101 protein-coding genes, 1 tRNA gene and 1 pseudogene (2 of these 103 only partly in view) are annotated in these 115,343 nt (G+C 62.6%); 49 read left to right on the top strand and 54 right to left on the bottom strand.

The window, feature by feature from the left end; genetic code table 11:
- Both ACVISU_RS27615 and ACVISU_RS27610 read right to left on the bottom strand, forming a co-directional pair.
- On the bottom strand, nt 1-3,610 hold the 5' portion of the coding sequence (locus tag ACVISU_RS27615) for a hypothetical protein (protein ID WP_456708966.1). It extends 2,939 nt beyond the left edge of the window; 3,610 of the gene's 6,549 nt are visible here — the first part of the coding sequence; it begins with the start codon at nt 3,608-3,610; its stop codon lies off the left edge, out of view.
- Nucleotides 3,611-3,652: 42 nt separating this feature from the next.
- Nucleotides 3,653-4,978, bottom strand: a complete 1,326-nt coding sequence (locus ACVISU_RS27610) for an autotransporter strand-loop-strand O-heptosyltransferase (RefSeq protein ID WP_456708965.1) — start codon at nt 4,976-4,978, stop codon at nt 3,653-3,655.
- A 145-nt stretch (nt 4,979-5,123) separates the two neighbouring features.
- Here ACVISU_RS27610 and ACVISU_RS27605 point away from each other — a divergent pair, with 145 nt between their 5' ends.
- Entirely contained in the window at nt 5,124-5,924 is an 801-nt protein-coding gene (locus tag ACVISU_RS27605; protein ID WP_456708964.1) for an FkbM family methyltransferase, read from the top strand.
- Between the two features lie 24 nt (nt 5,925-5,948).
- On the opposite strand, the gene ACVISU_RS27600 is transcribed toward ACVISU_RS27605, so the two are convergent.
- Together ACVISU_RS27600 and ACVISU_RS27595 are read right to left on the bottom strand one after the other, a co-directional pair.
- Complete coding sequence (locus tag ACVISU_RS27600) at nt 5,949-7,361, bottom strand: HlyD family type I secretion periplasmic adaptor subunit (protein WP_050400667.1); 1,413 nt, start codon at nt 7,359-7,361, stop codon at nt 5,949-5,951.
- Nucleotides 7,345-9,486 carry a type I secretion system permease/ATPase gene (locus ACVISU_RS27595; protein ID WP_456708963.1) on the bottom strand — a complete coding sequence of 714 codons (2,142 nt, stop codon included), beginning with the start codon at nt 9,484-9,486 and terminating at the stop codon, nt 7,345-7,347. Before ACVISU_RS27595 ends, ACVISU_RS27600 begins: the two co-directional genes overlap by 17 nt.
- Nucleotides 9,487-10,068: 582 nt before the next feature.
- Here ACVISU_RS27595 and ACVISU_RS27590 point away from each other — a divergent pair.
- Nucleotides 10,069-13,065, top strand: coding sequence for a hypothetical protein (locus ACVISU_RS27590; protein ID WP_456708962.1), 2,997 nt, complete (start codon nt 10,069-10,071; stop codon nt 13,063-13,065).
- Between the two features lie 278 nt (nt 13,066-13,343).
- Nucleotides 13,344-14,471, top strand: a complete 1,128-nt coding sequence (locus tag ACVISU_RS27585) for a hypothetical protein (RefSeq protein WP_456708961.1) — start codon at nt 13,344-13,346, stop codon at nt 14,469-14,471.
- A 106-nt stretch (nt 14,472-14,577) separates the two neighbouring features.
- On the opposite strand, the gene ACVISU_RS27580 is transcribed toward ACVISU_RS27585, so the two are convergent.
- The gene (locus ACVISU_RS27580) at nt 14,578-15,315 is read right to left on the bottom strand and encodes a metallophosphoesterase family protein (RefSeq protein WP_050400670.1); all 738 of its coding nucleotides are present in this window, start codon (nt 15,313-15,315) and stop codon (nt 14,578-14,580) included.
- Nucleotides 15,316-15,917: 602 nt separating this feature from the next.
- Here ACVISU_RS27580 and ACVISU_RS27575 point away from each other — a divergent pair.
- Nucleotides 15,918-17,402, top strand: coding sequence for an exopolysaccharide biosynthesis polyprenyl glycosylphosphotransferase (locus ACVISU_RS27575; RefSeq protein ID WP_456708960.1), 1,485 nt, complete (start codon nt 15,918-15,920; stop codon nt 17,400-17,402).
- Between the two features lie 90 nt (nt 17,403-17,492).
- Here the strand turns inward: ACVISU_RS27575 and ACVISU_RS27570 are convergent, their stop codons facing one another.
- The gene (locus tag ACVISU_RS27570; RefSeq protein ID WP_050400672.1) at nt 17,493-17,759 is read right to left on the bottom strand and encodes a hypothetical protein; all 267 of its coding nucleotides are present in this window, start codon (nt 17,757-17,759) and stop codon (nt 17,493-17,495) included.
- A 57-nt stretch (nt 17,760-17,816) separates the two neighbouring features.
- On the bottom strand, nt 17,817-18,230 hold the full coding sequence (locus ACVISU_RS27565) for a hypothetical protein (RefSeq protein WP_456708959.1): 414 nt from the start codon (nt 18,228-18,230) through the stop codon (nt 17,817-17,819).
- A gap of 100 nt (nt 18,231-18,330) precedes the next feature.
- Here ACVISU_RS27565 and ACVISU_RS27560 point away from each other — a divergent pair, with 100 nt between their 5' ends.
- The 7 genes from ACVISU_RS27560 to ACVISU_RS27530 all read left to right on the top strand — a co-directional run bounded on the left by ACVISU_RS27560 (nt 18,331) and on the right by ACVISU_RS27530 (nt 26,520).
- Complete coding sequence (locus tag ACVISU_RS27560) at nt 18,331-20,415, top strand: right-handed parallel beta-helix repeat-containing protein (RefSeq protein WP_456708958.1); 2,085 nt, start codon at nt 18,331-18,333, stop codon at nt 20,413-20,415.
- Complete coding sequence (locus ACVISU_RS27555; RefSeq protein ID WP_456708957.1) at nt 20,412-21,548, top strand: glycosyltransferase family 4 protein; 1,137 nt, start codon at nt 20,412-20,414, stop codon at nt 21,546-21,548. The genes ACVISU_RS27560 and ACVISU_RS27555 overlap by 4 nt, the downstream gene beginning before the upstream one ends.
- Nucleotides 21,549-21,587: 39 nt before the next feature.
- Complete coding sequence (locus ACVISU_RS27550) at nt 21,588-22,325, top strand: FkbM family methyltransferase (protein ID WP_456708956.1); 738 nt, start codon at nt 21,588-21,590, stop codon at nt 22,323-22,325.
- Entirely contained in the window at nt 22,322-23,662 is a 1,341-nt protein-coding gene (locus tag ACVISU_RS27545; RefSeq protein ID WP_456708955.1) for a hypothetical protein, read from the top strand. The genes ACVISU_RS27550 and ACVISU_RS27545 overlap by 4 nt, the downstream gene beginning before the upstream one ends.
- A gap of 33 nt (nt 23,663-23,695) precedes the next feature.
- The gene (locus tag ACVISU_RS27540) at nt 23,696-24,448 is read left to right on the top strand and encodes a class I SAM-dependent methyltransferase (protein WP_456708954.1); all 753 of its coding nucleotides are present in this window, start codon (nt 23,696-23,698) and stop codon (nt 24,446-24,448) included.
- Between the two features lie 71 nt (nt 24,449-24,519).
- Nucleotides 24,520-25,191, top strand: a complete 672-nt coding sequence (locus tag ACVISU_RS27535; protein ID WP_456708953.1) for an acyltransferase — start codon at nt 24,520-24,522, stop codon at nt 25,189-25,191.
- Nucleotides 25,192-26,520, top strand: coding sequence for a hypothetical protein (locus tag ACVISU_RS27530; protein WP_456708952.1), 1,329 nt, complete (start codon nt 25,192-25,194; stop codon nt 26,518-26,520).
- A gap of 103 nt (nt 26,521-26,623) precedes the next feature.
- On the opposite strand, the gene ACVISU_RS27525 is transcribed toward ACVISU_RS27530, so the two are convergent.
- The 8 genes from ACVISU_RS27525 to ACVISU_RS27490 form a co-directional block, all read right to left on the bottom strand.
- Complete coding sequence (locus tag ACVISU_RS27525; RefSeq protein ID WP_456708951.1) at nt 26,624-27,382, bottom strand: hypothetical protein; 759 nt, start codon at nt 27,380-27,382, stop codon at nt 26,624-26,626.
- A gap of 4 nt (nt 27,383-27,386) precedes the next feature.
- On the bottom strand, nt 27,387-29,624 hold the full coding sequence (locus ACVISU_RS27520) for a polysaccharide biosynthesis tyrosine autokinase (protein ID WP_456708950.1): 2,238 nt from the start codon (nt 29,622-29,624) through the stop codon (nt 27,387-27,389).
- A 111-nt stretch (nt 29,625-29,735) separates the two neighbouring features.
- Nucleotides 29,736-30,365 carry a hypothetical protein gene (locus tag ACVISU_RS27515; RefSeq protein WP_456708949.1) on the bottom strand — a complete coding sequence of 210 codons (630 nt, stop codon included), beginning with the start codon at nt 30,363-30,365 and terminating at the stop codon, nt 29,736-29,738.
- A gap of 60 nt (nt 30,366-30,425) precedes the next feature.
- Nucleotides 30,426-31,853, bottom strand: coding sequence for an O-antigen ligase family protein (locus ACVISU_RS27510; protein ID WP_063695670.1), 1,428 nt, complete (start codon nt 31,851-31,853; stop codon nt 30,426-30,428).
- Between the two features lie 47 nt (nt 31,854-31,900).
- Nucleotides 31,901-33,097, bottom strand: coding sequence for a polysaccharide biosynthesis/export family protein (locus ACVISU_RS27505; protein WP_050400683.1), 1,197 nt, complete (start codon nt 33,095-33,097; stop codon nt 31,901-31,903).
- A 228-nt stretch (nt 33,098-33,325) separates the two neighbouring features.
- A complete protein-coding gene (locus ACVISU_RS27500; RefSeq protein WP_157113706.1) occupies nt 33,326-33,586 on the bottom strand; it encodes a hypothetical protein in 261 nt (86 codons plus the stop codon).
- Between the two features lie 49 nt (nt 33,587-33,635).
- Complete coding sequence (locus ACVISU_RS27495) at nt 33,636-35,393, bottom strand: hypothetical protein (RefSeq protein ID WP_456708948.1); 1,758 nt, start codon at nt 35,391-35,393, stop codon at nt 33,636-33,638.
- A 183-nt stretch (nt 35,394-35,576) separates the two neighbouring features.
- The gene (locus ACVISU_RS27490; protein ID WP_456708947.1) at nt 35,577-38,516 is read right to left on the bottom strand and encodes an Ig-like domain-containing protein; all 2,940 of its coding nucleotides are present in this window, start codon (nt 38,514-38,516) and stop codon (nt 35,577-35,579) included.
- Between the two features lie 851 nt (nt 38,517-39,367).
- On the opposite strand from ACVISU_RS27490, the gene ACVISU_RS27485 reads away from it, so the two are divergent.
- Together ACVISU_RS27485 and ACVISU_RS27480 are read left to right on the top strand one after the other, a co-directional pair.
- Nucleotides 39,368-40,342, top strand: a complete 975-nt coding sequence (locus ACVISU_RS27485; RefSeq protein WP_456708946.1) for a GDP-L-fucose synthase family protein — start codon at nt 39,368-39,370, stop codon at nt 40,340-40,342.
- A gap of 64 nt (nt 40,343-40,406) precedes the next feature.
- Complete coding sequence (locus tag ACVISU_RS27480; RefSeq protein WP_456708945.1) at nt 40,407-41,717, top strand: WcaI family glycosyltransferase; 1,311 nt, start codon at nt 40,407-40,409, stop codon at nt 41,715-41,717.
- A 43-nt stretch (nt 41,718-41,760) separates the two neighbouring features.
- Here the strand turns inward: ACVISU_RS27480 and gmd are convergent, their stop codons facing one another.
- Entirely contained in the window at nt 41,761-42,852 is a 1,092-nt protein-coding gene (gene gmd / locus ACVISU_RS27475) for a GDP-mannose 4,6-dehydratase (protein ID WP_456708944.1), read from the bottom strand.
- A 253-nt stretch (nt 42,853-43,105) separates the two neighbouring features.
- Here gmd and ACVISU_RS27470 point away from each other — a divergent pair, with 253 nt between their 5' ends.
- Nucleotides 43,106-43,372 carry a hypothetical protein gene (locus ACVISU_RS27470; RefSeq protein WP_456708943.1) on the top strand — a complete coding sequence of 89 codons (267 nt, stop codon included), beginning with the start codon at nt 43,106-43,108 and terminating at the stop codon, nt 43,370-43,372.
- Nucleotides 43,373-43,511: 139 nt separating this feature from the next.
- On the opposite strand, the gene ACVISU_RS27465 is transcribed toward ACVISU_RS27470, so the two are convergent.
- The 5 genes from ACVISU_RS27465 to ACVISU_RS27445 form a co-directional block, all read right to left on the bottom strand.
- Nucleotides 43,512-43,799, bottom strand: a complete 288-nt coding sequence (locus tag ACVISU_RS27465; protein ID WP_456708942.1) for a hypothetical protein — start codon at nt 43,797-43,799, stop codon at nt 43,512-43,514.
- Nucleotides 43,796-45,079: a CaiB/BaiF CoA transferase family protein gene (locus ACVISU_RS27460; protein ID WP_456708941.1), complete on the bottom strand. Its 1,284-nt coding sequence runs from the start codon at nt 45,077-45,079 to the stop codon at nt 43,796-43,798. The genes ACVISU_RS27465 and ACVISU_RS27460 overlap by 4 nt, the downstream gene beginning before the upstream one ends.
- 81 nt (nt 45,080-45,160) lie before the next feature.
- Entirely contained in the window at nt 45,161-46,132 is a 972-nt protein-coding gene (locus ACVISU_RS27455; RefSeq protein WP_456708940.1) for a PDR/VanB family oxidoreductase, read from the bottom strand.
- Complete coding sequence (locus tag ACVISU_RS27450; protein ID WP_050400690.1) at nt 46,129-47,448, bottom strand: Rieske 2Fe-2S domain-containing protein; 1,320 nt, start codon at nt 47,446-47,448, stop codon at nt 46,129-46,131. The genes ACVISU_RS27455 and ACVISU_RS27450 overlap by 4 nt, the downstream gene beginning before the upstream one ends.
- A 13-nt stretch (nt 47,449-47,461) precedes the next feature.
- Nucleotides 47,462-47,788: a hypothetical protein gene (locus ACVISU_RS27445; protein WP_456708939.1), complete on the bottom strand. Its 327-nt coding sequence runs from the start codon at nt 47,786-47,788 to the stop codon at nt 47,462-47,464.
- A gap of 207 nt (nt 47,789-47,995) precedes the next feature.
- On the opposite strand from ACVISU_RS27445, the gene ACVISU_RS27440 reads away from it, so the two are divergent.
- The gene (locus ACVISU_RS27440; protein WP_456708938.1) at nt 47,996-48,490 is read left to right on the top strand and encodes a MarR family winged helix-turn-helix transcriptional regulator; all 495 of its coding nucleotides are present in this window, start codon (nt 47,996-47,998) and stop codon (nt 48,488-48,490) included.
- A gap of 7 nt (nt 48,491-48,497) precedes the next feature.
- Here the strand turns inward: ACVISU_RS27440 and ACVISU_RS27435 are convergent, their stop codons facing one another.
- From ACVISU_RS27435 to ACVISU_RS27420, 4 genes are read right to left on the bottom strand one after another with little or no spacing between them, the layout of a single operon-like run.
- Nucleotides 48,498-49,691, bottom strand: coding sequence for a CaiB/BaiF CoA transferase family protein (locus ACVISU_RS27435; RefSeq protein ID WP_456708937.1), 1,194 nt, complete (start codon nt 49,689-49,691; stop codon nt 48,498-48,500).
- 10 nt (nt 49,692-49,701) lie between these two features.
- Nucleotides 49,702-51,939, bottom strand: a complete 2,238-nt coding sequence (locus ACVISU_RS27430; RefSeq protein WP_456708936.1) for an acyl-CoA dehydrogenase family protein — start codon at nt 51,937-51,939, stop codon at nt 49,702-49,704.
- A 3-nt stretch (nt 51,940-51,942) separates the two neighbouring features.
- Nucleotides 51,943-52,752, bottom strand: a complete 810-nt coding sequence (locus ACVISU_RS27425; RefSeq protein ID WP_456708935.1) for an enoyl-CoA hydratase/isomerase family protein — start codon at nt 52,750-52,752, stop codon at nt 51,943-51,945.
- A gap of 55 nt (nt 52,753-52,807) precedes the next feature.
- On the bottom strand, nt 52,808-53,674 hold the full coding sequence (locus ACVISU_RS27420) for a FadR/GntR family transcriptional regulator (RefSeq protein ID WP_050400696.1): 867 nt from the start codon (nt 53,672-53,674) through the stop codon (nt 52,808-52,810).
- Between the two features lie 83 nt (nt 53,675-53,757).
- On the opposite strand from ACVISU_RS27420, the gene ACVISU_RS27415 reads away from it, so the two are divergent.
- The 4 genes from ACVISU_RS27415 to ACVISU_RS27400 all read left to right on the top strand — a co-directional run bounded on the left by ACVISU_RS27415 (nt 53,758) and on the right by ACVISU_RS27400 (nt 58,245).
- A complete protein-coding gene (locus ACVISU_RS27415) occupies nt 53,758-54,897 on the top strand; it encodes an acyl-CoA dehydrogenase family protein (protein WP_050400697.1) in 1,140 nt (379 codons plus the stop codon).
- A gap of 53 nt (nt 54,898-54,950) precedes the next feature.
- Nucleotides 54,951-56,153 (top strand): ABC transporter substrate-binding protein, encoded by a 1,203-nt coding sequence (locus tag ACVISU_RS27410; RefSeq protein WP_456710908.1) that lies wholly within the window; start codon nt 54,951-54,953, stop codon nt 56,151-56,153.
- A 536-nt stretch (nt 56,154-56,689) separates the two neighbouring features.
- Nucleotides 56,690-56,845 (top strand): hypothetical protein, encoded by a 156-nt coding sequence (locus tag ACVISU_RS27405; RefSeq protein WP_157113705.1) that lies wholly within the window; start codon nt 56,690-56,692, stop codon nt 56,843-56,845.
- A 479-nt stretch (nt 56,846-57,324) separates the two neighbouring features.
- Nucleotides 57,325-58,245, top strand: coding sequence for a LysR family transcriptional regulator (locus ACVISU_RS27400; RefSeq protein WP_456708934.1), 921 nt, complete (start codon nt 57,325-57,327; stop codon nt 58,243-58,245).
- A gap of 21 nt (nt 58,246-58,266) precedes the next feature.
- Here the strand turns inward: ACVISU_RS27400 and ACVISU_RS27395 are convergent, their stop codons facing one another.
- The 12 genes from ACVISU_RS27395 to ACVISU_RS27340 all read right to left on the bottom strand — a co-directional run bounded on the left by ACVISU_RS27395 (nt 58,267) and on the right by ACVISU_RS27340 (nt 70,569).
- Entirely contained in the window at nt 58,267-59,043 is a 777-nt protein-coding gene (locus tag ACVISU_RS27395) for an esterase/lipase family protein (protein ID WP_456708933.1), read from the bottom strand.
- Nucleotides 59,044-59,111: 68 nt separating this feature from the next.
- A complete protein-coding gene (locus ACVISU_RS27390) occupies nt 59,112-59,909 on the bottom strand; it encodes an SDR family NAD(P)-dependent oxidoreductase (RefSeq protein WP_456708932.1) in 798 nt (265 codons plus the stop codon).
- Nucleotides 59,900-60,211, bottom strand: a complete 312-nt coding sequence (locus ACVISU_RS27385; RefSeq protein WP_456708931.1) for a hypothetical protein — start codon at nt 60,209-60,211, stop codon at nt 59,900-59,902. Before ACVISU_RS27385 ends, ACVISU_RS27390 begins: the two co-directional genes overlap by 10 nt.
- Entirely contained in the window at nt 60,211-60,807 is a 597-nt protein-coding gene (locus ACVISU_RS27380; RefSeq protein WP_456708930.1) for an adenylate kinase, read from the bottom strand. The genes ACVISU_RS27385 and ACVISU_RS27380 overlap by 1 nt, the downstream gene beginning before the upstream one ends.
- Before the next feature lie 94 nt (nt 60,808-60,901).
- A complete protein-coding gene (locus ACVISU_RS27375; protein ID WP_456708929.1) occupies nt 60,902-62,236 on the bottom strand; it encodes an MFS transporter in 1,335 nt (444 codons plus the stop codon).
- 96 nt (nt 62,237-62,332) lie between these two features.
- Nucleotides 62,333-63,886 (bottom strand): WS/DGAT/MGAT family O-acyltransferase, encoded by a 1,554-nt coding sequence (locus ACVISU_RS27370; RefSeq protein ID WP_456708928.1) that lies wholly within the window; start codon nt 63,884-63,886, stop codon nt 62,333-62,335.
- Between the two features lie 138 nt (nt 63,887-64,024).
- Nucleotides 64,025-65,734, bottom strand: coding sequence for a long-chain-fatty-acid--CoA ligase (locus ACVISU_RS27365; RefSeq protein WP_456708927.1), 1,710 nt, complete (start codon nt 65,732-65,734; stop codon nt 64,025-64,027).
- Between the two features lie 29 nt (nt 65,735-65,763).
- Nucleotides 65,764-66,531: an SDR family oxidoreductase gene (locus ACVISU_RS27360; RefSeq protein WP_456708926.1), complete on the bottom strand. Its 768-nt coding sequence runs from the start codon at nt 66,529-66,531 to the stop codon at nt 65,764-65,766.
- A gap of 38 nt (nt 66,532-66,569) precedes the next feature.
- Nucleotides 66,570-67,010: a TIGR01841 family phasin gene (gene phaP / locus ACVISU_RS27355; RefSeq protein ID WP_456708925.1), complete on the bottom strand. Its 441-nt coding sequence runs from the start codon at nt 67,008-67,010 to the stop codon at nt 66,570-66,572.
- Nucleotides 67,011-67,083: 73 nt separating this feature from the next.
- A complete protein-coding gene (locus ACVISU_RS27350) occupies nt 67,084-67,893 on the bottom strand; it encodes an esterase/lipase family protein (RefSeq protein WP_456708924.1) in 810 nt (269 codons plus the stop codon).
- Between the two features lie 182 nt (nt 67,894-68,075).
- Nucleotides 68,076-69,098: an AraC family transcriptional regulator gene (locus ACVISU_RS27345; protein WP_456708923.1), complete on the bottom strand. Its 1,023-nt coding sequence runs from the start codon at nt 69,096-69,098 to the stop codon at nt 68,076-68,078.
- Between the two features lie 364 nt (nt 69,099-69,462).
- Nucleotides 69,463-70,569, bottom strand: a complete 1,107-nt coding sequence (locus ACVISU_RS27340) for an AraC family transcriptional regulator (protein ID WP_456708922.1) — start codon at nt 70,567-70,569, stop codon at nt 69,463-69,465.
- A 225-nt stretch (nt 70,570-70,794) separates the two neighbouring features.
- On the opposite strand from ACVISU_RS27340, the gene ACVISU_RS27335 reads away from it, so the two are divergent.
- From ACVISU_RS27335 to ACVISU_RS27325, 3 genes are all read left to right on the top strand, one after another.
- On the top strand, nt 70,795-71,553 hold the full coding sequence (locus ACVISU_RS27335; protein WP_050400709.1) for an acetoacetate decarboxylase: 759 nt from the start codon (nt 70,795-70,797) through the stop codon (nt 71,551-71,553).
- A 21-nt stretch (nt 71,554-71,574) separates the two neighbouring features.
- Nucleotides 71,575-72,549, top strand: a complete 975-nt coding sequence (locus tag ACVISU_RS27330; RefSeq protein ID WP_456708921.1) for a 3-hydroxyacyl-CoA dehydrogenase NAD-binding domain-containing protein — start codon at nt 71,575-71,577, stop codon at nt 72,547-72,549.
- 101 nt (nt 72,550-72,650) lie between these two features.
- Entirely contained in the window at nt 72,651-73,850 is a 1,200-nt protein-coding gene (locus ACVISU_RS27325) for a CaiB/BaiF CoA transferase family protein (protein ID WP_456708920.1), read from the top strand.
- A gap of 336 nt (nt 73,851-74,186) precedes the next feature.
- Here the strand turns inward: ACVISU_RS27325 and ACVISU_RS27320 are convergent, their stop codons facing one another.
- From ACVISU_RS27320 to ACVISU_RS27300, 5 genes are all read right to left on the bottom strand, one after another.
- On the bottom strand, nt 74,187-75,260 hold the full coding sequence (locus ACVISU_RS27320) for an AraC family transcriptional regulator (protein WP_456708919.1): 1,074 nt from the start codon (nt 75,258-75,260) through the stop codon (nt 74,187-74,189).
- A gap of 169 nt (nt 75,261-75,429) precedes the next feature.
- Nucleotides 75,430-76,830 carry an L-serine ammonia-lyase gene (locus ACVISU_RS27315; RefSeq protein ID WP_456710907.1) on the bottom strand — a complete coding sequence of 467 codons (1,401 nt, stop codon included), beginning with the start codon at nt 76,828-76,830 and terminating at the stop codon, nt 75,430-75,432.
- The gene (locus ACVISU_RS27310; protein WP_456708918.1) at nt 76,827-77,996 is read right to left on the bottom strand and encodes a M20 aminoacylase family protein; all 1,170 of its coding nucleotides are present in this window, start codon (nt 77,994-77,996) and stop codon (nt 76,827-76,829) included. Before ACVISU_RS27310 ends, ACVISU_RS27315 begins: the two co-directional genes overlap by 4 nt.
- Before the next feature lie 23 nt (nt 77,997-78,019).
- Nucleotides 78,020-79,369, bottom strand: coding sequence for a DUF3100 domain-containing protein (locus tag ACVISU_RS27305; protein ID WP_456708917.1), 1,350 nt, complete (start codon nt 79,367-79,369; stop codon nt 78,020-78,022).
- Nucleotides 79,370-79,607: 238 nt separating this feature from the next.
- Entirely contained in the window at nt 79,608-80,201 is a 594-nt protein-coding gene (locus tag ACVISU_RS27300) for an N-acetyltransferase family protein (protein WP_456708916.1), read from the bottom strand.
- A 197-nt stretch (nt 80,202-80,398) separates the two neighbouring features.
- Between ACVISU_RS27300 and ACVISU_RS27295 the strand changes: the two genes are divergently transcribed.
- From ACVISU_RS27295 to ACVISU_RS27270, 6 genes and pseudogenes are all read left to right on the top strand, one after another.
- Nucleotides 80,399-82,006: an AMP-binding protein gene (locus ACVISU_RS27295; protein ID WP_456708915.1), complete on the top strand. Its 1,608-nt coding sequence runs from the start codon at nt 80,399-80,401 to the stop codon at nt 82,004-82,006.
- Between the two features lie 178 nt (nt 82,007-82,184).
- Nucleotides 82,185-82,379, top strand: coding sequence for a hypothetical protein (locus ACVISU_RS27290; protein ID WP_050400716.1), 195 nt, complete (start codon nt 82,185-82,187; stop codon nt 82,377-82,379).
- A 210-nt stretch (nt 82,380-82,589) separates the two neighbouring features.
- Nucleotides 82,590-82,856, top strand: a complete 267-nt coding sequence (locus tag ACVISU_RS27285) for a hypothetical protein (RefSeq protein ID WP_456708914.1) — start codon at nt 82,590-82,592, stop codon at nt 82,854-82,856.
- A 30-nt stretch (nt 82,857-82,886) separates the two neighbouring features.
- Nucleotides 82,887-83,126 (top strand): annotated as a pseudogene (locus ACVISU_RS27280) (3-hydroxyacyl-CoA dehydrogenase NAD-binding domain-containing protein); the annotation flags it as partial.
- Between the two features lie 15 nt (nt 83,127-83,141).
- On the top strand, nt 83,142-83,627 hold the full coding sequence (locus ACVISU_RS27275) for a 3-hydroxyacyl-CoA dehydrogenase family protein (RefSeq protein WP_456710906.1): 486 nt from the start codon (nt 83,142-83,144) through the stop codon (nt 83,625-83,627).
- A gap of 100 nt (nt 83,628-83,727) precedes the next feature.
- A complete protein-coding gene (locus tag ACVISU_RS27270; RefSeq protein ID WP_456708913.1) occupies nt 83,728-83,937 on the top strand; it encodes a hypothetical protein in 210 nt (69 codons plus the stop codon).
- An 819-nt stretch (nt 83,938-84,756) separates the two neighbouring features.
- Here the strand turns inward: ACVISU_RS27270 and ACVISU_RS27265 are convergent.
- A tRNA-Met gene (locus ACVISU_RS27265) sits at nt 84,757-84,833 on the bottom strand.
- A 315-nt stretch (nt 84,834-85,148) separates the two neighbouring features.
- Between ACVISU_RS27265 and ACVISU_RS27260 the strand changes: the two genes are divergently transcribed.
- A complete protein-coding gene (locus ACVISU_RS27260; RefSeq protein WP_456708912.1) occupies nt 85,149-86,582 on the top strand; it encodes a coniferyl aldehyde dehydrogenase in 1,434 nt (477 codons plus the stop codon).
- A gap of 133 nt (nt 86,583-86,715) precedes the next feature.
- Nucleotides 86,716-88,344, top strand: coding sequence for a GMC family oxidoreductase (locus ACVISU_RS27255; RefSeq protein WP_456708911.1), 1,629 nt, complete (start codon nt 86,716-86,718; stop codon nt 88,342-88,344).
- Nucleotides 88,345-88,847: 503 nt separating this feature from the next.
- Here the strand turns inward: ACVISU_RS27255 and ACVISU_RS27250 are convergent.
- From ACVISU_RS27250 to ACVISU_RS27235, 4 genes are all read right to left on the bottom strand, one after another.
- Complete coding sequence (locus ACVISU_RS27250; RefSeq protein WP_456708910.1) at nt 88,848-90,515, bottom strand: alpha/beta hydrolase domain-containing protein; 1,668 nt, start codon at nt 90,513-90,515, stop codon at nt 88,848-88,850.
- A 46-nt stretch (nt 90,516-90,561) separates the two neighbouring features.
- Nucleotides 90,562-91,077, bottom strand: a complete 516-nt coding sequence (locus tag ACVISU_RS27245; RefSeq protein ID WP_456708909.1) for a hypothetical protein — start codon at nt 91,075-91,077, stop codon at nt 90,562-90,564.
- Between the two features lie 363 nt (nt 91,078-91,440).
- Nucleotides 91,441-92,397 (bottom strand): alpha/beta fold hydrolase, encoded by a 957-nt coding sequence (locus tag ACVISU_RS27240; RefSeq protein ID WP_456708908.1) that lies wholly within the window; start codon nt 92,395-92,397, stop codon nt 91,441-91,443.
- Between the two features lie 429 nt (nt 92,398-92,826).
- On the bottom strand, nt 92,827-93,093 hold the full coding sequence (locus ACVISU_RS27235; RefSeq protein WP_456708907.1) for a hypothetical protein: 267 nt from the start codon (nt 93,091-93,093) through the stop codon (nt 92,827-92,829).
- 274 nt (nt 93,094-93,367) lie between these two features.
- On the opposite strand from ACVISU_RS27235, the gene ACVISU_RS27230 reads away from it, so the two are divergent.
- Together ACVISU_RS27230 and ACVISU_RS27225 are read left to right on the top strand one after the other, a co-directional pair.
- On the top strand, nt 93,368-93,676 hold the full coding sequence (locus ACVISU_RS27230; RefSeq protein ID WP_456708906.1) for a barstar family protein: 309 nt from the start codon (nt 93,368-93,370) through the stop codon (nt 93,674-93,676).
- Nucleotides 93,677-93,873: 197 nt separating this feature from the next.
- Nucleotides 93,874-94,146 carry a hypothetical protein gene (locus ACVISU_RS27225; RefSeq protein ID WP_456708905.1) on the top strand — a complete coding sequence of 91 codons (273 nt, stop codon included), beginning with the start codon at nt 93,874-93,876 and terminating at the stop codon, nt 94,144-94,146.
- 112 nt (nt 94,147-94,258) lie between these two features.
- On the opposite strand, the gene ACVISU_RS27220 is transcribed toward ACVISU_RS27225, so the two are convergent.
- Complete coding sequence (locus tag ACVISU_RS27220) at nt 94,259-95,020, bottom strand: SDR family NAD(P)-dependent oxidoreductase (RefSeq protein WP_456708904.1); 762 nt, start codon at nt 95,018-95,020, stop codon at nt 94,259-94,261.
- A 207-nt stretch (nt 95,021-95,227) separates the two neighbouring features.
- On the opposite strand from ACVISU_RS27220, the gene ACVISU_RS27215 reads away from it, so the two are divergent.
- The 3 genes from ACVISU_RS27215 to ACVISU_RS27205 all read left to right on the top strand — a co-directional run bounded on the left by ACVISU_RS27215 (nt 95,228) and on the right by ACVISU_RS27205 (nt 97,676).
- Nucleotides 95,228-95,743 (top strand): CvpA family protein, encoded by a 516-nt coding sequence (locus ACVISU_RS27215; RefSeq protein WP_456708903.1) that lies wholly within the window; start codon nt 95,228-95,230, stop codon nt 95,741-95,743.
- Nucleotides 95,744-95,878: 135 nt separating this feature from the next.
- A complete protein-coding gene (locus ACVISU_RS27210) occupies nt 95,879-96,661 on the top strand; it encodes an SDR family oxidoreductase (protein WP_456708902.1) in 783 nt (260 codons plus the stop codon).
- A 25-nt stretch (nt 96,662-96,686) separates the two neighbouring features.
- Nucleotides 96,687-97,676, top strand: coding sequence for an NADPH:quinone reductase (locus ACVISU_RS27205; RefSeq protein WP_456708901.1), 990 nt, complete (start codon nt 96,687-96,689; stop codon nt 97,674-97,676).
- A 159-nt stretch (nt 97,677-97,835) separates the two neighbouring features.
- On the opposite strand, the gene ACVISU_RS27200 is transcribed toward ACVISU_RS27205, so the two are convergent.
- The gene (locus tag ACVISU_RS27200; RefSeq protein ID WP_456708900.1) at nt 97,836-98,249 is read right to left on the bottom strand and encodes a DUF3775 domain-containing protein; all 414 of its coding nucleotides are present in this window, start codon (nt 98,247-98,249) and stop codon (nt 97,836-97,838) included.
- A 117-nt stretch (nt 98,250-98,366) separates the two neighbouring features.
- Here ACVISU_RS27200 and ACVISU_RS27195 point away from each other — a divergent pair, with 117 nt between their 5' ends.
- Nucleotides 98,367-99,218, top strand: a complete 852-nt coding sequence (locus ACVISU_RS27195) for an MBL fold metallo-hydrolase (RefSeq protein ID WP_456708899.1) — start codon at nt 98,367-98,369, stop codon at nt 99,216-99,218.
- Nucleotides 99,219-99,374: 156 nt separating this feature from the next.
- Here the strand turns inward: ACVISU_RS27195 and ACVISU_RS27190 are convergent, their stop codons facing one another.
- On the bottom strand, nt 99,375-99,953 hold the full coding sequence (locus ACVISU_RS27190; RefSeq protein WP_050404993.1) for a TetR/AcrR family transcriptional regulator: 579 nt from the start codon (nt 99,951-99,953) through the stop codon (nt 99,375-99,377).
- Nucleotides 99,954-100,260: 307 nt separating this feature from the next.
- Between ACVISU_RS27190 and ACVISU_RS27185 the strand changes: the two genes are divergently transcribed.
- Nucleotides 100,261-101,409, top strand: a complete 1,149-nt coding sequence (locus ACVISU_RS27185; RefSeq protein WP_456710905.1) for an alpha/beta fold hydrolase — start codon at nt 100,261-100,263, stop codon at nt 101,407-101,409.
- Between the two features lie 129 nt (nt 101,410-101,538).
- Here the strand turns inward: ACVISU_RS27185 and ACVISU_RS27180 are convergent, their stop codons facing one another.
- Nucleotides 101,539-101,910, bottom strand: coding sequence for a hypothetical protein (locus ACVISU_RS27180; RefSeq protein WP_456708898.1), 372 nt, complete (start codon nt 101,908-101,910; stop codon nt 101,539-101,541).
- A 160-nt stretch (nt 101,911-102,070) separates the two neighbouring features.
- On the opposite strand from ACVISU_RS27180, the gene ACVISU_RS27175 reads away from it, so the two are divergent.
- The 5 genes from ACVISU_RS27175 (at nt 102,071) to ACVISU_RS27155 (ending at nt 105,584) form a co-directional block, all read left to right on the top strand.
- Entirely contained in the window at nt 102,071-102,439 is a 369-nt protein-coding gene (locus tag ACVISU_RS27175; protein ID WP_456708897.1) for a helix-turn-helix domain-containing protein, read from the top strand.
- Nucleotides 102,333-102,710, top strand: coding sequence for a hypothetical protein (locus ACVISU_RS27170; RefSeq protein WP_456708896.1), 378 nt, complete (start codon nt 102,333-102,335; stop codon nt 102,708-102,710). The genes ACVISU_RS27175 and ACVISU_RS27170 overlap by 107 nt, the downstream gene beginning before the upstream one ends.
- Before the next feature lie 157 nt (nt 102,711-102,867).
- Nucleotides 102,868-103,710: a fumarylacetoacetate hydrolase family protein gene (locus tag ACVISU_RS27165; protein ID WP_456708895.1), complete on the top strand. Its 843-nt coding sequence runs from the start codon at nt 102,868-102,870 to the stop codon at nt 103,708-103,710.
- Between the two features lie 135 nt (nt 103,711-103,845).
- Nucleotides 103,846-104,460: a glutathione S-transferase family protein gene (locus ACVISU_RS27160; protein WP_456708894.1), complete on the top strand. Its 615-nt coding sequence runs from the start codon at nt 103,846-103,848 to the stop codon at nt 104,458-104,460.
- A 251-nt stretch (nt 104,461-104,711) separates the two neighbouring features.
- Complete coding sequence (locus tag ACVISU_RS27155) at nt 104,712-105,584, top strand: MBL fold metallo-hydrolase (RefSeq protein WP_456708893.1); 873 nt, start codon at nt 104,712-104,714, stop codon at nt 105,582-105,584.
- Nucleotides 105,585-105,629: 45 nt separating this feature from the next.
- On the opposite strand, the gene ACVISU_RS27150 is transcribed toward ACVISU_RS27155, so the two are convergent.
- Complete coding sequence (locus tag ACVISU_RS27150) at nt 105,630-106,172, bottom strand: methylated-DNA--[protein]-cysteine S-methyltransferase (RefSeq protein ID WP_456708892.1); 543 nt, start codon at nt 106,170-106,172, stop codon at nt 105,630-105,632.
- 145 nt (nt 106,173-106,317) lie between these two features.
- Between ACVISU_RS27150 and ACVISU_RS27145 the strand changes: the two genes are divergently transcribed.
- Nucleotides 106,318-107,127 carry an alpha/beta fold hydrolase gene (locus ACVISU_RS27145; RefSeq protein ID WP_456708891.1) on the top strand — a complete coding sequence of 270 codons (810 nt, stop codon included), beginning with the start codon at nt 106,318-106,320 and terminating at the stop codon, nt 107,125-107,127.
- 172 nt (nt 107,128-107,299) lie between these two features.
- On the opposite strand, the gene ACVISU_RS27140 is transcribed toward ACVISU_RS27145, so the two are convergent.
- Complete coding sequence (locus ACVISU_RS27140) at nt 107,300-107,755, bottom strand: carboxymuconolactone decarboxylase family protein (RefSeq protein WP_050405033.1); 456 nt, start codon at nt 107,753-107,755, stop codon at nt 107,300-107,302.
- A 110-nt stretch (nt 107,756-107,865) separates the two neighbouring features.
- On the opposite strand from ACVISU_RS27140, the gene ACVISU_RS27135 reads away from it, so the two are divergent.
- From ACVISU_RS27135 to ACVISU_RS27115, 5 genes are all read left to right on the top strand, one after another.
- Nucleotides 107,866-108,732 (top strand): sigma-70 family RNA polymerase sigma factor, encoded by an 867-nt coding sequence (locus ACVISU_RS27135; protein WP_456708890.1) that lies wholly within the window; start codon nt 107,866-107,868, stop codon nt 108,730-108,732.
- Between the two features lie 56 nt (nt 108,733-108,788).
- Nucleotides 108,789-110,039, top strand: a complete 1,251-nt coding sequence (locus ACVISU_RS27130; RefSeq protein ID WP_456708889.1) for a M20/M25/M40 family metallo-hydrolase — start codon at nt 108,789-108,791, stop codon at nt 110,037-110,039.
- Nucleotides 110,040-110,458: 419 nt separating this feature from the next.
- Entirely contained in the window at nt 110,459-111,133 is a 675-nt protein-coding gene (locus ACVISU_RS27125; protein ID WP_456708888.1) for a GntR family transcriptional regulator, read from the top strand.
- Nucleotides 111,134-111,193: 60 nt separating this feature from the next.
- The gene (locus ACVISU_RS27120) at nt 111,194-111,994 is read left to right on the top strand and encodes a phytanoyl-CoA dioxygenase family protein (protein ID WP_050405001.1); all 801 of its coding nucleotides are present in this window, start codon (nt 111,194-111,196) and stop codon (nt 111,992-111,994) included.
- A gap of 134 nt (nt 111,995-112,128) precedes the next feature.
- Nucleotides 112,129-113,436, top strand: a complete 1,308-nt coding sequence (locus ACVISU_RS27115) for an NAD(P)H-dependent oxidoreductase (RefSeq protein WP_456710904.1) — start codon at nt 112,129-112,131, stop codon at nt 113,434-113,436.
- 66 nt (nt 113,437-113,502) lie between these two features.
- Here ACVISU_RS27115 and ACVISU_RS27110 read toward each other — a convergent pair whose 3' ends face one another.
- Nucleotides 113,503-114,588: an NAD-dependent epimerase/dehydratase family protein gene (locus tag ACVISU_RS27110; protein WP_456708887.1), complete on the bottom strand. Its 1,086-nt coding sequence runs from the start codon at nt 114,586-114,588 to the stop codon at nt 113,503-113,505.
- Nucleotides 114,589-114,885: 297 nt separating this feature from the next.
- Between ACVISU_RS27110 and ACVISU_RS27105 the strand changes: the two genes are divergently transcribed.
- A protein-coding gene (locus ACVISU_RS27105) for a TRAP transporter substrate-binding protein (RefSeq protein ID WP_456708886.1) crosses the window boundary here: on the top strand, nt 114,886-115,343 show its beginning. The gene runs 631 nt beyond the window's last position; the window shows 458 of its 1,089 coding nt (coding positions 1-458); the start codon lies at nt 114,886-114,888; its stop codon lies beyond the right edge, outside the window.

Below are 115,343 nucleotides of genomic sequence, written 5' to 3'. Positions count from 1 at the left end.
TCGATGCAGCTATCGACGTTTGCGCGTGGGCTGCCGTGAAGTTGCTTGCGTGCACGGTCGGCGCGGTGTCGACGAAGGCCGTCGCCGTGAATGAAGCCCAGGCGCCCCACAGCGTCCCGTCATTGGCCCGGACGTAGAGCGTATCGGCCGTGCCGCTCGGGCCGAACACGTAGCTGACCTGCGACAGGTTCGCCGCTGACACATCGATCTCGGCGTTGGTGGCCTGGGTGACGCCGTTGACCACCCAGTGGCCGTTGCCTTGGGTGTCCCAAAACGCGTAGGTAGTGATGGTATCACCATCGGCATCCGACGCCGAGAACAGGCTGGAAGCCAGCGCAGAGGTCTGGGTGGGACCAGCCTGGACGTTGGGGGCCGATGTGACCGGCGCAATATCGGCACGCGTCGTCACCAGCGTTCCGGTGCCGGAATCCGCGCCGACGCTGAAGCGCACGCCAGGGGTCGCATCAAGCTGCAGATCGAAGGAGGAAGCCCCCTCGGTGACATGCAGGATGTTGCCCGCGAGCAAGGTCGCCGATCCGCCGGATACGAAATTGAGGCCGGCAAGGTCGATGCTATCGCCCAAGACCAGACTGCTGATGGTCGTGCCGGCCAAGGACGTGCCGTCGATCTTGAGCTGCCCGCCGGAGCCGCTGAAGGTGATGCCGCCGCTCGCGACGCTGCCGGCCTGCAATTCGACCACGCCGCCGGAGATCGTCACCGGCCCCGTGGAGCCGCCGGAGGATACAAGTTCATTACCTCCGGCGAACACGAAGACGTTGCTCGTCACCGCGCCGGCAAGATTGAACGTGCCACCGCTCGACACCGCGATGTCGTGCGCCGTGGCTCCGGAAGCGACGTTGAGCACGCCGCCGCTGGAAACGGTTAGGTGATCCAGGGCGCCGCCTGAAAAGACGTTGACCGTGCCGCCGGAAATGGCGGTCCCGGAGCCGACGGCCCCGGTGACGACACCACCTGAAAAGACATTCTCGACACCGCCGACATAAACGCCCACGCGGCTGAGCACGGTGCCCGACACGTTGAACGTGCCGCCGCTCGACACGCCGACGAATGCCGCCGTGCCGCCGGCCAGAACGTTCAATACGCCGCCTGCGCTCACGCCGGTGCCCGAACTGACGGCTCCAGTGATCAGTCCGCCGGACAGCACGTTCTCGACACCACCATTGTAGACGGCGGCATTGCTCTGCACGGTGCCCGCGACATTGAAGATGCCGCCGCTCGACACGCCGACAAAGGCGGCGGAGGCGCCGGCCGACAGGTTCAGCGTGCCGCCCGAAATTCCGGTCCCGGATCCGCTCGCTCCCGAGATCGATCCACCGGACAACACGTTCTCGACGCCGCCATTGTAGATACCGGTGTTGCTCAGCACCTTGCCTGCAACATTGAAGATGCCGCCGCTCGACACGCCGACGTGCGTGGCCGAACCGCCGGCCAGGACGTTCACGGTACCGCCGGCGAAAATGACGGTCGCCGCGCTCGATGTGCCGGAGATGAAGCCGCCGGACAGCACGTTCTCGATACCGCCGCTCGAGACCAGCGTATTGCTGATGATCGTACCCGCGACATTCAGAGTGCCGCTCGACACCGTAAGATCGTGTGCCGTGCCACCAGCCGAGACATTCAGAGTGCCGCTCGAAACTGTCAGATGATCAAGCGCACCGCCCGAAAGGACGTTGACGGTGCCGCCGGATATGCCGGTCCCGGAGCCCGGGACGCCGGTGACCACACCACCCGAGAGAACATTCTCAACGCCGCCGTCGTAGACACCGACATTGCCGAGCACCGTGCCAGCCACGTTGAACGTCCCGCCACTCGACACACCGACGTGAACGGCGGAACCGCCGGCAAGAAGGTTCAATGTGCCGAGCACTCCGGTCCCGGAGTTCGTAGCCCCGGAGATCAATCCGCCCGACAGCACGTTCTCGATACCGCCGCTCGAGACCAGCGTGTTGCTGGTGATCGTGCCGGCGACATTCATGGTGCCGCCGCTCGACACCGTAATGTTGTGCACCGTGCCGCCGGCGGACACATTCAGCGTGCCGCTCGAAACCGTCAGGTGATCCAGCGCACCGCCGCCAAATACGTTGACCGTGCCGCCAGAGACGCCGGTCCCGGAACCGGTCACGCCGGTGACGACACCGCCCGAGAGAACATTTTCAACACCGCCGGCATAGACAGCGACATTGCTGAGCACGGTGCCCGACACGTTGAACGTGCCGCCGCTCGAAACACCGACATACGCCGCGGAACCACCGGCCAGAACGTTCAATACGCCGAGAACTCCGGTCCCCGAACTGATGGCTCCGGTGATCAGACCACCGGACTGCACGTTCTCGACACCGCCGGCAAACACCATGCCGTTGCTGAGCACGGTGCCCGCCACATTGAACGTGCCGCCGCTCGACACGCCGACAAAGACCGCCGAGCCTCCGGCCAGAAGGTTTACGGTACCGCCGGAAATGCCGGTCCCCGCGCCGCTGCTTCCGCTGATCAGTCCACCGGACAGCACCGTCTCGACGCCGCCCGCGAGGACCCCTGTATTGCTGGTGACGGTGCCGCCGACGCTGAGCACACCGCCGGACGAAACCAGGATGTGGTCGGCAGTGCCGCCGGCCTCGACGATGACCCTCCCGGCATCGCCGACATTCGTCGCCGAGCCGCCGGCGAGAATGTCGAGCAGACCGCCGCCCGAAACTTGCACGCCCGACGCGAGGCCTCCGGACGAGACGGTTTCAACGCCGCCGCTGAGCACAAACTGGTTAGTGACGATGCCGCTGTCGTTCAGCGCACCGCTGGCATAGACGAACATCGCGGTCGCGGTCGCGCCCGACCGCACGTTCACCGTGCCGCCGGAGATCGCGGTGCCAAAGCCTCCGGACACACCCTGGACCACGCCACCCGACAGCACGTTCTCGACGCCGCCGCTGTACACACCGACAGAGCTCAGCACCGTACCGGCGACGTTGAAGGTGCCGCCGCTCGAAACACCGACATAGGCCGCCGAACCGCCGGCAGAGATATTCAGGACGCCTCCCGCATAGACTCCCGTGCCCGAATTCGGCGCTCCACTGATGAAACCGCCCGAAAGGACGTTTTCAACGCCTCCCGAAACACCGATATTGTTCAGCGTTTCGCCGGCGACGTTCATGACACCGCCGGAATAGATCGCGGCAAAGGACGCGGACCCACCGGCCGAGACGTTCTCCACACCTCCCGCGAAAACGCCCGTGCCCGAACCGATACCGCCACTGGTAAGGCCGCCTGACAATACGTTCAGCACGCCGCCGCTACTGACACGGATATGATCCACCACACCGCCGGACAGCACGCTGACAGTGCCGTTGTCGCTGTTGAAAATGCCCGTGCTACCACTGCCGGTACCGCTCATCGCGCCGCCGGCGCTGATGACAGCGCTGCCGCCGCTCGAGATCGTAGTCGCGGCTGCGTAGCCGCCGGAATCGACCAAGAGCTGGCCACCACTACTCAGCGTCGTCGAGACCGCGGAGCCTCCATTGAGGACCTCGAGCGTATTGCCGCCGGTTTCGGTCAGTCCTGAGCTGGTAAAACCCGAGCTTACAAAAGTTGTGCTCATGGCAGCGCGCCCCCCAAAATAATTGCCAGTGCTTGAAATAGGCTAGAGCTTGAATCCAGGAATCGTCCTGATCACCGACTTCACATGATCCACGGTGATCAGTCTCGTGCACTCAAACTGACGCGGCGTCCCCTTGTGGCGGGGGCACCAGAAAAAATCCTTGTGGTCGAATCGAACTGCCGGATCGTTCCAGCAGCTGTTGCAGGCGTGATAGTTGATGACGCGATAGGGCGTAGCAAATTCATTTGTCGGATGCGTGAAGCCCGCGATCATCACGACCGGGGTGCCGACCGCCCAGGCCAGCCAGGCAAGTCCGCTGGAGAGGCCGATGAAAAAGTCCGCATGGTTAAGCAGATTCGCCCGCTCCTGAATGGGGCGGTCACCGGTCCAGTCCTCCGCGCCGTTCGGAATGTGATTCCATACCAGCTCGTGGCCGTGCGTCGGCTTCTGATCGATGCAGATCACGCGATAGCCGGCCTGCTTGAGAAAGCTGGTCAGCTCGCGCCAACCGTTCGGGTTATTCCAGTACTTGCATTGCGTGGTGCTCTGGACCGCGATGCAGACATAGGGCTCCGGGATGGGTCTTTGATCATCGGCCAGCGAGATGCGCGGCGCCGCCTCGGTCGGATCGACGCCGAGGATGTATCCGGCGGTGCGATGCAGCCCAACGAAGCGGAAGTCGCATGGCTGGTAGACGAAATTCTTGTCGTCGAAAAACAACCCGACGCTGTACGTGGCGTAGTACCGATCGGTTTGAATTTCCTCATGCGTGACGAAGTTGATCTCCGGATACGCATCGCGAAACAGCGGGATCAGCTTCTCCGCCATTGCGCAGGTCAGCCTGCAATTGTGAGCTTGCCTGAACTTTTCCACATAGGGAAACCAGCCGATCGTGTCGCCCAGGGTGCCGACCGGAAGCTGTACGAGGACGTGACGATCCGTCGCGTTGTACTCATGCGAGAAAATGACATCCTCGCCCTGCAAGACTTCGATACGAAAGCGAATGTAGTAACGCTTTGAGCTGTTGACGCGCCCGCCCGCGAACTTCGTCTCGAAGAGAACATTGCCGGTGTCGGCGTCCCAAAGACGCACGCGCCAAGGACCTTCGGCTTCGGGACAGACGACCCGGGCGCCGTCGTTGAAGTCGAATCGCAGTCCCTTTGGACCGAGTTGAGTGGGAAGTTCGGCGGCGGCCGGATAGGCCCGCTTGGGCGCCTCGGCATCCGGCGCAACGGCTTCCGACTTGGCAGCCTCCGACTTGGCAGGCACGGCTCCGGTCGAACGGTCAACGATGATTTTGGGTTGGTCGGCCATAGTGTCAATCGGACGCTTCAGCCCGATCGCCGGCGCGACGGCAATCGCATTCACGAATATCCCCTGGCCCGAAAATATAAAGAACGCCAAAAAACAGGGCAGACGGTAAGCGAGATTGACAACCGCGTCAACGGACGAAAACCTTGGCGGGTACCCCTCGCGGCCGCTCCGGGACCGCAGAAACAAAGAAACACAAGCGATGAGCCGCAACCCCAGCAAGATCCCGTTTGTGATCGCAGCATCAGCCCATGGCCCGCTGATCGTCAATCGGCTGGACTACCACACTGCGGGCGACCACATCTTTGGCGTGGGGATTCAGATTCTCGAGCACGGTGCGTTCGACGTCACAGAAATCGAGCTGACAAAGGGTCTTCTTGCACTGCGAAGAACCTACCGGGGGGACGGCGTGGTCGCCATCGACTGCGGGGCGAACATCGGCGTTCACACCATCGAATGGTCCAAGCACATGGCCGGCTGGGGCTCGGTCCTTGCCATCGAAGCGCAGGAGCGGGTCTACTACGCACTTGCCGGCAACATCGCCATCAACAACTGCTTCAATGCGCGGGCGATGCACGCGGTGATCTCGTCGGAGACCGGCAAGACCTGGGTGCCGACCTTAAGCCATCAGAAACCCGCCAGTTTCGGCAGTCTGGAGGTGACGCAACGCCCCGGTACGGAGCAGATCGGACAGAAGATCGATTATTCCCAGGCCAGCGGCACTGAAACGACGATGATCACCTTGGACTCGCTGAATCTGAGCCGCTGCGATCTGATCAAGATCGACGTCGAAGGTATGGAGCTGAAGGTGCTGGAGGGGGCCAGCGCCACGATCCGGCAGCATCACCCTGTTATCCATGCGGAATTCATCAAGACCGACAAGGCCGCACTTGTCCGCACGCTGGCCGATCATGGATACCGGACTTATGACGCGGGGCAAAACTGCCTGGCGATCCACGAATCCGATCCAAGCTTGAGCCACGTGGAATCGCGAACCACGTGATGACGGTCTGACAGCCGTTTTTTTCTAACGCTCTCGGAGAGCATCCTTCCGGTAACGCACGATCGGCGACAACAAATAGCTGATGACGCTGCGGGCGCCCGTCCTGATTTCGACAGTCACGGTCATTCCCGGCGAAAGATTGATCTCCTTGTCATCGACGACCATCTTGGTCCGGTCGATCGAGACATGTGCGATATATACCGGCCCCTGCCCCTTTGGCTCGCTGGTTTCCTCCGGCGCTCCGCCACCAGGCTCACGCGCTGGATCCCGCGCCTTGTCGCGGGCGACGGAATCGGGCGAGACGCTGACGATCTTGCCGTGCAGCAGGCCGTAGCGCGTGAAGTTGAAGGTATCGACCTTGATTTCGGCGTCCTGGCCCGGGTGCACGAAGCCGATATCGCGATTTGAGACCATCGCTTCGATTTCAAACAGACTGTCGCTGGGGACGACGACCGCGAGCGTCTGAGCGGGCGTGACGACACCGCCGATCGTGTGCACCGCCAATTGCTGCACCACGCCGTCGATCGGGGCCGCAAGCTTCTGAAGGTTGGTCCGGTGCTCGGCCTTGGCCACCTCGTCCTTGAGGCTGCCGGCCTTCTGCGTCGCCTTGGCCAGATCGTCGTACAGGCGGTGCCGGTATTCCGAGACGAGCTTGGCGCGCGTCTCTCCGAGCGCTGCGACCGCCGCATTGGCCTCCTCGAGCTTGCTCCGCTGCACCAGGACGTCCTGCTGCATCCCGACGAGTTCCTGGAGCTCCTGCAAGTATTGCAGCTTTGAACCGTACTCCCGGTCCGCCAGGTACTTGCGAACCCCGACGCGCTCCTGAAGCACCGGCAGCAGGGCCTCAACCTTGGCAATGCTGGCGTCGATCGTCCTGGTCTCCGCGACCTTCTGCACTCGTTGCCGATCTAGCTCGGACAACTTGGCGCGCTGCTCGGAATCCTGGCTGCGCAAGAATTCCAGGTGCATTTGAACCAACGCGGGCGGCGTGTCGGCAGGTACACCGTCAAGCGCGTCGGTGCTTCCGTCAAGCGCAGAGCGGGTGCGTGAAATATCCAGCTGCGCCGACAGAAGATCGTTCTTCAGGTGCTGAAGCTCCGCCTGATTGCTGGTCGGATCCAGCTCGATCAGAATCTCGCCAGCCTTGACGGTTTGGCCGTCGCGGACGTGAATCGCCCGCACCACTCCGATCTCGAGCGGCTGAACCAGCTTAACACGGTCGCCCGGCACGATCTTTCCAGGGGCAGAGGCAATGATGTCGATCTTGCCGAGCCCCGCCCACGCCACGGCGCAGCAGAACAAGGCAGCAAGCAAGATGGCCGTGAGTCTCGCGGTGGGAGATGGCGGCGTCTCGACGATTTCGAGGGCGGCCGGCAGGAAGGCCAGCTCGTCCCGGGTTTTGCCCCCGACCGCGACCAGTTCACGAGCCGACTTCATGAATCCCCGCCTGCAACCGGTACAGCGACGCGTATCTTCCGCCTGTGCTCAGCAATTCCTCGTGGGATCCCTGTTCGACGAGCCGGCCGCGATCAATGGTGATGATCCGATCGGTGCGCCTGACAGCGGACAGACGATGTGCAATGACGAAAACCGTTCGTCCCTTGACGATCCGGTTCATGTTGTCCTGAATGACCCGTTCGCTTTCGTAGTCGAGCGAACTCGTCGCTTCATCGAAGATCAGGATGCGGGGATCGGTGATGAGCGCCCGCGCGATCGCGATGCGCTGCCGCTGCCCTCCCGACAGGCTGGATCCGCGCTCGCCGACGACGGTGTCGTAGCCTTCCGGCAGCTCCAGAATGAATTCATGAGCTCCCGCCAGCTGCGCCGCGGCGACCACTTTCTCCATCGGCGCGGCCGGATCGGCGAGCGCGATGTTTTCCCGTACGCTGCGATTGAACAACACGTTTTCCTGCAGGACGACGCCGACCTGGCGACGCAGCCACGCCGGATCGACCATCGCAAGGTCGATCCCGTCGACAAGGACCCTGCCCGTCTCCGGAACGTAAAGGCGCTGGACGAGCTTCGTGAAGGTGCTCTTGCCGGAACCGGACGGACCGACGATGCCGACGACCTGGCCGGCAGGAATGTTGATGTTGATGTCGTGCAGCACTTCGGGTCCATCGACCCTATAGCGGAACGAGACGTGTTCGAGGGTGACCTGCCCCTTGATGGGCGGCGGCACGGCGCGGCCGGGGCTGAAAGTCTGCTCGGCCGGCGTATTCAGGATGTCGCCGAGCCGTGCGATAGAGAGCCTGGCCTGATGGAAGTCCTGCCAGAGCTGCGCCAGTCGCAGAACCGGCGCGCTCACGCGTGACGAGAACATGTTGAAGGCGATCAATTCGCCCACCGTCAAGCTCCCGTCGATCACCAGCTTGGCGCCGGCGTAGAGGATCACCGCGGTGACGAGCTTGCTTACGAACTGGACCGATTGGCTCGCAACATTGGCCAGGCTGAGCACGCGGAAGCTGGCCGCCACGTATCCGGCAAGCTGCTCCTCCCAGCGGCGCTGCATCTGCGGTTCGAGCGCCATGGCCTTGATCGTCTCGACCCCGGTCACGCTCTCGACGAGAAAGGACTGGTTTTCGGCGCCGCGCTCGAATTTGGTATCCAGCCGCTGCCGGAACATCGGCGTCGCGCCGGCCGAGATGCCGACATAGAGCGGGAAGGACCCGAGCACGATCCAGGTCAGGATCGGTGAGTAGATGAACATCACCGCGATGAAAACGACGGTGAAGAACAGGTCTATCACGAGCGTGAGCGCAGAGCCGGTCAGGAAGTTGCGAATGTTCTCCAGCTCGCGGACCCGCGCAACCGAGTCGCCGACGCGGCGAGCCTGGAAGTAGGCAATGGGCAGCCCGATAAGATGCCGGAACAAGCGGGCTCCCAGTTCCACATCGATCCGGTTCGTCACGTGCGAGAACAGGTAGGTCCTCAATATCGCAAGCGCCGTCTCGAAAACCGCGATGCCGATCAGCCCCACGACGAGCACGTCGAGTGTGCTGAGTGTGTGATTAACCAGGACCTTGTCGATCACCACCTGGAAGAACAGCGGCGACACCAGGGCAAACAGCTGCAGGAAAAAGGAGGCGATCAACACCTCTACGAAGTGATACCGGTATTTGTGGATTGCCCCCAGAAACCACGACAAGTCAAAGCGGCGTGCAAGATTGACCAGTCCCGCCCGCCGGCTCACCAGGATCAGCTTGCCGGTCCACACCGCTTCCAGGTCGGCCCGCGTGATCAACTCCGGGCGCTCTGACAGAGGCGATTGAACGAGGATCTTGTCGGCGCCCATCTTGGCGAGGATCAAATGGCCTCCGTCGCGCAGCAGCGCGATGGCAGGAAGCGGGACCTTCTCGAGCCTCAGCCAGTTGGTGCTCAGCTCGCGAGCCTTGACGCCGGTCGAGCGTGCGTAGCGCAACATCTCTGGCGTTCCGAACGGGCCATTGCCGACTTGATGACGAATCTGGTCGACATCGGCCGGGATGCCCTGAAAACGCAACAGCATCGCGAGCCCGACTATCCCGCTGTCCGCTGTCGTACCGCTCCGCGTTTCAATCATCTCGCGACTTAATCTGTTCAGTAGCTGAAAATAACTGCAGTCGAAGGTGAGCCGAGATTGCCGTGAGCGGGCCCCGCCCCTGCTCGTCGGCCTCGCCGTCAGCGCAAACTGACTATTCGTAACGAAACGACGGAGCAGCAAATGAATATGACAGGCAGAGTACTATGGCTCTTCGGCGAGATGCAATTGGCGTTATCAACGGCCAAGCCGAATTCGCGAGTAACATCATGTCGATCCTTGAGTCCATCGCGGAACCGTTCGGAAAACCAAACCAGGCTCCGTAGTCTTACGGATCGCGGCACCCGATGTGGCTGTCACCGGGATCAAAGGGATGATCGCGCCGGCCCTATCGGGTATAAGAGGGCCGTGCCTTCGATCGTGCAGCATGCAGGGAATGCCGGGAATCTGCGTGATGCCCCACGGTGATGCCCCAACCAATCGCGCCGGAGGCGCCGGACACACAGCCTCACGCACCGCTCGGTCCGGGGCTGGCCATTCGGCGTCTATTAACTACCCAGTGACTGGTCTGCATGAATATTGTCAATTATTGCCGTGCTACCATAGATTGAAGGCTCGACCAAGATGACCTGGAACTATTCGGTAACATTAAACGATTCATCGAACGCAGGCGGATCGGCCGACACGTCTCTGGTTTACGACCTCGAGCAGGCCCTCAACATCTGGCAGCGATATATCCTGGGCATTGGCACCCTGGCGGTGTCACTCAACATCCTGCCGACCCCCGTTGGCCGTGCCGACGGCGGGCCTACCTCCAGCTACAACGTGGGCACCAATGGCGGGCTCGCGGTGTATGAGCCGTCAAGCCAGTACGAACTGACCACCGGACAGCACGTGCCTGGAACGACGAGCGACATCACCATCAACATCGATCCCGGCTACTTCCAGTACATCGACCTCGACTATGGCCTGAGCTGGTCCAGTCAGGTGCCTGGAAACGTGATCAACCCGATCAACGTTTTTCTTCATGAGCTCATGCACGGCTTCGGCATGACGGGCTGGTACGACCAGAGCGGCCAGTTGCCCGGCGCCTACGAATCCACCTTCGACACGCTGATTCAAAAGACCGCAACCGGCGCCAACTTCGTCGGTGCGAACGCCGAGGCCGCTTATGGCGGCCCGGTGCCCCTGACCACCAACAGCACCACCCAGAACTACTACCATTTCGGCAACCAGCAATCCGACTTCTACGCCACCCCGTCGACCGTCACGGACCCGCTCACACTGGACTTGATGAACGGGATCGTTTTCTACCCCAATTACCAGTACGCGATCTCCGACCTGGACATCGGAGTCCTGAAGGACCTCGGATACAGCATCCGAACGACACCGGTGGTAACCGCCAGCGATCAGTCTGCCGCCCGAAATCAGGTTTATGCGGCCTCATCGTTGTTCTCGGTGAACATGGCCACGGGCGATTCCATCACCGAATATTCCTTCTGGGACACCAATGGCAACGGTCACTGGACGGTGGGAGGAACAGTCCAGGCCACCAACACCGAGATCGACATCAGCGCGTCGCAATTGGGCCAAGCGAGTTACCAAGCCGGCCCCGGTTCGGACACGCTGTGGGTGAGAGCCTTCGACGGCTATTTGTGGAGCGACTGGAAATCCTTCGTGATTTCTCCGGCCGATCATGCGCCCACGGTCACGGCAACAAACGTGACCGGTTCGCACGGGCAGCTCTCGGCGGCTGAATCCACACTGTTCTCGGCCAGTGACGCGGATGGCGACGCCATCACCCAATATGCACTCTGGGACACCGAGGGCCACGGGCACTGGGCGATCAATGGTGCTGCGCAAGCCACCAACGCCGAGATCGACGTCTCGGCTGCTAGCCTCTCGCAGGTGAGCTACGTGTTCGGCACTGCCCCGGACACGCTCTGGGTGCGGGCCTATGATGGATATCTCTGGGGAGCATGGGTCCCGTTCACGGCCACGCCGGGTCAGGATCTCGCTCCAGTTGTTCACGCATTAAACATCGCAGCAGTGCACGGACAAACGTCGGTCGCAGCCTCCAGTCTGATTACTGTCACCGACCCGGATCTCGATACGATCACCCGATACGCGCTTTGGGACACCAACGGCAACGGCGCATGGGTGGTGAATGGTGTCGTTCAGGCCACCAATGCGGAGATCGACCTCACTCCCGCGCAGTTTGCCCAGACCAGCTATCAATTTGGCTCCGCTTCCGACCAGCTGTGGGTCAGGGCCTGCGATGGGACGCTGTGGAGCGCATGGGTCCCGTTTATGGCAGTTCCGTACCCAGACCATCCACCGGTGGTCAGCGCAACCGATGTGTCCGCGACCCACGGCCAGGATATTGCCGCATCCAGTCTTTTCAGCGTGAGCGACGCCGACCACGACACGATCACCGCCTATCAGGTTTGGGATTCAACGAGCGATCCAGCCAGCGGTCACTGGGTAGTCGGCGGAGTGGCGCAGGCCGCCAACATCGCCATCGATGTTACGCCTGCTCAATTGGCGAGCACCTCGTTTCAGTCGGGCTCCGGCTCGGATGATCTGTGGGTGCGAGCCAATGACGGCACGACATGGGGAGCCTGGAAGGAATTCCACGTCAACGCGCCGATCGACCACGCTCCCGTGGTGAACGCACCGGACGTGACCGCAACGCACGGTCAGGACATTGCCGCCTCGAGCCTGTTCACGGTCAGCGATGCCGACAACGATACAATCACCAACTATCAGTTCTGGGACTCGACCACCGATCCTGCCAGCGGGCATTTCGTCGTGGCCGGCGTGACACAGCCCGCGGGCCAGGGCATCGATGTGAGCGCGGCCCAACTGGCCAACACATCGTTCCAGAGCGGTTCGGGCTCCGACGATCTCTGGGTGCGCGCCTTCGACGGCATGATGTGGAGCAGCTGGAAGGAATTTCACGTCAACGCGCCAGCCGACAATCTTCCGATCGTGTCGGCCGCCGACTTTTCAGCGAGCCACGGCCAGGATATTGCGGCCTCCACGCTGTTCTCGACCGCCGACGCGGATGGAGACAGCATCACGAACTATCAGCTGTGGGATTCAACGTCTGATCCCAGCAGCGGGCACTGGGTAGTCGCCGGAGTAGCTCAGGGCACCGATGTCGCAATCGATGTGACTACCGCCCAGCTCTCGAACACGAGCTTTCAGAGCGGCTCCGGTTCAGACGATCTCTGGGTGAGGGCCTATGACGGCTTCGCCTGGGGGCCGTGGAAGGAATTTCACGTCAACGCACCGATCGACCACGCTCCGGTCGTCTCGGCATCCGACTTCCACGCGACCGCCCACCAGAGCGTGGCCGCATCGAGCCTGTTCTCTGTCACGGATGCCGACGGGGACAACATGAGCCAGTATCAATTCTGGGATTCGACGCCGTCGGCAAGCAGCGGCCACTGGAGCATCGGCGGGAATGCGCAGCCCGCCAACACTGCAATCAACGTCACTGCGGCCCAGCTCGCCAATACGACTTTCGATGGCGGCACCGTGTCTGACGACCTCTGGGTTCGCGTCAAGGACGGCATGATCTGGAGCGCCTGGCAGGAATTTCATTTCATCGTCTAGGGAAGCCACCGGTTGCGGGACCCGCCGATCCGTCCCCTGGATATGCGGCAAGGTGAGCGCGAATCTCTTCGCAAACCAAACCTTCTTGCAGGTACAATCCGGTGCCTGGCTTTAGCTTGGTACCATTTGTTGCTAGGGTCGCCTGATTATCGATCGTAATCTGAAGCTCTTGGGATGTGGATGGGTTCGTACCGCAATGCCCGCCTTATTCTGATGGGTCCGTTGCAGAATGCGCCGGCATCAGGCCGAAACGGCGGGCATATAGAAACGGCTCTTTCATGAGTAAGCGCGATCTCGAGCAGGTACCGGGGCCGGCCGGCGAGGCTCCTATGCCTGAAATTGAGTTTGCGCTGGTCCTGTCTCGGATCATCACGTCGGTCAGTACCGATCAGGATAGCTTGCGCCAGACGGTTTACGACCTGGCGCGGTACAAGCTGAGCGAACAGCTGCTGTCTTCAGGGATGCCTGCGAGCGAGGAGGCGAAGGCCAGGAAGGCGCTGGAAGCGGCCATCCATGGTGTCGAGAGCTTTTCGCGGAATAATGATCAGCAGCTGCCGGCTCCTTTGGGCGCGGCGCCTTTGCCCTTGGCGATTTCGGACTCCGCGATGGAGTACGCGAAGGACCCAGCCCAGACGATATGGTCCGACCCCGAGCCTCGCGCACTTGGCCGTTCTGCTTCCAAGCGCAAAGCGCGAACCGTGTCCCTTGCGATGATCGCTGGGGTACTGGCCGTGCTCGTGCCCATGATCGGCGGCTTGCTTGCGTTCATCTATCGCGACGATATCGCGCACATGGGAAGGTCGCAGATCAACAAGACTGCTACTGTGGCTCCCCCCAAACCTCCAGACGCTGTCGCCATGGCCGAGCCAGCGAAGCCCTCGCGGTTGTTGCCCACGGAGTTTGGCGTCTATGCATTGAGCGAGAACAAGCTCTTCGAATTGAATCCATTGCCGAACAAGGCCCAGGACGCGCGGGTCGCGATTTCGCCGACAATGGGAATCACCAAGCAGCCCGTTCTTCGCGACGGCAATCCCAAGTTCATCGTCTATCGGCGTGAAGCGGCCTTGAATATCCCGGAGCGCGCCGAAATCCGCATCATTGCAAAGGTTGCTCACTCCATTTCCTACGACGCGGCCGGCAAACCGATCACGACAGCTGACGATGGATGGTACATTCGGAACATTTCATTTCCCTATCGCGTCTCGCCGATCAAAGAGAATGCCGAGATGTACGAGATTCAGCCGGAAAATGGCGGCACCGCTCTGTCTCCAGGCCGCTATGGCTTGGTGCTCAAGGGACAGCTTTATGATTTTGTCGTTGGCGGCGATGTCAAGGATCCGCGCCATTGCCTCGAGCGGCTAACGGCGACGAACGGGACCTTCGTTTCCGAATGCCGTCAGCACTGACGGAGGCTTCGCCGCGGTCCACGCAACTCATTCCTGCCGCTTCCGGCGAATGCGGTGCACTGTTCGACACAGTCGCTTCCAGCCTGCGCGGAGTGAGACTCTCTGCTCAGAGAAACCCCATCCGGCCGCCTTCGATCCACATGCAGGTCAGTTGCCCGGTGGCGTAGGCGCCGGTGTCGATGTTGATACGGTTTGGTCGAATTTCCGGTGTGCGGACCGGCGTGTGTCCGTGGATCACGAGCCGCCCGAACAAGCCGTCATGCAGCAGAAAATCGTCACGTATCCAGCACAGATCCGTCAGCGATTGCTTGCTCAGCGGCACGCCGGGTCGTACCCCTGCATGCACAAAGAACACGTCATCAAAGGCGAAGCACGGTCTCAAACCTCGAATGAAATTCAGGTGTGAGACGGGCAGCGCTTCCGCGAACTCTGCCGCCAGCCGCGACTGGTCGGCCTGGTTCGGGTTGCGCGGCGGACGGATGCCATAGGATATCAGGGTCTCCAGGCCGCCAAGGGAAAGCCATGTCGGCAGGACCGTCGGAGATTGGACGAAATCAGCCAGCAACGTTTCGTGGTTGCCCAAAATAAAGACGGTATCGCAGGTCTCCTCGAGCGCCAACAGGCAGTCCACCACCTCTCGCGAATGCGGACCGCGATCGACATAATCGCCCAGGAACACCCGAACGGAGCGTGCACAGGGTCTTCTGTTCAGGTCGGCCTCGATCTTGGCGTTAACCTTCTCGAGCAGATCCAGCCGTCCGTGGATATCTCCTACCGCGTAGAAGCGCAACTGAGGTGACGTGAGGAAGCCAGACGGCAGCGGTTGATCGAGCTGAGCCTGCATAGTCACAACGCCCCAATGGCCAGCGGTTATGGAGATACCGACAGGCGTATTCGGGAGGGCTGCCAGCCCGTCACCAATATCAGAAATTGGAGCGGGGCGAGCCAAAGGTCATCGCTTTAACGCGAAGGGCGTTGTGTCAGGCTCGCCTGCCAGAACGGAAGCGAAATAGCCCAACTGGCAAATTATGGTTAACGCGACCATCTGGAGCGCGGTCCAGACCCCAAGGTCCGCCAGCAAGCACGGTATCCGTGACCAGGATTACGGCGTGCGCGGAGCAAGGCCAGCACGTGGCAGCGCGCGTTGCCGGATCGGCAGGGGCCGATCACACCAGCGAGCAATGTGACGATAGTCATCTTAACATCTGTCCGGTCTTGGCACATCTTCGTCAGGCAAGCCTTGGTTCATCTTCGTAAACGAAGCCTGAGGCAGCCCTTCATCGGGACCAAATGCCGAGCGCGGCGTATGTCTGAGGTGCGAAAAGTTCAACGCTTCGGCGAAAAAATTGATCAGCGGCTGCCCGCGAAATCGGCTTTTCGAGTAGGTAGAGATACGGTAGGGTTACCGCATTCTTACCTGCCTTACGTATTTTGTGGTTGTTTTCGGTGACGAATATTGTTGAAAGGGGTGCCCTCCTCCCCCATAGCTGTTCAGAGCCCAAGCAGAACGCCCTCTGGCGTTCCATGGCAGCCTCGTTACCGGCGCGCGCGAGCCTCGCTTTTGTTTTGATAAGCATCGTCGAGTTCACCTGCGTTGCGATGACCGCTTTCGCGTCGGCTTGGGTGTACCACGTACTCGCATCGACTCCCGGCTTGCGCGTGAAGGTCTATCTGCTGGCATCCTGCTTCATCGGGGCAGCCGAGGTCTGCATTGCCGCAATGGCTGGCCAATTCCTGCATCTGGAAAAGCAACGGGAGATCCGATTCGCTTCCGCCGGAATCGGAGCTGCGGCCACAACGTTCGTTGTCCTGACCTCACTTCTATTTATTTTCAAGCTCTCGGGCGTCTATTCCCGCGGCACCTTGATCTTGCAGTTCGTGAGCTGCTTGACGGCGGTCGGGTTGGTCCGGCTGGCCGCCTATCGCACATTCCAGAACGCCGCTCAGGAGGGACTGCTTCAGAGGCAGCGCGTGGTGCTGGTCGGGCGCAACGACGATTGCGAGGCTTGCGCAAGCCAGTTGCGGAAGTCGGGCGGAGGTTTGGAAGTTCTTGCCTGTCCGCTCGGCTGGGATGCCGCGTCCGGGGAAGCGACTCATTTCGATCGCGCGACCGGCGTAAGGCTCGTCGAACGGTGCAGGGTTCTGCAACCCGATAGCATCATCCTGCTCGTCGATCGAAAGCAGGAGGATGGCACCGTCGGGATGCTACTGTCGCTCCTGAGGCAGATCCCCGCCGACGTTTACGCGGTGCCGACGCATAGGGACATCTTCTGGGCGAATGCGCAGACGGCCGAAATCGGCGGCCTCGCCACCTTTGCCATGTCGCGCCGGCCGCTGTCAGTGTTCGACCTCGTCGTCAAGCGGACATTTGATATCGTGGCGGCGGCCGCGGGGCTGATCGTATTGTCTCCCCTGCTGCTGCTTTCGTCGCTGGCCGTGAAGCTCGATTCGAGGGGACCGGTTCTCTTCGTGCAGATCCGCCACGGCTATAACAACGAAGCAATCCGCGTTCTCAAGTTCAGAACGATGTACGTGTCCGACAGTGCCGAATTTCGACAAGCATCGAAGGACGATTCGCGCATAACCAGGATCGGTCGCATCTTCCGCAAGACCGGGATCGATGAACTGCCGCAACTCTGGAACATTCTCCGGGGTGACATGTCCGTCGTTGGCCCGCGGCCGCACGCGATCAAGCACAACGAGCTCTTCACTCCGCGCATCGACAGCTTCGATCGGCGGCATACGGTCAAGCCCGGACTGACTGGATGGGCTCAGGTCAACGGATTGAGGGGCGAGACCAATACGCTCGAGAAGATGCAGAACAGGATCGAGCACGATCTCTACTACATCGACAATTGGTCGCTGCTGCTCGATCTCAAGATCATCTTGCTGACCCTGTTCTCAGGCAAGACCTACCGCAACGCGTGGTGAGGTGTCTTCGCTCCGGCAGGGCCGAGGGCGACCGCGCGAAGCCTGACGGGAGGCGAGCCAGCCTCCCATCTCCAGACGAAGCCGAACCGATCAGTATTCGGTATAGACGCTGAGGAAAGCCGTACCGCCGTAGGGCCGGTATGCGTCGTAGAGCCCGTAGCAGGCATAATGATCCGGACAGCGGCAGAGATTGACGACACGGCAGCCGCGGGGGCCGCAGCGCTCAACGTGGCAGACGTCGACAGCCGCGCGGCGCGGAACCACGCGTTGCGGCTGCGGAATGACGGAGTAATCGGCTGCGATGGCCGCGCCCGCAGACATCGTCAGCAGGGCCCCGACGAGGATCGATTTCAGCATCTGCTATTCCCCCTCAATTTTGCTGTCCAGAGTCATCATCCGGAAGCGTTCCGAAATCTAGAAGCGTTCCGAATACTCATACCGAAAATCCTTGGTCGCTGGTAGAGTACCAAGGATGGCTTCTTTCCGCTCGTGGCCTCCAACATCCATGTCGATGCAGCTGCGCGTGCCATAGTAACAGACTTGCACCCTAACACGCTCGCCGCAGACGTTCTCCGCATAGATCCAATGATTGAACAGGCGGTCATTGTTGGGAAAGGAGCGAGATACTGCGGTGAGCCGCAGGCAGACGGCTCCGGTCGGGCTGCGGTGCCGACGGGATGAGATGTCGTCGACTGGCGGAGGAGGGGTGACTCCAAGCGTGGCTCCGACGCCGGATCGCTGCATCTGGGCCTGTGCATTCGCAATGGCGAGAAACTGCGCAGCCAGGCAAAGAGCGAGGCAGATTTGGCCCGGCTTCCTGTGCGACAACTGATCTCCTCCAAGAATGAAACTTACAAGGATGAAACTTACTGGATGCCGGCTCTGGTAGGGTCGGCAAAGTCTTATACCCTCGATTCGAGGATCAGAAATGAATTCTGCCGTAATACTGTCGGGCCGGTCTCCTCTCGTTGCAGGGCTCGCGAAACTTTGCTTCGCGGTGTTGCTGGCAGTCCTGACGGGTGGATGCCGAGCGGACGACGTTTCCATCAACGTTGAGGGCACGCACGCGAGCGTTACCGGGGCGGAAAGGACGGTCAAGGCAGCCTCGCTCGCCGAGGCAATCGAATTCGTGCGCAAGGATGGGAAAGAGCGCACCGCGCCGGTGACGTACAGTATCAACCTGCCCGCTGACGCCCAGATACTGGGTCAGCCTCTTGCCATTTCCGGTCCAGAACCGCCCGCCGGCTCCCGCATCATCATCCGCGGCGCACCCGGGGGCACCACGATATCGGGAGCGACCTTCGTCCAGAACCACCTCAAGCTGTCGCGCTCCCAAGGTGGACGATACGAGTACACATTGCCGTTTTCCGATTTGCCCGGCGAAACCGCGCAGAAGCTGCTGAGGAAGCTCTCGACCATATCACCGAGGCAGTTGATGATTCGAGTCAACGGCAAGACGATTCTGCAATCGACAAGGTGGCCCGCCAGCGGCTTCCTGCCGGTGCTCGAGATCGCCGGCGATCCGCGGAGCAGCACGGCGACCATGACGTTCGCTGATCTGCCGGACGGAGCGCGCCGCTCCTCCGACCTCTGGATCGGCGGATACCTCACCGATTCCTATCTCTTCGTGAACGCACGGGCCCTTGCCGTCGATTCGAAGGGCGTGCTGACGGATCGAAACAGATTGAGAGCAGACGGCAAGCCTCCCGAGAGGGTGTCTTTCTACAATCTGGCGAGCTTTACCCAATGCAATTCGTTTTTCTATGACGCATCGGCGAGAACGCTGAACTTCTGCTCCGAGGAGGCGATCGAGACCCTCGAGGTGCCGGTGCTCGACACCCTGCTGGCGATTTCCGGCTTTCATAATTTGACCGTCCGAGATGTGGTCTTCGAGCTCGCAATCGAGACCGCCGTAACCGTGCGCGACAGCGTCGCGATCAATTTTTCGAATGTTATCGTCCAGCTGGCGGGCGCCGATGGAATTGCCTACACGAACTCCAGTGACTCCCGGATCGATCATGCGAGCATTCGCGCCGTCGGCCGGCGCGGGACGTGGCTGTCCGGAGGTGACCGCGCCAGCCTGACGCCGGGGCGTATTTCGATCGAGGACAGCAGTATCCGGGACTTCTCCCAGATTTACCGCACCTTTGCTCCGGCGGTGCAAATGGACGGGGTCGGAATGAGCGTGCGTCGATGCGTCATCTTCAACGGACCGCAGTCCGCAATCATCTATTCCGGGAACGATCACGTCATCGAAGATAACCTCCTGGCCCAGCTTGTTACCGAAGCGGGCGATTCAGGATTCATCTACAGCGCGCGCGACTTCACCAGCCAGGGCACCGTCATCCGCCGAAACGTCCTGCTGGGGACGGGCGGACAGTACTTCAACGACGCTCGGGGGATTTATCTCGACGAGTTTTCCAGCGGGAATCTCGTCACTGACAACGTCATCGTGGGCGTCCCGTATGGGATACTGATGAACGGCGGTAAGGATAACAAGTTACTATCAAACCTCTTCATTCTAAGTTCGCCGTCGATTTGGGGGGCCGCATTGGGATATGCATCGTGGTGGCAGGTATGGCGCAACGATCATATGCAAGTTCCGGGCGGGCTCAGCGTAAGGAATTTGTATAGCCTGCCGGTCGATAGTGAGCGCTGGACAAGCCGCTATCCTGAAATGGCCGGTTACAAGCATTCGGACCTTCTCCGGCCCGAACGAAATCTGATCGAAGGAAACAAGTTCATGGGCGCCGGGTCCATCACGGCCTTTGACGGCGATATTCCCACTGCCGAGGTCCGGAACAACAGTGCGGTCGTGTACCGAGGCAGCCTTCAGCTTCTCGAACGCTTGCGCAACTGGATTGCGCCTTCGCAACTCAGTGAGACCATGGCGCTCATCTCGTCCGAGCTCGATCGTCATGGCTTGACGGAACACATTCCGTTGCGTGTCCCGGATCGGGCTGGAGCGCAGCTGCCGGGGGATCGCTTTGCAACGCTGTCCGAGTCCAGATGAATAAGAAGCGCGTTCTAATCGTCTATCGGTCGTTTTTTCCGTCGTTGTCACATCTCGGACCCGCCACCGCGATCCGCAACCTGATGCACAACATGTCGGACGATTACGAATTTCACCTTTTGACCCTCAATCACGATTTCACCCATGGCGTCCCCATGTTCGAAACGCCGGTTCATCGGGAGCGGATGGGGTCCGCCACAATCGAGTATATTCCGAGGGGCTCTGCCGGTTTGCACATTCTCTTCGACCGCGTCAGGGAGGATTTCGACGTCGTCGACATACAGTGTGCCTTCGACCCGTTGCTCGCGATTCCAACCCTTATCTTGACGCGCCTCGGATTTCTGCGGCGCAAGCGCGTCTTCCACACGCCGCACGGTATCTTCATGGATGTGATCATGTCCGCGTCGGCCCTGAAGAAGCGGCTGTTTTGCCGCATGGCCGATTTCACCGGCCTCTATCGCGGGGTGGTTCACCTCGCGGGGTCTCCCGCGGAAGAGCACGATATCCGTCGCAACCACCTCCGCTCCCAGGAGGTGCTGATGGTTTCGCAATTCGTAGAGAGCGGAGCACCTCGACCGACCAAGCGAGAAAAGCCCCCGGCACAGCTCAGAATGGCGATGGTCGGCCGGGTGACGGTCCAAAAGAACGTCACCTTTGCGCTCGACGTGGTACGCCGCCTCACCGTCGCGTCCTCGCTCGATATCTTCGGTGAGGTTGACGACAGTTCTTATGCGCAGCAATGCGTTGAGACCGCGCAAGCCGGGACCGGACAGTGCCAGGTGACGTTCAAGGGAAACCTGCCCAAGGACGAACTGTTCGCGCAGCTGGCGGATTATGACGTCCTTCTGCATCCGACGCTGGGGGAGAATTTCGGTCATTCGATCGTGGAGGCATTGACGCTCGGGCTGCCGGTGCTGATCAGCGACAGGAGCCCCTGGACAGACGTCGCGGCGAGCAACGCGGGCTGGGCACTGTCGCTTTCAGAACCGGAATCCTTTGTGGAGAAACTCGAGGCGATTCACGCGATGGGACCGAAGCAGTGGTCCGAGCTCAGCGAGGGAGCCCTTCGCTACAGCCGGGCAACCTTCGACGGCCGGGCAACGTCCGAGCGATATCGACAGGCGTACGGTTGAGTTCCGGGTCGTGTGCCTGAGGAAGGGGAATTTCGCATAATGCAATTGATCACCATCCAGAAAGGCGTGTTTTGCGCGCTTCGCCCGTCGCTATGGCGGCTATTGAGCATGCGGATAGCTCCCGCGATTGAGCACCGGGAGGCTCTGTCGCGCCTTTCCTTTCAGACGGTCGTGGATGTCGGCGCGAACAGGGGCCAGTTCGCGGTGATGGCCCGGCGGCTGTTTCCGCAGGCGCAGATCTATTCCTTCGAGCCCCTGTCGGAGCCGGCCGCCCGCTTCACCGAGGCCCTCGGCAGGGATGACAGGGTCCGGCTCTTTCCCTGCGCCATCGGCCCGACGTCCGGGCCGGCCAGGATCTACGTCACCAGCAAGGACGATTCTTCGTCGCTCCTGAAGCCGGGATCCGCCCAACGCGAAATATTCGGGGAACAGACCACGCGGATGGATGAGATTGCCGTTCGCCGTCTCTCGGACTGTCTGGAAGCGGGAGCCATCCGGGGGCCGGCGCTCCTGAAGGTCGACGTTCAGGGCGGTGAATTGAACGTCCTGGAGGGATCTGCCGATCTCATTAACCAATTCGAGGCTCTGTATATCGAGTGCTCGTTTATCTATCTCTATGAGGGCCAACCGCTGTTCGGCGATATCTCGCGCTGGACGGAGGCACATGGATTTCGGCTGGCAGGTGTATATAATCAGTATGTTGATCCGCAGCATGGCCCGGTGCAGGCGGACTTTCTTTTCCTCAAGACGATCCCCGCTGGGGCCGGCCCGCGATGAGACTGCCCGTCTTCGTCACAGAGAATCTCGCGATTCTTCGCAACCTCGCGAAGGGGGGCGCATTCAACGCGGCTGGGCTCGGTTTCGCCTTCTATGTGGTTGCAATCTGCTATCCTGGAATCAAAGCCACATCGGCTCAGCTGATGGATTTGCGGAGCGGCTTTACCACCCAGGCTGATGTTGGAGGGTTCAGCCTGTTCGTCGCGGTACCTGCGCTCTTGCTGGGCTTGTTGGTATTCGCCCGACACGGTGCGTACGCCGCGATCCGCCGATCGCAGCCGATCCTGATCTTCCTTTTGATCTACTCCGGCCTGATCGTTCTCGCGTCGGTGGCTGGCGCCGAATACATCGAGTCGTCAGCGCAGATTGTCCAGTACGTCGTCACGCTGGGAACATTCCTGCTTTGTCTCTGCTTTTGGCAGGCGCCTGCGCAGAGCGTGGACGATGCGCTCGCGATGGGATTTCTGGCGCTGGCCGCATCCCTCAGTGCCGCCGCGGTTGTTCAGGGATTTCACGAGTATCGATGGGTCGGCCTGATTCACCCCAATCACTATGCGCGATATGCCTATATCGCGTTGGTGCTCCACTCTTTGGTGATCAGGCGCGTGAGCCTACCTGTCTTCGTGATTTGCTTCGGCGCAACCTACGTCGTCAGCGCGCGAACCATCATGATAGGCACGCTGTTATTTTACCTTGGGTACCTTGCCTTTGCGAACTACCGGGCGCTCTTCAGTCGCGCACAGCAGGTCATCAACGTTCGCATGTTCGCAGCCTTCATGATGGCGGTCCCGGTCGCGCTGGTGATGTTGCCCTTCATTACCGACACCGACCGGCTGATTGACAAGGTCACGAACGATCTTGCGCTGTTCGACCCGAACCGAGGAGTTCTTTCGGGATTCACCGGTCGTACCGAATCGTGGAACGTGTTCTTCGACACGATCGACGAATATGTGTTCTTCGGTTATGGCTTCCGTTCCAGCCGATATAATCTGCACGCGGTCCATAGCGGCATCTTGTCTTACTTCATGGACTTCGGCCTGCTGCTCGGTGGCCTCCTACTGCTCGTTGTCGCCGGCCGCGGGCTCTATCTGATCTGGATTGGCACGAAGCACAATGATCGCAGGACGTTGCTCTGCGGGCTGGCGGTCGCGACCACGCTGCTGATCCAGTGGTTTGAGCCGGACAATTTCAATATCGGCTTTATAGGTTCCTTCTTCTTCATGCTCTTTCTGGCGTACACGCCTTCGGCAAGTCGGCAGTACGCGTCAACTCAACCGCGTCACGCGAGGTTGCCGCAAGGGCAGCCATCACTACAGCCTGCGGCCGATGTCTCCTGATCATCAGCGCAGTCCAATGTCGGATCCCTTCATATGCCGCTAGATCATTTGCAGTCCTGCAAGGAAATTGTTCGCCACGTATTGTTCCGCCTTGGCGCGGACGAGATCATCAATATAGCGAGGCGCGTGCGTGGTCGTGATACGAGCCATATGCGCAAGGCTGAGCTGAATGAGGTGTTTTCGGATATCTACGTGAACGGAACCTGGATCGAAAATACGGAGCAGATGAGTCTCTCGGGCCTGGGTTCTTCGCCGATAGCGACCGACGCGTTGACCCGTCAGCTCTCACAGTTCTTGCGAGATGTCGGATGCACCAGGCTCGTCGACATAGGCTGTGGCGATTTCAACTGGATGTCTCGAGTTACCGGCGATTTCGATTACCTCGGTATCGACATTGTCCCGTCATTGATCGCTTCTCACAACGAGGTCCACGCAAATTCCAGAAGGCGCTTTGCCTGCATGGATGCAACGAAGCAACCCCTCGAACGCTGGGGCGACGTAGCGATATGCCGTGAAGTCCTTTTCCACCTCTCGTTCAAAAATGCTCTTGCGCTCCTTAACAACATAAAGTCCGCCGACTTCAAGTACATCTTGCTGACCAGCGACAGTTCCGTGTGGTTCAATTCCGATATTCGGGACGGAGACTTCCGGAGAATCAACCTGATGCGGTCTCCATTCGGACTTCCCGCTCCGAAATTCCAGTTGACGGACGATGGGGTTTCCGGCGGGCGGATACTCGCCGTATGGGATGCCGGCACCCTGAATTCGACTTCTGGCGCTGAGTGATATCCGTCGTCAAAATTTTATATCGCCGTTACCGGCCATGGCCGTTTTCATAGTTTTAGGAGCGCATTGAAATGTTGAAGGCGGTCACTCAAGTTTTATTGTTCCTGGTACCTTGGTCGCTTCGGCGCTGGGCTTTGAACAAGCTCTTCGGTTTCTCGATTGACGCAAGCTCTCGCATTGGCCTTTCGATCGTCCTTGCTGATGAGGCTTCTTTGGCAAAAGGGGCCTCCGTCGGTCATTTCAACTACATCGGACGCCTCGACAACCTCGAAATGCATGAGGGGGCGATGATTGGAAATTTCAATTGGATCACCGGGCTTTCGCGAAAGTTGAACTCTCCATTCTTCAAGAAGAACCCAGGGCGGCGATCGGAGTTGCTGATGAAGCGTGCGAGCCTGATCGCGCACCAGCACTATATCGACTGCTCCGACCGAATCGAATTCGGCATGTACAGCGGACTTGCGGGCGTTCGCTCGCAACTGGTAACGCACGGCATCGAGCCGCTGTCGTGCAGGCAGACTTGCTCGCCGATTATCGTCGGCGACTACACGATGGTTGGATCCGGCAGTCTCATCACGAAGGGCGTCAAAGTTCCCAACTGTTGTTTGGTCAGTGCCGGTTCGGTTGTGAGTCACCTGAAGCCGGAGTCTTACTCGCTCATTGCGGGAAATCCGGCGGTTCATGTTCGCAAGGTACCAGAGACAGCAAAATTTTTCTCGCGCACAGACGCAATCATCTACTGATTGCGAACTGAGGCCGCCACGCATGCGCTGGTCGATATGAAGCCGATATTGTTATCGACTCTTGCGGGGTGGCTCGCGAGGCTGCTCGCTATCCTGTTGAATCTGGTGGGCACTCCGATGGTTCTTGGCAAGCTGGGACCATCGCGGTTCGGTCTGCTCCTTGTCATTTTAAGCATTAGTTCGTGGATTGGGTTTGCCAATGTCGGCATGGGGCGAGTGATCGCAAATGCCGTCGCTCGCACTCGCCGGAGTGCGAGTGCTTTCAAGACTGAGACCGTGTCGCTTGCCGTGGTACTCGCGGCAGGCCTCAATCTCGTGCTGTTTGGAGCCGCAGCGGTTGCGCTGATGATCTTCATGTGGCTGGCGCCGCTGAACGAGGCGATTCTCGCGAACTACAGCGAGTTTGTTGCAACGATTCTGGTCCTGTTTTTCGGCTTGGCCCTTTGGTTCTTCCTCTCGATCTTTGAGGGGATAGATGCCGGGCACCACCAGCTGCACCGGCTCTATTTGTTCCAGCTGGCAAGTTATGTCCTATCGTTCGTGTTGCTGCTCTTTGTATTTCCGTCCCATCCGTCGATCGTCTTCGCCGCCGTCCTTCTCAGCCTCGGTTTCTTGCCGGGTTCAGTCTTCCATGCGCTCGACGTCGTCCGCCGGAACCGGAATCTGTTTTCAAGGAACTGGAGGTGGAAACCGCGGATCGCCCGGCGCCTGCTGCTGAGCTCGCTCGACTTCACCATCATCAGCCTCGGGATAGGAATTTTATATCAACTTGCTACCGGGCTCTTCGGCTTCTTGGCGGGGCCGGAGGCTGTAACCGAACTCGGAATATTCATGCGGCTGATGCAGTCCTATGGAGGGCTCATCATCGCCTATACGTATCCCCTCTCAAATATCGTCGCGACGAAGCTCAAGATGCGGGACGATTTGGCGGCCATGCGGATCGTGCGCCTCAGTGGGGCGATGCTGCTGGCAGGATCTTGTTTGGCAGGAGCGGGCTTCTGGCTGTTCGGCAATCTTGCGCTGTCGATCTGGCTGCACACAACGATCGAACTTGATCATCTGTTTCTGACGGGGGCATCGTTGCTCATCGTTCTGAGTGCCTTGCAGTTCTTCTTCTCAGCCTTGCTTATCGGCACGTCCAATATCAGGGAAGCGGCGAGGCTGCAGGTATGGCAGTCGCTGGTCTATGTGCCGATTGCCTGCGTGTTCTTCAAGATCTGGGGCCAGGAGGGCGTTCTGCTCGCCATGGATGCCGTGATGTGTGTGGGTGTTGCTATCATGATCAGATTTGTCCGGGGCCACTCCGTGCTCCGGGCAGCGATCGCGTGATCGCAACTGGCGGACTTGCATTGCGATCTTGATGATCGCCATTCTGCAGGAAGCCGTCCCGCGAAGCGCTGATCGGACGGGTGAACGTCACATCGCGTAGCGTTCAGCGAACGACCACAGACGTCCCCGGAATATGTGGGTCGATCCCCTTGCGGGCGAGCTGAACCGCGAATAGTTGCCGGTTCTTGACAGGTACCGTGTCCATCCGGCTGACCAGTTGGCTCTGGTAAGGCTGGGCTGCGCCGAGGAATATCTCGATGGCCTCCGCATAGAGCTCGGTCCGCAGCAGCAGGCAGAATTCGTCGAGCACCTTGGACTGGAGCGCTTCGGGAAGGGCTGGAAAGATCGCAAAGGCGGCGCGGTTTCTGGGAATGGCGAGCCAGCCCTCGTTGGGGCCGACCTGGTAGGACATGTCCAGATAGCGGATGTATTCCTGCCTGAGACCTGTCCGGAGGCTTTCGACCTGGAAGAGCGAAAACCAGAGATACGAATCCGAAGGCAGGCATGACAGCGCGTTCAGGAGGGAGCGCCGGCTGCGTTCGAGATCGGCGTCGATTGCCGACGATGCGTCGACCCTGCCTCTCGCGATGGCCAGATCGACGATCGAGGTGTCGTGGGCGGCCGCGGCGCCGCAGGGAATCAGATGGCCGGTTCCGCGATATAGCTCGAGCTTCTCTTCCAGCTGATCCAACGGGAAGGTCTCTCCGCGAACAATGCGGTTCGCGAATTGCTCCAACGGCAGTTGTCGCCAAAAGGTCGGCAACGTGATGGCTGACCAGGCCACCCCGGCCAGTCCGAGGACAGCCGCAAGCAGAGAAGCGACGCCAGTCGCCGCTGCACCGGTGAAATCGGCACTCTTCAACGATCTAGCTCGGCTGCGAGTACTTGGGATCGTAGTAGTAGCTCGTCCCGTATCCTTCGTACCGCTTCAAAAGATTGGTGTCGGCCTTGTTCATGACCACACCAAGCAGGTTCTCACGAACCGGCCGGGCGTTCGCCAACGCTCGCTCGAGGACATCGATATTGGTCTTCCCCCACTCGAGCACCAGGAGATAGGTGGGAATGAAATGTCCGGTGGCGCGGACATCGATCACCGGCGCCAGCGGCGAGAGGTCGATGATGACGTAGTCGTACATGTTGCTGAAGCGCTCGATGAGCGCTCGCATGCCTTCGGAGGCGAGGATCTCGCTGGTGTGCGCAATCGGGGTATGGATCACCGCGGGCAGGAAATCCACGCCGGTCGTGCTCTCCCGAAGAACGACGTCTTCGAACTTGCGTTCCCCAAGGACAACCTCGACGAGGCCGGCCGCGGCGTTCGGCGTCATCAACTTTGTGAGCGACGGATTCCGGAGATCCGCGTCGATCAAGATGACCTTGTGCCCGGACTGCGCGCTGAGCAACGCAAGGCCCGCGGCCGTGGTCGACTTCCCCTCGCCGGGAAGCGCCGAGGAAAGGCCCACGACGCGGCCGCTGCGCAGTCGGCTATTGAGGTCTATCGCGGACTTTATCGATCGGATGCCCTCGGCGTATCTGGAGAACGGCGAACTGACCACGGTCCAGAAAGCTCCAACCTCGGCCCGCATCTCATGCGGCGACGGAGGGCTGTCATTGGGCTGCAGAGCCGGCGCCGGAAGCACGGGAAGGGTCGCGAGGCAATCCGCTCCCAGCAGCCGCTCGACCTGATCGCTGGTGCGTACCACGCGATCGGACAGGTCCCTCATGAGGCCGATGCCGAAGCCCAGCATCAGGCCGCCGGCGCACGCCATCGAGAGAACGAGAACGGTCTTGGGACTGCTGCGCTTGGACGGCCGGCCCGCGCTCGATATGATACGGGCCTCCGTGATCGGGAACGATTGCTGCTGAATGGATTCAGTATAGCGCTGCAGGAAGGTTTCGTACATCGAACGGTAGGTCTGGGAGTTGCTCTCGAGCTCCTTCAGCTGGACCTGGGCCTGGCCACCGATTTGAGAGCGGGCGACCGCGGCATCGAGCGCGCGTTGGGCCTCATCCTCGCGCTGCTTGGCGATCTCGTAGTCGCTCTTGTAGGTCTCGGCGAGGCGACCGAGCTCGGCGGTGATCGACTTGGCGATCTCGCGCATCTGGTTACGCAGGTTGACTGCCGCCAGATGGTTAGTGCCGTACTTCGCCGAAAGGTCGGCTTCCCGGTTGGCTATCTCCAGGTATTGGGATCTCAGCTTGCTGACGACGTCGCTTCGCAGAGTGTCCGTTACCGTTGCGTCGCGAACGTCCGATTTCATGACCTGCTCGATGCGATCGAGGCGTGCACGCGCGTCCGCGGTGACCGTCCGTGCTGCGAGCAGCTGGCTGTTGAGCTCTGCGACCTGCTGTTCGGAAATCGACCGTCCGCCGGCATCGACGATGTTGTTCTTGCTTTTGAAGTCGACGATCGACCGATCGGCGGAGATCGCCTGCTGCTTCAGCTCCTGGATACGGCTGGAAAGCCAGTCGCCCGCGCGGCGCGCCGACTGATACTTAGCGTCGAGCTGATCGTTGATGTAGGCCTCGGCGACGGCATTGGCCACCTGGGCAGCCCGCCCCGGCAAGGCGGAGCGGTACGCTATCTCGATCACGTAGGTAACGCCTACGCGCTTCGCCGAGAGATTGTTCGAGAACTCGCGCAAGGCGCGCCGCTCGATCTCGTCCTGGGACTCATCGCCGGGTTCGAAGAGCTGGTAGAAATAGTAGAGGAGATTGCCGACGAAGCCTCCGCCATAGCGGAAGAATTCGGGCTCTTGCGCCAGATGCAAGTCGCGGATCACCGATCGCGCAATGTTGTCGGACTTGATCAGTTCGAGCTGACTGTCCACGGCCGGCGAGTCCACGGGGACTTCGGTAAAGAGGGAATTCTGCGACGAGTAGGGCTGAAGCTTTCGCGTGTCGATGATGATCGTCGCCTGCGCGGTGTAGGTCGATCGGACCACCACGAGATAAGCGGCACCCAAGGCGAGGGTGATCAGCATCGTGACCAGGAAGATCGGATACTGGCGACGAACGAAACCGAGGGCAGCCGCAAACATCTGATCGGGCGACACGTAGTCCGCGCGTTCGATCTCGCGTTCCTCGGGCTTCAAGAGCTGGAGCATTTTGGGATCATTGTGATGCGGCAAGCCAAAACGGCCGCCTGTTTCGCAAGCAGTCGCTCACTCCGGCCTGAGCCGGTATGTAGCCAATGCCGGATTTACCCGGCATTGCTCTCACGGACTCACTGAACTCGAAACGACGCCGGAATTCGAGAACGTACTGCCCAGGCCGGTCACACTCGACGTGTAGCTGAACAGCGGCGTGTTGGTGCCGCTTCCGCCGATCGGCTGCGGGCCGCCGCCCCCACCACCGCCGAACTGCAGCGGATTGGTTTGACCTCCGCCAGCGCCACCGCCACCACCGCCGCCGCCTGCGGCTCCGATCGGTCGGTCGCCAGCGCCGGCGGCGAAGGCCAGAACGACGTCCTGGTCCTTGGTGTTGAGAATCGCCTGTTGGATTTCTGTCGCAAGACCGGGGTTGGTTCGGACGATGACCTTGGCAGCCTGCGCCAGGCCGGCGCCGATGGCCGCCTTCTGGTCCTTGTTGGCGTTCGCGATCAAGTTGATGATCGGCTGAAGCGTGGCGGGGTCACCCGAGACCAGGTCGCGAACGGAGCTGACGAGTTCGGCGCCGCCGCTGGGATTCTTGGCAAGAAGCTCTGCCGGGTTGCTCAGGAATTGAGCTGTGGCTTGAGGCGAACGCTGGGCCGACGCCGGTGTCGGGGCCTGAGCGGCTACGCACAATGCGAGAATCGCAAACGCAGCGACGCCCGTGATTTGTTGTTTAAAAGCGATTTGGAACATACCATGAACCCTTCCAAAAATATAACGATATCTTAACCGCATAGCCCCCCAACATCAACGTCAGTCGGGGCTTTCCGAACTTTGGTTCACTTCAAAGTTAACCGCCTCAGCCTGCTCTACCGTTGGCTTCTGTGTCTGCGCGAGAGCGGCACCAAGCAGAACAATCACGGTCCCGGCGTAGGCAGGGATTTGCAGTGAAAAATCAATGAGGGAGTGCAACACGGCGACCGTTGAGACGGCCAGGGCGGCGCGCGGCAGCGTACGGGAGCGTCGAGGATCGAGGCAGGCGCGCAGCAGCACCGCCATCGCGCCGATCCAGGCCAGGACGACGATGCCCGCCAAGACTAGGCCGCCCTCTGCGGCAATCTCAAGGGCGACGTTATGGGCCCGATCCCACACACCCCAGCCTGAAATCTGGCTGCTCCGATAGGCGGCGAAGCTCCAGCGGAACGAGCCCAAACCGCTCCCGAGCCATGGAAAATCCGAAATCATGCGCAGGACCGAGGCCACGACGCTGGCCCGTCCACCGCCGGTTGTGCCTTCGGTTTCCAACCGTTCGCCCAAACCGCTATCGAAGATTTGGTAGATCGCCAGGATGACGACGACGGCAGCGCCGAAGGCCAGCCATTTGCGAAGCCTGGGCGACATCTCCGATCTGAAATTCAGCCCAAAGGCCACGAGCAGGCCGACAAAGCTGCACGCCACCCCGGCACGCGAACCGGTTAGGACCAGTGCCAGCAAGCAAACGCAAAAAAAGCTGCCCGGCACCGCAAGTACACGCCAATTCACGCGGGTGGTCGGTGGGCGGCGGCGTTTGCCGGGACGGCGCTTCCTGCGCAGATTGAGGCGCCGGAACGCGAGCAGTAGCCACACAATGGCAATCGACCCGAAATAGACCGCCGCCGCATTGCGGTTCGTGAACGTTCCGGTGAGATTGCCGACATAGGCGATCTTCTCGTGCCATAGCACGAGGTTGGGTTCGAGCGCGTAGGAGCAAATCGCGTAAACCGCATAGAGGCCACCGGACCAAGCGATCGTGCGGAACAGACGGCGCGAGAGCGTTTCGTCGCCGCCGCAGATGTAGCCTCCCGTGAACAGCAGCAGATTCAGAAGCGGCGCGCCGATCGCGAGATAAGGCTGTCCCTTGGCGATCGACGCGCTGGCCTCCAGCGGCATTCCCAGAATCTGGCTGGCCAGGGCCCAGATTGGATGGGCCAGGGAATCGGACGGCGCTCGAACCACGACCTGAAGGTGGAGGATGGTCGCATAGCTCGCGACGCCGACGGCAATGATGGCTGCGAGAAACAGCGGTGAAGCGATGGCCGGCGGCCGCAGCGCAAGCCCGACCACCGCTATGCCCACCAGGCCGCACCAAAGGGAAATGGCGACGGAGGACACCGATGCAAACGGGAAAGGCAAAATGGCCACGACCGCGAACAGCAGCGCAGCAAACGCATCCGAAATCTGCCGCGGCTTGAGGACGACCATCGCCGTCTCCAAGACGACGATGTATCGCCGGTCGCTCCGCACGCGGATCAGGGACCCGTTACGACCAGATTCCGAAGCGCCGCACCATTGTAGGCTGCAACTATCGGATCGTTGACCGTTGCGGTGACCAGCCTGATGTACGTCATCAGCTTCGCCGATTCCACCGCTGGAGCATTCGACGTATACAGAACGTCCTTGTTCCGGATCAGCACCTTCGTCGCCAGGAAGTACGTCGACGGGTCGCGCATATTGAAATTATACACGATCGGGATGATCGGCGTCGTGAAACGGCTCACGTCGACGCCCATCATCGCGGCAATTTCGCGCCGCTCACCGCGATAGAGGAAGATCGCTCCGGGATCAGCCAGCGTATCGTTCAGGCCGCCTGCCTTACCCACGGCCTCGGCCACCGAAATTCGCCAGGCGTCGAAATTGAACTGCCCCTGCTGGCCGGTCGCACCAAACGCCACGAACGTCTGCGGCTCACGATAGACGTAAACCGTATCGTTCGGATGGACCCAGATATTGTTCGACGGCTCGTACACCAGCGACCCAAATGGCACCGTCGCCTGCTTGCCGTTGCGCTCGAGCATGACCCAAGTGTCGAAGCCTTGTCCCTTGGGGCCACCGGCACGAGTGATCGCATCGAGCAAGCGCTCGCCAGCAGCGTTTGCGGGATAGCGAACCGGATTGTTCACTTCGCCGAGAACGCTGATGAGCGACGTCCGCTGATCGATGAGGGCGACCACTGCCTGCGGCTCGATCGCGCGATTCTTCAGCGCATCCGCAATCGCCTGCTGGACTTCGGAAGGCGTCCGCCCTTGCGCGCGGACAGCGCCGGCGTAAGGAACCGAAATATTGCCGTTGTGGTCTACCGTCTGATTAGGCAGAGCAATGAAGTTGCCGGGTCGAACACCCGCTTCAACCGGGATGAACAGGCCGCCTGCGGCTGCCTCAAAGATGGTCACGCTGACGACGTCGCCGACGCCAAATCTGATTTCGCGGGGGGGCTGACGATCGGGATAGGTAACCGTCAGCTTGCCGGTATTGCGCGCCAGCACGGACACGACGTCTGAATTGACGCGGACCAGCGCATACGGAAGGCTGTTTTCATCGACCGGCGTCTCGCTTTTTACAGCTTGGCTGGACGGCCCCGACGTCGGCAAATAGCTGCACCCGGCCAAGGCAATCGTGGCGCTAAGGGCTATTCCGGCAAAAAACTTGATTTTAAAAAAAGTCCCCATGCTTTCGGAACTATCATGGGCTCAGCGCAATCTCTAAGCGAATCTACGTTGGGTCCGATTTTTGGGCCACGGTAGTTGCTGATCTGCAACGATCTTGCGAGGGTTTAACCGGCATTTAACCAAGCTTCGCAGACCAGCGCAATTTTGATCGCTGGCTACGAAGGCATCGTTACGGCGGGAAGGCGGACAGGCGGCGGATTTGGCGAACCTCACCCTGGTGATAGAGAATCACCGGCTCGAGCCGGAACCGGCGTAGCCGCCCTTCGATTGAGAGCTATTGGAGTTTCCGAACGGGCTTGTGAACGGGCTGCCAAATCCGGTGCTGACGCCCTGGTTGGTTCTCACCGCCGAATTCGGCCCTCCCGAGACCGCCGATCCGCTCTGGCGTTGCTGCGTCACGGTCTGGGTCGGGGTTTGCGATACGCCCTGCGCCATTGCGCCCCCTCCGGACAGCAACAACAGAGTCAGCACGGCTGTTCCGTGTCTCATGAAATACTCCTTCCAATTTCCCGGATCGTTGCAACGACCGGGAATTGTCTCACGCCGCCGCGACGGCGAGAAATTCCGGCCGGCATTGCGTTAGCTGCCAAAAGTGTTCGAAAACAGCAAATGGACCGGCGCGCTCAGTATAGGTGTGATGGACGTGACGCGCCAGATCCCCTTGGGGACCGACGTAGACAACCGCCTTTTCCCCGAAATTAGTCAGGCAGGCGACCCCATAGGGTGTTCTGCTGTCGCGCTCCATCGGAACTGGATAGACGAACTCGGCCAGCGCCGCCTCGACCTTCGTCCCGATCATGGTCTGGAATATCTCCTTTTGATCTGTGACGACGGCATGAAGCGCATCGATGGATCTCGCGGGATCGTCGTCGGTCGCAGCGAGCATCGCTGCTGCTCCACCCGGCGATCCCGACGTCCAATCGAGAACCGCACCAAGGTACCGTGGCGGACGGTCCAACCGGACGACCCCATACGCAGCATGAGCCAGTCCCATTCCCCCGCCCGTCACAACCCATTTCCCCTTCGAAATCATGCTGCCGACCGTGCCAATCCTGCGGATGACCTGCCCTGTCGGCGAGGCTCCGAGATTCGGGGAGTCCGGACGGTCGAAGTCGTCGAAGAAGGCTTTGGCGGGGCGGCTCAACGAGGCGCCGTCTGAAACCTTCGCGCCGAATAAAGTCAGTCTCGCGATAGTCGAATTCCAGCTGCCGCTTACGCCGCTGCCCAGTCTGGCGAGCTTCAATCTCGCGGGCATTTCGCAATCGATCGTCTTGAGAGCCTTTCCATTGAGCGACACCGCGAGTCCACCGGCGCCCTGAATCAAGCAAACGGTAAACCGCATCAGCGGCGGCACGACACCGAGCCGAACTTCGCTCGAGGTACCCTTGCTCACGACGGTCACATAGAGAACCCTCTCGCGCTGCCGGATCTCGACATAGTTGTCCGGATCGGCGTACTCGCACCATAGCGAGCCCGCCCCCACAAATCTCGGCGCATCGGCCGTAATGAGGACCGAACGTTCGACATGCGAGAGATAGCCCTCGGCGTCGGCCAGCAGGACGTCGTCGGCCTTGCGCGATGTCGCGCAAAACGTCGACCGCCAGCCACGTTGCTCCAGCTGAGGCGAGTGGAGCTCGAATGTGGCGTCGAACCGCGCTTGCGTCGTCACTCGCAGCGCAAGACTCGCAAACCCGTCGTCGGGGGCTACCGAGCGAACTTGTTCCCACCACGGCTTGTCGCTCTGCATCAATTGAATCGGGACGGCGGCTGGCGGGATGGCCGATCCGTCCGACTTCAGCGGCAGGATGCAGAGCTCTACCTTGGTCACCCCGCCCGCGTCGCGATTTGCCGACCGCAAGGCAATGGATCCCGTGAGCAACTCGCCGCGCTTGACTGCGAAGTGCCGGTTGGCAGCCATCACAACATAGAACTGGCCGGCGCCGTCTCCTCGCAGTTGCAGGCGACCGGACGTCGCGTTGAGCTTGGTGAAGGTGACGACCTGGCCGGCCATCGGCGTAACCTGCCATCCCGACGGAAGTGCTGCTTCCGCCGAAAAGCCGGCGTCCTCAACGCCGTTCAGAGCTGCTTCCTCGATCATGATGCCGGCCGGATCGCCGAATACCTCATGATCCATGTAGCGCAGACTGCCACGAAGGACGCGCGTGTGCAGGTCCGATGCCGTTCGATCGAGAAAGTTGAGATCTGCAAGCGGCGTCGGGGTCTGCTCGGCGGCGCCGGCCTGGCTGTAAAACAGCGCAAATAAAGCAGAGCCTAAAATCTCCCTGCGTGTAGGCATCTCTCAGGCTCCAGATGGTGGCACTCGATACTGGCAGACCGGCTCCCCCTCGGCAAGATTTGCGCGGCACAGCGCGGTCGGACGCGTTCGCGCTTTCCGGATCGATCGCGAATTGCGTCCCAGCGCGGCCGGCAGGCTTCACTGCCTCCGCCCTCCCCTCAGGAAGGCGCGCCACTGCTCCCTCTACAGATGCAGCATGAAAGTGTCGTGGGTGTGGGTGTAGCCCATAGCTTCCGCGATCGAGTGAATGTCGAAATGCGCATCCTGCGCAGTCGAACTCGTGTACCAATCAAGCTGCACCTCGTGGAATGGCAGCGGGGTGTGGCCATCATACGGGCTTGCGCTGCCGGCGGCCGCGGACGGATGGAAAACAAATCCGTCGCCGACCTGGCTCACTGTAGCGGCTTGATTCGGCATCGACAGCGTCTGCGGAGCGACGTTCGTCGCGGGAGGGTCGATGACAAATGTGCCGCCGTGTCCGTCACTGGACAGGGCGAACGTCATTCGCGTGTAGTCGCCCGTCAGATTGAGATGCGCAGTATGGTTTTGCGCGTCGGTGACCGTCAGCACGCCGCCCGAGGTATTTCCGATATACGAAACCCGGGTGCCGGCGCTGAACGCGATATCCCTCAGGTCGAGGATATCCGAGGCGTTCGGGTCGCCATTGCCCGAAAGGCCCAGGATATTTCCGGTGAACTTGCTGGACTGATCCAGGATCAGCATGCCCGTGTTCTTGCTGAATGTGATCGCGCCCGTCGCGGCGCCGGCGAGCTCGAGGCTGCCTCCGGCATCGATCGTAAGCTGCAGGCTGACGCTGGTCGCGACCGTGCCGGCCTTCGGGCCGATCATACCGTCGCCGTTCAGATCCTGATGCATCGTCGTCTCCAGCGCGAGCAGTGACGTGCTCGAGCCGGAGACCGAGCCGGCAACGGTCGACAGGAAGTTGCCGTTCGCATCGGTGGCCACGACAGTATACAGGCCGGTGCCGGCATCCTTCCACGCGACATCGTACCCGGTCGACGTCTTTTCGGCACCGATGAAATTGTAGCTGGGGAATTGCTCCAAGCTGACTGCGGCGCCCGCCAGTTTGAACACGACATCGGTGCTGCCTGTGACAAAGTGGAGGCTGTTTCCAACCTGCTCGAGGATCGTGCTGCCCGACGTCTCGATGATCTTGACGGGCAGGCCGATCGTGCCGTCGCCGTTCAGATCCTGATGCATCGTCGACTCCAGCGATCGAAGCGCATCGCTCGGACCGGAGACCGGGCCGGCGATGGTCGACAGGAAGTTGCCGTTCGCATCGGTGGCCACGACCGTGTAAAGGCCAGTGCCGGCATCCTTCCAGGCGAGGTCGTAGCCGGCCGCCGTCTTCTCGGCGCCGATGAAATTGTAGCTGGGAAACTGATCCGTGCTAACCGCGGCACCCGCCAGTTTGAATACGACGTCGGTGCTGCCTGTGACGAAGTGGAGGTTGCTTCCGACCTGCTCCAGGATCGTGCTTCCCGCGCTTTCGATGACCTTGGTCTGGAGAACATTGGATTGCACGCTCGTGTTGCCGGCTGCGTCAGTCGCAGTCACCGAGAACGAGTGGGGGCCGGAGGAAAGCGATCCGACGTTGATGCTCCAAGTGCCGTCGCTCTTGGCCTTTCCGGAGCCGATCAGGGTGGTGCCGTCGTAGAGCGCGATGGTCGCGCCGGCTTCGGCAGTACCGGAAACCGCGGATTGGGCCAGCGTAAACGTCACAACGACAGGCTGGGCTGGAGCCACGGTGTCGATCGTCACGGTAAGCGACGTAGAGGCAGAGCTGACGTTGCCAGCAGCGTCCATCGCCTTGGCTGTGAACGAGTGGTTGCCATCGCTCAATGTTGCCGTCGCGAAAGACCAGGCGCCGGTCTTGTCAGCAACCACCGTGCCGACCTGCGTCGTTCCGTCGAAGATCTGGACCGTGCTGCTGGCCTCTGCGGTGCCGCTCAGCGTAATGTGGTTCTGGTTAGTGATGCCGTCGCCGACCGTTGCACTGTCCGGCGTGAATGAAGCAATGCTCGGGGCCGTGGGCGCGGTGGTGTCGACCGTCACCGTGAGTGCGGTCGACGTCGTGACGTTGCCGCTCTGATCCGTCGTCGTCGCGGTGAAGGGATGAATCCCGTCGGTCAGATTTGCCGCGACGAACGACCATTTTCCCGTGCTGTCGGTCACCGCCGTGCCAAGCTTGGTCGAGCCGTCGAAGATCTGGACCGTCGTACCGACGGCGGCCGAACCCGACAGGGTAATCTGCTTCGCGTTGGTGATGCCGTCGCCGGTGATGTTGCTGTCGGGCGAGAACGAGTTGATCTGAACGACAGGCGGTTTGGCGGAATAGGCGCGGATATAGTCGATGAGCATGTCGCCGCCGACCGGCGCACTGGGGTCGGTGATGGCCGGCCCGTACAGCGCCAGGTCGGCGATCATATACATTGGGGTGTGCATGTCGGATGGAGTGGCAATCTGGAAGGTCTTCACTCCGTCGACGTACCAGGTGATCGTATCGGCCTCCCAATCCATGCCGTAGGTGTGGAATCCAGTCGCCATCGTCGGGATGGAGACTCCGTCCTGCTGGAGCTGCATGCTGCCCGTCGCAGAACTGTGCGATGTCATGTAGTCGATGGTCGGGTTGTTGCCGAGCGACTCCATGATGTCCAGCTCTTGAGCCGGCACGGTCCCGAGCAGCGCGTTGTTCGTGGGCAGCAGCCAGAATGCGGGCCAGAGCCCCTGGCCGGCAGGTAGCTCGGCCCTCATCTCGAAGTAGCCGTAGAGCTGCGAGAAGGAGTGATAGGTCGTGATCATGCCCGACGTGTACTGGGCATTGTTGATGTAGGGCTGGATCGCGGGAGCTGCGGGGCCCGCATGAAGATCGAGGATGCCGTTGCTCACGGTCCACGGCGTCACCGAACTCGTCGGTGCATAATTGCTGTTGATGTACCAGTTGACCTCCTGGTTGCCACTAATGTTGATGCCGTTGGCAGCCGCCCACCAATAGGTCGAATCCCAGGTGCCGCTCGTACCGTTCCACAGGCTGAGCGAGTTGAAATCGTCCGAAAACGTGAGTGTGGCCGTTCCAGCGAGATTTTTCGGATCGATCGACATAGCGCTCTCCTCAGCTGGGAAATTGCTATGGCATCGCCGGTTCTCCTGAATTTAATGGCTGGATACGAGTTGTTTTGGTAATTAAGGTGCCCCTGCGAGTACCGCTAAAATTAGACGTATCGGCAGCAATGGTTCTTGACCGACGGTGGCGGGCGCATTTCAGCAAGGTTAATTCGACGCGAACCTGAAGAACGGGACAGCGGCTGCCTCTCCACATTCGACAGCGGCATCTGGGTCCGCAGTTGCAGACATCTCCATCGCAGATGAAGCGGCCTATCCACGAATCGACGCGAACGTTGGATGTCGGACGGGTTCTCATCTCTCGGGCTGAGATGATCCAGTGCTGACGCGAGCCCGGACCTGTCCTGACCTGCTCTCACGCCGCATGCGTGTGGTACCCGACCCAACGTGGGAAACTCGGGATTGCGATAGTCGGTAGGACCCGTGGCCCAAGCGAGATTTCCCTGCACTTTGCCCGGGCAAACGAAAGAGACTTTTCCGACCCCCGTAAGATTCCGTGGTCCGACAGCGCATCGCCTGGTTGCTTTGCCCGTAGATTTTCGGGTGCTCGAACGGCAGTTCCCTGAAGAGGGAGACGCAATGGACCTTAACGCGGCAGAGAATTAATGCATATCTGGTCAGACCAGCATCCCGGGCATTGCAAAGTTGTCCCGCTTGGGAACCCTTCGCATCTTCATCATTAATATGCTCGTTCGGTTACAACCGACCGTCGTATTGGTAGGAAGTATTGCAACGGCGCCCGGCTGGGCTTCGGACACCGGAGACCACAATATTGCAAGGCCCTGCGGCGGCCGTGAAGCATTCGGATTTCAGTAGGCAAGGGTTCATTTATGTCGGGGGGATTTTTCTACGATCTGACTGGAAGGCGGGTCTTCGTAGCCGGCCATCGCGGAATGGTGGGCTCGGCCATCATGCGCCGCCTCGCGTCCGAGAGCTGTACCCTCCTTTATGCCGATCGCGGAGAGCTCGACCTTGCGAAGGAGCAACCGACATTGCGTTGGCTCGAGGTAAATCGTCCGGACGTCGTGATCCATGCCGCCGCCAAGGTCGGCGGCATTGCCGCCAACAGTAATTTCCCCGTCGATTTTCTCTGCGACAATCTCGCGGTCGAGCTCAACGTGATCCGCGCAAGTCATGCAATCGGCGTTGGGCGCCTGCTGTTTCTCGGCTCGTCCTGCATCTACCCCAAGCACGCCAGGCAGCCGATCGCGGAAACCGAATTGCTGACGGGGCCGCTCGAGCCGACCAACGAATGGTACGCAATCGCCAAGATTGCCGGCCTCAAGATCTGTCAGGCACACCGGCGGCAACATGGTGACGATTTCATATCGGTCATGCCGACCAACCTCTATGGCCGCGGCGACAATTATCATCCAGCGCACAGTCACGTGCCGGCGGCGCTGATACGACGCTTCCACGAGGCCAAGCTGGCAGGAACCCGTACCGTATCCGTCTGGGGCACGGGTAGCCCGCTTCGCGAGTTTCTAAATGTCGACGACTTCGCTGATGCGTGCGTCTTTCTCTTGAAGAACTACTCGAATGAACTGCCCATCAATGTCGGCAGTGGTGACGAAGTCTCTATCGCCGATTTTGCCGCCATGGTAGCGGAAGTCGTGGGCTATACGGGCAAGTTGGTTTTTGATACGTCCAAGCCGGACGGCACGCCCCGCAAGCTCCTCGACAGTTCGCGGATTCGCCAACTGGGCTGGCGTTCGACTACCCTGCTACCGATCGGGCTGGCGGGAGCATATGAGGACTTTCTGAAGGGCTACGGTCGTCATTTGGAATGCAATTCCGGCGACTGACGAGATCAACGCTTTTTCGAGACGTGAATTTTCGATTCCAGTTTTAGAAGTTGGACTGTACTTGATGCGTGTTCTGTTGGTCGGAATCAACTATGCGCCCGATTTGATCGGCGTCGCAAAATACAACACGGAGCTCTGCGAAAGCCTTGTGGCCGACGGGCACGAGGTCCGTGTGATCACTGCGCCGCCCTACTATCCTGCCTGGCGAATCCCGACCGGCTTCGACAGTCGCTATTTCAGGGCTCGAAACGCCAACGGTGTCGAGATCACCCGCACCCCGATATACGTGCCGCGGAAGCCGACGGGGGCGAAAAGGCTGCTGCACCATGCCTCGTTTGCGTTGACGAGCGCACTGCCGATGCTGACGAAGGCGCTCGAATGGCGGCCCGACGTCATGCTGTCCACCGCTCCCTCCCTGATGTCGTCCGCGCTCGTCTCGTTCGTCGCGCGGCGGATCGGTGTGAAGTCCTGGCTCCATGTGCAGGATTTCGAGGTTGATGCCGCCTTTGATCTCGGACTGCTTCGAAACGGCGCGCTTCGCAGCCTGATGCTCGGGGCCGAATCTCGCATCCTTCGGTCGTTCGACCGGGTATCTTCGATTTCACCGCAGATGGTCGACCGGCTGCTGGCCAAGGGCGTTGCTGCGGAGCGGACCGTCGAGATCAGAAACTGGATCGACACGAGCGCCATCTTTCCTCGGTCGCGGCAGACCAGGTATCGGCGTGAATTCGGCATTGGCGAAAGCGATGTCGTCGGACTCTATTCGGGCACGATGTCGAACAAGCAGGGCCTCGATCTCGTGATCGAAGCCGCGTCCATCCTGCAAGAAAGTCATCCGGAAATTCATTTCATCCTCGCCGGAGAAGGGCCTGACAGGGCGAGGTTGCTCGATATGGCGGCCGGCCGTTCCAATGTTCATTTCCTCGGACTGCAACCCAACGAGAGCTTCAACGAGCTAATGGCGACGGCGGACATGCATCTCATTCCGCAGAAGGCAGAGGCGGCTGATCTGGTCCTGCCATCCAAGCTTGGGGCCGTGTTCGGCTCCGCCCGTCCGGTGATCGCGATGGCGACCGAAGGAACGGGGTTGGCCGAGGAGGTCAAGGGTGCCGGGATGGTCGTTTCCCCCGGCGACACGCGTGCTCTCGCCGATGCGATCTGCGCGCTTGCCCAGGATCAGGCGCTCTGCGCGGCGTTCGGCACCGAAGGACGGAAGCGCTCGCTCGAGCGTTGGGATCGTCGGGCCATCGTCGGGCGCTGGGCGCTTGAGATGAGCGCGATGCGACATGCACCGTCCGCGTCCGAAACGCAGGTGGCGATGACCGCCGGCGGGCCCGACGCCATCGCGGTGAAGGACGCCATCCGCCTGCCTTGACGGCATTGCGACAACAAGCGCCAGACGGCGTTCCGGGCTGCGGTCACTCGTGACGCGGATAATATCTGAAGCCGTGTTGCTTGATCAGTTCATCTCGCTTCGCTGCGGCCAGATCTTCCTGCACCATCTCGCGCACCAGGCTCTCGAACGAGGTCTTGGGCCACCAGCCAAGCTTCTCCTTCGCCTTGGAGGGATCGCCCAGGAGGGTCGCGACCTCCGAGGGACGGAAATAGCGCGGGTCGACGGACACGATGCACTTGCCTGTGGCAGCATCATAGCCCTTCTCGTCGACGCCCGTTCCTTCCCAGCGGATCCGCATCCCCACTTCGCCCGCGGCAACCTCGACGAAATGGCGAACCGAGTGCTGCACACCGGTCGCGATGACGAAGTCCTCCGGCGTATCCTGCTGCAGCATCAGCCATTGCATTTCGACATAGTCACGCGCATGCCCCCAGTCGCGGAGCGCGTCAAGATTGCCCAGATAAAGACGCTCCTGAAGGCCGAGGTGGATGCGGGCCAAGGCGCGTGTGATCTTTCGGGTGACAAAGGTTTCGCCCCGCACCGGAGACTCGTGATTGAACAGAATTCCGTTGCAGGCATAGATTCCGTACGCCTCACGATAATTCACCGTGATCCAGTAGGCGTAGAGCTTCGCAACGGCGTAAGGCGACCGCGGATAGAACGGAGTGGTCTCCTTCTGCGGGACTTCCTGCACCAGGCCATACAGTTCCGAGGTCGAGGCCTGGTAGAATTTGGACTTCTTCTCGAGCCCCACGATCCGAATCGCCTCGAGGAGTCGCAGTGTGCCGAGAGCGTCCGAATTCGCGGTATATTCCGGCTCTTCGAACGAAACCGCCACGTGACTTTGGGCGGCGAGATTGTAGATCTCGTCCGGCTGTACCTGGCCGACGATCCTGATCAGGCTGGAAGAGTCGGTCAAATCACCATAGTGCAGCCGGAACGAAGGATCCGGCTCGTGTGGATCGAGGTAGAGATGATCAATGCGGTCGGTGTTGAAAAGCGAGGTCCGTCGCTTGATGCCATGGACCTGATAGCCCTTCGCGAGCAGCAATTCGGCCAGATACGCCCCGTCTTGACCGGTTACGCCGGTTATTAATGCTCTTTTTTTCGTCATATGGCCTACTCAAAATATGATCCTCATATGTAGCCAAAATCGCCTTGCATGCGCAGTGCGCAGGTCGATCAGGGCGGCAATTATTGCAGCGTAAGATTAATCCTCCGGCGCGTACGTGCCGTGTCGGAAGCCGCCCCTAGACGGCACATCTGCAGACCCGACGTGAACGGGTTGCGCGATCGACCATTGCCTGTTCTGCACCCCGCGATAGGATCACGCCGCTGCAACGATGACGGCAGCAGGGAGGGTCACCATGCGCGCCGAACAGGAATTCAAGCGAGCCGCCCTCGCATTCTCGCTGGTGGCTCTCCTGCTTTTGCCAACCGAGACATCAGCCGTCACCGTTGAGGTGGCGAGGAAATGCAATGCGCTCGTTGCGAAGAACTTTCCACCACGTCAGCCCGGCAATCCGGCGGCGGGCAGCGCCAAAGGCAATGGACAGGCCGAACGCGACTATTTCAAGAAATGCGTCGACAATGGAGGCAACGCGGACGACGCCGCCGACAAGGACAAGAAATGATCGGATCTATGTCGGCATCGCATCGAGGCAGTCTTGCACGACTGCCAGGGCCATTCACGCGCCGACATGGTCGAGACGATCCCGCGAGTTCATAGCGTCGATGATCCGATCGATCGGCGAGATCGACGGTATCCCCCGATCAAGCCACCCGAGACGGCCAGGGCAAGTTGGCCTCCGTTGTTCGCGCCCGCTCTCGTTCGGCCGACCGCAGCAGGTTGCCGGTGTTTCGGACCACCAAACCAAGTCGTTGATAGCGTTGTGGCGCGACGTTCGCCTCCAAAAACAAAAACCCGGCAATCCATTCAGATTGCCGGGTTTCCGTACCGAAAAGCGGAGGCGCGCCATGACGATAATATTCGGTCTCGCCGATCCCGATGACCGCGACCCGGCCCCGCAGTGTCCGCTCCTCTCCCGCGCGCATTGTCACGGCTTGGTATCCTTTCCCGCTGGCCGGCCCCCGAAAGCTCTGCCCGCCGCGAGCTGCGCGATGCGTGCGTCGTCATAGCCGAGGAGTTCGCGCAGCACGTCCTCGGTGTGCTGGCCGACCGCCGGCGCCGCGACGGGATCGACGATCGGCGTCCGCGAATAGCGAATCGGCAGGTTCACATTCGGCACCCAGCCGATCGTCTCATGCGGAATCCTCGTGACGATCCCGCGCTCCCGCGCCTCGGGCGAACGGATCGCCTCGCCGACGCTGCGCAGCCGGCCGCAGGGCACGCCGGCCGCCCGCATCCGCGACTGCCAGTGTGACCAGGGCCGCCGGGCAAAGGCATCGCCGAGGATCGCGAACAACTCCTCACGCCGGCGGATCCGGTCAGGACCCGTCGCGTAGATCCCGGCTGCGGCGAGATCCTCCCGCTCGAGTACTTGCGCCATCAAGCGCTGGAATATCTTGTCATTGCCGCAATTAATATAGAACGAGCAATCGCTGGCCAGGAACACGCCCGACGGACAGGTGTCGGGACTGGTATTGCCGCTCCGCTTTGGATCGGCATTGTTGAACAGCGACTGCATGGTCGCGTACCCGGTCATCAGGACGGCATTCTCGAACAATGATACTTCGATGGCCTGGCCGAGGCCACTGCGCTCGCGCGCAAGCAGCGCGCCCAGGATCGCATTGCTCGCCATCATCGCGGTGCTGATGTCCATCACCGGCGACAAGGCCCGCACGCCCTCGCGGTCGGCGTAGCCGTTCATCGAGACGAAGCCGCTCTCGACCTGTGCGATCGGGTCGAAGCCGAGCCGGTCGGCAAACGGCCCGTCGCGGCCATAGGCCGACACCGCGCAATAGATGATCTCGGGCCTCAGCTTGCGGCAGCTCGCATAGTCGAGCCCGAGCCGAGCCATCACGCCGGCCGAGAAGTTCTCGACGACGACATCCGCCGTCGCGATCAGCTCGCGCGCGACCTGCAACCCCTCCGGGGATTTGAGATCGAGGGCGACACTGCGCTTGTTGCGGTTGGTCCACAGAAACGGAGCGCCGTGCCTGAGGTCCGGATGCACCGGAGGATACCGGCGCAGATCGTCGCCGCGGCCGGGCGCCTCGACCTTGATCACCTCAGCACCCATGTCGGCCAGGATCATGGTCGCGAACGGGCCCGCGATGAAGTGCGAGAGATCGACCACCCGGATTCCGTCAAGCGCCCTCGGCGCGCCGGCCGGACGAGGCGTGTGCTCAGGGAATTCGGCTTCAAGCTGATCCAGCATGTGAGGCATCCGTTCGTCTTGAGAGGGTTGATCCGGGTTCGCGGGCCGTCGTCGTCAATTGCCGGTCGGCGGAGCGACAGTTCAGAGATCGAGCACGAGCATGCGGGATTTGGCGCCTGAGCAACAGATCATGACGCTCCTGTTCGTCGCCTGCTCCTCCTCGCTCAGGAACTGATCGCGATGATCCGGCATGCCTTCGAGCACGCGCGTCTCGCACGTACCGCAGACCCCTTCGGTGCAGGCGTAGTTGGCGGCGATCCCGGCATCCAGCAGCGCATCGAGGATCGTCCTGCCGGGCTCGACCGTAATCGTGCGGTTGCTCCGCGCGAGCCTGACCACGAAGCCGCCCTCGGTGGCCGGCGCTTCCCGCGCCTTGAAATACTCGATATGCACGCGATCGGCGGGGCGATCCGCCGTGGCCGCCTCGAATGCCGCGAGCATGGGCAACGGCCCGCAACAATAAAGATGCGCGCGTGCCGGTGCGGCCCTGACGATGGCCGCGAGATCGAACACCCGTCCCGCTCGCTCGTCGTCGAAATCGACGTGCAGGCCGGCATCGGATCGAAACGTGCCGAGTTCGTCGAGAAACGCGGCCGCGGCGCGCGTTCGCGCGGCGTAGAACAGCTCCCAGCAACGTCCGAGCGCCACCAAGCGCCGGATCATCGACAGCAATGGCGTGATGCCGATGCCCCCGGCGATCAGGACCGAATGCTCGGCCTGTTCGCAAAGCGCGAAGTTATTGCGCGGGAGCGAGATGGTCATGATCTCCCCGACCTTGACGGTGTCGTGAACGAAGCGCGAGCCGCCACGGCTCTCGGCATCTCTATTGACCGCGATGACATAGCGATGCCGCTCGCGCTGATCGTTGACCAGCGAGTAGCTGCGGACCATGCCGTTCGGCAGGTGCAGGTCGATATGGCTGCCCGCCGTGAACGGCGCCAGTTCGCCGCCCGTCCGCGCCACCAGCTCGTAGGAATTGATCCGTTCAGCCTCGTAGCTGATGCGCTTGACCAGCACCTGCTGCGTGCCGGCCATATGGTTAGATGCGCTCACAGCTCGTACCCGAAATCGGCGCCGAGCTGCGCCCGCATGAAGGGCGCACCGACGTCGACCCAGGAGTCCTCCGGCGGCAGCCGCAGCGACACCGCGCGCACCATGAATACGTCGGGATCCGACACGCCCCTCGGCCTGATCGCGTGATCGCGATAGGCACCGAGCGCCTCGAGAATGAAACGCCGCGTCATCGCGATGCCGGTATCGCTCGAGCAGAGCGTCTCCCTGGTGCGATCGAAGATCGGTGAAACGCCGCTCTGACAGGCGCCGTCCTGCACCCAGAGCCCCGGCAGGCCGGAGAACCAGGTGGTGCGCTGCGCTTCGTAGTCGAACTGAAAGCCGTTCTGCGGATTGTATTTGGTCCAGTAGCCGGCATACGGCACCGTCACCGGGTGCTGCACCAGCGCATGGCGGCTGGCGTGGCCGCTTTCGCGGCCCTTGTGCCCCTCCGCGAACACCTGCCGTGTTTTCTCCAGCAACGGCTCCGACGGATGATAGGAGAACATGATGCAGAGCGTGTTCTCGTCATCGATCGGCACCCAGGCATGCCCACTCAGATCCGGGAACGGCGACAGCGGCGGCACCAGCGTGTAGAACGGCAGCAAGAACTGGTTGACCCGCCAGTACAGCGTGTTGGCATCGTAGTTGCGCCGCGCGGCAATGCTCATGCCGAAATCCTGCTTGATGCATTCGAAGGTCGGGCGCAGGTCGCGCTTCTGGATCCAGGCGCTGGTCGTGCCCTGGGCGTCGAGCCGCCCATGCAGCAGCGGCGCGTGCGCCGAGTCGATCTCGCCTTCCACCGCCTGCAGCCAGTTGCACTCCTGGACGCGGAGCGAGATGTGCACCTGTTCGGCCGGCACCAGATTCCATTCGAGGTTCGGCAGCGGCGGCAGCTCGGCGTGATCCGGGCCCATATAGGTCCAGATCATCCCGTTGCGCTCCCTGCAGGGATAGGCCTTGATCCGCACCCGCTCCTTGAGGCGGCTGCGCACTGGCTCCGCCGGCATATCCGTCACCGCGCCGGTGGCGTCGAACTTCCAGCCGTGATAGACGCAGCGCAGCCCGCAATCCTCGTTTCGTGCGAAGACCAGCGGCGCGCCGCGATGCGGGCAGGCCTGGTCGACCAGCCCGACGCGGCCCTCGGTGTCGCGGAAGGCGACCAGATCCTCGCCGAGCAACCGAATGCGCTTCGGTTGACCGTCCTTGTCGAGATCCGTCGACGGCAGGAACGGAATCCAGTACAGCCGGAAGAGATCGCCGAGCGGCGTGCCCTTGCTGACCCTCACAAGGCGTTCATTGTCTTCGTGCGAGAGCATGGGTTTGCCTCCTTCAATTGCGGGTGGCCGGTCCCGCCGCGCCGCCCAGCAGAACGGCCACGCGGTCGGAGAGCCCGAGATCCTGTGCGGTCCAAAGCGGATCGGATGCAGCGAGCGGCTGGCGTGGAATGGGAGGCTGCTTGCCCTCCTCCACCAGGCCGACGATCAATTCGATGCGGCGCCGCTCGAGCTCGCGTAAAGCGTCCTCGACGACGGCAGCCTCCGCCGCGCATCCCGGCAGTTCGGGATAGGCGAGCCGAACCCGCCACTGCCCCGGCTCGGTTTCGACCGCTTCGGCCTCAAGCAGATAGGGAATCGACAGCAGCTCACGCAGGTCCAAGTTCAACCTCCCTGCACGACGTCTTTCGCATCGCATATAATACGTATACGTACTACATAGCCGAGAAGCTGACAAGAGCCGAGCGCAATTGCATCGACCCGTGAACAAGACTGGACGGTGGTTCAGCGCAGGGTTGAGGGCGTCAGGCCAAGCTGCTAACGGCTAAGGCGAATTCGCAAAATCCCGGCTGGGACCGAACGAGACAGCATGGCAGTCGACAGGGCACCGAAGAGTGGTTCGGCCGCAGACATTGCGCGCGAATGGCAACTGGAAGGCGGCGTCGGATTTCTGCTGCGGCTGCTGGAGGCGCGCTACGACGGGCTCTATCAAAGCATGACGCGTCAGAGCGACATCACGCCGCGGCAGTTCGGCGTGCTGATGGCGCTGTATCAGCTGGGTCCCCTCACCCCCTCCGTGCTGGCGGAGCGGATCAGCTGCGACCGCAACACGCTTAGCGAAATGCTGAAGCGGATGGTCGCGCGCCGGCTGGTCGCAAAGAAGGACAATCCGGACGACCGCCGCTCGCTTCAGGTGCAGATCACTGCCAAGGGTGAGGAAGCGCTACTGGCCGTGATCCCGGCAGCGGCCGAGTTGCAGAACATCATGCTGGCGCCCCTGCGCAAGGAAGACCGCGCGCATTTCCTGAAATGCCTGCTGGCGATCGCGAAGGCACCGCCGCCCGACGCACCATCCGATCGTTGAGCCCCACTTAGGCCGCAGGCTTGCCAAACGTCCCCGCAGCAGCAAGCGCCGCGATGGCGTCGGGCGACAGTCCCAGAATCCGCGACAGCACGTCATCGCGCTGCGCGCCGATCCCGGGCACCTGACGACCGATCGGGGTATCGGCCCCGGACATCTGCCAAGGCGCGCTGACGCCGACGAAGTCACCGGCACCATCCGAAACCGTCCCGAATACACCCCGTTGACGCAGATGGGGATCGGTCAGCGCCGCACCCGGCGCACGGTATTTGGCGCAGGGAACGCCGGCGCGATCCAGCGCTGAGATGCATTCGGCGGCGGTGTGACGCTCCGTCCATTGCTCGATCACCTGCATCATGGCGGTCCAGTTGGCGCCGCGCGCCGGAATGGTCGCAAAGCGCGGATCGTTCACCAGTTCGTCCTGTCCTGTGACCTCACATAGCGCCGCAAAATTCCGCGGCGTCACCGGGGCGATCAAGATATCGCCATCGCGGGTGCGTACCGGCCCATAGGTCGGCCGTGGCGCACTGATCGGAAATTGCGCTTCCTGGAGCTCGTAGACCAGCAGATTCAGCATGCAATCCATCAAGGCGACATCGACCCGCTGGCCTTTCCCGGTGCGTTGACGCTGGACCATCGCGGTCTGGATCGCGGAATAGCCGAAGATGCCACCGAGAATGTCGGCGACAAAGATGGCTCCGGCCGCCGGACGCTCGCGGTCGCCGGCATAGCGCGCCAGGGACTGATCAAAGCCGCTCTCGGCATGCACGATCATAGCGTAAGCCGCCCGCTCGGCGGCGGGGCCTGTCTGGCCGTAGCCCGAGATCGAGCAATAGATCAGTCCTGGGTTGATCTGCCGAAGCGCGTCATAGCCGAGGCCGAGACGATCCATCACACCGGGGCGGAAATTCTCGACGAGAATATCCGTCTCCGCGACCATGCGATGCACGAGCCTGACGGCATCGGCATTCTTCAGGTCAAGCGCCAGGCTGCGCTTGCCGGCATTGAGCTGGCCGAAATAAGTACTGTGGCCTTCGCGCAGCGGCGTCCGCAGCCGCATGTCGTCGCCTTCCGGCGGCTCGATCTTGATGACCTCGGCGCCGACGTCGGCGAGCAGCCGCGCGCAATAGGGCCCCGCCACCATGATGGAAAAATCCAGCACCCGCACACCTGCGAGCGGTGCCCTGTCGCCATCCCTTTGCATCCGATCTCTCCTATCTCGGCAACCCGAGCGCGCGTTGCGCGATCAGGCTGCGCTGGATTTCGTTGGTGCCGATGCTGATCACCCACATCAGCGAATGCCGCAGGTTCTGCTCGAAGCGGCCATTGTCGATCGCACCCGGCATCTGCTCGGACAGCGCCGCGCGCATGCCGAGAATATCAAGCGCGGCCTCGCCGAAACGCTCCATCAACTCACCGGAGAACACCTTGCTGATCGCGCCATATTCCGGCGGCGTCACGCCGTCGGCGGCGAGGTCCGCGCAATGCATCATCAAGAGACGGCCGATCTCGATCTCGGACGCCAAGGTCGCCATCCTGTCGCGGACGATCGGGTCGCTGGCCAACGACTGTTCGCCCTCTCCGGCCATCACACGCGCGCGCAACTGCTCGAAGGCGTGCGCCACCTTCAGGACGATGCCGCCACCGACCAGCCCGCGCTCGAAGGCAAGCGCGCCGGTCAGCACCTTCCAGCCGCCATTGACCTCGCCGACCAGGTTCTCGGCGGGAATCCGCACGTTGTCGTAGAAGATGTTGGCAAACGTGCCGTCATACATGGTTGCGGACGGACGTATCGTGATGCCCGGTGCATCCATCGGAACGATGAACATGCTGATGCCGGCATGCGGCGGCCTTGCAGCCTTGTCGGTCCGCGCGGCGAGGAACATGTATTTGCCCCACCAGGTAGTGGTCCAGATCTTCTGGCCATTGATCACCCAATGGTCGCCGTCCCTGACGGCGCTGGTACGCAGCGCCGCAAGGTCGGAGCCTGCCTGCGGCTCGCTGTAACCCATGCCATGCATCGCTTCGCCGCGCAGGATCTCCGGTAGGTATTCTTGCTGCTGCTCCGGCGTACCGAACATCATCAGCGCATTGGCCTGGATCGCCGCGCCGATCCGCGGTGCCTCGCCCCGCTCCATCGTCTCCATGAAGGCGATCTGCTCCAATGGAGAGCGCCCCTGCCCGCCGAACTGCTCCGGCCATACGAGGCCGATCCATCCGGTCTCGCCGATATCGCGGGCGAAGGGCGCATCGAACTCGCGCTTGGCGAACGGCCTCTGGTCGAACGCTTGCTTCGTATCGCCGCTCCAGTTTTGCGCGAGCCAGCGTTGAACCTGCTCGCGGAGCGCATTGCCGGCGGGCCCGAGGTCGTATTGCGGCAACCCGGCGCCACCCGCATCGAGCAGCCGTGCGGCCAGTCCGCGTTTTGCGTCCGAAGCACCGCCGAGCGCGATCGTATCGAGATGCACGCGCTTGAAATGGATCGGCGCCTCGTGCTCCTCGGCATAGCCGATCGCACCGAACGTATGCTGGGTCTCCAGCGAGACCTGCCGCAGCGCCTCCCCGGAAAATGCCGATGCGCAATCGGCAAAGTAGTGCCAGTCGGCGTCGCCGCCATCATGCAGTCTGGCGGCATGCTCGAGGATCAGCCTGACGCCTTCGAGCGCGATCAGGCAGTTTGCCAGCTTATGCTGGATAGCTTGGAATTTTCCGATCGGTTGGCCGAACTGATACCGCTCCTTGGCGTAGTCCACGGCGAGCTCAAACGCGCGCCGAGCCGCGCCGTGGGCACGCGCGGTCAGCGCCGTCTTGCCCTTGAGCCGGAGAAGGTCCAGATCGACGGTCCCTACCGGAATGAGCGTGACCGGCGCTGCGCTCAGCCTGACCTCATATAATCCCCAGGCACCCATCGCGCGGGTGGCAACACATTCGACACCGGGATCGCCGAGATCAATCAGCGCAAGGTGAGACCGATCGCAAGCGACCAGCAGGTGCGTCGCGCTTGCCGCGGCCTCGACGAAGCGGAGCACGCCGTTAGCCGTGAGGTCGGTGACCGCGATCGAGCCCGTCCCGGGATCGGGATCCAGCCCGCCGAATGAGAAGGCGATGATCGCCTCCCCGCAATGCAGCCGCGCCAAAAGATCGGCCGCAACGACCGCCTGCGATCGGGAAACCGCAAGGTTGGCAAGTGCCGCCGACCACATCGGCGCCGGACATCCGGCGCGGCCAAGCTCCGCCATGACGACGAGAATCTCGGCAAGCCCACCCTCGCCGCCGCCCCCCGCGCCGAGTGCGGCGACGCCCAGCCCGACCAGCTTGCGCCAGATCGCCGACACCTCATCCGGCGAGGACGATGTCGTCGCACCGCGCGGACGCCAATGCTCGTCGAGGAAGCCACGCAGGGAGTCGCGCAGCATCCGCCTGACGTCGTCGTTCGACGCTTCCGCCGCCATGACCTATGCCTTGCCGAACCGGGGCTTGCGCTTCTCCTTGAACGACATCGTCGCCTCCTTGTGGTCGGCGGTCTCGAACGTCACCTGTTCCAGCGCCATCGAGGCTTCCAGCAGCATGTTCACGCGCTCCTTGACGATCTGGTTGATCGACAGCTTGGTCCATCGAATGGCCCAGGTCGGACCGTTCGCAAGCTCGACCGCGATCGCGCGTGCCTTGGCCAGCACCTCGGCGCGCGGAGCGACATGGTTGACCAGCCCGATCCGCTCCGCCTCGGCGCCCCTCAGCAGCGTGCCGCGAATCAGGAATTCCTTGGCCTTGTTGACGCCGATCAGCAGGGGCCAGATCACGGTGCCGCCGTCACCGGCGACCAGGCCGACACGCGAAACATGGGTGTCGCCGATCCGCGCATCCTCGGCCATCACGGTGATGTCGCAGAGTAGCGCGTGGGTCGCCGCAAGACCGATAGCGTCGCCGTTGATCGCCGCGATGATCGGCTTGTCGAGCTCGAGCTGGCGAGTGACGCCACGCCGGCTGATCATGGGGTCGTGCACCTCGCCCTCTTCGAGCACGTCGCCGCCCGGCCGCTCCGACATCGCCTTGACGTCGCCACCGACGCTGAAGAAGTCCCCGGCGCCGGTCAGCACCACCGCATTGACGGCGTGATCGTCGGCAAGATCGTCCCAGATCGTGCGCAGCTCGCGGATCAGCTTCTGATTGATGGCATTACGCGCCTGCGGACGATTCAATGTGACGGTCGCGACCTTGTCCGCGACCTCGACCGTCAGACATTCATACTTGGCGTAGTTGGACACGTTTGCCTCCGTTGTTATTGCCGTTTGGGTGTTGATTTGTTGGTGCGGCCGATTGCTACCGGCGCAACCCCGGCTGCACGTCAGCCAATGCGACGTGAAGCGACATGGCGCCCGGGTCCTGCTCTAGCATGCGCTGCACGGATTCCAGGTGCGAGCGCAGCAGCCGGCTCGCCAGCGCCACGTTCCGCTCGCTGAGCGCCGCCAGGAACTGCCGCCGCTTCTCGGCCAGCCGCGCCATCGCGACTCCGCTGGAAGCGACCTTGGCGTAGACGAAGCGCATGTGAATCTCGGTGACGGAGTCCACGATCATCGCGATCACCTTGTTGCCGGTCGACGCCGCCAGCAGCTTGTAAAATTCGCGCGAGCACTCGACCCGATCGAGCAAACGGCCTTCCCTCGTCGCAAGCTCGGTGCGCTCGATATTGGCTTCCAGCGCGTCGAGGTCGGCGCGCCGTGCATTTGCACAGGCCAGCTGCACCACGAGGTCGAGCACGTGGACCCGCGCCTCCGACAATTCCCGAACCGAGATTGTCCCGAGGCTCAGCATGTCGCGCATGACCTCGTTCATGCGCCGGGTGTCGCCCTGCTGGATGAAGGCGCCGCCCTTGACGCCCTTCTGCAGCCGCAGCACGCCGGCCATCTCCAGGCTGCGCAGCGCCTCCCGCAGCACATTGCGACTGACGCCGAGCTGCTGGGCGAGTTCGCGCTCGGCCGGCAGCTTGTCGCCGGGCTTCAGCACGCCGAGCGCCAGCTGCTCGCGAATCCGCTCGCAGATCTCCTCGAACGTCCGCCTGGTGTGGATCGGCTTGAATGTCGGCGCGGCGGCGGAGCCGGCTGCGCGATGATCGATGGCCCGCTCCCGCCGGTTCAGCGAGGCGGTACGGGAGCGCTGCGGCGCGCGAGGGCTTGACTTGGTGCTCATGCGGTGAATTATTAAATGGATCACCCATTCAATGGAAGCCCCTTTTTGGGTCTCCGGTCAAGAAAACACAAAGGGGAGTTTGCATGAGTTTTTCCGAGGAGCAGGTCGCCTTCCGCGACAACGTGCGGAGGATGGTGGCCAAACACGTGACGCCAATCGCCGCCGAGATCGACGAGACCGACCGCTTCCCGCTCGAGCTCGTCAAGCTGTTCGGCGAGATGGGCCTGATGCAGCTGTGGGTGCCGGAGCGCTACGGCGGCCCAAACGGCAATCTGACCATGGCCTGCATCGCGCGCGAGGAAATCTCGAAGGTCTCGCCGGCCTGCGCATCGATCGCCGCGCTCAACACCATGTTCATCATGCCGCTGCTGCATTTCGGCTCGGAAGAGCAGCGCAAGAAGTACCTGCCGATCATCGCGGAGGGTGGCGTGGTCACCGCGATCGCGATCTCCGAGCCGCAGGCCGGCTCCGACGTCGCTGCGCTCAACACCCGCGCCCGCAAGGACGGCGACAGCTATGTCCTGAACGGCCGCAAGCAATGGTGCAGCTACGGCGTCGTCGCTGATTACATCGTGGTGATGGCACGAACCAGTGACGGCACCGGTGCAGACGGCATCAGCGCCTTCATCGTCGAGCCGAAGAAGATGCCGGGCATCTCTTTCGGCCGTCACGAGCGCAAGATGGGCTTTCGCGGCGCACCGAACACCCCGATCTTCTTCGACAATGTCCGGGTCCCCGCGGAAAACCTCGTCGGTGAGGAAGGCAAGGGTTTCCGCGCGTCGATGCGTGCGCTCGACCTCAACCGCCCGACCATCGGCGCCCAATCGGTCGGCCTTGCGCAGGGCGCGCTCGATGCATGCATCGCCTACGCCAAGGAGCGCAAGCAGTTCAAGCAGCCGATCGCCGAGTTCCAGGGCGTGCAGTTCATGCTCGCCGACATGGCCATGCAGATCGAGGCAGCCCGCGCGCTGGTCTATGAATGCGCCCGCGCCGGCGATGCCGGCGACTGGAAGCGCCTCAACGTGCTCGCCAGCATGGCGAAATGCGTCGGCAGCGACATGGCGATGAAGGTGACGACCGACGCGGTCCAGATCTTCGGCGGCTACGGCTATACCATGGACTACCCGGTCGAGCGCATGATGCGCGACGCCAAGCTGACCCAGATCTTCGAAGGCACCAACCAGATCCAGCGCGTGGTGATCGCCCGCGAGCTGCTGCGCTAGCTCAAATCGATTACAACAAGATTGAATTGCAGGGAGAAACGACCTTGAACCACATCATCGACCGGGCTTTGGCGGCCATCGCGCTGTCAGCCCTGCTGACCGTGCCTGCCCAAGCACAGAAAGCCTACGGTCCCGGCGTCAGCGATACCGAGATCAAGCTCGGCCAGTCAACGCCGCTGAGCGGCCCTGCTTCTGCGTTCGGCGCCGGCGCCGGCCGCGCGGTGGTCGGCTATTTCGAGATGCTGAATGCGAACGGCGGCATCAACGGCCGCAAGATCAACTTCACCCAGCTCGACAACGCCTACAGCGCGCCGAAGGCCGTCGAACAATCGCGCAAGCTGATCGAGGATGTCGGCATATTGGCCGAGGTCGGCACGATCGGCACCGCGCCCAACGTTGCGATCCAGAAATACCTTAACTCCAAGCAGGTGCCACAACTCTTCATCACCGCGGGCGGACGCCGCTTCAACGATCCCAAGGCCTTCCCCTGGACGATCCCGCTCTATCCGGACTTCGAGACCGAAGGCCGCGTCGTCGCCAAATACATCCTGACCGCAAAGCCGTACGCCAGGATCGGCGTGCTCTACCAGAATGACGATTACGGCAAGGATTACCTCAAGGGCCTTCGCGCCGGCCTCGGTCCGAAGGCCGAGTTGATCGTCGCCCAGGCCTCCTACGAGCTTGCCGACCCGACCATCGACTCGCAGATCGTCCAACTGAAGGCCGCCGGCGTCGATACCTTGATTGAGCAGTCGTCGTCGAAGGCTGCCGCGCAATCGATCCGCAAGGTCTACGAACTCGGCTGGACGCCCCTGCACGTGATCGGAGGCTCGACGGCGTCGGTCGATACCATTCTGAAGCCGGCCGGCCTCGAGGCGTCGAAGGGGCTGGTGACCACCCAATTCCTCAAGCAACCCGGCGATCCGGCCTGGGCCGATGACCCCGAGGTCAAGGCCTACAAGGCCTTCCTGACGAAGTATGCCCCGTCAGCCAATCCAGACGACTATTCGGTGCTGGTCGCCTACATGAACGTCCACGCCGTGGAGCTGGCGTTGCGCAAATGCGGCGGCGACCTGACCCGCGAGAACCTGATCAAGCAGGCGACCTCACTGAACGGCGAACGATTGCCGATGATGCTCCCGGGCATCTCGATCGGCACGCGGATCGGGGACTACACGCCCTTCAGGACTTTGCGGATCGCGACGTTTGACGGAGCAAGCTGGTCCCTGACCGGTGAGCCTCTTTCTGCCGATTAGACCAGCCGCCCCTCCATACGGCGTCGCGCCGCCTGGCACGCGCTGCGGAATGACGTGCGAGGCAGCATCGCCGTAGAAGTGGGCATGCGGCGCAGCGAGCAATCGCCCTCGCGATATTGGCGTTGGGCCGGGGTGCGTATCGGCCCAACACTCGAGGGCAGAGTTCACGACGCAATGCCGTCGAGATCAACCATGTTCTTGACCGGTATCCAGTGGGCACCGTCAAAGCGGGTGATTTGAAGGTTGTGGACGGCGCGATAGTGAGTTGCTGACCTTGATGCCATCCAGAAACAGCCTCCTGTTTGGATCCTCGGCCTTTAACTCGACCGAAATTGCACAAGGCTTGCAGCGCCTTTCAGCATTCCGAGGAGATCTCGCTCCCTAATCCCTCCAGCAACCGTCGAATACATCTCGAATTAGCCGCGAGCTTGTTTGCACCGCGTCGATTTCAACTTTTTCCCGACCATCATCGCGCAGAGAGTAGCTCGGGCGCCTGATGCCGATGGTCAGCGCATCCGTTTCCGGTGGAGCAAGCCATGGCGCCGACGCCTGGCGCCTTCGGTGCATGGTCCTGTCAGCCGGCAAACGATGACGCGGCCGACCTCGCCGCGTTCGAGAACCGCGTGAATGCCGTTGCCGCCGACGAGGTGGGTCACGACATGTCGGAGCATGCAGTGGCTTATGCCGGCTGAAGCAGTACCTGCAATGGGCGATGTCGCTTAATCGCCCTTCAGCGATCTCATCGTCAGTCCTGACTTCCGCTTTACGTCAAAAGCCTGTCGATGCTTGAGGCTAAGCTTTGGGCCCCGGCCTCTACGATCCTGCGCGCTGCGATACTCCACTGAAGACGCAAGGGATTTTGGACTGATATCGTCCGCTCGCTGTGCGACGGCTTCCGCGACGTGAAGGATGGCTTCCCCGACCCCATAGTGGTGCGCGACGGCAAACCTCGTTCATGGCGATCAAGACGGAGGGCGGCGTCATGCGGCGCAATCAGCTGACGTAAGACCGAGCTCAAACAACTGTTGGCTGACGCGGATGAGCCGACACCGCTGCTGCACCCCGAGATGGCAACTTTCGATCCACCGTTGTCGTGCAACACGTTCATGCGCTTGCATAAATGACCATGTCATTGAATATTCGGTGCACTGATTGCAACAGGGCTACGCCGATGAACGCCAAGCTGGAGCCGCGCCGACTGCATTACTTCATGGAGGTGCTCAATAGCGGCTCCGTGCGCGGCGCCGCCGGCGCGCTCGGCATGGACGCCTCTGCGGTCAGCCGGGCGCTAGGCCTGCTCGAGAAGGAATGTGGCGCACGCCTGCTCGAACGACGGGGCCGCGGCGTTGCGCCGACCGACGCCGGTCAACTACTGGCCGCCTACCTCCACCGCCAGCAGGGCGAACGACAGGCGCTGCTCGCGCAGATGGACAGCATCCGCAAGGTCGAATCGGGTCATATCGATCTCGTGACGGGCGAAGGTTATGTCGACTGGCTGGCGAAGAGCAGCCTGTGCCGGTTCATGCAAGCCCACCCGAAGATCACGGTCAGCCTCGACATCGGGAGCACCGACGAGATCGTCCAGCAAATCGTGGGAGAAAACGCGCATATCGGCGTACTGTTCAATCCGCCTCGCGACGATCGGCTGCGCTCGCATCATTCGCAGCCGCACCCGATCAAGGCCGTGGTGCCGCGCGGGCATCCGCTTATCCAGCTCGGCCGACCGCTCAAGCTCGCCGACCTCGCCCCCTACCCGGGGGCCGCAATGCATCCGAATTACGGCCTGCGCCAGCATGTCCAGGCCGCCGAGATCAGCGAAGGCGTCCGCCTCAATTTCGCGTTCACCACCGCCTCGTTCGATGCGCTCGCTCATTACGTGACCGCCGGACTTGGCTATGCGCTGGCATCGCGCCTTGCGATGACGGAGGCCGATGCCGCCAAGGTGGTGGCGCTGCCCATGAAGAATGCGCTGCTGCATCGTGGTCGCACCCACGTGGTCTCCCGTCAGGGACGTACGTTGCCGCCCGCCGCGATGCAGCTGCTGCGGATGATGGTCACCGAGATGCGATCACCGGGAAGCGGGGCGCGGTAGACTGAGGCGGCCGATACGAGCTCAATCGCGGCGGAGCGTTGCTGGAAACCATATCGCGACCTGCGCAGGCGGACGAAACGGCTTCCAGCTGCCCGCCGGCTGTGCGAGGCGATCGGCAATCACCCACAGCGCCGGCGCGTGAAAGCCAAGCCCCAAATGCGTCGTGTTCACTTCGACGTTCTCGCGCTCTCCTCCCTCCTGCTCCAGGCAGGCGCGCCACGCCACCACGCCATCGGTGCGGGTATAGATCGATGTTGACGGCACGGGAATCGGTTGCGCGAGGCGGCTGATCCGTTCGGCCGTCGGCGGCTGGTATTTCTGGCCGGTCAGAAGCCGCCAGATCGCGCGAACATTACTCGCCCCCGGCGCCGCGAAAGGACTGCCGAGCGTGATGACCATCCGCACCGCCCCGGGGATTTGTCGGGCAACCTCGCGCGCAATGATGCCGCCACGGCTCCAGCCGACCAGGCTGACCTTCGAGCCGCCCTGCTTTTCGAGTTCGAGGACTCGCGCCACCACGGCAGCGAGATCAGCATCCGGCGCACGCACATTGCGGCCGCGGCCCCATCCATGAACCTGATAGCCGAGGAACTCGAGGAACGAGCGGATGGCCAAGGTCGACCGGTCATCGGCACCCAACCCGGGCAAAACCATCACTGGATGGCGCTGCCCCCGCGGAGCGGTCGCCAGAAGCGGCGCCGCCACGGCAAGCAGCGCCGGGATGTCGAGAAAGCCGCGCCCTTCCGCGGCGAGCAGCGCGAGCGAGGGTGGTTCGACGGTCTGCTCGTCACGTCCCATGAGTAGCGTCCGTGGTTGATGGTCAAGAATGGCCCGTGCAGCCGTGCATTGCCGGCGAGCACGAGACGTCAGTTCGGCGGTGTGGCCTTTCCGAACACACCGCCGATGGCCCGCAGCAGCCAACTCGGCTGATACTTGATCCATTGGACCGCCAGCTCGTTGGCAAGCCCTGCGACATGCACCGGCTTGCCTGCCATGCAGGCGCGGTAGCCCTCCTGTGCGACGGTCTTCGCATCCATGATCATCATGCTCGGCATGTTGCCGAGATTGGTGCCCTGGACCATTCCGGTAGCCGTCACGCCGGGACACAACGTCGTCAGCGTGATCTTGCTGCCGCTCAATTCCTGCGACAACGCTTCGCCAAACGACAACACATAGGCCTTTGACGCGGCATAGACCGCAAGATTCGGCACCGGCATGAATGCCGCGACCGACGCAACGTTCAGGATCCGTCCACTGTTGCGCTCGAGCATCGGCGCGAGGAAGAGACGGGTCAATGCCGTCATGGCGACGACATTGACCTGCAGAAGCCGCAACTGATCGTCGAGGCCGATTGCGCCGACGCGTCCTTCGAGCAAAAGGCCGGCATTATTGACCAGCAGGTCGACCCGCACGCCGGCTTCGTCAAGTGAATCGAACACCGCCTGCGGCGCCGCCGGCTCGCTCAGATCGGCGGCCACGATGGTCACCCTGGTGCCGTAATCGGCCTTGAGCTCGCGGGCGAGCGCCTGAAGCTTGTCGCGGCTGCGCGCCAGCAGCACGAGGCTGAAGCGATTGGCCGCGAGCACGCGCGCGAGCTCGAGCCCAATGCCGCCCGATGCTCCGGTCACCAGCGCGCATTGACCTTCATTTCCGCTCACCGACACGAGGCACCTCCCTTCGCTGCCAGAACGGTTTTGCGCAATCCACGGACGGCGCGTGCGGCAAGCCGCCGCCGCGCCATACGACATTCGTCGCGCCCCGCCAGCTCGACAGGTGTACCGGCGCAGTTCCGGTCGGCAGCATATCTACGGGAGAACCGTTCGATCGCCTGCAGCAACAGCTGGGCCTGCTCGAATTGGTCGGCCGTCTCCCTCACTTCGCCAAGCGACTTGCGCAACGGCTCCAGCACCTCGATCCGGTCGGGATAGCCGGACAGCCGGCTATCGCGACTTTGCGTCGCCGGCATCACATCACCGACCGATCTTGGCCGATCGCCCTGACGACGTCGAATGCGACGGCATCGACCGGCTGCAGCCCGTCGACGGTTCGAAGGATGTTCCGCGATCGATAGTAGTCGACCAACGGCGCGGTCTCCTCGTTATAGGCGTCGATACGCAGCTTGAGCGTTTCGTGATTGTCATCGGCGCGCACCGTGCCACCCTGCGCTCTCGCTTCGCGGGCCCGCGTCTCGATCCGGTCCAGCAACACCGTCTCGTCGGCCTTGAGCTCGACGACATGGTCGATCGCAAGACCCTCGGTATCGAGCAGATCGTCGAAGCCGACCGCCTGGGCCATCGTCCGTGGAAAGCCGTCGAGCACAAAGCCGCGCTTGGCATCGGCTTGCGAGATGCGTTCGATGACCGCGGCGATCACGAGCTGATCGGAAACGAGCCCACCCCTCACCATGGTATCCTTGACTTTCCGCCCAATACTGGTGTCCGCGTCAACCGCGGCACGTAGCATCTCGCCGGTCGAAAGGTGCGGTATGTCGTACTCCTCGACCAGGCGCTTCGCCTGCGTTCCCTTGCCCGCACCGGGCGGCCCCAGCAGAACGATCCTCATCGTATGTGTCCCAATATTCGCTCGATCACCGGCAGCCTTCCCGCGGAGCGTCGAGCGGCCCGGCTCCGTCCGGGCCGGGCCGCTCGAATCGTCCTCACGCCATCGCCAGGCGCGCACTGGGCGCAGGCCGCATCGACAGCAGCAACAGCAGTCCCGACAGCACGTAGAGCGCCATCACGAAGTACATGCTGTAGATGTTGTCGCCGGTGCTGCGCACGATCAGCCCGTTGATCGAGGGACTGATCGCCGGGCCGAGGTTTCCGAGACTGGAGATCAGCGCAAGCCCGCCGGCGGCGGCGCCGGTGGTGAGATATTCGCTGGTCAGCGCGAAGAACAGCGGAGTCGCCGACGCAATTCCGATCACCGCAAAGGACAGTGCCAGGATTGATCCGACGAGATTGCCCTGCAGCATCGTGGTGATGAACAGGCCGAAGGCGGCGATCGCGACGCAGGCGGCATAATGCCAGCGGCGCTCGTGCCACTTGTCGGAGTGACGGCCGATCACGATCATGCCGATGACGCCGGCGGCATTCGGGATCGCGGCATAGACGCCGACAAGGAACAAATCCTTGACGCCCCAGCTCTGGATCAGGGTCGGCATCCAGAACACCATCGTGTAGGTCGCGCCGAGCAGGAGCAGATACACGAACGACAATACATAGACCTTGGGGTCCTTCAGCATCTGCCCGAACGTTCCCGAAGGCTCGCTCACCACGTCCTTCTCATCATGCTGGAAGGTGTCTTCGAGCAGGGCCTTCTCGTCCTTCGAGAGCCACGCGGCCTGCGCGGGCTTGTCCTCGAGCAGGACGTAAACCAGGATGCCGAGTATCAGCGCCGGCAGACCCTGCACGAGGAACAGCCACTGCCAGCCGTGAAGGCCGCCTGCACCGTCGAAATACTTCAGGATCGAGCCGCACAGCGGACCGGCGATCACGGACACGATCGTTGTCGCCGACATGAAGGTGGCGATCACCTGCCCGCGCCGCGCCGACGGATACCAGTAAGTGAAGTACAGGATCACGCCGGGAAAGAAGCCGGCCTCGAACACGCCGAGCAGGAAGCGGACGAGATAGAACTGGAACGGCGTCGACACGAACATCATGGCGGCTGCCGCGAGCCCCCACAGCACCATGATGCGTAGCAGGGTTTTGCGCGCGCCGATCCGCTCCAGCAGCAGGTTGCTCGGCACCTCGAACAGGAAGTATCCGACGAAGAAAATGCCTGCACCGAGACCGTAGACCGCATCGTCGAACGGCAGCGTCTGCTTCATCTGCAGCTGCGCATAGCCGATATTGATGCGATCCAGATAGGCAATCATATAGGCGATCAGCAGCAGCGGGATCAGGCGCCAATCGATCTTCGAGAACAGGGATTTGTGCGCCGGGCTTTCCAGTACCGACAGAGATCCTTTTGCGGCGGGTGGGTGCATCCTGTTTCCTCCAAATGTTCTTTGATTCCGGCGCCGAGCGGGAGACTGCGTTGGTCTCCCGGCTCGGGCGATGCGAAGCGATGACGGCCCTGGCGCCTAGCTTGCCCGGCTCGCCTTGTCGTTTGCGGCAGCCGGCGGCATCTCGTCGGTCTGGATGACCGTTACCGACGGCGCGGCCGCGGATGGCGCCTTCGATTGAGCCGCAGCCTGGGGCGTCAGCTCGACGATCTCGGCCTCGACCGGCGGCAGGGCTTCGATCTCGCGCAAGGCCGCCCGGAGATGCTCGATCATCTCGTAGGACTCGTCCTGCGTGAGTACGCGCCGGCACGCCGTCAGGCCGAACTCGAGCAGGCCGGAATAGCTGTGCACCGTAATGTTCAGCGCGCTGCCGTGATATGGAATCGAAACCGGGAAATAGTGCACCATCCGTGCGCCGGCCATGTAGAGGTGCTGCCCCGGTCCCGGCACATTGGAGATCAGCACGTTGCCCGCTGCCGGCATGCGGCTGGCGAGGTTGGAGCGGCCAAGCAGTGAGGCAAGCCCGGTCATCAGCCACGGCGAGCCCGTGATCGGCACATCGACGCCGAGTACCGGCTTGAGCTCGCGCACGACCGCCTTGGCCGCCTCGGACGACGCGTGGATCGCCTTGAAGCGGGTCGGCAGGTCGTCGATATCGGTCGCCAGGTCGACGCGCACCGCTGAGACCTGGTTGTTCATTGCCTTATCGCCTTCGGCACGCAGGCTGACCGGCACCATCGCGATCAGGGCTTCCTTGGGCAGCAGGCCGCGCTCGGCGAGGAAGCGTTGCAGCGCGATGCTGCACATCGCCATGACAATGGTGTTGACGGTGCCGCCGACACGCTTGCCTAGAACCTTTATGTCGGCGAGCGGAAGCGACATCGTGCTGTAGGAGCGTTGGTTGGTGATGGAGTCGTTGAACACCGTCTTCGGCGCCAGCCCGAGGCTGAGCGAACGCTCCCCCTTCTGCGACCGTTGGCTGGCCATCACGGTCGCGGCCGTGCCGAGCGCCTTGGCCGCCGTCGGCAGCAGCTCCGCGAGCTTGCGATATTGCTGGGCCGCGTTGTTGGCCGCCGCCTGCAACAGCTCGGTCACGCCGAGCTGGTATTGCACGGTGGCGCGCTTGCGCCGCGGCGGTGGCACCTCACGCATCTTGGGCGAGACGTCATAGAGCACCTTGGCGAGTTCGACGCCGGCCTTGCCGTCGACGCCACTGTGATGCGCCTTGGTGTAGAACGCGACCTGGCCGTTCTCGAGGCCATCGATGACATACATCTCCCACAGCGGACGGCTGCGGTCGAGCAGCGAGGCGTGCAGCCGCGCGACCAGTTGCTCGAGCTGCGCCATGGTGCCTGGCCGTCGCAAGGTGACGGTCCGCACATGATAATCGAGCTCGATATCAACGTCTTCGATCCAGACCGGTTCGGCGAGCTGGAATGGCATCTGCGCCAGCTTGCGGTTCAGCAATCCTGAGAGATGGAGACGCTTGCCAAGCATCTCCTTGACATCCTCGTAGTAGTCGCCCTGGTAGCCCTCGGGGAGATCGAAGATCATCAGGCTGCCGACATGCATCGGCGTCTCCGGCGTCTCGAGATGCAGGAACGATGCATCCATGCTGCTAAGTTGATCCATTCTTCCCTCCCATGTCGTTTTGACGGCGACTGCCGTCTTGATGACCGTGTGCCGATATATCTGGCGCGTCGCGGTCATTGCATTGCGGCCGAGCCCGATTCCTGCCCGCCGCTGCCGATCCGGCTCGCGCAGGCGAGCTCAGGCCTGCGCCCGGGCCGCCCGCTCCTCCTCGTCGTACAGCTCCTTCTTCGAAAGCTTGCCAACCGCGGTCTTCGGCAACTCGGCGCGGATTTCGAGCGCCTGTACCATCTCGTGCTTGCCGAGCTTGTCCTTCAGGAACGCCTGCAGCTCTTCCAGCTTGAACGGCTTGGCATCCGCCTTCAGCTTGATGAAGGCTTTCGGCGACTGGCCGCGATATTCATCGCGGATGCCGATCACGGCGACCTCCTCGACCGCCGGATATTTGTAGATCGCCTCTTCGAGCACACGCGGATACACGTTGTAGCCGCTGCACAGCAGCATGTCCTTGGTGCGGTCCACGATGAAGATGAAGCCATCCTCATCCATGTAACCGACGTCGCCCGTGCGCAGGTAGCCGTCCGCTGTCGTCACCTCGGCGGTGGCGTCCGGCTTGTTCCAGTAGCCCTTCATCACGTTCGGGCCCTTGATGCAGATTTCGCCGCGCTCGCCGAGCGGGACATATCCGCTACTGTCGTCGACGTTGAGGAACTTGATGACAATTCCGGGCATCGGCATGCCGCAGGAGCCGGCCTTGCGCATGGCGCCATGCTGCGCCGGCGTGTAGGTGCCGCTCGGCGAGGTCTCGGTCATGCCCCAGCCCTCGCTCAAATTGCAGCCGGTGATCGAGGCGAATTGCTGCGCCACCTCGAGCGGCAACGGCGCTCCGCCGGATCCGCAGTATTTCAGCGCGCGCAGGCTATGCTTCGGCGTCTCCGGATGGTTGATCAGCGCGGTGAACATGGTCGGTACCCCGCAGAACACACTGACCGACTTCGCCGAGATTTCCTCGAGCGCGGCTTTCGGATCGAAGCGGACGTGCTGGATGATCTCCGCGCCCATCAGGACGCCGAACAGCACGTTCACTGAGAGCGCGTAGATGTGGAACGGCGGCAGAACGGCCAGGAAGCGCTCCTGCCCGTCGACCAGCACCGGCGGCGAGCCGGCTGTCGTCGCCCGGTACTGCTGGCACGCGCTGGTCAGGTTGGCGTGGGTGAGCATCGCCCCCTTCGGCAGGCCCGTGGTCCCGCCGGTGTATTGCAGCACGGCGATCGCCTCGCGCGGATTGTCGATCGGATAGGCCTGGTAGACTCCATCATTATGGGTCAGCTGGCCGAAGCTGATGTGATGATCGTCCCAAGCGACCTCGCTGAGCTGCTTGGTGGCCTTCATCTGGTTGACGACGGTGTCGGGGTCGGCCGTGATCTCGCCGAGCGAACCGACCACCAACTTCTTCAATCTTGTCTTGCCCAGCATCGCCGCCATCTGCGGATAGAGCGAAACCATGTCGAGCGTGATCAGGATATCGGTCTTGCTGTCTTCTATCTTGTGTTCGAGCACCTTGGCGGCATCCAGCGGCGAATAATTGACCGCGGTGCCACCTGCCTTGAGGATGCCGAAAAACGAGATGATGTAGTGCGGCGTGTTGGGGAGATAGAGGCCGACATGAACGCCCGGCTTCACGCCAAGAAGCTGCAGGCCCTTGGCTACGCGATCGGTGAGCCGCCCGAGCTCGGCATAGGAGATCCGCTTGCCCATGAAATCGATCGCCGGACGATCCGGCCATTTGGCGACGGCATCCCCCAGTATCTTCTGCACGGGTCCGGCAGCGATCTCGATGTCCCAGCGCACCCCGTCGGGATAGGATCGGATCCAGGGCATGTCGGTCATGAGATGTCTCCCTTCTGTGGTCTCTCGGATCAGACGGCGGTCACGCCGCCATCGACCGCGATGGTCTGGCCGGTAATGAATGCACAGGCATCGGAGGCGAGCAGCGCCGCGATGCCCTTGAGGTCTTCGGGGCCGCCCTCGCGATTCATTGGCGCCATATGGGCGGTCGCGCTCTGGTCGAGTTGCGCGGTCATCTTGGTCGGGAAATAACCTGGCGCGATCGCGTTGACATTGATGCCGAGCGGCGCCCATTCATTGGCGAGCGTGCGGGTCAGGTTGACGACCGCGCCCTTGCTCGTGTTGTAGGCCAGCGTCGGGGTACCTTCCGGGTAGCAGCCGGTGAGGCCCTGGATCGACGCGATGTTGATCACCTTGCCGCTTCGCCGCGGCACCATGCAGCGACGACCGACCTCCTGGGTGGCGATGAAGATCGCGGTTACATTCAGGTTGATCACCTTGTTCCAGCCGTCGAGCGTGTGCTCGATCGTGGCGGCACCCCAGGACGTACCGGCATTGTTGACGAGGATGTCGATCGGCCCCAGCGCGGCCACGACCTGCTCGATCATCGGCGGGATCGTCTCCAGCCTGCCCATGTCGCAAACCACCGGAAGCGCATCGATGCCAAGCCCTGCGAGGTGAGCCGCCGCGGCATCGAGCTCATCCTGCTTGCGCGCGGTGATTGCGACCTTGGCCCCGAGCTCGCCCAGCACCTCGGCGACCTGAAGACCGAGACCTCGCGATCCGCCCGTGACGAGCGCGACGCGGCCCGTCAAGTCCTGCAACTTGGCCAGACTCATGGCTATCCCCCGATGGTTGGCGCCTCACATGGGCCGAACTATTTCGGCTGCAACAGCTTCTGAAGATTCGCGAAGTTCTCCTGCATGCGGTCCTGCATGACCTTCCAGGCGTTGTTGCGCGCCTGGGCTTCCAGCTGCGACAGCTCACGGAAATCCGCGACCGCCTTCTCGACCTGCTGTCTTGCGGTCTCAGTCTGCTTCGTGATGCCTTCACCGCTTGCGAAGCCCTGCATCGCCGCCTGCCACTGCGCGAGCGTCTCCTGCAGAATCTCGTTGCGCCGGCTGACCAGCGCCTGCACGCCTTCGTAGGCCTGCCGATTCGCCTCCGCCACCGCCTCCATGTCCTTGCGCTGCCACTCGACCATTGCAGCGATATCAAAACCGGGCAGCGCGAACTTCTCCGTCATTTTCTTCAAATCGCCGAGCCACGGCATCGCGCCGATGCCGGCTGCGTCGGATTGCCTGTTGTCGGTCCCCATCGGCGTCCTCCCTCTGTTGCCTGCTTATGTTGCGTGGCGGGGAGCGGCGAACGCCGCCCCGTGGACCTGCGCGTCAAGCCGCCGGCCAGCCCGGCCGAAACAGGGCGACGCTGTCATCGGCGCGATTCGGATCGGGGTACACCATGCCGCGGAGACCGCTGCGATCGAACGGCGACCATTCGCCCTCCCCGAGCGCGAGACGATCTGCGATCGCATAGAGCACGGCCGGATTGTGCCCGAGCCCGCAATGACTGCCTTCGACCTCGATGTTCTGGGTCTGATCGGCATCCTGCTCGCGGCACCCCCACCAGGAGACGATGCCGTCGGTGCGCGAGTAGATCGCCGTGCTCGGTACCGGCGGCGGTGACTTCATGATGTCCCTGTCGGGCCAGTCGTCGACCTGGCGCTCGCTCAGGATCTCGTAGAGACGCCAGGCATTGCTGGCCTTCGGCTCGTTGGCGAACGGGCTGCCGAGCGTGATCACCTGGCGGACCAGATCGGGCGCACGCCGTGCAATCTCGCGCGCGAAGACACCGCCAAGACTCCAGCCGATCAGGCTGACCTTGCGATCGTATCGCTCGGCGAGCTCGGCGAGCCTTGCGTCCATGGCGGCCTCGATGCCGGGCCGCGGTCCGCGATTGGGTCCGAGCTTCCAGCCATGCACCGCATAGCCTTGCGCCTTCAGGTAGGCGCGCAACGGCCGCGTCGAGATATCGCTGGCGGAGAGCCCCGGCAGCACGAGGACCGGATGGCCGTCGCCGCGCGGCGCGCGGCGCAGCAGCGGATAGCTGGCGAAGAATGCCTGTAGCTCCCAGATCCCGCGCACCTCGAGCGCGAGCAGCAATTGCGACGGCGGCGCAGAGCGATCGACGACCGTATTCATGTCAGAATGTCCCCTCCCGGATCACACGATGCGTCCCGCACGACCCGACATTTTATGATTGCTGCCCGGCGCCGCGAGCGGCGCCATGCAGACCCCGATCGCGCAACCGCGCATCTTCTTGGTCTCAAAACGCTATCGAGCAGGTCAGATCCGTAAAAGGTGCAATTGGCCCGCTTGACCGGTTAGTTTGGGACATCCGCCAATGAATCTTGCACGCCTGCTGCGATGCCTGGCGCCCGGCCATCGCGGAAGTCCGACGGGCTTTTGCCGGTCCAGCGGACAAAGGCGTGGCGGAAGTTCGCCGCGTCGCTGTAGTCAAGCCGCGCCGCGATCTCGTCATTGGTCATTTGCGTGTTGCGCAGATAGGCGACCGCGAGCTGCATGCGGACCTCGGAGACGATCTGCCGGTAGGTTTTCCGCTGCAGCTGCAGCCTGCGGCGGAACGTCCGTGGATGGATTGCAAGCTCCGCCGCCATCGCCTCGATACTCGGGAAGCGGCCGGGATGCTCGACGAGCCGTCGTTGGATGTCGGCGGCAAGACCGTCGGCCCGCGCGACAGGATCGAGAAGCTGATCAAAGATTCGGCCTGCCATCGCCCTGGTCATCTCGTCGGGGCAGACCGCCGGACGGTCGATCCAGGCCGTGTCGAATTCCAGCGCGTTCCTGCGCTGGCCGAACTCGACCGGACACTGGAAGATGCGGTCGTAGGTCCCGGCGTGCGGCGGCGACGCATAGGCGGCGCTAAGCTTCGAGAAGCGGAACGAACTGCCATAGACGTCGCGGCTCAGCGTCTGATAGGTCGCAAAGGCGAACTCGAGCGCGAACCGATAGACGTCATCGGCCGGATCGCGCGACAGCAGGGGCTCGAGCAGACAGCTCACCGTATCGCCCTTGCGGGTGAAGTCGATGTCGGCGACCGTTCCGAGGATCCGACCATACTTGGCCGCAAAGTCGATGACTCCGGCCCGCGTCGGGCTGCTCAGCATGGCATATCCGTACATGCCGTAAGCCATGACATGCATTCGTTCTCCGGCGCGAAACGCAATCGCCGGATTCCGCGACAGCCGCATCGCATTGCGAAAGACCGTTTCGACCTGCCGATAGGAGACGCGCACCGACGAATCCCTGAGGTCAGCACGCCTCAAATTGATCGCGCCGAGCGCGCGCGACGCTGAGATCCCCTCCTCGACTAGGACGTCCACCACCGCGGCGATCCGCTGCGGCGAATAAAGACACTGCAGAAGATTTGGTGACGGGTGATACACGAGCGTCCTCGTCCGCCTTCCGCGCCTGCTTCGGGCCCCGCAATCTGACCCCCGCAAGCTGCCGTGAGGCTAGTGAGCCGGACCCGGCAGCGGAAGGTTCGATTGGTCCGTTTGCAGGTGAGTTCCGGACAAGACCGCCAAAAAAAGACCGCCGAGGGAGGGCGGTCCAGGTTGGGAGAACGCGATCGCGAGCGCAACCACGGCGCCGAGCTTACGCCCGCTTCGGCCGCGCAAAAGGTTCGATTGAACCAGTTTGGCGGTGAACTACGGACACAGCCGGCGAAGCCCCCTGGATATCTCGGGGTCAAAGACCCTCGTCGCCGCGGAATTCGGATGGATTCCTGCCGGTCCAGCGCAAGAAGGCGTGGCGGAAGTTGGCCGCGTCGCTGTAGCCGAGGCGGCTTGCGATTTCCTCATTGGTCATGCGCGTCCTGCGCAGATACTCGATCGCGAGCCGCATGCGCACCTCGGAAAGCAGGCTGCGATATGAGGTTCCCTCCGCCTCGAGCCTGCGCCGCAGCGCGCGGGGATAGATATCGAGTTGCTCGGCGATCGCCTCGATGCTCGGATAGCGACCCGGCTGCTCAATCAGTATCCGGCGGATATCGGCAGCAACGCCGCCGGCGCGGTTCACCTCGCTTAGGATCTCCTCGCACATCTCCCGCGCCATGGCATGGGTACGCGGATTTGCCAGCGCCCGCGGGCCGTCGTTGCGCGCGTATTCGTATCCACAATGATGCTGATTGAACAGCACCGGGCACCCGAAGAGATCACGATACGCCGCGGCGGACGGCGGCGTTGCGTAGTCGACCAGCACGCGCGAAAACCCGAAGCCCTGACCGGAACGGTCGCGAACGGTCGTCAGATGCGCGGCCAGTGCGAACTCAACCGCGAAGCGATGCACGCTCTCGGTCGGATTCGGCCAGTGCATGGGCTGGAACGTGGCCACCACCGTCTCGCCAGCATAAGAGAGACCGAAATCGCAGAACGGACCCACCACGCGGATGTATCGCGCAGCGAAGTCGCGCGCCTCCGCGTGCGTTGCACTGCTCAGCAGGGCGTATCCGTACATGCCATAGGCGGTGACATGCATTCGTGCTCCGGAACGCAACGCGATGGCAGGGTCTCTTGTCAGCCGCAGCGCGTTGCGGATCACCGTGTCGAGCTGTCGATAGGATATTCGCGTCGTATGCGACTCAAGCTGCGCGATGACAAGCCCGGTGCCGTCGAGAACCTCAGATGGATCAATGCCCTGCGCGCGAAGCTCGGCCGCGATAGCTGCGATCGAATGCGGCGGGAATATCCGCTGCGCAAAGCCAGGGAGCATTCGGCTGGGCGATTGGGTTGCGTGCGACTCTTGCCTAGTCATTGCAACCGCATGTCCCTGGCATTCCGCGCATTCCTGCTCCACGATTGATGATCGCTCCAACGTAAGCCCGATCCCGCACGCGACGCAATAATCGCGTATCCGCGCGCGGCGCGCGCCGCAATCCGCGTCCGGAAGTCACCCGGTCGGCGGTCCAATCGCACCTTTCTCCGCTGGCCGAGATCGCTAGGCTCGCGATGCCTTGCTCGACAACCGGCACGGAGCCGGAGGCCCCACACAGGCCACGACAAGCTATCAAGGGAGGAGCGGATGCGACGGGAAGACGTTCTCAAGCAGCTGACGACGCCAATCGGCGCCCCGGCATTTCCCCGCGGACCGTTTCGCTTCAACAACCGCGAATACCTCAACATCCTGTATCGCACCGACATCGAGGCGTTGCGCGCCGTCGTTCCCGAGCCGCTGGAGATCGATGATCCGCTGGTGCGCTGGGAGATCATGCGAATGCCCGACACCTCCGGTCTCGGCGACTACACCGAATGCGGTCAGGCCGTCCAGGTTCGCTACGGCGACGAGAAGGGCGAGTACCTTCACGCGATGTACCTCGACAATCTGCCGGCGCTGGCGTCCGGCCGCGAAATCAGCGGCTATCCCAAGGTGATCGGCAAGCCGAAGCTCTACGTCGATTCCGACACGCTGGTCGGCACGATGGATTACGGCAGCTTGCGCGTGGCCACTGCGACGATGGGCTACAAGCACCGCGCGCTGGATCTCGAAAAAGCAAAGGCCGAGATCTGTGTACCGACCTTCATGCTGAAGATCCTGTGGACCTATGACAGTCCGAAGCCGGCGGGCGAGCCGCGCATCTGCGAACTGTTGCGCTCCGAGATCACCGACATCACCGTCAAGGGCGCCTGGACCGGCCCGGCTCGTCTGGAGCTGTTCGCCCATGCATTGGCCCCGATGGCCGACTTTCCGGTGCGCGAGATCGTCGCGTGCAGCCACATCATGACCGACTTGACGCTGTCCCGCGCCAAGCGCTGCCACAACTATCTCGATCAGCCGCGATAAGCGGCCACCTCGGAGAAAGCCATGCCATTATCCGCAGATCGCGTCGCGGTGCTCAACCGCTATCGCAATGTGTGCGTCATCGGCGCCGGTGTCATCGGCTCCTCCTGGGCAGCGCTGCTTCTCGCGCACGGGCTCAATGTCGTGATCAACGATACGCAACCCGGCATCGAGGCCACGGTCAGGGATGCCCTGATCAAGATCGCGCCGACATTGCTGAAGCTCGGCCTGCCGCACGAGGGGTTGGAACGCAACCTGCGCTTCGAGCCGGACCTCGCGCGCGCCGTCGCCGGTGCCGACCTCGTGCAGGAGAACGGTCCGGAGAAGCCCGAATGGAAACAGCAGCTCTGGGCGCAGATCGAGGCGGCGGCACCGAAGCATGCGTTGCTATTGTCGTCGAGCTCGGCGCGGCCGGCCACCGAGCAGGGGCGAGAGATGAAGGATGCGAGCCGGCTGCTGGTTGGCCATCCCTTCAACCCGCCGCATCTGATCCCGCTCGTCGAGGTCGTTCCCGGGGAACAAACCGATCCGCAGGCCACCGCCGATGCCGTGGCCTTCTACGAGGCGCTCGGCAAGGTGCCGCGCGTGCTCAAGAAGGAGATTCAGGGCTTTGTCGCCAACCGGCTGCAGCGCGCGATCATGCGCGAGGCTTGCTATCTCGTGCAGGAAGGTGTCGTCACGGTCGACGAGCTCGACGACATCGTCACCAGCTCTATCGGACTGCGCTGGGCTGTCAACGGGCCGTTCAGCTCGTTCCACATGGGCGGCGGACCGAAGGGGCTCGAATCGTTCTTCCAGCACCTCGGCAAGAACATGGCCGCGTCGTTCAAGGTGATCCCGCAGGTCGATCTCGACGAGGCGCTACAGCGCAAGATCATCGACCAGGCTGCGGCGTCTTTCGGCAAGACACCGATCCCGCGGATGGAGCGTGACCGCGACGACACGCAGGTGGCCCTGTTGCACGTGCTGGCGGCACGCAACGGCGGGGATCGGACCTAGTCGGCTCGCGGCTGCACGCGCGCAGCCACAGGCGGTCGCCATCTTTCAGAACCCAGACGCGCCTGCGGCGATCCTCGGGCATCAAGCGGAGACGGACTCACATGAGCATCTTCCAAGGTTTGAAGGTCATCGACTGCGGCAGCTTCATCGCCGCGCCAACCGCGGCGACACTGTTGGGAGACTTCGGCGCCGACGTGATCAAGATCGAACCGCCCGGCGCAGGGGACGCGTTCCGTCAGGTGCCGAAGCTGCCGGGCATGCCGAGATCCGACCAGCCCTATGGCTGGTTGCTCGACAACCGCAACAAGCGCGGCCTTGCGCTCGATCTATCGAAGCCGGAGGGCCAGGCGGTGCTGCATCGTCTGGCCTCCACCGCCGATGTCTTCATCACCAATTATCCGCTCGCCGTCCGCAGGAAGCTCGCGATCAGCTACGAGCGACTTGCCGCGGCGAACGATCGGCTAATCTACGCATCCTTCACCGGCTACGGTGAGATCGGCGACGAGGCGGGAAAGCCGGGCTTCGACGTCACGGCCTACTGGGCGCGTTCAGGCCTGATGGACATGGTGCGGAGCGACGCCAGCACGCCGCCGGCGCGGGCGCTCGCCGGCATGGGCGATCACCCGTCGGGCGTCTCGCTGTTCGCAGCCATCGCGGTGGCGCTGTATCAGCGCGAGCGCACCGGCCGCGGCACCCAGGTCGGCTCGTCCCTGCTCGCCAACGGCGTCTGGTCGAACGGCATCATGGCGCAGGCGGCGCTGTGCGGGGCGACGTTCACGCCGCGGCCGCCGCGCGAGAATCTGTTCAATGCGCTTGGCTGCTACTACCGCTGCCGCGACGGCCGGTGGCTGCTGCTGGCGATCGTCAACGAGCAGCGCGACTTTCCGACCGTCGTGAAATGCCTGGGCCTCGATGACCTGCTCGCTAATCCTCGCTTTGCCAAGCAGGCCGATCGCTTCGCCCGTTCCGCAGAACTGATCGCCCTGTTCGACGCGGCCTTCGCGACACGGGACCGGGACGAATGGCGGGCGCGCCTCGACGAAGTCGGTATCGTGTTCGAGTGCGTCGCCGAGATGGGCGCCCTGTCCGCCGACCGGCAGATGCTGTCGGCCGGCGTGCTGGTGCCGTTCGAGAACGACGAGATGCTGACCATCGACAGTCCGTTCTTTGTCGACGGCGCGACCAAGGTGAAGCCGCGCAAGGCGCCCGCGGTCGGCGAGCACAGCACGCAGATCTTGCGCGAGGCCGGTTACGATGACGCGGCCATCGCCGGTATGCGCGAAAGCAAGATCCTGGCCTGATCCGCTGACGGCGAGGCGGCGCCTGCCGCCTCCATCGCGCGCACGAAAAAGGCCGCGCCCTCGGGTGAGATGCGCGGCCAGTCTCGAGGCGCCCGAACCGGGGGGCACCACAGCGGCGTGCGGCGCAGCTGAGGTTCGGAGGACGCCCCCGAGCAGAAACGATCAGCGCCCGACGCGTCCCCTACTCCTTGATCAGCCATCGCGCTTACTGTCGAAGACCAATCTATGCATGGAGTTCGCCCGCGAGGAGGTTCGACGAGGCCGGTTCGGAGGTGACTTATGGACAGCGCTGTATGACGAGCGGTCAAACGGAGCGTCGTCCTGCCCGCTTTGCCTTCACTTCGGCGAAGAGACCCGGAAATCGGATGGGCTCTTGCCGGTCCAGCGGATGAAGGCATGCCGGAAGTTGGCGGCGTCGCTATAGCCCAGCCGGTTCGCGATCTCCTCGTTGGTCATCGCGGTCTTGCGCAGATATTCGATCGCAAGCCGCGTCCGCACCTCGGCGAGCAGCTCACGATACGATGTATCTTCCGATTCGAGCTTCCGCCGCAGCGCGCGAGGATGCATCGAAAGCCTCTCGGCGATCGTCTCGATGTTCGGATACCTGCCGGGCTGCTCGATCAGGACCCGCCTGACATCGGCAGCGATCCCCCCCGCATGATTGACCTCGGACAACACCTGCTCGCACATCTCGCGCGCCATGCCGTGGGTGCGGGAATCCGCCAGCGCCACCGGCCCATCGGCCTGCGACAGCTGGTACCTGTACTCGTTGCCGCGCTGGCGAAACAGGACCGGGCAGTCAAAGATGAGCTGGTAGGCGCCGGCATGCGCCGGTTCGCCATAGGCAAGCGAAATCTGTGAGAAGCGGAAAGACTCGCCCGCCAGGTCCTTCATCGTCGTCAAATGCGACGACAGGGCGAACTCTGCCGCGAAGCGATGCACGTCCTGTGTCGGATTCGGCCAGTGCAACGGCTCGAACGCACAGACGACCGCCGCGCCGTCATAGGAGTATTTCGCATCGCACAGCGGGCCGACGACCCGAAGGTATCGATTGGCGAATTGCCGCGCATCGTCATAGGTCGCGCTGCTCAGCAGCGCATATCCGTACATTCCGTGCGCCGTCACCCGCATGCGCTGCCCGGCATGGAGTGCAACGGTCGGTTCGTTCGACAGCCGTAATGCATTGCGAACCACGATGTCGATCTGCCGGTACGAGATACGCGTCGTGTGAGCTTCGAGCTGGTCCTCGGTCAAGCCGGTGCCCGCCAGCGCCACGGATGACCGAACCTGTTGCTTGCCGAGCTCGGCGATGATGGCAGCAATCAACTGCGCCGAATATACATGCTGGTCGAAATCCGGCGGCAATTGACATTCCGGCACGGCGTCTCGCAGGCGCCTTCCAGCGCTCATGGTCGTCTTCCTCCTGGGCCTAAAGTCTTGCTCAAATCAAAATCATTCGCAATGTTGACGGCAGCCGGCCGGCTCCGCCTATCCCCAGCCTTGGGCAGCGCGTACGCGGGTCGCATCCAGGAATGCCGAATTCGTTCTCGAGGTGTCTCGCCTGCTGCCGTGCTCCTGGTCAGCATTCCACGACGTTGACCGCGAGCCCACCCAGCGACGTCTCCTTGTATTTGGACTTCATGTCCTCGCCGGTCTGCAGCATCGTCTTGATGACGGCGTCAAGCGAGACATAGTGCTTGCCGTCGCCACGCAGCGCCATTCGGGCGGCGTTGATGGCCTTGACCGCGCCCATTGCATTACGCTCGATGCAAGGGATCTGCACCAGGCCTCCAACGGGATCGCAAGTGAGCCCGAGGTTGTGCTCCATCCCGATCTCGGCAGCGTTCTCGACCTGGGCCGGCACACCGCCGAGCACGGCCGTCAGGCCGCCTGCAGCCATCGAGCAGGCAACGCCGACCTCGCCCTGACAGCCAACTTCCGCCCCGGAGATCGAGGCATTCGCCTTGTAGAGCATGCCGACCGCAGCCGCGGTGAGCAGGAAAGTCACGACGCCGTCGTCGGTCGCGCCCGGACAGAACTTGACGTAGTAGTGCAGCACCGCCGGGATCACGCCGGCGGCGCCGTTGGTCGGCGCAGTCACGATCCGTCCGCGCGCCGCATTCTCCTCATTCACCGCCATTGCGAAGGCGTTGACCCAATCCATCGCCGCCAGCGGATCGACGCTCTCAGTGTCGCTGTTGCGAGCCGACAGTTCGCGGTAGAGAGCCGGTGCGCGACGGCGAATGTTCAGCGGCCCAGGCAACGGTTCGGCCGCGCCGGCGTTGTCGATGCCGAAGCCGCGGTCAACGCATTGCTTCATCGTCTCCCAGATCTTCAGGAGGCCGGCACGGACGTCTGCGTCTGTGCGATGAACGCACTCATTCGCCAGCACCATGTCGGCGATCGAGCGGCCGCTCGACTGCGCGCGTGCGACCAGCTCGGCGCCGGTGCCGAACGGATACGGCCAAATCGGAAGCTCGCCGCCTGCACCGCCGGCTGCATCGCCCAGGCCGCGCTCGATCACGAAACCGCCGCCGATCGAGAAGTAATAGCGTTCCGCCAGCGGACTGCCGTCGGGCGCGAACGCCACAAGGCGAATTCCGTTGGGGTGTTCCGGCAGCGCACTGTCAGGCTGGAAAATGATATCGCGCCCGCGCCGGAACGGGATCGGGTGAAGGTTGAGCAGCCGCAACTCGCCGGAACGCCGGATCTCCGCAAGCTGCGGCGCTACGTCGGCCGGATCGATCGTATCGGGTTTTTCACCGAGCAAGCCGAGGATCACGCCGAGATCGGTCGCATGCCCTCGCCCTGTCGCGCCCAACGAGCCGTAGAGATCGGCACTGACCCGCACCGTCTTCGAAAGCAGGCCATCGCGCTCCAGCGCACGGACGAATTGTCCGGCCGCGCGCATCGGCCCCACCGTATGCGAACTCGAGGGGCCGATGCCGATCTTGAAGATGTCGAAGACCGAAAGCATCAGGCGGCGGGCAATTGTTGCTTCACGAGCTCGACCCAATAGGCGGCGCCGAGCGGCAGGATGGCGTCGTTGAAATCGTAATACGGATTGTGCAGCGGCGGATCGTTGGCGCTCTCGCCCGCGCCGATGCAGATGTAGGCGCCGGGACGCTCCTGCAGCATGAAAGCGAAATCCTCCGATCCCATCGCCGGCTTGATGTCGGTTTGCACCTGCTCGACGCCGACGAGATTCGCGGCGGCCGAGGCTGCGGCATCGGTTTCGGCAGGTGTGTTGATCACGCCCGGATAGCCTCTCATGTAGCGCAGATCGATCCTTGCGCCATGGGTTTGTGCCACGCCGGTGCAGACCTGCTTCATGGCGGCCTCGACCTGATCCTGTATCCCGGCGTCCAGCGTTCTGACCGTGCCGCGCAATGTGACGATTTCAGGTACCACGTTCCAGGTGTCGCCGCCATGGATCTGGGTGACGCTCACGACGGCGGCGTCCATTGCGCCGATACGGCGGCTAACGATGCCTTGCAGCGCCGAGACGAGATCGGCCGACACCAGGATCGAGTCGATGCCCTTCTCCGGTGTCGCGGCATGGCATCCGCTCCCGGTCACGACGACCTCGAACGTATCGAGGAAGGCAGTCGCAATGCCGGTCCGGATCGCAAATTTTCCTCGCGGGATATTCGGAATATTGTGCATCCCGTAGACCGCATCGGCCGGAAACAACTTGAACAGCCCTTCCTCGACCATCTTCTTGCCGCCGCCTTCATTCTCCTCGGCGGGCTGGAAAACGAAATGGACGGTGCCGCGGAACGGCCGGTGACGGGCGAGCTGGACTGCAGCTCCGAGCAGCATTGTGGTGTGGCCATCATGGCCACAGCCGTGCATCTTGCCGGTACGGGTTGACTTGTGGGCGCGGTCTCCGAGTTCCTGAAGATCAAGCGCGTCCATGTCGGCGCGCAGCGCGATCGTCGGACCTTCGCCGTTCTTCAGCGTTCCAACCACCCCAGTGCCGCCGAGGCCGCGATGGACCGGAATCTGCATCTCCATCAGCGCATCTGCCACGAGCCGGGCGGTGCGGTGCTCCTGAAACGCCGTCTCGGGGTTGGCGTGGATGTCATGACGCCAATCCAGCATCCGGGCACAGATATCGTCGGCGATTCCAAACTTCTCTGACATGCGTTGGTCCACCTGTTCGTGGGTTAGCGATGGAAGAATTCGGCGATCATCGTCGCGCCGAGGAACGTGCCTGCGGCGGCCGTCAGCGAGACCACCACGATACGCCAGCTCAGCCTCCTGAAGATCGGAAGATCCTTGGCAACCGAGAAGCCGGCGAGCGTCAGCACGGGGGGCGTGAAGGCGAGGAAGTTCAACTTGTCGACCGAGCCGATCATCGCGTTGGAGAACGGCAGCAGGCCAGGAATGCCAAGCACAGTGGTGACCGCGACCAGGATCAGGATGTGTGGCACTTTCGGCAGCAGACGGGCAAGCACGTCGACCAGCAGCACGACTGCGAGCGCGATCAGCAGACCCGCCCCCGATTGCAGCAGCGGCACCCTGTAGGTAAGCGAATTGCCGATCAGGACACCGCCCGCGATGGTGATCCAGGCGAGCAGCGAGTCAGAGAAGCCGAACGTGCCGTGCTTTGTCTCGCCGGCACTGGCGATGGAGGGTCCGAGGTCTCCCGACGAGAAGGTCGAGAACCGACCGAGCACGGGTTCCAGCCTGTCATACAGCCAGGAGCACACTGGCAGCGAGAAGAGCAGGGCGAAATAGAAGCCGAGGACGGCGGTCATCAGGTTCGCCGCCGAGGCAATCGCAATCAGTTCCTTCGCCATCTCGGGCGGGTTGTGGCCGTTGATGGTGCCGATCGCGGCCGCCATCATGCTGCCCGAGCCGACGCCCGCCCCCATCGCGAGCGACCGCGGATCGAAGATGTGCAGGCTAGCGACGAAGCCGGCCAGCAGCGCGATGAACAGCGCACCGAGCACGGTGCCGGTGATGTACTCGGCCAGCACGCCGCGCCCCTCGGCGGAGTTCATGCCGTATTTCTCGCCGATGATCACCATGTTGCCTTCACGGCCGATCGAGAAGGTCGCACCGACCGCTTCGCGCTTGACGCCGAGCAGGAGCGCGATCGGCAGGCCGAGCACCAGCGTGCCGAAGGTGTGCCCGAGCTCCTGGAAGATCAACGCCCAGCCGGCCTTCTGCACCTCCGGCAGCGCGCCGCCGACCGTGAAAGCCATCTTGATCACGAAGAGCAGCAGGCCTGCGTTGAGCAGCTGTCCCGCGTAGGTCTGCAGGCCGGGCCCGATCCGCATGGCAGCCGGCAGAAAACGCGCCGCGAGGCCCCACGCGGCCGCGATCAGCAGCGCCCATACCATCGGCTGAAGCAGCACCTTGCCCGGACCGATCTGGAACTGGACGATCCCGATCGTCTCGGCGACGGCAACGATGATGAGGACAGCGACGAATAGCGCAAGCCTGCCGTGAGCCGCAGGATCGACCGCCTGGGCAGGAAGGTCTGCGGAAGGAGAAGAGGTCGACGTCATAGTGCTGGACACCTCCAGAAGATGATTGCGAGGCAATGCGGTGAACCAACTTGCCCGCGCAGCATCGGCGAGAAGGCGCCTTGCATCAATGATCGTGGCATCCTATTTCCGTTGCATTTTTTGCAACACTGGCCGAACGAAAATCGGCCGGGCGAAAGCCGGTGTGACCACGATCGTTGCCGTCATGGATACGAGCGGCGCGAGGATGGCCAAGCCGTTCCTCGGGTAAGCCCCCGTGCTAGTCGATCGCTCCGGACGATCCGCCCGCCTCGAGCTTCTGCACATCCGCCACGTCGACGCCAAGCACGACGATGTCGTGTGTCCCGCCCTTGAGGTCTTTCACCTGATCGCGCAGCAACGCCTCGGCACGGAAGCCGAGCGCTTCGAAAATCGCGATCGCGCGGGTCTGGTCGGATGTCATCTGCACGGTCAGGCGCTCGAGGCTCATCGACAGCGCGAGGTCAAATGCCTCATTGGACAGTGCCCGTCCGATGCCGGTGCCGCGCACATGCGAGGAGATCACGGTCCTGATCTCGCCGACATGGGCCGACCATGACATGAGGTCCCGCACGATCGTGCCGCATCCCACCACCAAGTCATCCTTGACCACCAGCAGGCTGACGATTGAGCCCCGCTCGATCTCCTTGATCCACGCCGAGAGCACCTTCGGCTCGCGGATATTCCGCGGCAGGAACAGCATGTCGTGCACGGCAAGCGCGTTGGCAAATTTCAGGACTGCGGCCTCGTCGGCAGGCCCCATCAGCCGAAACTCGACGTCCCCGCTCTCGAAGTTGACGCGACGCGGATAGGATCGCATCTTGGTATTCCTCATGCAGATCGCTCACTCAATCCGAAATCCAGACTTCACCGCAACCACCTGGCGGGGATCGCGGCGCTGTTCCCGCCTGTCCTGCACGCTGGAGCCAGATCAGGCAAGCCGAGTGTAGCAATGTCCTAATATAACTCCTGAAACGGCCCGTTTGCACCTTTCCGTCTCGATATGAGCACATAAGCCTGGCGACAATGACCATGAGCGCTGCCAACGACGACCTCGAACGACCGCTGCATGAAATGCTGCGGAGACATGCCTGTGAGAGACCGGAGAAACCGGCCTGCATCTGGTATGGCCGCGCCATCACGTTCCTCGAGCTCGACCGCGCGAGTGATGCATTCGCGGCGCGCCTGCAACAGCTCGGCGTCGCCAAGGGCGAGCCGGTCGCACTGTTCATGAACAATTGTCCGCAATACCTGATGGCGCAATTCGGCATCCAGAAGATCGGCGCCGTTGCCTCGCCCTGCGGGGCGCTGAACAAGGGGCACGAACTCGCCTACCAGCTCGACGATCTCGGCGCGCGCGTGATCGTCGCGGCCGAACCGCTATTGCCGATCGTAGGTCAGGTCCGCGACAAGACGAAGCTCGAGCATGTCTTCGTGGTCCGCTACCCGGACCTGCTGCCCGAGCGGCCATCGATCGGCGTTCCCGATGAATTGTTCGCATCGGGCTCCGCGCCGATCGATGCGGCCGGCGAAACCGAGGACTTTCTCGCCGTCGCCGCCAGCGGCGCGTCGCCCCGCGATGTCGCGATCGACATGAACGATACCGCGCTGATGATCTACACGTCGGGCAGCACGGGTCGGCCCAAGGGCGCGATGCTGTCCTATCGCAACGTCATCTTCAAGACGGCCGCGACCGTGAACTGCAACGGGATCGGCACCGATGACGTCCTGCTCTCGATCGCGCCGCTTTATCATATCGCCGGCATGGTGATGGGCGTGAATGCACCGGTCTACGCCGGCGCGACGTCTGTGTTGCTGTACCGGTTCGACCCGCTGGTGACGGCGCAGGCGATCGATCGCTATCAGGTGAGCTGGTGGTACAGCGTGGCTCCGATGAACGTCGCGATCACCCAGCTCCCGAACATTTCCGACTTCGCTCTGAGGAGCCTCCGCGTCAATCCCGTGACCAGTTTCGGCATCGACTGGACCGAAGCGCTTGCCAGGAAATGGCAGGCCATCGCGCCGAACTGCGAGAGCTTCGAAGCGGCGTACGGGTTGACCGAGACCCATACAGTCGACACCTTCATGCCGCGCACTTCGGTTCGCTGGGGTACCCATGGCAGGCCGGTACCCGGCAACGAGATCCGGATCGTCGATCCCGACTCCGGCGCAGACATGCCAGCGGACGTTCCTGGCGAAATCGTGATCCGCGGCCCGGGCGTATTCAAAGGCTACCGCAATCGTCCCGATGCGACCGCCGAGGCGCTGCGCAATGGCTGGCTGCACACCGGCGACATGGGCCGCCTCGATGCCGATGGCTATCTGACCTTCATGGGACGCTTCAAGGAGATGATTAAGGTCTCCGGGTACAGTGTCTTCCCGGAAGAGGTCGAGTCGATACTGAACAAGCACCCCGACGTGACGGCGTCAGCCGTGATCGGCGTGCCCGACGCAACGAAAGGCGAGGTGGTCAAGGCCTTCGTCATCCTGGCTCCGCGCGCCGAACTGGACACAGCCCAGCTCGTGGCATGGGCGCGCCAGAACATGGCGCCCTACAAGGTGCCACGCGAAGTCAGCTTTGTTACCGAGTTGCCGCGATCACCGGCCGGCAAGCTGTTGCGGCGGCTGCTCAAGGACTGACGCTGGAGCGAACCGCCCCCGACCGGCGGACCGCGCCAGCCAGAATTGTCGATCGGCCTTGTCCCAAAATCACTCCCAACCTGGTCCGACAGCACCTTTTCAGGAATCGATGCCCATGTTGGACATCTCATTTTGATCCCGGCGATTCATCGATAAAGTGCAAATTGCAGCCTGCGACATGTTCAGTCACGACGACGAATGCTCGAGCATCAAGTACCAGCGACGCATGAAACGGATGATCGAAGCGCTCAGAGGAGAACTGACGCTGCAAGGCATTATCGGTCAGGGGACGACCACGGACCTGCGGGTCGACATTGTGAGCCTGGCCGAAACCGCACTTGTGGTGTGTGACTTCGATAAAGTCGCGGACTGACGCGTAATCTGGGCAGAATGAATGAGCCGATCCGGAAGGCATCGGCCTCGCGCTGGACGCTACGGGGAACCGGATGTTCGTGACGGATCTCGCCGGCTTGCTCTATGTCGCGGATCTCGATGGCGCCGGCAAGCGCACGATTCTTGCTGCCCAGGGCAATCTCACTGGCGTCGCCTACGCTGAACTCTAGAAATCGCATTGGAGAACGACATGACCAGCGACAAGACCATTCACCGCATTGCCGTCATCGAAACCGGCGTGATCGAGCTGGCCGCACAGTTCCTCGCCAAGGGACTTCAGGTCGTTGCGACGGACATTGCGCCCGACGCGGAGGTCGCGCTGAGGCAGTTCGTGAAGGCTGCGTGGCCGGCGCTCGAACGGCTTGGCCTCTCGCCCGGAGCATCGCAATCGAACCTCACCTTGACCGCCGATCTCGCCCGAAGCGTTGACAGGCGTCGATCTTGTCCAGGAGAATAGGCCGGAACGGCTTGACTTCAGCAGAAGCTATACAAGCAGCTCGACGAGCTGTTGCCGCCTGACGTGATCATCGCGTCGAGCTCGTCCGGACTCAAGATGAGCGACATCCAGTCGGCCGTCGCGTCGCATCCGGAGCGCTGCGTCATCGGCCACCCCTTCAATCCGCCGCAACTGATTCCGCTGGTTGAGGTGGTCGGCGGGGCGAAGACCTCGGAAGCGACAATCCAGCGCGCGATTACTTTCTACAAGTCGATCGGGAAGAAAGCGGTACGGCTCAACAAAGAGATGCCGGGCCATGTCGCCAACCGCCTGCAGGGCGCATTGGCGCGTGAGGTCTATTACCTTATCGCCGAAGATGTCCTGAGCGCTGCCGACGTCGACGACGCGCTCTCCTGGGGTCCAGGTCTGCGCTGGGGCATCATGGGCAACATGATGCTCAATCACCTCGGCGGAGGCCCCGGCGGCACCGAGCACTTCTTTCAGCAATTCGCTGGCCCGATGACGACTTCGTGGAAGAGCCTCGGCTCGCCGGTGCTCACACCGGAACTCCAAACGAAGCTCGTCGACGGCGTCCATGCGGAGGTCGGATCGCGCACCATCGAGGAGCTCGAAGCCGAGAGGGACGAGATTTTGCTTGGTCTCCTTGAGCTGCGCGCCAAGCGTTCGGAGAGATCTCTCCCTACCAGGTCGAGACCGATTATCGAGCCCGGCGAGGACTTCAATAGCTCACAGGATTGCGACGACGTATTTGGCGCACCGCCTTCGCTTTGATGAAGGCAATCTAGACGTCTTCGCTGAGTGAAAGGCGACACTGTGTGGTGAAATGCCTCTGAGACTCCGGGACAACTTCGAGGAGCTGCCATACGTTAACATGTCAATGTCGATGAGCCGAACCGAAAACGTGCTGAAGCACGGGTGGTTAGACTTTATCGTTCGTCACCTCGGTCTGGCACTGCGTGGGGCCGGCGAAAAGTTTCGCAAAGCAGCTGATGCTGCCGACGAGAAGAGCGTGCTGCTGCCCAGTGTGGCACCGTCCCCCTTCCGCTACCGCCCCCTCAAGAGTATCGGCGTCTACGATTAGGAACAAAAAAGACCACTCCGGCGCGCCACCTGAGCCGCGAAGGGATACGGCGTCCTCTTCGGCACGGCTCGAATGTGCGATGATTCCATATTGGTTGCGGGTGATTTGAACCTGCGAAGCTAACTTATTGATATTGCTCGGGCTAAGCTTCAGTCCAAAAAGGGAAAACCCAGCAATCCATTGAGATGGCTGGGTTTTCATTGTCGACTTTGGTTGCGGGGATAGGATTTGAACCTATGACCTTCAGGTTATGAGTACAATCAGACGCGTTTCCTGGCGATGCCTCACGTTTCCTCGCGTGTCATAAGCTATTGAATCTGCACTATTTATTTGACTTTGTAAGCTCACGGGTGTCCTCTAATTTCCGTCACGGTGGCGACACGGTGGCGACACGCAGAACAAACCGACACCGAGTTGCGGCCCTGGCATGCCAACGAAGCTTTCAAAACGAACCGTCGATGTCATCTCCGCAGGCCGACTTCCAGCCCTTGAATATGATACCGATCTGAAAGGCTTTGGCGTCCGCATATCGACCACCAGCTTCGTCGCAGGGTCTGATGAAGACCGTTGAGGCGGTCGCTCGACCTTCTAGGCCTAGGCAGGATTGTTTGCGCGATTGGCCCGGTCCAGCAAGTGTCATGGCGCCGCTCATGGACTGGTGCGACGCTAGAGAATCCACCTCATCGGGTCGCGTGAGCTGCCGTTTAGACGTTGAGTGCGGCGCTTGTAGCGTGGCGACACGGTGGCGACACGGTCCCAAAACAAGAAGGCCGCCCTTAGGCGGCCTTCCAAAAATCTCTGCCATATCATAGAGTTATTTGGTTGCGGGGATAGGATTTGAACCTATGACCTTCAGGTTATGAGCCTGACGAGCTACCGGGCTGCTCCACCCCGCGTTAAACCGTTGCATGCCCTACAGAAAGGGTGCCCGAACCTGTCGACCGACGCGTCTAACGGCGCCGATCGATCCGTCCGGATGCTTCCTGAGAAGGCAACCCGGGCCGAAGCCATCGGGTGCGAGGGGTATGTATCAACGTGAGTACGGTTTGGAAAGCCCCGGATGCGGGTTTTTGAGGATTTTGTGACGTCCAAATCACCGGTTTTCCTGACAAATTTTACCGCCGGGAACCGGGCCTTGCCAGATCGCGCGCAAAAGCGGAGCTTGGCGCCAACAAAATCCGTCAAGGAAACGTCATCCGAGGGGAAATGCCATGGACCGGCCATTGAAGAGCCCGGGACTGCATGCGCTTGAGGAGGTCTTTCACCGCCAATTCGAGCTGTCGCGCGGCGAACCGGCGCCGACATTGCAGGCGCGGCTCGACCGCCTGCGCCGCCTGCGCGCCGCGCTGACCGAGAACGAAGCGCGATTCGAGGCGGCGATCTCGGCCGATTTCGGCCACCGCTCCACCGTCGAGACTGCGATCGCCGAGACCATGCTGGTGCTCGGCGAGATCAAGCATGCGGCCAGGCACCTCAAAGGCTGGATGGCGCCCGAGCGGATCCCGACCACGGTGCAGTTCGCGCCGGCCAGGAATCGGCTGATCCCGCAGCCGCTCGGCGTGGTCGGGATCATCGCGCCCTGGAATTATCCGCTGCAGCTGACCCTGGCGCCCGCGGTCGCCGCGATCGCGGCCGGCAACCGCGCCATCATCAAGCCGAGCGAGCTGGCGCCGCGCTTCGCCGAGCTGCTTGCGGAGGTGATCGAGAAGAAATTCGACCATACCGAGCTCGCGGTCACCGATATCGACGACGACATCGCAACGGCCTTTGCCGCGCTGCCGTTCGATCATCTGATCTTCACCGGCTCAACCCGCGTGGGCCGGCTGGTCGCGGAGGCGGCCGGCCGCAACCTGACACCGGTGACGCTCGAGCTCGGCGGCAAATCGCCCGCGATCGTCGACGGCTCCGCCGACCTCGACGAGGCCGCGCAGCGCATCGCCTACGGCAAGCTGCTCAATGCCGGCCAGACCTGCATCGCGCCCGATTACGTGCTGGTGCCGCAAGCCTCGGTGCAGCCGTTCGCGCTGCGGCTGCAGGGCCACATGCAGCATATGTTCGGCGCCGATCCGAAAAACCCCGACTACACCTCGATCGTCTCGGACCGGCACTATGCAAGGCTCGAGGGCCTCGTCGCCGACGCCGCCGCGAAGGGCGCGACGATCATGCAGCCGGCCGCGCCGAACGATCCCGAATGGAAGGGAGTGCGGAAATTTCCGCCAACCGTCATCGTCGATGCGACGCCGGAGATGACCGTGATGCAGGAGGAGATCTTCGGACCGCTGCTGCCGGTCATGGGCACCAGCGACGCAACCGAGGCGATCGCCTTCATCAACCGGCGCGACCGCCCGCTGGCGCTGTACTGGTTCGGCACCGACAATGCCGCCCGCGATGAGGTGCTGGCGCGCACGGTGTCGGGCGGCGTCACAATCAATGACTGCCTGTTCCATTTCGCGCAGGCCTATCAGCCGATGGGCGGCGTCGGCGCGTCCGGTACCGGCGCCTATCACGGCGAATGGGGATTCAAGACGCTGACCAAGCTGAAGCCGGTGTTCTACCGCTCGCGCTTCAACCGGCTCGCCGATCTCTATCCGCCCTACGGCGCGAAGATCGCGCGGCTGGAGAAAGTGATGCGGATGTTGTCGTGACTGTCATTCCGGGGCGATGCGAAGCATCGAGCCCGGAATCCATCGCGCCGCAGTGACGCGGATAAATGGATTCCGGGCTCGCGCTGCGCGCGCCCCGGAATGACAAAGAAGAATAGCCAAGGGGGAAACGTACGTGACTGACACATTCGATTTCGTGGTGGTGGGCGCAGGCTCTGGCGGCTGCGCGGTGGCCGGGCGGCTGTCGGAGGATCCGGCGACCTCGGTGGCGGTGCTGGATGCCGGCGGCAAGAACGACAATTGGGTGGTGACCACGCCCGGCGCCATCATCCTGATGCTCTCGGGCAAGCTCAACAACTGGGCGTTCGACACGGTGCCGCAGAAGGGACTGAACGGCCGCATCGGCTATCAACCGCGCGGCAAGGGGCTCGGCGGCTCGAGCGCCATCAATGCCATGGTCTATATCCGCGGCCATCGCGCCGACTACGATCACTGGGCTTCGCTCGGCAATACCGGCTGGAGCTACGCCGACGTGCTGCCCTATTTCAAGCGCTCGGAGCACAACACCGAGCTCGACGGCGAATATCACGGCAAGGGCGGCCCGCTCAACGTCACCGGCCTGCAGTCCGACAATCCGGTCAAGGAGATGTTCCTGCAGGGCGCGCGCGAGGCCCAATTCCGGATCCGCGACGATTTCAACGGCGCCGAACAGGAAGGGCTCGGCATCTACCAGGTGACCCAGCGGAATGGCGAGCGTTGGAGCGCAGCGCGCGGCTATATCCATCCCCACATGGGCCGCCGGCCCAATCTGCGCGTGGAGACGCAGGCGCAGGCGACCCGCATCCTCTTCGAGGGCAAGCGTGCCGTCGGCGTCGAATACATGCAGGGCAAGGAGAAGAAGGTGCTGCGCGCGCGGCGCGAGGTCATCCTCTCGGCCGGCGCGTTCCAGTCGCCGCAATTGCTGATGCTGTCGGGCGTCGGCGACGCCGCGGCGCTCGGCAAGCACGGCATCGCCAGCGTGCATCAGCTGCCGGGTGTCGGACAGAACCTGCAGGATCATCCTGATTTCGTGTTCGGCTTCGCTGCCGACGCCCCCTATTTCTCGGGACTGTCGTGGGGCGGCATCGGGCGCATCATCAAGGGGATCGGGCAGTACCGGCGCGAGCGGCGCGGCCCGATGACCTCGAACGTCGCCGAATGCGGCGGCTTCCTGAAGACGCGACCTGAGCTCGACGTCCCCGACATCCAGCTGCATTTCTGCATGGCCATGGTGGAAGACCATGGCCGCAAGCCGCGCTGGGGCACCGGCTTCTCCTGCCATGTCTGCCTGCTGCGCCCGGCAAGCCGCGGCAGCGTCTGGCTGAACAGCGCCGATCCGCTGGCAGCCCCCGCGATCGATCCGAATTTCTTCGGCGAGGACAGCGACGTCGAGACCATGGTCGCGGGCTTCAAGATGACGAAGCGGCTGCTCGACACGCCGGCGCTGCGCGCGCTGCAGCAGAAGGACATGTTCACAGCGGATGTCCGCACCGACGACGATATCCGCAGCATCCTGCGGGCGCGCTCCGACACCGTCTATCACCCGGTCGGCACCTGCCGGATGGGCACCGGCGATCCGCTCGCTGTGGTCGATCCGACGCTGCGCGTGCATGGGCTCGAAGCCTTACGCGTGGTCGATGCCTCGATCATGCCGACCCTGATCGGCGGCAACACCAATGCGCCGACCATCATGATCGGCGAAAAGGCCGCCGACATGATCAAGGCCGAGATGCGGGCGGGGTCATCAAATGCGCAGGGTGGGTAGCCCCCTCCTTGCACGGCTCGTGGCGGTGGGCATGGCGCAAGAGCGCCTCTTCCCACCCTGCCAAACTGCTGATAGCCCAACGCGATAGCCTGCCGCCGCAGGGCGCACCGCCAAAATATCGAAAACAACCCCATGCACAGTAGCCGGCGGCTGCCGGCCGACACGGCAACTTGACTCGTCGGGCAAATCAGCGGCATACTTCGATTATCCAGAAATCGTGCAGACGCCCCTACGCCCGTAGCCCGGGACCTTGACGCATGCGCATAACGGAAGCGTTTCATGGCGGACGTAACATCGTCGGCAAAACCTCTGAGCCTTTCGAGCGGAGGATGCTGCGCGTTCAGGAAGAAGCTGTCGAGTTTCCGCCAAAAATAGCCAGCGCAGCTGTCGATCAGTTCCACTCCAAATGCCTCTTTGCTCGGATGCGGCGTTCAGCAAGTGACGGAGCCCCTCTTACTCCATCCACTAGCTCGATGGCCGGCACAGGCTCCGGCTTGGCTCACTCAACGTGGCTCGGCATTCGTTGGCGCGGGCGCGAACAGGTTGGTCGACGCGGCTTCCTGAACGATCACTGCCGCGTCGTCCGGCAGCAGAAACCCACGCGCCAGCAGATCATGGGCGGCGATCCGGATCCGGTTCACGTAATCGTCGCGGCCATGATAGCGCTCTTCGATCGACGGGCGGGCGTCACCGGTACGCTCTCGTTCCGCTTTCGTCGCTGCGAATGGCGAGAAGGACCCGATCAGCATGCAGGTGAATGTCTGCGGCTGGTTCTGGGCGCCATTGGTGCCGGTCGGCACCGCGACATCCGGCAGCCGCACGCCGCCAAGCGCATTGCCGTCCTGATCGCGCTTCGGCACTTGTATCACTGCGGCGGAAAGCCGAGTCGGAGCGCGCAGCGCAGGTGGCTCGCCGCCCGCGACTTCAAGCGACATCAGTTCGCTGGCGGGCGGCTTGGTGCCGCGGCTTACCCAGGCGTCAAGATGCAGCAGCAGGGCCCGCGACAGCGGCGACCAATCGAGGCGACCCGGCGTCAGGGTGCAAGCCGGTGCCCTGGGGGCGGGTACATGCGGGCCTCCCGCGATATCGTACATCCGCACATTGGCGGGCAGTGGCTGATCCGCGGTTCCGGACGCGCCCGTGCGGCCAAGCGAAGCGCGCAGCGAATAGTAGTCCGTGGTGGAGTTCACGAGTATCATCCTCGGAGGCACCTCGCCCCGCGCCTCGACCTTGGCCGTGATCTCGCCGATCGTGAGAGGTCCGTCATTCACACCGGGAAAATCCGGATTGTCGAATGTGGGAGCCCCCTCGGCGCTCGACATTGGTCCAAGGCCCGTCTGCAGGATCGGAAGAAGGCCGGCGGCCGAGACGAACACATGCATGCCGTCGAAGACGCGCCGGTTGCCCATCATGTTGAAGCCGTTCAGGAGAAAGGTCTTCAGGAATCGTCCATCCTGGGACCTGCCGCTCGCGAGCACGCGGTTGATCGTTCCCTCGAGCGGGTTGGGCGTTCCACCTTTGTCGGAGGCTGCATGCGCGAGGAAATCGGCGGCGTCGCGGACGATCGCAAAGCCCACTCCCTCGACGAAGCGTGTCTTGCCGTCTGCGTCGGCGAAAGACGGCAGCTCCGCGCCCTGTCCAAGCTCCCAAAAAACCTCCGCAACCGCGAAACCGTGGTCCTGCAGAAACCCGGTGCCTTGCTCCAGCGTACCCGGGAGAAACCGCACATCGCGTGGCGAGTTGTAGATTGCCTCGGCCCAGACCTGTCCGCGGTTGGGTACGTCCACCAGCAATGCGCCGTTTCCCTCGCGGGGAGCCGCCGGCATCATGAGAATGATCTTTGCGGCGTAGTCGACGCGACCGTGTTCGTTGCGCGACGCCTTGTCGATCCCCGGAATGGCCTCTTGCGGCGACAGGTCGCCGTGAATCCTGCCCTGCCAGATCACATAATCGCCAGCACGAAATGTGCCGTAAGGCTGCTTCGACGTGAACTCGATCCGGGTGACTTCCGCGCTCGCCGGCCGTGCCGTCGGCATGAGGGTGAACAGGCAAAACAAGAACATCCCAGTCGGCCCGTTTCGACGGTGCGGCATGGGAATTCTCCATGGTCGATAGCGGATGGTTCCGGTCATTTTTTGATCACGATGCTCCGTATCAGAAGCGGACATCATGGATCGGCAATTTCCCGCCGGTCCATCGCCTGTCGCGAAGACCTTCTCACTCCATCCAATAGTCGATGTCGGTCTGATTGGCATTGACGCCGGCGTTCGGCTCGGACGGCCCATGGCTGCTGATGATGCCGTGAATCCTGGCGAGGCTACCTGTGCCTCCAGTAATGACGCCCGATGTCATGTTCGTCAGCTTCCCATCTCCACTGCTTTGCGCGACCAGAGATGTCCTGACAAAAAATTTGTCGCCATTCTCCAGTATCCAGACGTTGTAGATGAGGGCCGGACCATTGTTATCGATGTAGTCCGACATGCCGCGCGTCCACTGCTCCTTCAACCTCGACCCGTTGATGAGGGGAGCATCGTCTCCATAGGTCCGCCGAATTTCGAAGAGCCGGGCTTGATGTCCCGGAATGTCGCCAACGTCGATGACGTGTTGTTGGGTGTATACCGTCCGAGTTGCCGGCGTATCGTAGCTGACATGGTGCTTTTGCTGTGCCCCGGCCACCGGCTCTGTTAGAGCCGCGAGAGTGATCGTCATTCCAAGCGCGATATTGCGAAACATGCGTGACCTCTCATGCTGGAATCCACCCAACCGCGAAGGTATCGGCGGACATTGTTTGTTGAAGATTCTCTCGTCAACCGGTCGGCGCTCGGTAGTAACCGAGCCCCAACCAAAGCTGATTTCACCACGCTTTTCCGAGGTGCCATGGATCAGACCGATCGTCTAGAACGGGGCTTGGCTGCACGGGATTCGGCTCATCAATCTTTTTTGACAGCGCTTTGCCGGACAAGACATCTGCACGCTACGCCGGTCATTGCGCTGCCCGACGCGGAGGTCGGCTACCGGCGAGGAGCGGAAATGTATCTGGTGAGTTAGGGTGAGCCCCACCAGCAATGGCGCCGATCTGCCGCAAAACTTGCTGAGTTAACCCATGAACTTTCTTATCAGAATCGCAATTTCTGCACAGGCCTCATCCAGTGCGAAGTGTCCGGCTTGCAGTATGTTTATTTGAGCATTGGGCACATCGCGCCTAATCGCATCCGTTTCTCGAACCGAAAAGTTTGGGTCGTATCTCCCCCATAGCACAAGAGTGGGCGGTTTCTTTTCTCGCAGGTATTCTTGATACGCAGGATATTGTTCGACATTGCTCCGATAATCATAGAAGAGCTCGATTTGAATTTGCGCCATGCCAGGACGGGCAAGAAACGCGGCTTCGTCCGTCCACAGATCAGGATTGTACCGGTCAGGGTGCGGTGAGTTCCCGAGGTGCCTCATCTTCGCGATTTCAGCGGACATAAGCCCTGCGCGGACTCGATCTTCATGAGAGGCTCTATCGGCCCAGAACGCTCGGCGCGGTGCCCAGATCTTTTCCTCAAGCCCATCGTCATGGGCGACAGCGTTCTGCACGATCAGTGCGGCCACTCGATCGGGATGGGCAAGGGCCAAACGGTAGCCAATCGGGCCGCCGTAGTCCGACATATACATGGTGTACTTGGTGAGACGCAGCGTTTCCGTAAGTCTGTCAACGATATTTGCGAGATGTTCAAACGTGTACTGAAACTTCTCCGGCGGCGGCGCTTCTGAATGCCCGAAACCGGGATAGTCGGGAGCGATGAGATGGTATTTGTCGGCCAGTAGCGGAAAAAGCGGATCGAACATGCGGGAGGAGGACGGAAAACCATGGAGCAGAAGGATTGCTGGCGCATCCTTCGGACCTGCCTCCCGGTAAAAGACGTTTACTCCATCAATCTGAACGAAGTGGTAGGTCACGGCCATGCTGTCGCGAACATCCTTCCCGCTCTGCGCCGCCGACGAACACGCCCAAAGTGCAAGAAGGAAGCCAGCGCCGACTAACCGGGAGAAGGTTTCCATAAACTTCATTCGAGCCTCATTCCGTCGCTGGATGATCATTTGATGGCCGGCTTGAGCGCAGCGGCCAGGTGGCGGGGGGACGCGCAGGAAAGATCGAATGAAGAACCGCCCTATTCCGCTGTGGCGATGACAATCCTGTGATCCTGATCGGCGTCGGTTAGCTGCTCGCCTAGTCAGGTCGCCACTTTAGGCGGATGCGAGTCGGCGCGCGTGCCCGTGGAAGGCCGCAAATCCATCCGCCGAGCTTTTCCCAGCCGCTTACTACCCGGAGAGGATGGCAGCGGACCTCCATGTCGGCTTCGGGGTCACAAGCCGTCCATAGCGCCAAGCCAAGGGACTTCCGGTTACCCTCGAAGAACCGACCTTCCGGGTGGTCATCCAGACCGTCAGCTTAGGGCCATAACCAGACGTCGCCAAATGACGGAATGACAGTCCCGCTCATCCCTTCGACGGGTAAAACCGTTTGAGAAATCCATCGATCTCGTTATCGGCTGCCTGCCAACGCGGTCCACGTTCGCTTCTTAAGAGATGGAGGCCGAGGAGTTGTAGCGGGCTATCGGCGACAAGTTCGAGCGGTCCTTTCTTCGCAATCCAATGCTCTTCGCCGTCCTTATCGACACGATCGACCGAATATCCATGGTCAATAAGCGTGAGATACGCTGGGACTTCTGTATTGCCTGCTGCCGCAATGGTCTCTTGCGCCATCTCATTCCCCATGTTGCGCGGATAGGCGTTCGAGCATCGCCTCGTGCATCGCGGCCTTCCATGCCTGCAGTCCGCGATGACCGCAATGGGTCAGAGGCAGACGACGTGGCCAGGGCAGCAAGCGTCCGTTCTCGCCTTGAAAGCGGACCTTGCTCCGCGCTCAGCTGGGCAGCTTCGGGCCACTATGCGACTATCGCTGGTGATCGGCACGATTTGAATAAAACGATTTAGCGATGTTAAAGAGGGCTCTCCTAGAGGGTGTTAAGGTGATCAAATGCGGATTATCGAGCTGGACGCCAGTAAGTGGAATACGTCTGCTGATTTTGTCAGCGCGCTCAAAATCGCAATTGGCGCGCCGGATTGGCACGGCTCGAGCGTCAATGCATTTGTAGATTCGATGGGGACGGGCGGTATCAATGCCGTCGAACCTCCTTACGTCGTCAGAGTTGTGAATGCCGGCCATCTTGGACAGGACGTGACCGAACTGATCGCGGCTATTTCGTCCGCGGTTGAGAAAAGGCGACTATACGAGGCCGCTCGCACTGGCGAGGATGTCATGGTCAGCCTTGAGATGACAAGTTAGGACGCGCGTTTCCTGAACAAGCCGATGTCGCGCGAGGTCAAAACCCGCCCATAGCGACAGAGCCAGGTAACTTCCGGTTCACCGCGAAGAGCCGACGTTCCCCGTGATCATACGAACCGCCAGCTATGGGGAAGCGCGGACAAGGTAAACTTGACCTACTATGGAAGATGCTGCCACTCAAGTTGAGGATTAGGTCTATGGCGATAGACAAAGAAGCTTCTCGCGTCTGGCGCGGTCAGATCAGAGATATATTGAACCGGCAGTGGGACCCGATTGGCGGGTGCCCCGCCGATGAATACGATGGCTATGTTGGTACTATCGCCGCCATGGTTCGCGACAATACGACCGACGAGGCTTTGATGAAGTATCTCGAATGGGCTGAGTCCGTGCACATGGACTTTGGCCGGTTTGATCACGAGCGCGCTAGGATGGTCATCGTATCAATAAGAGCACTTGGTACGGCGCCGTAGCTGGAGGGCGTTTCGCTGAACTTCCGCTATGGGTCACAAGCCGACATCCCTGACGTCAAGCCAAGTGTCTGCTCCGCTTCTGTAAGCGGGCATCCCGGTATGAGTACGCGCCCTAGTTCAACAGGAACCCGCCATCCACCGTCACCACGGTGCCGGTCATGTAGCGTGAGGCGTTGGAGGCAAGCAGCATGATCGCGCCGTCGAGATCGGATTCGGCGCCGACGCGGCGCTGCGGAATCCGTTTTGCGAGCCGCTCGCCCGCCGGCGTCGACCAGAAATCGTGGTTCATCTCGGTGTCGATGTAGCCCGGTGCCAGCGCGTTGACGCGGATGTTGTTGCCCGCGAGCTCCAGCGCCATCGCCTTGGTGCCCTGGATCATGCCGGCCTTGGATATCGCATAAGGCGAAACCGCTTTCAGCACGCCCTGCCCGAGCACCGAGGCGACGTTGACGATGTTGCCCGGCTGCTTGCGCAGGATCATGCGCCGCGCCAATTCGGTCGCAAGGAAGTAGGCGCCCTTCAGATTGGCGTTGACCACCGCATCCCAGTCCGCCTCGGTCTGCTCGGTCGACAACTTCTCGATCGCGATGCCGGCATTGTTGATCAGGACCGAGACCGGACCGAGCGCGGCTTCTGCGGCGTCGAGCGCTTTCGCAATGCCGGAAATATCCGCGACGTCCATCTGCACCGCGGCGGCGCGACCGCCCTTGGCATTGATCTCCTCCGCGAGGCTTTTCAGCTTCGCGGTCTGGCGCGCTGCCAGCACCACCGCAGCGCCATGCGCCGCCAGCACACGGGCGAATTGCCGCCCGAGCCCTTGCGAGGCGCCGGTGATGAGGATGATTTCTTTACTGACATCGAATAGGTCGGACATCGACAGGTTCCTGGATTGCAGCGGACGAGTGATAGCGACAATTGTCCCTGATGTAAGCAGGTTTGATCAACCAGGGGACGCTAAGGCGCGATGTGATTAGGTTGAATCGTCATCGCGCCTTAGCTCTTTGAGCATGATCTCATCGGAAAACCGCTTCGCACTTTTCCGGATCGTGCTTTAGGAGATTGGGGCAGGAATTCCTTATCCATGAACCTCTTCGACATCTTCGTGACGCTCGGGCTGCTGTTCGCGGTCGTCACCGGCTTCACGACCGGCCTGCTGCGCAGCGCGGTCACCATCCTAGCCTATCTCGTCGCGATGCCGCTTGCGGTCGCGGTGCTGGCGATGGTCGGGCCTCACATCGCAACGCTGCCGTCCTCGCCGCTTCCGCCCAATGGGGTGCTGCTGTTCGGTCTCTTCCTCCTGATCGGCGTCATCCTCGGAAAGATGGCGCGGACGATGCTCGACGACACTATGGGCTCGGAGATCGGGATCGGCGACCGGCTCGGCGGTGCGCTGCTCGGCGCGCTCAGGGTCGGCCTCGTCGTGACCACGCTGGTGCTGGTGTTCGATCAACTGGTGCCGCTCGCCAAACAGCCGCGATTCCTCAACGGATCGCAATTGCGGCCGTGGTTCTCCGCCGCCGGACAGGCCGGATTCCGCTCGCTACCGCCCGAAGCCACGATGGCGATCGAGCGGCTGCGGCGCGAGCAGCGCATCTAACCCAACGGCTCACCCCCCAGTTCCTGCCCGGCATGCACTTATGCATTGCACCTCTCTTACCGGCGCCGCCGGGCTTGGCTAGACTGGCGCCAGCGAAACTTTAAAAACCTACCCGACATCACAGGGAGTGAACTCGTGGATCTTGGAATCAAAGGCCGCCGCGCCATCGTCTGCGCATCGAGCAAGGGACTGGGCCGCGCCTGCGCGATCGCGCTCGCCAATGAAGGGGTGCATGTCACGCTGACCGCGCGCGGCGCCGAGGCGCTGAAGCAGACCGCCGACGAGATCCGCAAGGCTCATCCGGCCGTCACCGTCACCGAGATCGTCGGCGACATCACGACCGCGGCAGGGCGCGAAGCCGTGCTCAAGGCCTGCCCCGAACCGGACATCCTGATCAACAATGCCGGCGGCCCGCCGCCCGGCGATTTTCGCAACTGGACCCGCGACGACTGGATCAAGGCGATCGACGCCAACATGCTGACGCCGATCGAGCTGATCAAGGCGACCGTCGACGGCATGATGGCGCGCAAGTTCGGCCGCATCGTCAACATCACCTCGGCCGCGGTGAAGGCGCCGATCGAAATTCTCGGCCTGTCCAACGGCGCCCGCGCCGGCCTCACCGGCTTCGTCGCCGGCCTGTCGCGCAAGACCGTGATCAACAACGTCACCATCAACGGCCTGCTGCCGGGCCCGTTCGACACCGACCGCCTGCGCGGCACCGCCAAGCCTGAGGCTGAAAAGCGCGGCATCTCGGCCGACCAGGTCCTGACCGAGCGTGCGAAGCTCAATCCCGCCGGCCGCTTCGGCCATCCCGACGAATTCGGCTATGCTTGCGCGTTCCTGTGCGGCGCCAAGGCCGGCTTCATCACCGGGCAGAATCTGCTGCTCGATGGCGGTGCCTTCCCGGGCACGCTCTAGTGCCGCCGCTCGAAAGGGGCGCTCGATGAGAGCCGTCTGGTACGAACGAACCGGTGCGGCGCCGGCGGTGCTTACCGTCGGCGAAATGCCGACACCCGACGCGGGCCCGGGCGAGGTCCGGGTTCGGCTCGAGGCATCCGGCGTCAATCCGGCCGATGTCGGCCGCCGCAGCGGCAACTATCGCGCGATGGAGTTTCCACGCGTGGTCCCGAACAGCGACGGCGCCGGGATCATCGACCAGATCGGTCAAGGCGTGACGCGCTTTGCCGTCGGCGACCGCGTCTGGCTGTTCAACGGCCAGCGCAACGGCCGCGCCTTCGGCACCGCGGCCGAGTACATCACGCTCGCCGACTATCTGGTGACGCCGCTGCCGCAGGACGTGTCCTTCGCGGCCGGCGCAACGCTCGGCATTCCCTGCATGACGGCGTGGTGCGCGCTGTTTGCCGACGGTCCGGTCGCAGGACAGACGGTGCTGGTCACCGGCGGCGCCGGTGCGGTCGGCCATTACGCCGTGCAATTGGCCAAATGGGGCGGTGCGCGCGTGATCGCGACGGTGAGCTCAGAGGTCAAGGACGTCGAGGCGCGGCTTGCCGGCGCCGACACCATCGTCAACTACCGGACCGAGGACGTCGTCTCCAAGGTGATGGCCTTCACCGAGAACCGCGGCGTCGACCGCGTGATCGACGTCGATTTCGGCGGCAACCTTGCGACCACGCTGAAGCTCATGGCGATGAACTCGACGATCGCGGTCTATGCCACCAACGGCAACCGCACGCCGACACTGCCGGTGCGCGAATTGATGGAGAAGTGCATCACGGTGCGCGCGCTGGTGCTGTTCGCGCTGCCGCCGCCGCTGCTCGCCGCCGCGCAGGCCGACATCACCAAATGGCTGGAATCGGGCACCCGCGTGCACAACATCGCCGGCCAATTCGGGCTCGCGGAGACCGCCGATGCCCATCTCGCCGTCGAGAAAGGCGACAAGATCGGCACCGTGATCGTCGACTGCGCCCGATGATCTTCCCCCTCTCCCCGTTCTTAGGGGTGAGGGACTGTCACCGCGAAGGTGATAGCGAAGTATGCTGAAACTCCCCTCATCCGTAATTCAAGCTTAGCTTGAATTACGACCCCTCCCCGCAAGCGGGGCGAGGAAAGGGGAACAGCACGCTTCGACTGCCTACTGAACCGGCGTGATGCGCGCGTCGCTCGGTGGTATGCCGAACTCGTCGAGCCCTTCGGCAAGCAGATCGCCGAGCATCGGCTCGCCCAAGAGATAGCTTGCGGTACGTCCGTTGCGTCCGCGCGCGGCTTCGCGGCGGAGATCGGCCCATTCTTCGATCGTGCCGTCGCCGCGGCCGAGCCGCATCAGCGCGACGAGGTCGACCTGCTCGTCCTCGCTCAGCGCATCGATGAATCCCGATATCTCGCGCGCCACCGGATCGCTGCCGTTATCCTCCAGCACGTCGATCATCTCGTCGTCGGCCCCATTCGAGCCGGAGTCGGGATCGACGATCCCCTCCTTGACGTCGAATTCCCGCGCCTTCTCGATCAAGAAGCCAACCTTTTCAGGGGAGATTGTGAGTTCCGGCATTCGCGCACTCCTTCGATGCAACGAACAGTAACGCGGGAGGCGCCGACTCGATCCATTGCGCCGGCGCGCGGAAACAAGCATGGTCCGGTAAGAAACAAGAAACCGAGGGCACGCCGCATGCAATGGACGATCGGCAAGGTCAAGATCACAAAAGTCGTCGAGCTCGAGACTGTCGGCAGCACGCGCTTCATCCTGCCGCTGGCCGGCCGGGAAGAGATCCAGAGCCTGCCCTGGCTGATCCCGCATTTCGCCAACGAGGATGGCCGGCTGAAAATGTCGATCCACTCGCTGCTGGTCGAGACGCCGGAGCACCGCATCATCGTCGACACCGGGCTCGGCAACGACAAGCAGGGTCGCAACGTGCCGACCTGGAACAACCGCAGCGATCCGTTCCTGGAGAAGCTGACCGCGGCCGGATTTGCGCCTGACGGCATCGATACCGTGCTGTGCACGCATCTGCATGTCGACCATGTCGGCTGGAACACGAAGCTCGTCGGCGGCAAATGGGTGCCGACCTTCGCCAATGCGCGTTACGTGTTCGGCCGGACCGAATTCGAGCACTGGCGCGACCATAGCGACGATGCCGCGCATGCCGCCGTGTTCGCCGACTCGGTGAAGCCGATCGCGGATGCCGGCAAGGCCGAGCTGGTGCCGAGCGACCATCGCCTGACCGAGGAGATCACACTGATCCCGACGCCGGGGCACAGCCCCGGCCACATGAGCATCCGCATCAGGTCCGGCGGCGCGGAAGCACTGCTGACCGGCGACGTCGCCCATCATCCCTGCCAGATGTACCACCTCGACTGGTCGTCGACCGCAGACTCCGACCAGAAGCAGTCGGCCGCGACGCGGCGCGAATTGTTCTCGCGCTTCGCCGACACGCCGACGCTGGTGATCGGCGGGCATTTCAACGCCGGCCACATCAAGCGCGACGGCGACGCTTTCAGGTTCGTCGCGCTCGAGCCGTGAGCTGCTTTGATGGAGCATGATCTATCGGATCATGCCTGAGGCCGTGTACCCATCAACTTCTTCGTTTCGCGATCCGTTTCGCGCGCGAAGCGGCCGAGATCTATGTCTTGAAGGGCCGGGAGCCGACATGAGGTTATCGCGGCGGCGAACCTCTCGTCATTTTGGTGACAGGCAGCTTTGGCAACTCACATCCGCGAGCGCTTCGAATACAGCCGGGGTGCGCTCCAGGCGGGCAATCGTTCGCGCGCCTTCGAGAGCGGCTACCAACGCGGCTGCGGTAGAGGACGCGCGCGCGGGAGCGAAACCGCACCCTCTGAAATGCTCAGCGACGATCTCGGTCGAATCGACAAATCCGCGCGCTACCCGTTTGGTCAGCTCAGCGTCGAGCGCGGGCAGCTCATTCGCCAGATTTTGCATCAGACATCCGTACTGGAAATCCGAGGCGACCATTTCGGCCGCGAATGCGCTGAAAAGCTGCTGAACAAACTTCAGCGCATCGCCCGTCGTATTCGCCGAGATATTCCGCAGGACCGCAATTCTACCCGCGACGTAATGATCGATTGCTTCTTCTGCGAGCTGTGCCTTGCCGCGTGGAAAGTGAAAGTAGAACGATCCTTTGGGCGCACCGCTTTCCTCAATGATCTGGGTCAATCCGGTCGCCGTGTAGCCCTGGATGCGAAACAGGCGTTCGGCCGTGGCAATCGCGCGAGCGCGGGCGTCAGTCTTACGTGGCATGCCGTGACCGTAACACCTTTCGCTTGACGCTACTATGGCGATCGACATAGTATGGTGATCGCCATAGTAGGAAAACCGGCGATGCCCCAATGCCCAGGTCAGGCGCCTGCACGCGGACGGTGCGCTCCTCATGAGTGATCCCGTCAGTTTTGAGCCATCGGCATCTCGACGAGCCGTCTTGGCGATGGGCGCGGCCGGCCTCGTCGCGGCTTCACTTCGGCCGGCCCGCGCAAAGCCCATAGGAGAAGTTGATTTGACCACATCGGCATATGGCGAGGGCACGCTTCCCAAGGCGGTTCGCTCGCGCATGATCCGCGGGGTCAATGGCCTCGATGTCCATATTCTCGAAGCCGGTTACGAAAGCCGCGGCCGGCCGCTCGCGCTGCTTCTGCACGGCTTTCCGGATTTGGCATATGGCTGGCGACACCTGCTTCCGCTACTTGCCGACGCCGGATACCACGTGGTGGCGCCCGACCAGCGGGGCTTCGGCCGCACCACCGGTTGGGTGAACAGCTATGACGCCCCGCTGGCATCGTTCAGCCTCCTGAACATGACGCGTGATGCCCTCGGACTGGTTTCGGCGTTGGGATATCGGCGCACGGCAATGCTCGTCGGGCACGACTTCGGCTCGCCCGTGGCGGCCTATTGTACGCTGGCGCGACCTGACGTCTTTCCCTCGGTGGTGCTGATGAGCGCACCGTTTCCCGGTGTGCCGGCGTTTCCGTTCGACATTGCGGACCGCGAGCCATCGTCGGTTCGACCGAACACCGACGATCAAAAGTTAGCGGCCGCGCTGGCGGCGCTCGATCCGCCGAGACAGTATTATCAGCAATACCTGAGCACACGGGGGGCAAACGATGACATGTGGCACCCCCCTCAAGGCCTCCACGCGTTTCTTCGCGCATTCTTCCACGTCAAGAGCGCTGACTGGCCGGGCAACAAGCCGCATCCATTGAAGGCGCGAACCGCCACCGAACTTGCGCAAATGCCCACCTATTACGTGATGGATCTTGGCAAGACGATGCCGCAGACCGTCGCTCCATTCCACCCTTCCGCGGCCGAGGTCTCGGCCTGCAAATGGCTCACCGAGCCGGAGCTTGGCGTGTACACGGAGGAGTATGGCCGCACCGGGTTTCAAGGCGCCCTGCAGGCTTATCGCGTCTTTTCCGATCCTGACCTGAACGCTGAGTTGCGCCTGCTTTCGGGCAGGACGATCGATGTCCCGTCGCTCTTCATCGGCGGGACAAGCGATTGGGGCACCTATGCGGCGCCGGGCGCGCTCGATCTGATGAGGACGAAGGCGGCGACGAGGATGGGCGACATCGCGCTGATCGACGGCGCCGGTCACTGGATCCAACAGGAGCAGCCGGTTCGGCTCGGCGCGCTGTTGCTCGCCTTCATCAAGAAAACCGGAGCGGCTGACCACATCAGCGATTTCGGACCTGGCGGGCGTTAGGCCTCGCGTCACCGTTCTTCGATCGGATCAAATAGCGTCGTCGGGTCGCAACGCGTGTCGACAGCTTGCCGTCAATCACCTCGCCTTGGTCCAGCTTGCGCTATGGTTGCGCGTTGATGAGTCCGCGCCCTAGATCAAGCTGGCGCGCGCGAGGAAGAGCGCGTCGGCCTCGCTGGCTGCGATCGCGGCCGGATAGGGCAACGCCTTGGCCCGTCCGGGAAGGTTGCGCTCGAGCTCGGCGCGCTCCTCCTCATCATCGGCGATGTAGACCGTGACCCGGATCAATCGGCCGAGCTCGGCCTTGCGCGCCTTCATCCACAGCACCATCGGCTTGCCGGCGGCGACATCCGGCTGATCGTTGACATTGACGATCACGGCAAACGGACGGTTCGCTGCAAGCAGCGCGGTGTATTCCGCGGTCCAGTCGCAGCCATCCTGCTCGGTCTGCAGGCGGCCGGTCGCGATGAAGATGCCGGGCTCGGCTTCGCGAAAGAATTTCATGGAAGCTTCCTCATGTGACGGCGCCGGACCGTGCTGATCGGTCGATCCGGTCGGCGGCGAGGCACAAATATCCATCGACTGACGGTCGGTCAATTCATCTAAGCTGTTTCAAAGACATTCTAAATATGCGATTCCGGAATCGGATATCGGGAGCGGATGGATGATCGGGAAGCGACAGGCGGGGACCACGCGCGGCACATCGCAGCATTGGCGACGCACGCGGCCCGCCGAGGTCAGGGTGGACGATTTGATGTCGGCGGCCGCAGCGCTGTTCATTGCGAAAGGCATCGAGGCCACCACGATCGACGACATCGTCACGCGGGCCGGCGTCGCCAAAGGCACCTTCTACCATTACTTCTCGACCAAGGCGGATGTGATCATTGCGCTGCGCGCGCGCTTCACGCAGGATTTCCTCTCTCGCGTTGCCGCAGCGATCGGCGAGCGCGCCGCGGACGACCACGCCGCGGCGGCTGTCCGCCTGGCTGCGCGGCGCGGTCGGAACCTATCTTGCCAACGTCGAGCTGCATGACGTCGTGTTTCACGACTTCACGCATCATCAGCGCCAGTCGCAGGAAAAGGACGACGTGATCGCACAGGTCGTCGGCGTGCTGGAGGACGGCCGGACAGCCGGCGTCTGGGCATTCCCGAATGCCCGCAGCGCGGCGCTGATCGTGTTCGACGGCATGCATGCCGTGGTCGACGACGCGATCGCAGCGGGCATGCGCGATCCCGAGCCGCCGTGCCGCCTGCTGGAAGAGATGTTCACGCGGATGCTGGCCCCGCCGCATTCGCGATCATGACCGGCATTTGGAAAGAACCGGCGCACGGCGGCTACGCCGGCAGGTGATGGCTGCAATGCCTGCGGCGACAGGCGGTTGAATTTCCTCCCGCGCTGTTCCATGAAGCGTGTCGAGGTATACCAGTAACAATCCTCAAGACATCGTAGGGAGTGATCAAATGAAGCTTGTTCGTTATGGCGAAAAGGGTGCGGAAAAGCCCGGTCTGATCGATAAATCCGGCCAGCTCCGCGACCTGTCGGCCCATCTGAAGGACCTGACCGGCGACGCCTATTCGCCGGACTCGCTGAAGAAGCTTGCCGCCCTCGATCCCGCCTCCCTCCCCGCCGTCTCCGGCAAGCCGCGCTTCGGCGCCCCGATCACCGGCATCTCGAAGTTCGTCGCGATCGGCCTCAACTATTCCGACCACGCCAAGGAAACCGGCAACCCGATCCCGTCCGAGCCGATCTTCTTCCTCAAGGCCAACACCGCGCTGTCGGGCCCGAACGATCCGGTCGAGAAGCCGCGCGGCTCGACCAAGCTCGACTGGGAGGTCGAAATCGCGGCGATCATCGGCACCCGCGCCAAGTATGTCTCGGAAGCCGACGCGCTGAACCATGTCGCCGGCTACTGCATCTGCAACGACGTCTCCGAGCGCAACTTCCAGATCGAGCGCCTCGGCCAGTGGACCAAGGGCAAGTCGCACGACACGTTCGGCCCGGTCGGGCCGTGGCTCGCCACCAAGGACGAGATCCCCGACGTGCAGAAGCTGTCGATGTGGCTCGACGTCAACGGCCAGCGCCGCCAGACCGGCTCGACCTCGACCATGATCTTCACCATGGCGAAGTGCATCTCCTACGTCTCGCAGTTCATGACGCTGCTGCCCGGCGACATCGTCACCACAGGCACCCCGCCCGGCGTCGGCACCGGCATGAAGCCGCCGCAATATCTCAATGTCGGCGACGTCGTGACGCTCGGCATCGAAGGCCTCGGCGAGCAGCGCCAGGAGATCGTTGGGGCGTAAGGTCCGGCTAGTGCCCACTACCGTCATTGCGAGCAAAGCGAAGCAATCCATCTCTCCACAGCTGCGGATGAATGGATTGCTTCGTCGCTTCGCTCCTCGCAATGACGATCCAATTCGACAGCAGAGGGGCCTCACATGAAACTCACCTTCTCTCCCGCCTCCCCGTTCGCCCGCAAGGTACGCATCGCGGCGATCGAGCTCGGCCTGATCGACAAGATCGAGCTGGTACCGGCCAGCGTCGCGCCGGGCACGGCCAATGACGAATATTCCAGGATCTCGCCGTTGAAGAAATTGCCGGTGCTGATCCTCGACCATGGCGACGTCATTTTGGATTCCTACGTCATCGTCGAATATCTCAACGAGATCGGCGGCGGCCGGCTGATTCCGGGCTACGGTCCGCGGCGCTGGCAGCTGAAGACCGATCACTCGCTGCTCAACGGCATGCTCGATTCCATGCTGCTGTGCCGCTACGAGAAGATGGTGCGGCCGCAGGGCTCGCTGTGGCAGGCCTGGTACGACGATCACTGGAACCGGGCCTGGGCCGGCATGGCGCGGTTCGAGAACCGGCCAGACGTGCTGAACGGTTCATCGTTCGACATCGCGCAGATCGGCCTCGTCTGCGTGCTCGGCTACGCCGATCTCCGGTTCGCCGATTGCGGCTGGCGCAAGGCCTATCCGAAGCTCGACGCCTTCTACCAGAAGATGCTGGAGCGGCCGTCGGTGAAGATCTCGGCGCCGCCTGCGGCCTAGCAACGCAAAGCGTCCCCGCCATTCGATTTTCAGCGCGCGCCTGGTGCCCGCGCAGAACGCCTCCGATCTCGACTTTGTGATGATGATGACGGCAGCCCGGTACGGGCCGCCGGAGCAAGACCTTGCGGCGACGGATATCCTCGCCAACATCAGCATTCCCGCCATGCGCGCCGCGCACTGGCTTTTTACGCGGTCTCTTCACGCCAACCGCACTCCACTTCGCTCGCAAACGCCAACGTCAAGGAATCCCCATGAGTCTGAAATTTGCCGCCGGCGATCTCACCATTCATCGCATTGTCGAGGAAGAAGGGCTGTTCCTGCCTGCCCACGACATGCTGCCCGGATTGACGCCGGAGCTGCTCGCCGAGAACCGCGGCTGGATGAAGGCGGCCGGCGCACTCGATGACAGCGACACGCTGATCCTGGCGTTCCAGTCCTACGTCGTGAAGACGCCGCACCACACCATCCTGATCGACAGCTGCATCGGCAACGACAAGCCGCGGCCGGGACGGCCGAGCTGGAACATGAAGACCGACGACAACTATCTGCGCGGCCTCGCGGCGGCGGGCTTTTCGGTCGGCGACATCGACTATGTGATGTGCACGCATCTGCACGTCGACCATGTCGGCTGGAACACGCGGCTCGAGAACGGCCGCTGGGTGCCGACCTTCCCGAACGCGCGTTACGTGTTCGACAAGAGCGAGTTCGACTACTGGACCGAGACCAACGCCAAGGCCGAGGTCCCGCCCTTCGTCGACAGCGTGCTGCCCGTGGTCGAAGCCAAGCGGGCCGAGCTGGTCGGCAATGATTTCGCCATCGGCGACCATATGCGCGTGCTGCCGACACCCGGCCACACGCCGGGCCATGTAGCCTTCACCTTCGGCCGCGGCAAGGATGATGCGGTGTTTGCCGGCGATCTGATGCACTCGCCGATCCAGACGCTCTATCCGGAGCTGTCGCCGAAGTTCGACGTCGACCCGGCACTGGCCGCGAAGACGCGGCGCAGCTTCCTGGAGCGCTATTGCGACACCGACACGCTGTGCTGCCCCGCGCACTTCCCCTCGCCGACGGTCGGCAAGATCAGGCGGAAGGGCAACGGGTTCGTGTGCGAGACGGTGAAGTAAAGGCTTGCTCGCTTCACCCTCCCTTGAGTGGGAGGGTGATCGTCCTCAATCGAACAGGCTCGGCGTGTGGTTCACGATCGCGCCTTCGATCTGCAGCATCTTCAGCTTGGTGACGACGCCGCCATTGGCCGAGAAGCCGCCCGGCTTGTTGCCGGCCGCCAGCACCCGGTGGCAGGGCACCACGATCGGGCATGGGTTGCGGCCGAGTGCCTGGCCGACGTCGCGCGACAGCTCGACGCCGCCGAGCTGCTTGGCGATGTCGCCATAGGTCATGGTCTTGCCCGGTGGAATCTTCCGCGCGATGTCGTAGACGCCGCGGTTGAACTCGGGCACGCCGTCGAGATCGAGCAGGATGTCGGCGAGGTCGTTCGGCCTGCCGGCGAGCAGCTCGATCATGCCGTCGATCGCGTGCTGCACCTCGGCCGGCGGCGCCGCCTCGGTGACGTCGCCGTTGCGCTGGAAGATCCGCTTGCGGGTCTTCTCCTCGGTGCCCATCGGCAGCTGCACGGCGGTGACGCCGTGCTCGCCCCAGACGACGCCGCAGGCGCCGATCATGGTCTCGAAGATTGCAAAATGCTGGCCGCTCATGGGTCGCTCCAGATGTTCCTTCGGCTCACATGTTTGAGCCTGCTGTTGATCTGAAATCTAGACTTGGAGAATGTTGCTATCCACCCGAATTCCGTGGGAACTTCGGCCAAATCAACAACATCTCCTGCCCTCCGCGAGCCCCGAAATGCACAGCCTCCACGTCAACGGTTTCGACATGCCCTATCTCGATATCGGAGAGGGCCCGCCGCTGGTCTGCGTGCACGGCTCGCTGTGCGATTTCCGGATCTGGTCGGCGGTGCTCGGCCCGCTGACGCGGCGGCATCGCGTGATCGCGGTCAGCCTGCGGCATTTCTTCCCGGCGCATTGGGACGGCGTCGGCGACACCTATTCGATCGCGCAGCATGTCGACGACGTGATCGCCTTCATCGAGACATTCGACACCAGGCCCGTCGACCTGATGGGGCATTCCCGCGGTGGCCATATCTGCTTCCGTGTCGCGCAGCGGCGGCCGGACCTGTTGCGCAAGCTGATCCTGGCTGAGCCCGGCGGCGAGCTCGACGAGAGCCTCGATCCCGACTTCAAGCCGGGCCCCTCGCCGCTGGCCGCGCGCTTTGCGGCCTGTGCCGCGGAGATCGCCAAGGGCGACATCGACGGCGGCTTGCAGATCTTCATGGACGCGCTGGAAGGCCCCAGCGCCTGGAAGCGGATTCCAGCAACGTCCAAACAGCTCTTGCGCGACAACGCGACCACGCTGATCGGCCAGACCCGCGACCAGCGGCCGCCGTTCTCGAAGGCCGACGCCGAGGCGATCAAGACGCCGACGCTGTTCATCGGCGGCGCGAACACCAAGGGCGTGCTGCCCAAGGTGCTGCACGCGCTTGCCGCCAATGTGAAGGGCGCGCGCGCCGAGATGATCCCGGGCACCACTCACCCGATGTTCGAGCAGGCCCCGCAGCGCTATTGCGAAATCGTGCTGGAGTTTCTGGCCGCGTAAAAAGTGCACCTCTCCCCTTGTGGGAGAGGTCAGATCGCATCGACAGATGCGATCCGGGTGAGGGGTGTGTTTCCGCGGAGGGAACCCCTCACCCGGCGCGATGCCGCTGCGCTTTATCGCACCACCCTCTCCCACAAGGGGAGAGGGTGCATTGTGCGCGCGGCAAGAGATGTCACACCTTCCAGACACCGACCGGCTGGCGCACGGCGACATTGAGCCGGTTCCAGACATTGATTGCGGCGATGCCGAGCACCAGGGACGCAAGCTGCTGCTCGTTGAAATGCTTCGCCGCCTCGTCCCATACCGCGTCCGTCACCGGATCCTCGCGGTCGCTGAGCCGGGTCACCGCTTCGGTCAGCGCCAGCGCGGCGCGCTCGGCTTCGGTGAAATACGGCGTGTCGCGCCAGGCGCCGACCGCGAACAGCCGTTCGTCGGTCTCGCCGGCGCGCTTCGCGAGCTTCGGGTGCATGTCGACACAGACGCTGCAGCCATTGATCTGGCTGGCGCGCAGATGCACCAGTTCGAGCAGCTTTTCCGGCAAAGCCTGCTTGGTGCTCTCGCTGAGCGCCTGCAGCGCCTTCATGGCATCGGGAACAACCATCACCGGGTGGTTCATGCGGGCTTTCATCATGTCACTCTCCTGATTTGGCTTTTGACGAAGCCGTGCCGATCTGTTGTCACATCGGCCGAGTTTCGTTCGTCATGGCCATGACGCAGCGAGCGAAGGGAATGTGACCGATGAACGAGAAAAATTCTCTCACCGAACAGTTCGAGGCCAACCGGCCACGCCTGCGGGCGGTGGCCTATCGCATGCTGGGCTCGACCGCCGAGGTCGACGACGCCGTGCAGGAAACCTGGCTCAGGCTCGGCCGCACCGACGCCGCCGCGGTGGACAATCTCGGGGGATGGCTGACCACGGTGATCGCGCGGATCTGCCTCGACATGCTGCGCTCGCGCAAATCGCGCCGCGAGGAGCCGATGGGTGCGCACGTGCCGGAGCCGATCGCGGACAATCCGTCCGAGCGCGAGACCGAGATGGCCGACTCCGTCGGCGCCGCGCTGCTCGTGGTGCTGGAGACGCTGGCGCCGGCCGAGCGGCTGGCTTTCGTGCTGCACGACATGTTCGCGGTGCCGTTCGAGGAGATCGCGCCGATCGTCGGGCGCACACCGGCCGCCGCGCGGCAACTGGCGAGCCGCGCCCGGCGCCGCGTGCAGGGCGCGCCACCCGCGCCGGATGGCGATCTCGGCCGGCAGCGCGGCATCGTCGAGGCTTTCCTCGCGGCGTCGCGCAATGGCGATTTCGAAGGGTTGCTTGCCGTACTGGCGCCCGACGTCGTGGTGCGCGCCGATCAGGCCGCGCAGCGGCTCGGCTCGCTGCCGGTGATCCGCGGCGCCGCTGCGGTTGCCGAAAGCTTCAAGGGACGCGCGCAGGCGGCAAGGCCGGCGCTGGTCGACGGCGAGATCGGCGTTGCCGTCATTCTCGGCGGCGCGCTGCGGGTCGTGCTGCGGGTCACGATCTCGGGCGACCGGATCGCGGCGATCGATGCGACCGCCGAGCCCGCAGCGATCGAAGCGCTCGATATCGAGGTGCTGGATCGCACCTGACGCGGCAAAGTTGCGATGCTAGTGTTCTCCTTGCGCTTACTGCTGGGAGGACAATCATGAAACTATCCGTCAAATTGCTCGCGTCGGCCGGCTTGCTCGCCCTCGCCTCGTCCCCCGCCTTTGCCGCCGCGGATGAAAAGCTGCGCGCTGCCGCCGAGCAAGCGCAGCCGGCGGTGATCGAGAGCCTGCACGACATGGTGCTGATCGAGTCGGGCTCTGGGGATGTCGAAGGCCTGAAGAAGATGGCCGACTATACCGAGGCGCGGCTGAAGGCGCTCGGCGCCAAGACCGAGCGGCGCAAGACCACCAAGGGCGCCGGCGCCGACATGGTGATCGGCACCTTCGAGGGCACCGGCAGCAGGAAGCTGATGCTGATCGCGCATATGGACACGGTCTATGAGCACGGCATCCTCGACAGCCAGCCCTACAAGGTCGACGGCAACAGGATCTACGGGCCCGGCATTGCCGACGACAAGGGCGGCATCGCCGTCATCCTGCATTCGCTGAAGATCCTGAACGATACGGGCTGGCGCGACTACGCCAAGCTGACCGTGTCGTTCAATCCGGATGAAGAGGTCGGCTCGATCGGCTCCGGCGAGATCATCTCCGAGCTCGCCGACCAGCACGATGTGGTGCTGTCCTGCGAGCCGACGGTGGCGCCGCCGGTGGCCAAGAATGAAAGCCTGCTGCTCGGCGCCAGCGGCACCGCGACCGGCACGCTGGACGTGAAGGGCAAGGCCTCGCATGCCGGCGCCGCGCCGCAGCTCGGCCGCAACGCGCTGCTCGAGCTCGCGCATCAATTGCTGCAGACCCAGGACGTCGCGAAATCCATTCTGGGCACACAGCTGAACTGGACCACCGCGAAGGCCGGCACCGTGCGCAATCAGATCCCCGATCATGCCTCTGCCGGCGCCGACATCCGCCTCACCGTTCCGGACGGCGTGCAGAAGCTGCAGGCGGCGCTCGACGAAAAGGTGAAAGACAGACTGATTCCCGACACCGAAGTGACTGTGAAGGTCACCGCAGGCCGTCCGCCTTTCGTAGCTGGTGATCGCGGCCGCGCGCTCGCCAAGCAGGGACAGGCGATCTACGGCGAGCTCGACCGCACACTCGATATTGCGGAAATGACCGGCGGCGCGACCGACGCCGGCTACGCCGCGCGCAGCGGCAAAGCGGTCGTGGTCGAAAGCTTCGGCCTCGCCGGCTGGGGCTATCACGCCCGCGACGAATACATCGACACCAACTCGATCGTGCCGCGGCTCTATCTGATGACGCGGATTCTGATGGAGCTGGGCAAGGCGAAGTAGCGGCGCGCGCGGCGGCGTCCGTTGAAGCAACATGCCAATCTTTTGCGCTGGTGCCCGCGGCCGCTCCTCTCCCCAACCCTCCCCCGCAAGGGGGGAGGGAGCTCGACCCATTGTGGTCACCTCACATTGAGTGGGTGAATTGTGCGCAGGAACGGCGCGAAAAGGAGTGAGGGGAGCACCGGCGGACGGGTTCCCTCCCCCCTTGCGGGAGAGGTTGGGGAGAGGGGTATCGCTTGCTCCGCTCACCGATGAGACTGGTCGGTCATGGCAACGATCGCAGCGTCCGGCTGCAATGGGTAAAAACCAAATATATGCAAATGCTTATGGTCGCTGCAGATGCGGCGCTTGACCGTCCCTCCAACGCGCAGTAGGCTGCACCACCGAACACGGAATTCCGTATTCCAATTTGGACTGATGGCATGATTCCATTGGACCCCCTCCCGAACCTCATCGATCAGGTCTACGGGCGATTGCTCGAGGCGATCATCGACCGCACGCTGCTGCCCGGCCAGCGCATCACCCAGAACGAACTGGCCGATCGGCTCGGCGTCTCGCGCCAGCCGATCTCGCACGCGCTGCATTTGTTGCATCGGCAGGGCCTCGTCGCGGAGAGCGGCAAGCGCGGCTTCGAGGTGACGCAGCTCGATCCGCAGCGCATCCGCGAGCTTTATGAAGTGCGCGGCGCCATCGATGCGCTCGCGGCGCGGCTTGCCGCAACGCATGTGAAAGAGGATGCCGCGGCGCGCGCGCAGCTCGAGAGCGCGCTCGAAGCCGGACGCGCGATCGGCGGCGACGCGCAGCTGGCGCGCCTGATCGCACTCGACGTCGACTTCCATAGCGCGATCTATCGGCTGGCCGGTAATACCGCAATCGAGGAAATGATCGCGCCGCAATGGCCGCATATGCGCCGTTCGATGGCGACCGTGCTCGCCGAGCTCGATTATCGCGACAGCGCCTGGACCGAACACGAGACCATCGCCGCGCATATTTTCTCCGGCAACGCCTCAGCCGCCGAGGCCGCGGCGCTGGCGCATGCGCAGACAGCGGGACAGATGACCGAACAGAAGCTGAGGGCAATCGACGTGGCGGCGTGATCAAACAAACCCGACCATGACGAAGAGAGCGCAGAAAAGAACAACAGGGAGGAAAGCACCATGAAACTGACCCAAGAGCAGGTCGAATTCTTCCATCGCGAAGGCTGGCTGTTCCTGCCCGAACTGTTCAGCCAGGAAGAGGTCGATTTTCTGGCGCGCGAGGCGGTTGCGATCTATGACGCCAACCGGCCCGAGGTGTGGCGCGAGAAGAGCGGTGCGCCGCGTACGGCGTTCGCCGCGCATCTCTACAACGAGGCGTTCGGAATTCTCGGTGCGCATCCGCGCATGATCGACCCCATCGAGCAGCTGTTCGGTGAGAAGGTCTACATGCATCAGTTCAAGATCAACGCCAAGGCAGCCTTCACCGGCGACGTCTGGCAGTGGCACCAGGATTACGGCACCTGGAAGCGCGACGACGGCATGCCGGAGCCGCGTGCCATGAACATCGCGATCTTCCTCGACGAGGTGATGCCGATCAATGGCCCGCTGATGCTGGTGCCGCAAAGCCAGACCGCCGGCGACCTCAAGGCCTCGCACGATCTCGAAACCACGTCCTACCCGCTGTGGACGCTGGACGAGGAGACGGTGACCCGGCTCGTCAAGCAGGGCGGTATCGTCGCGCCGACCGGCAAGCCCGGCGGCATGCTGATGTTCCACGGCAATCTGGTGCACGGATCGAGCGGCAACATCACGCCCTACCCGCGCAAGATCGTCTATCTGACGCTGAACGCGGTCTCGAACTACATCCGCACCCCGACGCGGCCGGACTACATCGCGCACCGCGACTTCACGCCGATCCAGACCGTGGCCGACGACGCGCTGCTGCGGCTTGCCCGCGCACCAAAGCAGGCGGCGGAGTAAACCAACGGCTGTCATTCCGGGGCGACGCGAAGCGTCGAGCCCGGAATCCATTTGACCACACGGTTCGTAGTACAATGGATTCCGGGCTCTCGCTTCGCGAGCCCGGAATGACGACTTTGGATTGGAAGATCAACATGAACCTGCATCACCTCCTCCAGACCCGCGCCGCCGCCGGCAAGCCGGTGCGCGTCGTCCTGATCGGCGCCGGAAAGTTCGGCTCGATGTTCCTGTCGCAGGTGCCGCACACGCCGGGGCTCGAGGTGCCCGTGATCGTCGATCTCGACCGCGACCGTGCGCGCGAGGCGTGCCGCACCGTCGGCTGGGACGATGCGCGGATCGGCGCAACCACCTTCACCGATGACGGCGCTCGCGCGATCGCGGGCGGTGCGTTCGATGTCGTGGTCGAGGCCACAGGCAACCCCGCGGTCGGCATCCGCCATGCCCGCGCGGCGATCGCAGCCGGCAAGCATGTCGTGATGGTCAACGTCGAGGCCGATGTGCTGGCGGGCCCGCTGCTCGCCGAAGAGGCGCGCAAGGCCGGCGTGGTCTATTCGCTCGCCTATGGCGACCAGCCGGCGCTGACTGCGGAGATGGTCGATTGGGCGCGCGCCACGGGCTTCCGCGTCGTCGCCGCCGGCAAGGGCACCAAATACCTGCCCGCCTATCACGACGTGACGCCGGAGGGCGTCTGGCAGCATTACGGGCTCACCGCGGGCGAAGCGCAATCCGCCGGCATGAACCCGCAGATGTTCAACTCCTTCCTCGACGGCACCAAATCCGCGATCGAGATGGCGGCGATCGCCAACGCCTGCACGCTCGACGTGCCGTCGGAGGGCCTGCTGTTTCCGCCCTGCGGCGTCGACGACCTGCCGCATGTGATGCGGCCGCGCGACAAAGGTGGGGTGCTGGAGAAATCCGGCATCGTCGAGGTGGTGTCGTCGCTGGAACGCGACGGCCGTCCGGTGTTTCGCGACCTGCGCTGGGGCGTCTATGTGGTGCTGGAGGCGCCGAACGATTATGCCACCGATTGCTTCAGGCAATACGGCCTCAAGACCGACTCATCCGGCCGCTATGCGGCGATGTACAAGCCGTATCATCTGATCGGGCTCGAGCTGAACATTTCCGTGCTCTCGGCGGCGCTGCGCAACGAGCCGACCGGGCAGCCGCGCGGCTTCCGCGGCGACGTCGCGGCGGTGGCCAAGCGCTACCTGCGCGCCGGCGAGATGCTCGACGGCGAAGGCGGCTACACGGTGTGGGGCAAACTGATGCCCGCCTCGGCCAGCCTCGCTGCCGGTGCGCTGCCGATCGGGCTCGCGCATCGCGTCAAGCTGAAGAACGACGTCGCCCATGGCGCCGTGGTGCGCTGGAGCGATGTCGAGGTCGACGAGCGCAACGACACGATCAGGACGCGGAAGGCGATGGAAGCTGCGTTTTCGCAGTAGCTCCTTCCCTTTCACCTCGCCCCGTCCTTTACGGGAGAGGGAGAAGGTGGAGCGGCACCCGAACGACTACGGCAACAACCGGCTCGCCTTCGCCAGCCTGAACCATTTCCGGAACATCGCTTCCGTATCCATCATCTCGGTGAAGCCGGCCTGGTTGATCTTCACCGTCGAAACGATCGAGGGCGGACCTGACTCCGTCTGGCCATAGCGCATGCTGTAATCGGCATATTGGAACGAGAGGCCGACGAACTCTTCCAGCCCGGGCGCGATCAGATCGTGCTTGCTGCGCAATTCGTCCCACAGCGGGATCCATTTCGGATACTCCTGCGCCAGCGACAGCGGCACATGCCGGCCCGGCGTCATCTCGAGCGCATCCGCGACTGCGGGCCAGATATTTTCCCAGGTGAAGACGTCGCCATTGGTGACGTTGAACGCTTCATTGCGCGCGGTCCCGGCCTCGCCCGACCAGGCGATCGCGCGCGCCAGGAGATCGACGTCGACCGCCTGCGCGACGCGCGGCGCGCCGCCGGGATAATCCAGCCGCCTGCCTTGTTCGCGCAGAACAGCCGCATAGACGCCGAGCGGCGGGATCAGATCCATCGCACCGCCCATCGCTTCGCCGATGATCAGCACCGGGCGCAGGATGGTCCAGTGCCAGCTCTTGCCGCGTTGCAGCCCGCGCAGAAAGTTCTCCTGCGCCCAATAGAAGTTCGGCTGCTCGTACATCTCCGAGCGGCCCTCGCGCGCCGGCACGGTGAGCGGCCGGACGTGCACGCCGTAGGCCTTGGTGCCCTGCAGCAGCGCGACGTGCTTGAGGTCGGGCGCGACGGGTTCGAGCACGCCCATCAGGTTGCGCAGCATCCGGTCGTTGGTTTCGATCTGCCCGGCATCGCGCCAGCCATCGACCAGGCTGGGCGCCTCGAACAGTGCGGCATAGATCAGGTGCGTTGCGCCGGCGAGCTCGGTCGCGGCACGGCGGCAATCCTCCGCATTGGTCAGATCGATCGGCACGTGCCGCGCGCCATAGAGTTCGCGCGGCTTGCGGCGTGACAGCGCGATGCGCTCGCAATCATCCGCTGCGCCGAAGTGTCGCAAGGCGGCACTGCCCACGAGGCCGGTTGCGCCGGCGACCACGATTTTCTTGTTGGCCATGTCCTTGAACTCCCATCAACTCACCTGCCGTCGTAGCAGATCACGGCAAGGCCGACAGGTATCAGATAAGACCGACAGCGCCGATTTCCTTTCGCAGCTGCAACGAAGGCAGCCGCTTGATTTCCCCGGGCAAACGATCATCCTGACCGATGGAACCGGACGCCCGGAATTCCACACACAAGAGCCCATCGAGGGCCACCGGACACATTCACCACAGCAACGTCGATCGATCGGCAAAGAAAGACGGCACCGAGATCGTTCCCCTTGTCGAGGCATCGGCACACAGGAGGGAATTGCATGAAGCGTCGTGATTTCTTGAAGGCAGGCGGCGTTGGGCTGGCTGCGACGGCGGTGGCTGCGCCCGCGGTCGCACAATCGATGCCCGAGGTCAGGTGGCGGCTCGCGGCGAGCTGGCCGAAGGCTCTCGACACGCTCTACGGCGGCTGCGAATTCTTCTGCAAGCGTGTCGCCGAAATCACCGACAACCGTTTCCAGATCCAGTCCTTCGCCGCCGGCGAGATCGTGCCGGGCCTGCAGGTGCTCGACGCGGTCTCCAACGGCACGGTCGAGATGGGCAACACCGCGCTGTATTATTACTGGGGCAAGAACCCGGCCTTCACCTTCGGCACCTCGCTGCCGTTCGGCCTCAACACGCGCCAGCACATTTCCTGGCTGCAATGGGGCGGCGGCAGCGAGCTGATCAACAACCTGCTCGGCGAATACAACTGCGTCGGGATCCCGACCGGCTCGACCGG

This window comes from Bradyrhizobium sp. USDA 4452 (assembly GCF_054063575.1).
The sequence above is the reverse complement of the archived record's forward strand: the minus strand, read 5'-3'. Positions and strand labels throughout refer to the sequence as shown.

Bases quoted from the DNA above. Each gene is read 5' to 3' on its own strand.
- ACVISU_RS27605 (WP_456708964.1), top strand. From the start codon at position 5,124: ATGAGCCGCAACCCCAGCAAGATCCCGTTTGTGATCGCAGCATCAGCC.
- ACVISU_RS27600 (WP_050400667.1), bottom strand. From the start codon at position 7,361: ATGAAGTCGGCTCGTGAACTGGTCGCGGTCGGGGGCAAAACCCGGGAC.
- ACVISU_RS27595 (WP_456708963.1), bottom strand. From the start codon at position 9,486: ATGATTGAAACGCGGAGCGGTACGACAGCGGACAGCGGGATAGTCGGG.
- ACVISU_RS27590 (WP_456708962.1), top strand. From the start codon at position 10,069: ATGACCTGGAACTATTCGGTAACATTAAACGATTCATCGAACGCAGGC.
- ACVISU_RS27585 (WP_456708961.1), top strand. From the start codon at position 13,344: ATGAGTAAGCGCGATCTCGAGCAGGTACCGGGGCCGGCCGGCGAGGCT.
- ACVISU_RS27580 (WP_050400670.1), bottom strand. From the start codon at position 15,315: ATGCAGGCTCAGCTCGATCAACCGCTGCCGTCTGGCTTCCTCACGTCA.
- ACVISU_RS27570 (WP_050400672.1), bottom strand. From the start codon at position 17,759: ATGCTGAAATCGATCCTCGTCGGGGCCCTGCTGACGATGTCTGCGGGC.
- ACVISU_RS27560 (WP_456708958.1), top strand. From the start codon at position 18,331: ATGAATTCTGCCGTAATACTGTCGGGCCGGTCTCCTCTCGTTGCAGGG.
- ACVISU_RS27555 (WP_456708957.1), top strand. From the start codon at position 20,412: ATGAATAAGAAGCGCGTTCTAATCGTCTATCGGTCGTTTTTTCCGTCG.
- ACVISU_RS27550 (WP_456708956.1), top strand. From the start codon at position 21,588: ATGCAATTGATCACCATCCAGAAAGGCGTGTTTTGCGCGCTTCGCCCG.
- ACVISU_RS27545 (WP_456708955.1), top strand. From the start codon at position 22,322: ATGAGACTGCCCGTCTTCGTCACAGAGAATCTCGCGATTCTTCGCAAC.
- ACVISU_RS27540 (WP_456708954.1), top strand. From the start codon at position 23,696: ATGCCGCTAGATCATTTGCAGTCCTGCAAGGAAATTGTTCGCCACGTA.
- ACVISU_RS27535 (WP_456708953.1), top strand. From the start codon at position 24,520: ATGTTGAAGGCGGTCACTCAAGTTTTATTGTTCCTGGTACCTTGGTCG.
- ACVISU_RS27520 (WP_456708950.1), bottom strand. From the start codon at position 29,624: ATGCTCCAGCTCTTGAAGCCCGAGGAACGCGAGATCGAACGCGCGGAC.
- ACVISU_RS27515 (WP_456708949.1), bottom strand. From the start codon at position 30,365: ATGTTCCAAATCGCTTTTAAACAACAAATCACGGGCGTCGCTGCGTTT.
- ACVISU_RS27510 (WP_063695670.1), bottom strand. From the start codon at position 31,853: ATGGTCGTCCTCAAGCCGCGGCAGATTTCGGATGCGTTTGCTGCGCTG.
- ACVISU_RS27505 (WP_050400683.1), bottom strand. From the start codon at position 33,097: ATGGGGACTTTTTTTAAAATCAAGTTTTTTGCCGGAATAGCCCTTAGC.
- ACVISU_RS27500 (WP_157113706.1), bottom strand. From the start codon at position 33,586: ATGAGACACGGAACAGCCGTGCTGACTCTGTTGTTGCTGTCCGGAGGG.
- ACVISU_RS27495 (WP_456708948.1), bottom strand. From the start codon at position 35,393: ATGCCTACACGCAGGGAGATTTTAGGCTCTGCTTTATTTGCGCTGTTT.
- ACVISU_RS27490 (WP_456708947.1), bottom strand. From the start codon at position 38,516: ATGTCGATCGATCCGAAAAATCTCGCTGGAACGGCCACACTCACGTTT.
- ACVISU_RS27485 (WP_456708946.1), top strand. From the start codon at position 39,368: ATGTCGGGGGGATTTTTCTACGATCTGACTGGAAGGCGGGTCTTCGTA.
- ACVISU_RS27480 (WP_456708945.1), top strand. From the start codon at position 40,407: ATGCGTGTTCTGTTGGTCGGAATCAACTATGCGCCCGATTTGATCGGC.
- gmd (WP_456708944.1), bottom strand. From the start codon at position 42,852: ATGACGAAAAAAAGAGCATTAATAACCGGCGTAACCGGTCAAGACGGG.
- ACVISU_RS27470 (WP_456708943.1), top strand. From the start codon at position 43,106: ATGCGCGCCGAACAGGAATTCAAGCGAGCCGCCCTCGCATTCTCGCTG.
- ACVISU_RS27460 (WP_456708941.1), bottom strand. From the start codon at position 45,079: ATGCTGGATCAGCTTGAAGCCGAATTCCCTGAGCACACGCCTCGTCCG.
- ACVISU_RS27450 (WP_050400690.1), bottom strand. From the start codon at position 47,448: ATGCTCTCGCACGAAGACAATGAACGCCTTGTGAGGGTCAGCAAGGGC.
- ACVISU_RS27440 (WP_456708938.1), top strand. From the start codon at position 47,996: ATGGCAGTCGACAGGGCACCGAAGAGTGGTTCGGCCGCAGACATTGCG.
- ACVISU_RS27435 (WP_456708937.1), bottom strand. From the start codon at position 49,691: ATGCAAAGGGATGGCGACAGGGCACCGCTCGCAGGTGTGCGGGTGCTG.
- ACVISU_RS27430 (WP_456708936.1), bottom strand. From the start codon at position 51,939: ATGGCGGCGGAAGCGTCGAACGACGACGTCAGGCGGATGCTGCGCGAC.
- ACVISU_RS27420 (WP_050400696.1), bottom strand. From the start codon at position 53,674: ATGAGCACCAAGTCAAGCCCTCGCGCGCCGCAGCGCTCCCGTACCGCC.
- ACVISU_RS27415 (WP_050400697.1), top strand. From the start codon at position 53,758: ATGAGTTTTTCCGAGGAGCAGGTCGCCTTCCGCGACAACGTGCGGAGG.
- ACVISU_RS27405 (WP_157113705.1), top strand. From the start codon at position 56,690: ATGGCGCCGACGCCTGGCGCCTTCGGTGCATGGTCCTGTCAGCCGGCA.
- ACVISU_RS27400 (WP_456708934.1), top strand. From the start codon at position 57,325: ATGAACGCCAAGCTGGAGCCGCGCCGACTGCATTACTTCATGGAGGTG.
- ACVISU_RS27395 (WP_456708933.1), bottom strand. From the start codon at position 59,043: ATGGGACGTGACGAGCAGACCGTCGAACCACCCTCGCTCGCGCTGCTC.
- ACVISU_RS27385 (WP_456708931.1), bottom strand. From the start codon at position 60,211: ATGCCGGCGACGCAAAGTCGCGATAGCCGGCTGTCCGGCTATCCCGAC.
- ACVISU_RS27380 (WP_456708930.1), bottom strand. From the start codon at position 60,807: ATGAGGATCGTTCTGCTGGGGCCGCCCGGTGCGGGCAAGGGAACGCAG.
- ACVISU_RS27375 (WP_456708929.1), bottom strand. From the start codon at position 62,236: ATGCACCCACCCGCCGCAAAAGGATCTCTGTCGGTACTGGAAAGCCCG.
- ACVISU_RS27370 (WP_456708928.1), bottom strand. From the start codon at position 63,886: ATGGATCAACTTAGCAGCATGGATGCATCGTTCCTGCATCTCGAGACG.
- ACVISU_RS27365 (WP_456708927.1), bottom strand. From the start codon at position 65,734: ATGACCGACATGCCCTGGATCCGATCCTATCCCGACGGGGTGCGCTGG.
- ACVISU_RS27360 (WP_456708926.1), bottom strand. From the start codon at position 66,531: ATGAGTCTGGCCAAGTTGCAGGACTTGACGGGCCGCGTCGCGCTCGTC.
- phaP (WP_456708925.1), bottom strand. From the start codon at position 67,010: ATGGGGACCGACAACAGGCAATCCGACGCAGCCGGCATCGGCGCGATG.
- ACVISU_RS27350 (WP_456708924.1), bottom strand. From the start codon at position 67,893: ATGAATACGGTCGTCGATCGCTCTGCGCCGCCGTCGCAATTGCTGCTC.
- ACVISU_RS27335 (WP_050400709.1), top strand. From the start codon at position 70,795: ATGCGACGGGAAGACGTTCTCAAGCAGCTGACGACGCCAATCGGCGCC.
- ACVISU_RS27330 (WP_456708921.1), top strand. From the start codon at position 71,575: ATGCCATTATCCGCAGATCGCGTCGCGGTGCTCAACCGCTATCGCAAT.
- ACVISU_RS27325 (WP_456708920.1), top strand. From the start codon at position 72,651: ATGAGCATCTTCCAAGGTTTGAAGGTCATCGACTGCGGCAGCTTCATC.
- ACVISU_RS27320 (WP_456708919.1), bottom strand. From the start codon at position 75,260: ATGAGCGCTGGAAGGCGCCTGCGAGACGCCGTGCCGGAATGTCAATTG.
- ACVISU_RS27310 (WP_456708918.1), bottom strand. From the start codon at position 77,996: ATGTCAGAGAAGTTTGGAATCGCCGACGATATCTGTGCCCGGATGCTG.
- ACVISU_RS27305 (WP_456708917.1), bottom strand. From the start codon at position 79,369: ATGACGTCGACCTCTTCTCCTTCCGCAGACCTTCCTGCCCAGGCGGTC.
- ACVISU_RS27300 (WP_456708916.1), bottom strand. From the start codon at position 80,201: ATGAGGAATACCAAGATGCGATCCTATCCGCGTCGCGTCAACTTCGAG.
- ACVISU_RS27295 (WP_456708915.1), top strand. From the start codon at position 80,399: ATGAGCGCTGCCAACGACGACCTCGAACGACCGCTGCATGAAATGCTG.
- ACVISU_RS27290 (WP_050400716.1), top strand. From the start codon at position 82,185: ATGTTCAGTCACGACGACGAATGCTCGAGCATCAAGTACCAGCGACGC.
- ACVISU_RS27285 (WP_456708914.1), top strand. From the start codon at position 82,590: ATGACCAGCGACAAGACCATTCACCGCATTGCCGTCATCGAAACCGGC.
- ACVISU_RS27275 (WP_456710906.1), top strand. From the start codon at position 83,142: ATGCCGGGCCATGTCGCCAACCGCCTGCAGGGCGCATTGGCGCGTGAG.
- ACVISU_RS27270 (WP_456708913.1), top strand. From the start codon at position 83,728: ATGTCAATGTCGATGAGCCGAACCGAAAACGTGCTGAAGCACGGGTGG.
- ACVISU_RS27260 (WP_456708912.1), top strand. From the start codon at position 85,149: ATGGACCGGCCATTGAAGAGCCCGGGACTGCATGCGCTTGAGGAGGTC.
- ACVISU_RS27250 (WP_456708910.1), bottom strand. From the start codon at position 90,515: ATGATGTCCGCTTCTGATACGGAGCATCGTGATCAAAAAATGACCGGA.
- ACVISU_RS27245 (WP_456708909.1), bottom strand. From the start codon at position 91,077: ATGTTTCGCAATATCGCGCTTGGAATGACGATCACTCTCGCGGCTCTA.
- ACVISU_RS27240 (WP_456708908.1), bottom strand. From the start codon at position 92,397: ATGAAGTTTATGGAAACCTTCTCCCGGTTAGTCGGCGCTGGCTTCCTT.
- ACVISU_RS27235 (WP_456708907.1), bottom strand. From the start codon at position 93,093: ATGGCGCAAGAGACCATTGCGGCAGCAGGCAATACAGAAGTCCCAGCG.
- ACVISU_RS27230 (WP_456708906.1), top strand. From the start codon at position 93,368: ATGCGGATTATCGAGCTGGACGCCAGTAAGTGGAATACGTCTGCTGAT.
- ACVISU_RS27225 (WP_456708905.1), top strand. From the start codon at position 93,874: ATGGCGATAGACAAAGAAGCTTCTCGCGTCTGGCGCGGTCAGATCAGA.
- ACVISU_RS27220 (WP_456708904.1), bottom strand. From the start codon at position 95,020: ATGTCCGACCTATTCGATGTCAGTAAAGAAATCATCCTCATCACCGGC.
- ACVISU_RS27215 (WP_456708903.1), top strand. From the start codon at position 95,228: ATGAACCTCTTCGACATCTTCGTGACGCTCGGGCTGCTGTTCGCGGTC.
- ACVISU_RS27205 (WP_456708901.1), top strand. From the start codon at position 96,687: ATGAGAGCCGTCTGGTACGAACGAACCGGTGCGGCGCCGGCGGTGCTT.
- ACVISU_RS27200 (WP_456708900.1), bottom strand. From the start codon at position 98,249: ATGCCGGAACTCACAATCTCCCCTGAAAAGGTTGGCTTCTTGATCGAG.
- ACVISU_RS27195 (WP_456708899.1), top strand. From the start codon at position 98,367: ATGCAATGGACGATCGGCAAGGTCAAGATCACAAAAGTCGTCGAGCTC.
- ACVISU_RS27190 (WP_050404993.1), bottom strand. From the start codon at position 99,953: ATGCCACGTAAGACTGACGCCCGCGCTCGCGCGATTGCCACGGCCGAA.
- ACVISU_RS27185 (WP_456710905.1), top strand. From the start codon at position 100,261: ATGATCCGCGGGGTCAATGGCCTCGATGTCCATATTCTCGAAGCCGGT.
- ACVISU_RS27180 (WP_456708898.1), bottom strand. From the start codon at position 101,910: ATGAAATTCTTTCGCGAAGCCGAGCCCGGCATCTTCATCGCGACCGGC.
- ACVISU_RS27175 (WP_456708897.1), top strand. From the start codon at position 102,071: ATGATCGGGAAGCGACAGGCGGGGACCACGCGCGGCACATCGCAGCAT.
- ACVISU_RS27165 (WP_456708895.1), top strand. From the start codon at position 102,868: ATGAAGCTTGTTCGTTATGGCGAAAAGGGTGCGGAAAAGCCCGGTCTG.
- ACVISU_RS27160 (WP_456708894.1), top strand. From the start codon at position 103,846: ATGAAACTCACCTTCTCTCCCGCCTCCCCGTTCGCCCGCAAGGTACGC.
- ACVISU_RS27155 (WP_456708893.1), top strand. From the start codon at position 104,712: ATGAGTCTGAAATTTGCCGCCGGCGATCTCACCATTCATCGCATTGTC.
- ACVISU_RS27150 (WP_456708892.1), bottom strand. From the start codon at position 106,172: ATGAGCGGCCAGCATTTTGCAATCTTCGAGACCATGATCGGCGCCTGC.
- ACVISU_RS27145 (WP_456708891.1), top strand. From the start codon at position 106,318: ATGCACAGCCTCCACGTCAACGGTTTCGACATGCCCTATCTCGATATC.
- ACVISU_RS27140 (WP_050405033.1), bottom strand. From the start codon at position 107,755: ATGAAAGCCCGCATGAACCACCCGGTGATGGTTGTTCCCGATGCCATG.
- ACVISU_RS27135 (WP_456708890.1), top strand. From the start codon at position 107,866: ATGAACGAGAAAAATTCTCTCACCGAACAGTTCGAGGCCAACCGGCCA.
- ACVISU_RS27130 (WP_456708889.1), top strand. From the start codon at position 108,789: ATGAAACTATCCGTCAAATTGCTCGCGTCGGCCGGCTTGCTCGCCCTC.
- ACVISU_RS27125 (WP_456708888.1), top strand. From the start codon at position 110,459: ATGATTCCATTGGACCCCCTCCCGAACCTCATCGATCAGGTCTACGGG.
- ACVISU_RS27120 (WP_050405001.1), top strand. From the start codon at position 111,194: ATGAAACTGACCCAAGAGCAGGTCGAATTCTTCCATCGCGAAGGCTGG.
- ACVISU_RS27115 (WP_456710904.1), top strand. From the start codon at position 112,129: ATGAACCTGCATCACCTCCTCCAGACCCGCGCCGCCGCCGGCAAGCCG.
- ACVISU_RS27110 (WP_456708887.1), bottom strand. From the start codon at position 114,588: ATGGCCAACAAGAAAATCGTGGTCGCCGGCGCAACCGGCCTCGTGGGC.